At 34.4% G+C, this 115,343-nt stretch carries 114 protein-coding genes, 3 pseudogenes and 1 riboswitch (2 of these 118 running past the window's edge); of the genes and pseudogenes, 95 read left to right on the forward strand and 22 right to left on the reverse strand.

Going from position 1 to position 115,343, the window contains the following annotated elements; genetic code table 11:
- The 39 genes from QTL86_RS03445 to QTL86_RS03635 form a co-directional block, all read left to right on the forward strand.
- Positions 1-178: the final stretch of a hypothetical protein gene (locus QTL86_RS03445; protein WP_410496479.1), read on the forward strand. It extends 269 nt beyond the left edge of the window; only the last 178 of its 447 coding nucleotides appear in the window; the start codon falls outside the window, past its left edge; the stop codon is at positions 176-178.
- A 323-nt stretch (positions 179-501) separates the two neighbouring features.
- Complete coding sequence (locus tag QTL86_RS03450) at positions 502-1,074, forward strand: site-specific integrase (RefSeq protein WP_410496480.1); 573 nt, start codon at positions 502-504, stop codon at positions 1,072-1,074.
- A gap of 429 nt (positions 1,075-1,503) precedes the next feature.
- Positions 1,504-1,941 (forward strand): hypothetical protein, encoded by a 438-nt coding sequence (locus QTL86_RS03455; protein WP_410496481.1) that lies wholly within the window; start codon positions 1,504-1,506, stop codon positions 1,939-1,941.
- Between the two features lie 101 nt (positions 1,942-2,042).
- Positions 2,043-2,516, forward strand: coding sequence for a phage terminase small subunit P27 family (locus QTL86_RS03460; protein ID WP_410496482.1), 474 nt, complete (start codon positions 2,043-2,045; stop codon positions 2,514-2,516).
- Between the two features lie 9 nt (positions 2,517-2,525).
- The gene (locus QTL86_RS03465; RefSeq protein ID WP_410496483.1) at positions 2,526-4,274 is read left to right on the forward strand and encodes a terminase large subunit; all 1,749 of its coding nucleotides are present in this window, start codon (positions 2,526-2,528) and stop codon (positions 4,272-4,274) included.
- A 31-nt stretch (positions 4,275-4,305) separates the two neighbouring features.
- Complete coding sequence (locus QTL86_RS03470; protein ID WP_410496484.1) at positions 4,306-5,565, forward strand: phage portal protein; 1,260 nt, start codon at positions 4,306-4,308, stop codon at positions 5,563-5,565.
- A gap of 2 nt (positions 5,566-5,567) precedes the next feature.
- Positions 5,568-6,284: a head maturation protease, ClpP-related gene (locus QTL86_RS03475; protein WP_410496485.1), complete on the forward strand. Its 717-nt coding sequence runs from the start codon at positions 5,568-5,570 to the stop codon at positions 6,282-6,284.
- Positions 6,285-6,299: 15 nt separating this feature from the next.
- Positions 6,300-7,406: a phage major capsid protein gene (locus QTL86_RS03480; RefSeq protein WP_410496486.1), complete on the forward strand. Its 1,107-nt coding sequence runs from the start codon at positions 6,300-6,302 to the stop codon at positions 7,404-7,406.
- A gap of 63 nt (positions 7,407-7,469) precedes the next feature.
- Positions 7,470-7,772: a head-tail connector protein gene (locus QTL86_RS03485; RefSeq protein WP_410496487.1), complete on the forward strand. Its 303-nt coding sequence runs from the start codon at positions 7,470-7,472 to the stop codon at positions 7,770-7,772.
- A 1-nt stretch (position 7,773) separates the two neighbouring features.
- Complete coding sequence (locus QTL86_RS03490) at positions 7,774-8,097, forward strand: phage head closure protein (protein ID WP_410496488.1); 324 nt, start codon at positions 7,774-7,776, stop codon at positions 8,095-8,097.
- Positions 8,097-8,552, forward strand: a complete 456-nt coding sequence (locus QTL86_RS03495; RefSeq protein ID WP_410496489.1) for a hypothetical protein — start codon at positions 8,097-8,099, stop codon at positions 8,550-8,552. Before QTL86_RS03490 ends, QTL86_RS03495 begins: the two co-directional genes overlap by 1 nt.
- Positions 8,549-8,923, forward strand: a complete 375-nt coding sequence (locus QTL86_RS03500; protein WP_410496490.1) for a hypothetical protein — start codon at positions 8,549-8,551, stop codon at positions 8,921-8,923. Before QTL86_RS03495 ends, QTL86_RS03500 begins: the two co-directional genes overlap by 4 nt.
- A 15-nt stretch (positions 8,924-8,938) precedes the next feature.
- Positions 8,939-9,358, forward strand: a complete 420-nt coding sequence (locus QTL86_RS03505) for a phage tail tube protein (protein WP_410496491.1) — start codon at positions 8,939-8,941, stop codon at positions 9,356-9,358.
- A gap of 68 nt (positions 9,359-9,426) precedes the next feature.
- On the forward strand, positions 9,427-9,714 hold the full coding sequence (locus QTL86_RS03510) for a hypothetical protein (protein WP_410496492.1): 288 nt from the start codon (positions 9,427-9,429) through the stop codon (positions 9,712-9,714).
- Between the two features lie 65 nt (positions 9,715-9,779).
- Positions 9,780-10,055: a hypothetical protein gene (locus tag QTL86_RS03515; protein WP_410496493.1), complete on the forward strand. Its 276-nt coding sequence runs from the start codon at positions 9,780-9,782 to the stop codon at positions 10,053-10,055.
- Entirely contained in the window at positions 10,045-12,834 is a 2,790-nt protein-coding gene (locus QTL86_RS03520; RefSeq protein ID WP_410496494.1) for a hypothetical protein, read from the forward strand. Before QTL86_RS03515 ends, QTL86_RS03520 begins: the two co-directional genes overlap by 11 nt.
- A 13-nt stretch (positions 12,835-12,847) precedes the next feature.
- Entirely contained in the window at positions 12,848-13,003 is a 156-nt protein-coding gene (locus QTL86_RS03525) for a hypothetical protein (protein WP_410496495.1), read from the forward strand.
- Positions 12,979-13,323, forward strand: coding sequence for a DUF6711 family protein (locus tag QTL86_RS03530; RefSeq protein ID WP_410496496.1), 345 nt, complete (start codon positions 12,979-12,981; stop codon positions 13,321-13,323). Before QTL86_RS03525 ends, QTL86_RS03530 begins: the two co-directional genes overlap by 25 nt.
- Before the next feature lie 11 nt (positions 13,324-13,334).
- Positions 13,335-14,636, forward strand: a complete 1,302-nt coding sequence (locus QTL86_RS03535; protein ID WP_410496497.1) for a hypothetical protein — start codon at positions 13,335-13,337, stop codon at positions 14,634-14,636.
- Positions 14,623-15,675, forward strand: a complete 1,053-nt coding sequence (locus QTL86_RS03540; RefSeq protein WP_410496498.1) for a hypothetical protein — start codon at positions 14,623-14,625, stop codon at positions 15,673-15,675. The genes QTL86_RS03535 and QTL86_RS03540 overlap by 14 nt, the downstream gene beginning before the upstream one ends.
- Before the next feature lie 11 nt (positions 15,676-15,686).
- Complete coding sequence (locus QTL86_RS03545; protein ID WP_410496499.1) at positions 15,687-16,244, forward strand: hypothetical protein; 558 nt, start codon at positions 15,687-15,689, stop codon at positions 16,242-16,244.
- A 2-nt stretch (positions 16,245-16,246) separates the two neighbouring features.
- Entirely contained in the window at positions 16,247-16,555 is a 309-nt protein-coding gene (locus QTL86_RS03550; RefSeq protein WP_410496500.1) for a hypothetical protein, read from the forward strand.
- Between the two features lie 16 nt (positions 16,556-16,571).
- On the forward strand, positions 16,572-16,700 hold the full coding sequence (locus QTL86_RS03555) for a hypothetical protein (RefSeq protein WP_410496501.1): 129 nt from the start codon (positions 16,572-16,574) through the stop codon (positions 16,698-16,700).
- A 63-nt stretch (positions 16,701-16,763) separates the two neighbouring features.
- Complete coding sequence (locus tag QTL86_RS03560; RefSeq protein ID WP_410496502.1) at positions 16,764-17,054, forward strand: hypothetical protein; 291 nt, start codon at positions 16,764-16,766, stop codon at positions 17,052-17,054.
- An 11-nt stretch (positions 17,055-17,065) separates the two neighbouring features.
- Positions 17,066-17,341: a hypothetical protein gene (locus QTL86_RS03565; RefSeq protein ID WP_410496503.1), complete on the forward strand. Its 276-nt coding sequence runs from the start codon at positions 17,066-17,068 to the stop codon at positions 17,339-17,341.
- Positions 17,307-17,510 carry a hypothetical protein gene (locus QTL86_RS03570; protein WP_410496504.1) on the forward strand — a complete coding sequence of 68 codons (204 nt, stop codon included), beginning with the start codon at positions 17,307-17,309 and terminating at the stop codon, positions 17,508-17,510. Before QTL86_RS03565 ends, QTL86_RS03570 begins: the two co-directional genes overlap by 35 nt.
- A gap of 2 nt (positions 17,511-17,512) precedes the next feature.
- Entirely contained in the window at positions 17,513-18,211 is a 699-nt protein-coding gene (locus QTL86_RS03575; protein WP_410496505.1) for a lysozyme, read from the forward strand.
- Positions 18,212-18,452: 241 nt separating this feature from the next.
- On the forward strand, positions 18,453-19,403 hold the full coding sequence (locus QTL86_RS03580) for a hypothetical protein (RefSeq protein ID WP_410496506.1): 951 nt from the start codon (positions 18,453-18,455) through the stop codon (positions 19,401-19,403).
- 39 nt (positions 19,404-19,442) lie between these two features.
- On the forward strand, positions 19,443-20,003 hold the full coding sequence (locus QTL86_RS03585) for a hypothetical protein (protein WP_410496507.1): 561 nt from the start codon (positions 19,443-19,445) through the stop codon (positions 20,001-20,003).
- Between the two features lie 166 nt (positions 20,004-20,169).
- A complete protein-coding gene (locus tag QTL86_RS03590; RefSeq protein WP_410496508.1) occupies positions 20,170-20,826 on the forward strand; it encodes a hypothetical protein in 657 nt (218 codons plus the stop codon).
- A 161-nt stretch (positions 20,827-20,987) separates the two neighbouring features.
- The gene (locus tag QTL86_RS03595; protein ID WP_410496509.1) at positions 20,988-21,209 is read left to right on the forward strand and encodes a hypothetical protein; all 222 of its coding nucleotides are present in this window, start codon (positions 20,988-20,990) and stop codon (positions 21,207-21,209) included.
- 199 nt (positions 21,210-21,408) lie between these two features.
- Positions 21,409-22,017: a DUF5067 domain-containing protein gene (locus tag QTL86_RS03600; RefSeq protein ID WP_410496510.1), complete on the forward strand. Its 609-nt coding sequence runs from the start codon at positions 21,409-21,411 to the stop codon at positions 22,015-22,017.
- Between the two features lie 470 nt (positions 22,018-22,487).
- Positions 22,488-23,408 carry a DUF3592 domain-containing protein gene (locus QTL86_RS03605; RefSeq protein ID WP_410496511.1) on the forward strand — a complete coding sequence of 307 codons (921 nt, stop codon included), beginning with the start codon at positions 22,488-22,490 and terminating at the stop codon, positions 23,406-23,408.
- A gap of 566 nt (positions 23,409-23,974) precedes the next feature.
- A complete protein-coding gene (locus QTL86_RS03610) occupies positions 23,975-24,856 on the forward strand; it encodes a hypothetical protein (RefSeq protein ID WP_410496512.1) in 882 nt (293 codons plus the stop codon).
- A gap of 9 nt (positions 24,857-24,865) precedes the next feature.
- The gene (locus QTL86_RS03615; protein ID WP_410496513.1) at positions 24,866-25,174 is read left to right on the forward strand and encodes a hypothetical protein; all 309 of its coding nucleotides are present in this window, start codon (positions 24,866-24,868) and stop codon (positions 25,172-25,174) included.
- Positions 25,175-25,555: 381 nt separating this feature from the next.
- Complete coding sequence (locus QTL86_RS03620; protein WP_410496514.1) at positions 25,556-26,461, forward strand: reverse transcriptase family protein; 906 nt, start codon at positions 25,556-25,558, stop codon at positions 26,459-26,461.
- Between the two features lie 1,214 nt (positions 26,462-27,675).
- The gene (locus QTL86_RS03625) at positions 27,676-29,865 is read left to right on the forward strand and encodes a pectinesterase family protein (RefSeq protein WP_410496515.1); all 2,190 of its coding nucleotides are present in this window, start codon (positions 27,676-27,678) and stop codon (positions 29,863-29,865) included.
- A gap of 335 nt (positions 29,866-30,200) precedes the next feature.
- Entirely contained in the window at positions 30,201-30,374 is a 174-nt protein-coding gene (locus QTL86_RS03630) for a hypothetical protein (protein ID WP_410496516.1), read from the forward strand.
- 85 nt (positions 30,375-30,459) lie between these two features.
- Positions 30,460-31,104, forward strand: coding sequence for a hypothetical protein (locus QTL86_RS03635; RefSeq protein WP_410496517.1), 645 nt, complete (start codon positions 30,460-30,462; stop codon positions 31,102-31,104).
- A 393-nt stretch (positions 31,105-31,497) separates the two neighbouring features.
- Here the strand turns inward: QTL86_RS03635 and QTL86_RS03640 are convergent.
- A pseudogene (locus QTL86_RS03640) lies at positions 31,498-31,752 on the reverse strand (IS3 family transposase); the annotation flags it as partial.
- Positions 31,753-32,092: 340 nt separating this feature from the next.
- Between QTL86_RS03640 and QTL86_RS03645 the strand changes: the two are divergent.
- The 5 genes and pseudogenes from QTL86_RS03645 to QTL86_RS03665 form a co-directional block, all read left to right on the forward strand.
- Positions 32,093-32,584 (forward strand): pyridoxamine 5'-phosphate oxidase family protein, encoded by a 492-nt coding sequence (locus QTL86_RS03645; RefSeq protein ID WP_410496518.1) that lies wholly within the window; start codon positions 32,093-32,095, stop codon positions 32,582-32,584.
- 286 nt (positions 32,585-32,870) lie between these two features.
- Positions 32,871-33,416 (forward strand): GNAT family N-acetyltransferase, encoded by a 546-nt coding sequence (locus QTL86_RS03650; protein WP_013657787.1) that lies wholly within the window; start codon positions 32,871-32,873, stop codon positions 33,414-33,416.
- A 263-nt stretch (positions 33,417-33,679) separates the two neighbouring features.
- Positions 33,680-33,856 (forward strand): hypothetical protein, encoded by a 177-nt coding sequence (locus QTL86_RS03655; RefSeq protein ID WP_410496519.1) that lies wholly within the window; start codon positions 33,680-33,682, stop codon positions 33,854-33,856.
- 85 nt (positions 33,857-33,941) lie between these two features.
- Positions 33,942-34,502, forward strand: coding sequence for a GNAT family N-acetyltransferase (locus QTL86_RS03660; RefSeq protein WP_410496520.1), 561 nt, complete (start codon positions 33,942-33,944; stop codon positions 34,500-34,502).
- A pseudogene (locus QTL86_RS03665) lies at positions 34,503-34,620 on the forward strand (NAD(+)--rifampin ADP-ribosyltransferase); the annotation flags it as partial.
- 313 nt (positions 34,621-34,933) lie between these two features.
- Here the strand turns inward: QTL86_RS03665 and QTL86_RS03670 are convergent.
- The 3 genes from QTL86_RS03670 to QTL86_RS03680 are packed head-to-tail and all read right to left on the reverse strand — an operon-like array spanning position 34,934 to position 36,061.
- Entirely contained in the window at positions 34,934-35,542 is a 609-nt protein-coding gene (locus QTL86_RS03670; protein WP_410496521.1) for a manganese catalase family protein, read from the reverse strand.
- Between the two features lies 1 nt (position 35,543).
- Entirely contained in the window at positions 35,544-35,804 is a 261-nt protein-coding gene (locus tag QTL86_RS03675; protein ID WP_127067140.1) for a spore coat protein CotJB, read from the reverse strand.
- Positions 35,804-36,061, reverse strand: coding sequence for a spore coat associated protein CotJA (locus QTL86_RS03680; RefSeq protein ID WP_127067139.1), 258 nt, complete (start codon positions 36,059-36,061; stop codon positions 35,804-35,806). Before QTL86_RS03680 ends, QTL86_RS03675 begins: the two co-directional genes overlap by 1 nt.
- Positions 36,062-36,273: 212 nt before the next feature.
- Between QTL86_RS03680 and QTL86_RS03685 the strand changes: the two genes are divergently transcribed.
- Together QTL86_RS03685 and feoB are read left to right on the forward strand one after the other, a co-directional pair.
- Entirely contained in the window at positions 36,274-36,507 is a 234-nt protein-coding gene (locus QTL86_RS03685) for a ferrous iron transport protein A (protein ID WP_013657713.1), read from the forward strand.
- Between the two features lie 72 nt (positions 36,508-36,579).
- A complete protein-coding gene (feoB, locus tag QTL86_RS03690) occupies positions 36,580-38,685 on the forward strand; it encodes a ferrous iron transport protein B (protein ID WP_410496522.1) in 2,106 nt (701 codons plus the stop codon).
- 193 nt (positions 38,686-38,878) lie between these two features.
- On the opposite strand, the gene QTL86_RS03695 is transcribed toward feoB, so the two are convergent.
- Positions 38,879-39,037, reverse strand: a complete 159-nt coding sequence (locus QTL86_RS03695; RefSeq protein ID WP_410496523.1) for a hypothetical protein — start codon at positions 39,035-39,037, stop codon at positions 38,879-38,881.
- Positions 39,038-39,395: 358 nt separating this feature from the next.
- Between QTL86_RS03695 and QTL86_RS03700 the strand changes: the two genes are divergently transcribed.
- The 12 genes from QTL86_RS03700 to QTL86_RS03755 all read left to right on the forward strand — a co-directional run bounded on the left by QTL86_RS03700 (position 39,396) and on the right by QTL86_RS03755 (position 55,131).
- Positions 39,396-40,274, forward strand: coding sequence for an NAD(P)-dependent oxidoreductase (locus QTL86_RS03700; RefSeq protein WP_127067137.1), 879 nt, complete (start codon positions 39,396-39,398; stop codon positions 40,272-40,274).
- A 222-nt stretch (positions 40,275-40,496) separates the two neighbouring features.
- The gene (locus tag QTL86_RS03705; RefSeq protein ID WP_410496524.1) at positions 40,497-45,518 is read left to right on the forward strand and encodes a DUF6531 domain-containing protein; all 5,022 of its coding nucleotides are present in this window, start codon (positions 40,497-40,499) and stop codon (positions 45,516-45,518) included.
- Between the two features lie 52 nt (positions 45,519-45,570).
- Positions 45,571-46,056 (forward strand): DUF5104 domain-containing protein, encoded by a 486-nt coding sequence (locus QTL86_RS03710; protein ID WP_410496525.1) that lies wholly within the window; start codon positions 45,571-45,573, stop codon positions 46,054-46,056.
- A 162-nt stretch (positions 46,057-46,218) separates the two neighbouring features.
- Positions 46,219-46,334: riboswitch (FMN riboswitch) on the forward strand.
- 255 nt (positions 46,335-46,589) lie between these two features.
- Entirely contained in the window at positions 46,590-47,681 is a 1,092-nt protein-coding gene (gene ribD / locus QTL86_RS03715) for a bifunctional diaminohydroxyphosphoribosylaminopyrimidine deaminase/5-amino-6-(5-phosphoribosylamino)uracil reductase RibD (protein ID WP_410496526.1), read from the forward strand.
- A 9-nt stretch (positions 47,682-47,690) separates the two neighbouring features.
- Positions 47,691-48,341, forward strand: coding sequence for a riboflavin synthase (locus tag QTL86_RS03720; RefSeq protein ID WP_410496527.1), 651 nt, complete (start codon positions 47,691-47,693; stop codon positions 48,339-48,341).
- A gap of 18 nt (positions 48,342-48,359) precedes the next feature.
- The gene (locus QTL86_RS03725; RefSeq protein WP_410496528.1) at positions 48,360-49,556 is read left to right on the forward strand and encodes a bifunctional 3,4-dihydroxy-2-butanone-4-phosphate synthase/GTP cyclohydrolase II; all 1,197 of its coding nucleotides are present in this window, start codon (positions 48,360-48,362) and stop codon (positions 49,554-49,556) included.
- Between the two features lie 27 nt (positions 49,557-49,583).
- Positions 49,584-50,048: a 6,7-dimethyl-8-ribityllumazine synthase gene (gene ribE, locus QTL86_RS03730; protein ID WP_127067131.1), complete on the forward strand. Its 465-nt coding sequence runs from the start codon at positions 49,584-49,586 to the stop codon at positions 50,046-50,048.
- A 141-nt stretch (positions 50,049-50,189) separates the two neighbouring features.
- Positions 50,190-51,179, forward strand: coding sequence for a choloylglycine hydrolase (gene bsh, locus QTL86_RS03735; RefSeq protein ID WP_410496529.1), 990 nt, complete (start codon positions 50,190-50,192; stop codon positions 51,177-51,179).
- A 311-nt stretch (positions 51,180-51,490) separates the two neighbouring features.
- The gene (locus tag QTL86_RS03740; protein ID WP_410496530.1) at positions 51,491-52,282 is read left to right on the forward strand and encodes an EcsC family protein; all 792 of its coding nucleotides are present in this window, start codon (positions 51,491-51,493) and stop codon (positions 52,280-52,282) included.
- Between the two features lie 76 nt (positions 52,283-52,358).
- Positions 52,359-52,838 carry an isochorismatase family cysteine hydrolase gene (locus QTL86_RS03745; RefSeq protein ID WP_410496531.1) on the forward strand — a complete coding sequence of 160 codons (480 nt, stop codon included), beginning with the start codon at positions 52,359-52,361 and terminating at the stop codon, positions 52,836-52,838.
- A 19-nt stretch (positions 52,839-52,857) separates the two neighbouring features.
- A complete protein-coding gene (locus tag QTL86_RS03750; protein WP_410496532.1) occupies positions 52,858-54,093 on the forward strand; it encodes a hypothetical protein in 1,236 nt (411 codons plus the stop codon).
- Between the two features lie 192 nt (positions 54,094-54,285).
- Complete coding sequence (locus QTL86_RS03755; protein ID WP_410496533.1) at positions 54,286-55,131, forward strand: YitT family protein; 846 nt, start codon at positions 54,286-54,288, stop codon at positions 55,129-55,131.
- 63 nt (positions 55,132-55,194) lie between these two features.
- Here QTL86_RS03755 and QTL86_RS03760 read toward each other — a convergent pair whose 3' ends face one another.
- Entirely contained in the window at positions 55,195-57,348 is a 2,154-nt protein-coding gene (locus QTL86_RS03760) for a carbohydrate-binding domain-containing protein (protein WP_410496534.1), read from the reverse strand.
- A gap of 563 nt (positions 57,349-57,911) precedes the next feature.
- Between QTL86_RS03760 and QTL86_RS03765 the strand changes: the two genes are divergently transcribed.
- Positions 57,912-58,499 (forward strand): hypothetical protein, encoded by a 588-nt coding sequence (locus QTL86_RS03765; RefSeq protein WP_127067125.1) that lies wholly within the window; start codon positions 57,912-57,914, stop codon positions 58,497-58,499.
- Between the two features lie 78 nt (positions 58,500-58,577).
- Here the strand turns inward: QTL86_RS03765 and hcp are convergent, their stop codons facing one another.
- The 3 genes from hcp to QTL86_RS03780 form a co-directional block, all read right to left on the reverse strand.
- Positions 58,578-60,233 (reverse strand): hydroxylamine reductase, encoded by a 1,656-nt coding sequence (gene hcp / locus QTL86_RS03770; RefSeq protein WP_410496535.1) that lies wholly within the window; start codon positions 60,231-60,233, stop codon positions 58,578-58,580.
- A gap of 130 nt (positions 60,234-60,363) precedes the next feature.
- Entirely contained in the window at positions 60,364-61,431 is a 1,068-nt protein-coding gene (locus QTL86_RS03775) for an iron-containing alcohol dehydrogenase family protein (RefSeq protein ID WP_410496536.1), read from the reverse strand.
- Positions 61,428-62,087, reverse strand: coding sequence for an MtnX-like HAD-IB family phosphatase (locus tag QTL86_RS03780; RefSeq protein ID WP_410496537.1), 660 nt, complete (start codon positions 62,085-62,087; stop codon positions 61,428-61,430). The genes QTL86_RS03775 and QTL86_RS03780 overlap by 4 nt, the downstream gene beginning before the upstream one ends.
- Positions 62,088-62,358: 271 nt before the next feature.
- Between QTL86_RS03780 and mscL the strand changes: the two genes are divergently transcribed.
- The 16 genes and pseudogenes from mscL to QTL86_RS03860 all read left to right on the forward strand — a co-directional run bounded on the left by mscL (position 62,359) and on the right by QTL86_RS03860 (position 78,320).
- A complete protein-coding gene (gene mscL / locus QTL86_RS03785) occupies positions 62,359-62,784 on the forward strand; it encodes a large conductance mechanosensitive channel protein MscL (protein WP_410496538.1) in 426 nt (141 codons plus the stop codon).
- A 139-nt stretch (positions 62,785-62,923) separates the two neighbouring features.
- A complete protein-coding gene (locus QTL86_RS03790) occupies positions 62,924-63,853 on the forward strand; it encodes a DMT family transporter (protein WP_410496539.1) in 930 nt (309 codons plus the stop codon).
- 200 nt (positions 63,854-64,053) lie between these two features.
- Positions 64,054-67,722: a methionine synthase gene (gene metH, locus QTL86_RS03795; protein ID WP_410496540.1), complete on the forward strand. Its 3,669-nt coding sequence runs from the start codon at positions 64,054-64,056 to the stop codon at positions 67,720-67,722.
- A gap of 320 nt (positions 67,723-68,042) precedes the next feature.
- The gene (locus tag QTL86_RS03800) at positions 68,043-68,846 is read left to right on the forward strand and encodes a hypothetical protein (protein WP_127067118.1); all 804 of its coding nucleotides are present in this window, start codon (positions 68,043-68,045) and stop codon (positions 68,844-68,846) included.
- 12 nt (positions 68,847-68,858) lie between these two features.
- On the forward strand, positions 68,859-69,989 hold the full coding sequence (locus QTL86_RS03805; protein ID WP_410496541.1) for an ATP-binding protein: 1,131 nt from the start codon (positions 68,859-68,861) through the stop codon (positions 69,987-69,989).
- Positions 69,990-69,992: 3 nt separating this feature from the next.
- Positions 69,993-71,402 (forward strand): VWA-like domain-containing protein, encoded by a 1,410-nt coding sequence (locus QTL86_RS03810; RefSeq protein ID WP_410496542.1) that lies wholly within the window; start codon positions 69,993-69,995, stop codon positions 71,400-71,402.
- A 139-nt stretch (positions 71,403-71,541) separates the two neighbouring features.
- Positions 71,542-71,640: pseudogene (locus QTL86_RS03815) on the forward strand (VWA domain-containing protein); the annotation flags it as partial.
- A gap of 84 nt (positions 71,641-71,724) precedes the next feature.
- Positions 71,725-72,210 (forward strand): thiol peroxidase, encoded by a 486-nt coding sequence (gene tpx, locus QTL86_RS03820; protein WP_410496543.1) that lies wholly within the window; start codon positions 71,725-71,727, stop codon positions 72,208-72,210.
- Positions 72,211-72,375: 165 nt separating this feature from the next.
- Entirely contained in the window at positions 72,376-73,158 is a 783-nt protein-coding gene (locus QTL86_RS03825) for a GNAT family N-acetyltransferase (protein ID WP_410496544.1), read from the forward strand.
- A 112-nt stretch (positions 73,159-73,270) separates the two neighbouring features.
- The gene (queG, locus tag QTL86_RS03830) at positions 73,271-74,257 is read left to right on the forward strand and encodes a tRNA epoxyqueuosine(34) reductase QueG (RefSeq protein WP_410496545.1); all 987 of its coding nucleotides are present in this window, start codon (positions 73,271-73,273) and stop codon (positions 74,255-74,257) included.
- A 150-nt stretch (positions 74,258-74,407) separates the two neighbouring features.
- Positions 74,408-74,677, forward strand: a complete 270-nt coding sequence (locus QTL86_RS03835; RefSeq protein WP_410496546.1) for a hypothetical protein — start codon at positions 74,408-74,410, stop codon at positions 74,675-74,677.
- Between the two features lie 188 nt (positions 74,678-74,865).
- Positions 74,866-75,486 (forward strand): PH domain-containing protein, encoded by a 621-nt coding sequence (locus QTL86_RS03840; protein ID WP_013657685.1) that lies wholly within the window; start codon positions 74,866-74,868, stop codon positions 75,484-75,486.
- 160 nt (positions 75,487-75,646) lie between these two features.
- Positions 75,647-76,021, forward strand: coding sequence for a CidA/LrgA family protein (locus QTL86_RS03845; protein ID WP_013657684.1), 375 nt, complete (start codon positions 75,647-75,649; stop codon positions 76,019-76,021).
- A complete protein-coding gene (locus QTL86_RS03850) occupies positions 76,002-76,694 on the forward strand; it encodes an LrgB family protein (protein ID WP_410496547.1) in 693 nt (230 codons plus the stop codon). Before QTL86_RS03845 ends, QTL86_RS03850 begins: the two co-directional genes overlap by 20 nt.
- Before the next feature lie 17 nt (positions 76,695-76,711).
- Positions 76,712-77,401 carry a FadR/GntR family transcriptional regulator gene (locus QTL86_RS03855; protein WP_410496548.1) on the forward strand — a complete coding sequence of 230 codons (690 nt, stop codon included), beginning with the start codon at positions 76,712-76,714 and terminating at the stop codon, positions 77,399-77,401.
- A gap of 70 nt (positions 77,402-77,471) precedes the next feature.
- Positions 77,472-78,320, forward strand: a complete 849-nt coding sequence (locus QTL86_RS03860; protein WP_410496549.1) for a mechanosensitive ion channel family protein — start codon at positions 77,472-77,474, stop codon at positions 78,318-78,320.
- Positions 78,321-78,382: 62 nt separating this feature from the next.
- Here QTL86_RS03860 and QTL86_RS03865 read toward each other — a convergent pair whose 3' ends face one another.
- Positions 78,383-79,324: a LysR family transcriptional regulator gene (locus tag QTL86_RS03865; protein WP_410496550.1), complete on the reverse strand. Its 942-nt coding sequence runs from the start codon at positions 79,322-79,324 to the stop codon at positions 78,383-78,385.
- A 286-nt stretch (positions 79,325-79,610) separates the two neighbouring features.
- On the opposite strand from QTL86_RS03865, the gene QTL86_RS03870 reads away from it, so the two are divergent.
- From QTL86_RS03870 to QTL86_RS03885, 4 genes are all read left to right on the forward strand, one after another.
- On the forward strand, positions 79,611-80,801 hold the full coding sequence (locus QTL86_RS03870) for an iron-containing alcohol dehydrogenase (protein ID WP_410496551.1): 1,191 nt from the start codon (positions 79,611-79,613) through the stop codon (positions 80,799-80,801).
- Between the two features lie 178 nt (positions 80,802-80,979).
- Positions 80,980-81,192 carry a hypothetical protein gene (locus QTL86_RS03875; RefSeq protein WP_410496552.1) on the forward strand — a complete coding sequence of 71 codons (213 nt, stop codon included), beginning with the start codon at positions 80,980-80,982 and terminating at the stop codon, positions 81,190-81,192.
- A complete protein-coding gene (locus QTL86_RS03880; protein ID WP_410496553.1) occupies positions 81,186-83,051 on the forward strand; it encodes a methyl-accepting chemotaxis protein in 1,866 nt (621 codons plus the stop codon). The genes QTL86_RS03875 and QTL86_RS03880 overlap by 7 nt, the downstream gene beginning before the upstream one ends.
- A 120-nt stretch (positions 83,052-83,171) precedes the next feature.
- The gene (locus QTL86_RS03885; protein WP_410496554.1) at positions 83,172-84,056 is read left to right on the forward strand and encodes a LysR family transcriptional regulator; all 885 of its coding nucleotides are present in this window, start codon (positions 83,172-83,174) and stop codon (positions 84,054-84,056) included.
- Here the strand turns inward: QTL86_RS03885 and QTL86_RS03890 are convergent.
- Both QTL86_RS03890 and QTL86_RS03895 read right to left on the reverse strand, forming a co-directional pair.
- Positions 84,053-84,613 (reverse strand): chromate transporter, encoded by a 561-nt coding sequence (locus QTL86_RS03890; RefSeq protein ID WP_410496555.1) that lies wholly within the window; start codon positions 84,611-84,613, stop codon positions 84,053-84,055. The genes QTL86_RS03885 and QTL86_RS03890 overlap by 4 nt on opposite strands.
- Position 84,614: 1 nt before the next feature.
- Positions 84,615-85,208 carry a chromate transporter gene (locus tag QTL86_RS03895; RefSeq protein ID WP_127067102.1) on the reverse strand — a complete coding sequence of 198 codons (594 nt, stop codon included), beginning with the start codon at positions 85,206-85,208 and terminating at the stop codon, positions 84,615-84,617.
- A 267-nt stretch (positions 85,209-85,475) separates the two neighbouring features.
- Here QTL86_RS03895 and QTL86_RS03900 point away from each other — a divergent pair, with 267 nt between their 5' ends.
- Complete coding sequence (locus tag QTL86_RS03900; protein WP_410496556.1) at positions 85,476-86,555, forward strand: hypothetical protein; 1,080 nt, start codon at positions 85,476-85,478, stop codon at positions 86,553-86,555.
- Positions 86,556-86,675: 120 nt separating this feature from the next.
- Positions 86,676-87,701, forward strand: coding sequence for a stalk domain-containing protein (locus QTL86_RS03905; protein WP_410496557.1), 1,026 nt, complete (start codon positions 86,676-86,678; stop codon positions 87,699-87,701).
- Between the two features lie 117 nt (positions 87,702-87,818).
- Here QTL86_RS03905 and QTL86_RS03910 read toward each other — a convergent pair whose 3' ends face one another.
- Positions 87,819-88,337 (reverse strand): LiaI-LiaF-like domain-containing protein, encoded by a 519-nt coding sequence (locus tag QTL86_RS03910; protein ID WP_013657672.1) that lies wholly within the window; start codon positions 88,335-88,337, stop codon positions 87,819-87,821.
- A gap of 271 nt (positions 88,338-88,608) precedes the next feature.
- Here QTL86_RS03910 and QTL86_RS03915 point away from each other — a divergent pair, with 271 nt between their 5' ends.
- From QTL86_RS03915 to QTL86_RS03975, 13 genes are all read left to right on the forward strand, one after another.
- Complete coding sequence (locus tag QTL86_RS03915; RefSeq protein WP_410496558.1) at positions 88,609-90,939, forward strand: WD40/YVTN/BNR-like repeat-containing protein; 2,331 nt, start codon at positions 88,609-88,611, stop codon at positions 90,937-90,939.
- Positions 90,940-91,071: 132 nt separating this feature from the next.
- Positions 91,072-93,144, forward strand: coding sequence for a TIM-barrel domain-containing protein (locus tag QTL86_RS03920; RefSeq protein ID WP_410496559.1), 2,073 nt, complete (start codon positions 91,072-91,074; stop codon positions 93,142-93,144).
- A 263-nt stretch (positions 93,145-93,407) separates the two neighbouring features.
- Positions 93,408-94,427, forward strand: coding sequence for an AEC family transporter (locus tag QTL86_RS03925; protein ID WP_410496560.1), 1,020 nt, complete (start codon positions 93,408-93,410; stop codon positions 94,425-94,427).
- A 120-nt stretch (positions 94,428-94,547) separates the two neighbouring features.
- Positions 94,548-95,579 carry an ATP-grasp domain-containing protein gene (locus QTL86_RS03930; protein WP_410496562.1) on the forward strand — a complete coding sequence of 344 codons (1,032 nt, stop codon included), beginning with the start codon at positions 94,548-94,550 and terminating at the stop codon, positions 95,577-95,579.
- Between the two features lie 278 nt (positions 95,580-95,857).
- The gene (locus QTL86_RS03935; protein ID WP_410496563.1) at positions 95,858-96,958 is read left to right on the forward strand and encodes an FIST signal transduction protein; all 1,101 of its coding nucleotides are present in this window, start codon (positions 95,858-95,860) and stop codon (positions 96,956-96,958) included.
- A 12-nt stretch (positions 96,959-96,970) separates the two neighbouring features.
- Entirely contained in the window at positions 96,971-97,945 is a 975-nt protein-coding gene (locus QTL86_RS03940; RefSeq protein ID WP_127067094.1) for a methyl-accepting chemotaxis protein, read from the forward strand.
- A 368-nt stretch (positions 97,946-98,313) separates the two neighbouring features.
- Complete coding sequence (locus QTL86_RS03945) at positions 98,314-100,833, forward strand: ABC transporter permease (protein WP_127067093.1); 2,520 nt, start codon at positions 98,314-98,316, stop codon at positions 100,831-100,833.
- 109 nt (positions 100,834-100,942) lie between these two features.
- On the forward strand, positions 100,943-101,662 hold the full coding sequence (locus tag QTL86_RS03950) for an ABC transporter ATP-binding protein (protein ID WP_410496564.1): 720 nt from the start codon (positions 100,943-100,945) through the stop codon (positions 101,660-101,662).
- A complete protein-coding gene (locus QTL86_RS03955; RefSeq protein WP_410496565.1) occupies positions 101,646-102,806 on the forward strand; it encodes an HlyD family secretion protein in 1,161 nt (386 codons plus the stop codon). Before QTL86_RS03950 ends, QTL86_RS03955 begins: the two co-directional genes overlap by 17 nt.
- A gap of 273 nt (positions 102,807-103,079) precedes the next feature.
- Positions 103,080-103,826: an FAD-binding oxidoreductase gene (locus tag QTL86_RS03960; RefSeq protein ID WP_013657662.1), complete on the forward strand. Its 747-nt coding sequence runs from the start codon at positions 103,080-103,082 to the stop codon at positions 103,824-103,826.
- Between the two features lie 189 nt (positions 103,827-104,015).
- Positions 104,016-104,462 carry an Hsp20/alpha crystallin family protein gene (locus QTL86_RS03965; protein ID WP_410496566.1) on the forward strand — a complete coding sequence of 149 codons (447 nt, stop codon included), beginning with the start codon at positions 104,016-104,018 and terminating at the stop codon, positions 104,460-104,462.
- Positions 104,463-104,591: 129 nt separating this feature from the next.
- Positions 104,592-106,061 (forward strand): LexA family protein, encoded by a 1,470-nt coding sequence (locus QTL86_RS03970; RefSeq protein ID WP_410496567.1) that lies wholly within the window; start codon positions 104,592-104,594, stop codon positions 106,059-106,061.
- 55 nt (positions 106,062-106,116) lie between these two features.
- The gene (locus QTL86_RS03975; RefSeq protein ID WP_013657659.1) at positions 106,117-106,680 is read left to right on the forward strand and encodes a rhomboid family intramembrane serine protease; all 564 of its coding nucleotides are present in this window, start codon (positions 106,117-106,119) and stop codon (positions 106,678-106,680) included.
- Positions 106,681-106,753: 73 nt separating this feature from the next.
- Here the strand turns inward: QTL86_RS03975 and QTL86_RS03980 are convergent, their stop codons facing one another.
- The 9 genes from QTL86_RS03980 to QTL86_RS04020 all read right to left on the reverse strand — a co-directional run bounded on the left by QTL86_RS03980 (position 106,754) and on the right by QTL86_RS04020 (position 114,853).
- Positions 106,754-107,362 carry a TVP38/TMEM64 family protein gene (locus QTL86_RS03980; RefSeq protein ID WP_190283362.1) on the reverse strand — a complete coding sequence of 203 codons (609 nt, stop codon included), beginning with the start codon at positions 107,360-107,362 and terminating at the stop codon, positions 106,754-106,756.
- Between the two features lie 215 nt (positions 107,363-107,577).
- Complete coding sequence (locus tag QTL86_RS03985) at positions 107,578-108,609, reverse strand: PTS sugar transporter subunit IIC (RefSeq protein WP_013657657.1); 1,032 nt, start codon at positions 108,607-108,609, stop codon at positions 107,578-107,580.
- A 41-nt stretch (positions 108,610-108,650) separates the two neighbouring features.
- Entirely contained in the window at positions 108,651-109,538 is an 888-nt protein-coding gene (sdaAA, locus tag QTL86_RS03990) for an L-serine ammonia-lyase, iron-sulfur-dependent, subunit alpha (protein ID WP_013657656.1), read from the reverse strand.
- Positions 109,538-110,218 (reverse strand): L-serine ammonia-lyase, iron-sulfur-dependent subunit beta, encoded by a 681-nt coding sequence (sdaAB, locus tag QTL86_RS03995; RefSeq protein WP_127067085.1) that lies wholly within the window; start codon positions 110,216-110,218, stop codon positions 109,538-109,540. Before sdaAB ends, sdaAA begins: the two co-directional genes overlap by 1 nt.
- Before the next feature lie 445 nt (positions 110,219-110,663).
- Complete coding sequence (locus QTL86_RS04000) at positions 110,664-110,786, reverse strand: hypothetical protein (RefSeq protein WP_410496568.1); 123 nt, start codon at positions 110,784-110,786, stop codon at positions 110,664-110,666.
- A gap of 49 nt (positions 110,787-110,835) precedes the next feature.
- Complete coding sequence (gene hydF, locus QTL86_RS04005) at positions 110,836-112,026, reverse strand: [FeFe] hydrogenase H-cluster maturation GTPase HydF (RefSeq protein ID WP_410496569.1); 1,191 nt, start codon at positions 112,024-112,026, stop codon at positions 110,836-110,838.
- A 79-nt stretch (positions 112,027-112,105) separates the two neighbouring features.
- Positions 112,106-113,524, reverse strand: coding sequence for a [FeFe] hydrogenase H-cluster radical SAM maturase HydG (gene hydG, locus QTL86_RS04010; RefSeq protein WP_127067083.1), 1,419 nt, complete (start codon positions 113,522-113,524; stop codon positions 112,106-112,108).
- Between the two features lie 12 nt (positions 113,525-113,536).
- On the reverse strand, positions 113,537-114,580 hold the full coding sequence (hydE, locus tag QTL86_RS04015) for a [FeFe] hydrogenase H-cluster radical SAM maturase HydE (protein ID WP_410496570.1): 1,044 nt from the start codon (positions 114,578-114,580) through the stop codon (positions 113,537-113,539).
- Positions 114,581-114,583: 3 nt separating this feature from the next.
- Entirely contained in the window at positions 114,584-114,853 is a 270-nt protein-coding gene (locus QTL86_RS04020; protein ID WP_013657650.1) for a TM1266 family iron-only hydrogenase system putative regulator, read from the reverse strand.
- A gap of 404 nt (positions 114,854-115,257) precedes the next feature.
- Between QTL86_RS04020 and QTL86_RS04025 the strand changes: the two genes are divergently transcribed.
- On the forward strand, positions 115,258-115,343 hold the beginning of the coding sequence (locus QTL86_RS04025; protein WP_410496571.1) for a catalase. Its footprint extends 1,429 nt past the window's final position; 86 of the gene's 1,515 nt are visible here — the first part of the coding sequence; the start codon lies at positions 115,258-115,260; the stop codon falls past the right edge of the window.

Consider the following 115,343-nt stretch of genomic DNA (forward strand, 5'->3'; position numbering starts at 1 on the left):
CATGTCTATTCTAAGTGAGATAGAAGAAGAGATTATAAGCTTATACTATTTCAAGAAATCTAGCGTGTCATCAATCTCACACAAGATAGATAGAGATAATAGTCAGGTATACAGAAAAAAGAAATATGCAATTAGAAAAATGGCAGATATCATGAATGTTTCAAGGTTACAAAAGTAAATGCAACAAAAATGCATTAAAAATGCCACAAAAATGCATTGAAAATGCATTAAAAAAGCACTAGAAAATGCATTTTTATAAGAGTAGTATAGTATTATCAAAAGAAATGAAAAAGTAACGAAGCAGTATCAAAAGTAATTAAGCAGTAAATAAGTAAAAGCACAAACATTACAACCACTGTGTAAGTCATCTATTTAGGCTATCTAACTAATAACCTAAAGAAATCAAAAGTAATATTTCCTGAAGAGTAAAAAGGGCAATAGCTAGTGTGCAGCTATTGCTTTTTTTATTGTTTAAAAACAAATAGAAAGGTGGTGATATATTTGAATACTGTAGAACCAATAAGAGACTATGATCTAATACTAGATATGCAAGATTACTTACTTGAAAAAAAGAATAAGCGTGATTATGTTTTATTCATGTTTGGTATATATAGCGGACTTAGAATATCTGATATATTGCCACTCAAAGTAAGAGATGTAAGAAATGCAAAGTATCTATACATGAGAGAAATAAAAACAGGGAAAGAAAAAAGACTCCCTATCAATGATGAATTGCAGCAAATTATAAAAGAGTACATAGAAGATAAGAAAGACTATGAGTACTTATTTAAACGTGAAAAGTGCAAGAAGAATGAGCACATAACACGTCAAAGGGTTTGGCAAATACTCAATGATCTAGCAGATGCATTTGAGTATAAAGATAACATAGGATGCCATACATTAAGAAAGACATTTGGTTATTGGTTGTATCAAGACACCCAGGATGCAGTCTCTATAATGGACATACTTAATCATTCTGACATATCAGTAACGAAACGATATATAGGAGTTACACAGGATAGCAAAGATAAAATAATGAGAGGACTATCGTTTAGTAAGAAAAGAAAACGATAGTTATTTTTTATTAATTTACTGTTTCCTTTACTCAAATTGTCAAGGTAAAACATAAATAGTAAAAACATGAGTTTCTTCTATTAGAGCGAAAAATTGAAAAGATATTAGACAGACTTATTAGATATGTAAAAGTAAAGTAAAAGTTTGGGTATCCTAATACATTGATAGTCAATAGATACATAGCTTTTTAATACACGTAAAAAAGCATAAACAACTCTCAATATGTAAAATATTATTAAGAAAAGCTATGATAGTCAATGAATACAACACATATTAAGTTTTAAATGTATAACAGTAATACTAAACTTTCTGAAATATTTTTTAAATTGTGAGTTTGAAAAAATAAATATATAGTATGATAGTCAATGTTTACAGAGTTTAGTAAGAAAATAAAGATTATTAAACTCGCAAAAGAAAATAGGTGTATAAATGGGACTTAAAAAGCAATGTAGATGTGGAACAAAGATAGATATCAATGAGCAGTGCTGCAATAAGTGTGTAGACTTCTATGCAGAAAAGAGAAAAGAATCATATCGAATGTATGATGAAAAGAAAAGAGATAAGAAAGCACATGCGTTTTATTTATCTTCTGAATGGCAGACAGTAAGAGATGTGGTACTTAAAAGATATGCAGGTATAGACTTGTACATATACTACACAACAGGAGTGATTAAGAAAGCAAACACTGTACATCACATAATAGAAATCAATGAGGATAGCAATAGGAAGCTTGATGATAAGAACCTATTACCAGTAACCCAAAGGACACACGAGAAGATACATAGAATGTATCAAAACAATAAGATAGCTGTACAGGAGATGTTATTCTCATTTATTAGAAGATGGGAGGAAGAAATGCAAGGGTAGGGGGGTGTTATAAAGTTTTAGCCATTCACCTGGATACCTCGCATCCCTCTTTTTATTCAGAGAAATGCCAAATAAAAATATTTCTATATAGGGGGTGAAAAATGGGAAGGGCTAAAAAAAGCGTATTAGTATCAAAAGGAAAAACAGGTAAAAAAGATAAAGTCATTCGATTAGAGCAAGAAGAAAAATTAAAGATAGATAGAAATGGGCTAGAGGTCCCTAGATGGCTACAAGATGACTTAGTGGCCAACAATGAATTTGTAAGAGTAGTAAATGAAACCTCTAAAATAGACTTGCTAGACAATCTTGATTTATCGGTATTAGCTATATATGCAAAAGCTTATAGTAGTTACATTGATTTAACAGATATTATTGATAGAGAGGGATATACAGTAGAAACAGGTAAGTTTGGTGATTTGAAAATATCACCTTATGTTACAGCTCAAAGTAGGTATGCTGATCAGATATTTAAGTGTAGTACAAAATTAGGAATGTCAACTACAGATAGATTGAAATTAATTGTACCTGATAAGAAAGGTGATGAAATTAATAAGTATTTAAAATATGTTAAGTAGGTGATAAGCATGCCAAGGCGTAGAGATAGGGTTACTGAATACGCCAAGTTAGTCACTAGTGGCAAGATACAAGGTAAAGGTGAATCAGAACGCTTGGCGTGTCAAAGGCATTTAGATGATTTAAAGAACAGTAAGACAAAAGACTTCGAGTATAAGTTTGATGTTGAAGCAGCGGAAAGAGCCATAGATATAAACAATGAGCTTACCATAGGTGAAGGTGATGAAGTACAGAAATTAAAAACAAGAGGTTTCCAAGACTTCATAACAGGTTCATTACATGGATGGAAACAGAAACGTACTGGGTACGATAGATTTAGAGAAGCATATATTCAAGTAGCAAGACAAAATGGTAAATCATTCATAGCAGGTACAGAAGCAGTACAGCGTAGTGGGTTTAGCACATATAAAGAAGGTCGTATATTTTGTGCAGCAACTAAGCAGGACCAGGCAAATATTGTTTGGGATGAAGTAAGAAAATTCATTGAATCAGACCATGACTTAGAAGAGTTATATAAAATAACAAAATCTACACATACAATAACTAGTAAAACAACAGGAACAGTTATTAAGTCAATTGGTAGAGATACTAAGTCTATAGATGGTCTTAGGAGCATACTTGCCATACCAGATGAATTGCACGCTCACAAAGATAATCAGATGTATAAGTTATTGCTAGGTGGACAACGTAAGGTTAATAATGCACTAACTCTAGCAATTACTACAGCAGGATTTAATTTGAATAGTTTTTGTTATGAGCATTATCAATTTTGCAAGAAGGTGCTTAGAGGACTAGTACAAAAGGAATCATTATTCATTTTTATATGTGAAATGGATGATGATGATGATATTTGGGATTATAAAAATTGGGCTAAAGCTAACCCTTTACTAATGTTCAATGAAGATAATAGTATCAACATGGCAGAAGTAAAAAAGATGGCTGAAACAGCAATAGAAGCAAAAGAAAAAGGTGGGAAAGATTTAGTTGACTTTATGACTAAATGGCTTAATAAGTGGGTTACATATAAAGGTGGGGCACTTGTTGATGTAGCTAAATTGAAATTATGTGAGTCAGATTTAACACTTGAAGATATGAGAGGTAGAGAGTGTTATTTAGGAATTGACTTGTCAAGTGGTGGTGACTTAACAAGCATAGCATTAACATTTGATTTAGATGATGGTAATGTATTTATACATTCTCATTCATTTATGCCTGAGTTGAGACTTGAAGAACATGAGCAAACAGATGATGTACCATATAGGATGTGGGTAAAAGAAGGTTTATTAACACTCACAAGCGGAGCATTTGGAATTAAAACTGACTACAAATTTATAATTAGTTATCTAAAAGAAATAATTGATAAGTTTGATTTAAAAGTACTTGAATGTGGTTATGACAATCATAATGCAAGTGCTTTTTTAAGTGATTTAGATTTCTTAGGATGTGACCTAACAGAAATACAACAAAGTGCAAGAAGTCTAAGCGATACTACTATAGATTTTCAATTATCGATTAAAGCATTACAAGTGAAATACAACAGGCATAATGCCTTATTGGTATGGTCTCTTATCAATGCTACTACTACCAAGAATAGTTTTAATGAAATAAAGGTTGATAAACTAGAGCAAACACAGAGAATTGATCCAGTAGACGCTATTTTAGATGCATGGAAACTAAGATTTATGAATAAGGACACAAGTACATATGATGCTAATCAGTCTGCAGATGATTATATAAGCATGATAAGTAAAAGAAAATAGCGTATGTCAGAAATGAAATGAGGTGAAAAATATGAATATGTTGGACAAAATTGCTATGAATAGGCTTAAAAAGACTATTTATAAAAATCAATTAAGCACAACTACTGAAAGTAATACTATAAGTATTGATGATATTAACCAGTTATTTAGCCAGACGAGATATCATGGAGAAAACTTAAGCGAGGTAACTTATTTTACGTGTATTAAGATTTTAAGTGAAACAATGGGAAAGCTTAGTATTGAACTAAAGCAAGATACACCACATGGCACTATTAAAGTATCTGATCATGAAGTATATAGATTACTTAGTCAAAGGCCAAACCCATATATGTCACCGAGTACTTTTAAAAGCTTAGTAGAATTTAATCGTAATCACTATGGAAATGCATTTATTTGGGCAAGGTATAAGGGCGCACATATAGCAGATTTATGGGTGCTGGAAAATGATTGTGTAACTATATTAGTTGACAATGTTAATTTACTAGGTACAGAAAATAAATTATGTTATCAGTATATTAATCCTAAGAATGGCCAATCTTATATATTCAATCAAAAAGAGATTATACATCTTAAAAGTGGCACTTCTAAGAATGGACTACAAGGATTGAGTGTACAAGAAATACTTGCAACAACCATGCAAGGCAACAAGGCTAGCCAATCATTTTTAAATAATTTAAATGAAAAAGGCATGACAGCAAGGGCAACACTTGAATATACAGGTGACTTAGACAGAAATAAAAGAGCAGAACTCATAAAAACTATTGAAGAGTATGCACTAGGTCAAGAAAATGCAGGAAGAATAGTACCAATACCTTTAGGAATGAAGCTTACACCACTTGATATGAAACTTACAGATAGTCAATATTTTGAATTAAGAAAGTATAGTGCCTTACAGATAGCAGCAGCATTCGGTATCAAACCAAACCATTTAAACAATTATGAGAAGAGTAGTTACAGTAATAGCGAAAGTCAAAACTTAAGCTTTTACGTAGATACTCTTCTTTTTATTTTAAAACAATGGGAAGAAGAACTTGATTATAAATTGCTTACAGGAGATGAAAGAAATCAAGGCATGCATTTTAAGTTCAATGTAGCAAGCATTCTTAGAGGTGACTTAAAAACACAAGCAGAGTGCCTAAGTAAGTATGTTAACAATGGTATTTACACACCTAATGAAGCTAGAGATATGCTAGATTTTACAACACAAGAAGGTGGTGACGTATTAATGGTTAATGGGAATTACATTCCTATTACACAAGTAGGAAGTCAGTATCAGAAAGGGGGTGATTAAAGGTGAGTAAAGTTATTCAATTTAAAAACTATACAGAAACAAGCGTTGATATGTACATCAGCGGAGACATATCAGATGACAGTTGGAAAGGCTGGTCATGGGGTGAAGATATGGATGTTTACCCAAGTGACATTAAAACAATGCTAGATAATGCAAAAGGCAAGAATATTAATTTATATGTTAATAGCGGTGGTGGTCACATCAGTGCAGGTTTAGCAATCGCACATATGCTACAAAGGCATGATGGCACTGTGGTTGGTTATGTTGATGCAATGGCCTGTAGTATTGCAAGTGTTATTATGATGGCTTGTGATGAAATACATATGCCTAAAGATTCTTATTTGATGATACATAAGCCAAGCAGTTATTGCAGTGGTAATGCAGACGATATGCGTAAAACAGCAGATGGTCTTGATACATTACAAAGAGGAATAATGGCAGCATATGAAAGAAAATTGAAAGATGGTGTTGATATTGCAACAGTAGAAGCTTTAGTTAATGCTGAAACATGGCTTACAGCAGAAGAAGCTAGCAATTACTTTGACATTATTATTGATGATTCTATGAATGCAGTAGCATGCACAAGTGAGCTATTAGAAAAGTATATGAAAACTCCTAAAAATTTGTTCAAAAACAGTAAAAAAGATGAACAAATCTCAGATGAAAAAAGAATTAAACAATTAAAAAATAAAATTGACATTGCGCTAGCACTAGCGTAAAACAGGAGGATTAAAATGAAAAAATCAGTTGAAATGAAAAAAGAACTTGAAGCATTAAAAAATAGCATTAAGTCATTACAAGCAGAAAACAAAATTGAAGAAGCACATAATAAACTTGAAGAGTTAACAAGAATGAAGAATGCTATTGAGGTTCAAGAAGCGATTGAAGAAGAAGAAACAACTCAGTTTAATGGTGCTCCATTGAATAAACAATCTGACAAAGTAGATTTAACAGTTGTATTTAACAAGCTAGTATTAGGAAAACCACTTACAGAAGCAGAAAATGCATTAGCAAGTACAGGACAAATTGAAGCGTCAGGCGAACAAGGTGGATATTTAGTACCTGAGGAACAAAAAACACAGATTGTAGAGTTTATGAGACAACTTGTCTCTCTTAAACAATACTGTAATATCATTCCGGTTGGTACTTTAGCAGGTTCAATGCCATTAGAAGTAGAAGCAAGTGATCAACTTATAAACTTTGATGAACTATCAGAAATTGCTCAATCTGATGTAAGATTTGGACAAACAACTTGGAAATTGGCTGATTATGGTGATATTATTCCTATTTCTAATACACTTCTTGCCGATGAAAAAGCCAACTTAACAGGGTTTATAGGTAGAAGGTTTGCTAAAAAAGCTGTAAGAACTGAAAATACAAAGATTTTATCACTATTAGATGCTGCAACTGCTAAAGTAGGAGCAGACTATAAAGCAATTAATACTATTTTAAATAAAGAATTAGATCCAGCTATTTCTGCAACATCAATTATTATCACAAATCAAGATGGATTTGATTATCTTGATGGATTAACAGACACAAACAACAGACCACTTTTAACTACTTCACTCGCAGATGCTACTCAAAAAATGTACAAAGGTAGACCTATTGTAGTATTACCAAATAACCAATTAGCTTCAACAGGTGCAAATAAATACACTTTTATTATTGGTAATATTTCTGAGTTCATTGCATTTTTTGATCGTGGCGCATATGAAATGGCTGTATCCAAAGAAGCAGGGTTCACAAAAAATGCTACTTTAATGAGAGTAGTTGAAAGATTTGATGCTAAAGCAGTAGACACTAAAGCAGCTGTTAAGCTAACTATTACAGTTGCTTAATCGTTGTAAAAGCTATAGCAAATATATGGCAGAATGAGCCATTACGTGGAGGTGGTGGAGAGTATGTCCGCTATAGCGTTTATTTTAGAAAGTGGGTGTTGTATGGAATTAGATGAAGTTAAATCGTTTTTAAGAATTGATGATAGTACAGAAGATGAATTAATAACTGGTTTAATGTTAGCATCTGAAGAATACCTACTAGGTGCAGGCATTGAAAAAGATTATAAAAAAGAAATCTACAAGCTTACAGTAAAAATGCTTATATCCAATTGGTATGAAAACAGAAATATTACAGATAAAAAGTTACAAGAAGTACCTTATGGATTAAAGAACCTTATAATTCAACAACAATATAAGGGGGTGTAGCATGGATATAGGCAGATTAAACAAAAGAATAACCTTCCAGCAACTACTAGGTAAAGAAAAAGACAAATATGGAGAAATAATAGAAAATTGGGGAGATGTTATTACAGTTTGGGCAGAAATTAGCCCAATGTCTGGGCAACAATTCTTTGCAGCAAAGCAAATTAATAGCGAGATAACACATAACGTTTATATACGCTATAGAGAAGGTTTAAAACCTAATATGAGGGTTTTATTCAAAGGAAGAGTGTTTGAAATACTCTATATTATGAATATCAAAGAGGAAAATCGACTACTGCAAATTTATTGTAAGGAGTTGGTTAAGTAATGTTTGGTAGAAGAGAGTCTGTAGTAGGCTTAAATAAGCTTATGAAAGATATTGAAGGGCTTAGTCGTATGCCTCAAAGCCAAATTACTAAAGGGGCCAGACGAGGAGCAAATGTAATATTGAAAGAAGCTAGAGCAAAAGCACCTAAAGGGGCAACTAAGCAATTAAGCAAGGGGCTACGACTTAAAGCTGAGAAGTCAAGAAAAGGAAAGAAAGTATTTCAAATTACTTTCAAGGCAAATCCAGAGTTTGTAAAAATCACAAAAGATGGAACTCGCTATTTTTATCCAGCATCACAGGAGTATGGATTTAGAACTAGAAACGGTGGCAAGGTAGATGGTAAACACTTCTTATTAGGGGCTATGGCAAGTAAGAAAGATGCAGCAGCTAGAGTTATTGTAGATGAAATTGGTAAGGAGATTGAAAAAAGCTTAAGGGAGGGTAGTATAAGATGACATTTGAAGGATTATTAACTATCAAGCTTAAGGAAATAGCTGAACTTAATGACAATGTATATCCTTTATGTGTTCCTGAATCTGTACTAGCACCTTACATATGCTATACGCAATCTGGTGGAGAGCGCGATAAGGATTTACGAGGCTACAACGATTTTAGAGAAGCAGACTACGAGATTAATATATTAGCTTCTAAGTATAGTCAATTAAAGCCTTTAGAGGAATATGTGTTTAACACACTTAAGTCTCTAATTGGACAAGAGGCTAGTGAAAGAAAGATACAAGACATTAAGATTTATGATCCAAGTGAGCAATATGAAGAAGCTATAAAGCTACAAAGAGCAAATATAGAATTTACAGTTTTTTATTAAAGGGAGGAATTAGAAATGGCAAAAGTAAGATCAGTAGGTACTACTTTTAAGATGGGACCAACAACAGCTACGACAGCTATTGGAGGGTTAACTTCTATTGGTGGAATAGAGGTTAGTGCAGATACCGTAGACGTAACTGCTTTAGATAGCGAAGGTGGATATAGAGAGTTTCTAATGGGCTTTAAAGATGCAGGAGACGTTTCATTAGAAGGCTTTTTAGACGATGAAGATACTGGGCAAGCGGAAGCATACACAGCACTAGAGAGCGGAGATGTTCAGAAGTGCGAAATTAACTTCCCTAATGGTTCAAAATGGACATTTGATGGGATTGTAACAGGATTTTCTACAGGTGCAGATTTAGAAGATGCAGTAAGCTTTAGTGCTACTGTAAAAGTGAGTGGAAAACCAACATTTGCAATAACTAGTGGAGCTTAAGCTTAATTTAAACAGTATAGAAGGGGGCGAACAGCCCCTTTTATTTTTGAGAAAAATAGGAGGAATATATGTATACACCAGTTCAGATGGATAAAACACGTAACTTTAGATTTGGAATGAAAGCAGTATCTTTTATTGAGAAGAAGCTTGGAAAGCCTATTGCTAAAGTGGATTTTGAAAACATGACAATGGAAGAAACAGCAACAGTTATTTTGGCAGGTCTTATTCATGAAGACAATACATTAAACGAAGATAAAATCATGGACATTATAGATGAAAAAGGAAACTTAAAAGAAGTACTTGCAGCTATGGGTGAAGCAATGCAGCAACTAAGCGGTAAAAACTCAAAAAACTAGATAAAAGCACTGTAGATGAAGATGAAGAATTTTTTATCGAAAGTGCTTTGCAAGTATGGGGGCAAATGGGATTTGCAATAGGTGACTTTTGGGATACAACTCCTTATGAATTTAGCATTATTGCTGAAGGATATGCTGAAAGAAAGCAACAAGATTATGATTTAGCAATTACACAAGCATATTTAACGTCTAGATGGGTTTGGGCTAAAAAATTACCTGATTTGAAGAAATTAATTGGTAAAAAAGGGCCTAAAAAAGCTATGACAGACGATCAAATGATGAAAATGTGTATGGCATTAAACAAACTTTACAGAGGGGAGGTAAAAGAAAATGGCAACTAGAAACTTGCTAGTAAGAGCTGGATTTGATGCAAGTGGAATGAGTCGAGGTACTAGACAAGCTAATAATGCTTTAAGACAATTTGGGCAAAATGCGAACAGGTCTATGAGTGGCTTAAGTAACTCTATAGGAATAGCTTTTGCGGGTATAGGAAAGCTAATGGCTGGTGCATTTGCTATTGGTGCTATTGCAAACTTTGGAAAACAATGTGTAGAACTAGGTAGCAATCTAAGCGAAGTACAAAACGTCGTTGATGTAACATTTGGGGATATGGCAGAGGATATAAACCAATTTGCCAAAACTGCTATAACAAGCTTAGGCTTATCAGAAACAAGTGCTAAAAAGTACGCATCTACTATGGGAGCAATGCTAAAAAGTATGGGTTTATCTACTCCGAAAGCACTGGAAATGTCTAAGGCTATCACTTCATTATCCGCAGATATGGCTTCATTTTATAACTTAGATGCAGATGAAGCATTTGCTAAGATAAGAAGCGGTATTTCAGGTGAAACAGAGCCATTGAAACAGCTAGGTATTAATATGTCTGTAGCAAACATGCAAGCCTATGCAATGGCACAGGGCATATCTAAAGCATATAGCAAAATGACACAACAGGAACAAGCCTTATTAAGATATAACTATTTGCTTAGTGTAACAGCAGATGCACAAGGAGACTTTGCACGTACTAGCGATTCATGGGCTAACCAAACACGAATTTTAAGTGAGCAATTTAACGCACTTAAGGCAGAGATTGGACAAGGATTAATTGCAGTATTTACACCAGTAGTTAAAGCTTTAAATGTTTTAATCAACAAATTAAGAGTGGCAGCCGGCTACTTTAGAAGTTTTATGGAATTAGTATTCGGTAAGCAAAGTGCTAGTGGTGGTGCTGGCATGGCTAGTGTTACAGAGTCTACAGAATCTATTGCAGATAGTGCAAGTGGTGCAAGTGATGCAGTGGAAGGTGTAGGAGATGCAGCTAAAAGTGCTGGAAAGAAAGCCAAAGGTGCATTAGCAAGCTTTGATGAACTTAATCAATTAGCTAATGCAAGTGATAGTAGTGGTGGCAGTGGAAGTGGTATTGCTGGACTTGAAAATATGGGTGGATCAGTAGACGTTGATTTAGGAGAAACTGCAAAGGAAACTGATAAACTAAGTACTATGTTTGATGGTGTTGTCGCACAACTAAAAAAGATGAAAGGCTTGTTTGCTAAAGGCTTTAAAATTGGATTTGAGACAGCTAATTTAGATGGTTTTAACAAAGCAATAGAAAATATCAAAACTAGCTTTATGAATCTCTTCAGTGATGGAACTATAGTAAGTTCTTTTACTGGTATGTTGGACTCATTTGCACTTAATGCAGGTAAAGTTGTAGGTTCTTTTATAAGCATAGGTGTTACGATAGCTACTAATTTAATCGGTGGAGTAGCAACATATTTAAGTGAAAATACACAGTTCATAAAAGATAGGCTAGTAGGCATATTTGATGCTAAAGCAGATATATTCGCATTGTGGGGAGACTTCTCGGTTACATTTTCTGATATTTTTAGCGTGTTAGGTGGAGAAACCGGACAACAGATAACAGCTAATATCATAGGTGTATTTAGTAATGGCTTTTTAGGTGTATTAGAACTGGCAACGAAGCTAGGTAGAGACATTATGAAGTGTATTACTCAGCCTATTATAGACAATAAAGAATCACTCAAGCAAGCACTTGAAGGGACGTTAGAAGTAATATCTGTAGTTACTGGAACACTTAAAGACTTAATCACAGATACAATGCAAAAAGCAGTAGAGGTATATGACCAATATCTAGCGCCAGCATTTGAAAATATTGAAAGTGGCATAAGCCAAATTGTTAAAGCTGTGACTGATGCTTATAATACTTATATTCAACCAACATTGCTTGAAATGGCTAAATCGTGGGAGTCGTTTTACAATGACTCACTTAAACCAGTTGTAGACAAAGCATTAGAGGTATTTGGTAAGTTAGTAGAAGGTGTTTCAGAAATTTGGAACGAAACACTTGCACCTTTTGTAGCTTGGGCTATTGATGTTTTAACACCGTATCTAACTACAGCCTTTGAAAATATAAGCGAAGCTTTTAGAACAGCTGCTGATATTATGCTTGGTATAGTTTCAGGGTTACTAACTTCACTTGGTGGATTAATTGATTTCATAACAGGGGTTTTTACTGGAAATTGGTCAAAAGCATGGAGTGGTGTAAAGCAAATATTTAAAGGTATTATTGATACACTATATGCAGTTGCAATTGCACCTATAGGTAAAATATTAAGTTGGGTTACCAGTTCTTTTTGTCGCAGTTGGCAAACAGCTTGGGAAGGAGCAGGCAAGGTTTTTAAAACTGTATTTGATGGGCTTAAAAATGCTGCCAAGGTGCCTCTTAATTGGGTTATTGACATGATAAACAAGGTGTTACGTGGAATTAATGGTATGACATCTACAATAAATCAAATTCCCGGGGTAAATGTTGGGCAGATTAAAGAAATACCAAGGCTTGCTCGTGGTGGGGTTATAGATAATCCTACTATAGCTATGGTAGGTGAAGCAGGTAGAGAGGCGGTTGTTCCTCTAGAAAATAATACTGGATGGTCAAGAGAGGTTGGAGCTGTAATTGCAAATTCTTTAATTCCGTTTTTAGGTGCCACAAATGTAGGAAGTAGTGGGCAGTATGTAGGTCTTGAAATGGATGGTGTGCAGTTTGCTAGAACAGCAACACCCTACATAATCAAAGAAATGAAAAGATTGAATCTTATATAAAGGAGTGGTATAAGTGGACATAGCTAAAAGCGTTTATTGGGGTGTAGATTATGGAAAAGAATTAGTTGTACCTAAAAAAGAAGTTGTATCACTCCAAGATTTAATTATGGCAATAAATATACTTTTAGAAAAGGAGCGGTGCGAATGCTTAAGATTGGTGGAGTATTAATGCCTACTCCTTCTGAAATGACACCAAACATTTACGACTTAACGGAGGGTGACCGTGATAGCACTGGAACAATGCATATTGATTTAATAGCTACTAAATACAAGCTAGAATGTAAGTGGAATATACTAAATCAAGCAAACATGACTAAAATACTAAATGCTACTAAAAGTATTACATTTAACGTTTCATTTATTGATCCAGAGACAGGGGAAGAAAAAACAATGAATGTATATAAGGGAGATAGGAGCACTCCTATATTAAAAATAGTTAATGGTGAGAATATCTATAAAGACTTTAAAATCAATTTTATTGAATTGTAAGGAGGCTAGAAATGTTACCGTATGTAGGAGATTTCGCAACAGCAATTAAACAACAAGCTAGAAATATAAATGTAGTTATTGCTTATAAAAACAGTGATAGCTATATTTTTTTGCAGAAAGACAATATACAAAGCCTTACTTACAATGCAAAAGCAGACAAGGCACTTGGAGGAGTAGTTAAAAAGGTTTGTGATATAAAGGCTATGTATAACGAGTACACAACTAACCTAACTAAAGGAACACCTATAAATCTTTACTATAGGTGCGGTGAAGGTGGTGTATGCAAGAAGGCATTACTTTATATTAGCCAAGTTAAGGTTAACAAGATAAGCAAGATAATTATAATAGAGGCGAAAGATTATTTAAGTTATATAGAAGATATAGCAACACTTCCAATGATGAAGAATACTGACTTATTGACATATGAGAAAACGGTATTTGCTCAGTTAGGATATAGCTATACGATTGATTCTAGCGTGGTTAATCCTAAATTAACATTAGGATATCCAGTAAGCACTAAGTTACTAGATACTTTTGAGGAAATGGCAGAAGCTAATCAAGCTATTTTTGATTTTGGATTTAATACTACCTACCAATTAACTTTGCCATTTAATTTACCTTCCACTTTTAGCATGCCCATGATTGGTGACTATATTACTCCTTCTGATGGGTTTGAACTACACATTAAGAAGTTTGGATTTTCAAATCCAGTAGACACACTAGATGTTGATTCAGATTTAATTAACTTTGAGATAGATGACGATTCTAGTGATCAATATGAAGATGTAAAAGTAAGTTTATTTTTTCCTAGCTCTAGTGAACAAAAATCCTTAGGCAAAGTAACAGCAACCGTACCTGGTAGCGTTGTAGATTACAACATAGGTACTATCGACTTTGGGAATACAATGATGCCTCAAATATGTGTATTTGATGATATGGTGGATATTAGTGATTATACGATAGGTAGTGACAGTTTTAGCTTTAGTGTTAATAATAGCAGTGTACTTGCTAAGAATATAGAAGCGGAAATGTATGGACTAGATATAAGCACAGCAACTTTAAAAGATACTGACACAGACAGCAACATTAAGCAAGTATCTAACATGTACATACAAGGGGCAAGTGTTTATGATACAGAAATATTTAAACATCCTAACTGCACGCTTAAGACGTTTGGAAATCCTCTTTATGAAGTAGGAGACACTATTAGATGTGCACCTTATGATGTGCTTATATTAGAAGAAAACCTTGTATTTAGTGGGGGCTTGAAATGTACGCTTAAGGGGGTGGCCAAAGACAATGAAATTAATTGACAATGCTAGTGGTAATGTAAGTCAAGGCATCACCCTTGATAGTACAAATAAGGTTGATAGATACAAGCTAAGTTATAACTGTAGCAATATAGGTAGTGGTAAGAGTTTTATTAGAATCTATGCAACTGTTACAGAAGGATATAAAACTTACTTTATGCCAGTCCAATTTAATGGGAAAGTAGAGTTTGAACTAAGTATTGATACTGAAGCTACTTTCCTACAATTTGATGTTATAGGCGATGCTTCTATTACAGGAATTACCTTTGAAACTGTAGTTGATGCAACTTTAGAATATGTAAAAGAAAACTCTGGCTACTGGGACAGAATAAAGGAAATTACGAATAATACTGGCAAGGTTAGAAGCGATATGTTAGAGGGACTTATTAATTTAACAATTAATGCTTTTGCCAATGAGAGTGGAACAATCACTCAGAAAAATGGAATACTTACATTTTTAAATGGTACTACACCAGAAGACAGTACCGAGGCAGTTGAAATTACAGGAGGGGCTATTAGGGTTGCTGATAGTAAATTGCCCAATGGCGAGTGGAATTGGACTTCTGCAGTAAACGGAAGAGGTATCAATGCAGCTACAATTATTGCAGAAACATTTGCTGGGCTTAATATAACCTCAGTCAATATTGTATCTGGTACGATTACAGGTGGCACGATTAACGGTGTAACTATGAAAGGGTCTACTATCTATAGTGGAGACGTTGAGGGGGGGAATTACGTTGAAATCACATCATCTGGAGATATCAACGCTTATGCTAGAGGAGATGGAGAAACGACAGTAAGGAGAACATATAGCCTAATAAAACGTCTAGAGGGAAGATTGTACTTAGGCCACGATCTAAATGACACAAATGAGTACAGACTAGAGCTTAACAGCGGTGAAGGGGCAACTGTTATGAGTAAAAACTCTGATTTAGTATTAGCCAAGTTTACTGGGGCCTCTGTTAGACTAACAAATGGAATGGTTTATATAGATGGGAATGTAAATATTAATGGCAGTATCTATGCTGACAACTTAGCGTAAGGGGGTAAAAAATGGCTTATATAAAAAGAACATGGACAAATAGTCCAGATGAAGCAGTTACATATGAAGATTTTAATCGTATTGAGGAAGGAATAGAAAATCTAGATACTAATAAATTAGACTTAGAAAAAGTTGTGAATGAAAACACTGCATTAGTAGCAGATAAAAAAGCACTTAATGCAGCACAAGCAAATCCTAACGTAGAGGGAAGTTTAGCTAATAAAATCAATGATTTATTGACTAAAACACAAATTCCATTACCGTATAATTCCGGGTTTATAGATTATGCTACTAGTGCATTAGAGTCTTATGTAGTTAAAAACGGGCTTAATGAGTGCAAGTTAGTAATAAATGCAAAACCAAGCACAGGGCAATTTAGCGCAGGACAAACAGCTATAGCTACATTACCTAGTGGATATATTCCTTCTAAAGGTTATAGCGTAGGTGCTAGGAATAGTGCTATGACTGGGTGTAGCGTAGAGATATTGCCAAACGGGACTGTAAATGTATACACAGCCAGTGCCAGTGATTATGTGTTTGCTGTTATTCCATATGATTTGGAGGTGTAATAATGTTGTTTGGCATAGTTATAAATGAACAAGGATATAAAGTAGCTTTTGTTTGTGTAGATGAACGTGATAATATTCTGCATTATACTCTTAAAGAAAACGAACAGCTTATAAAAGATGATTGGCAGATTGCTAATGCAATGGGTAAGCCACATTGGACGGGAACAGAATGGGAGGATGAAGAACCACCAGAACAAATTGATATTTGTCCAAGCCACACGTTAGATGATTTAGTGGCAGATGCCAATGAAACTAGATCAAGGTTAGATACTGTAGAAAATGTAATATTAGATCTATTATTAAAGAACTAGGAAAGGGGGAATAAATATGTATCAATTTTTATTAAATATGTGGATTGTAGGAAAAATTGACGAAGCTTATCTTGATAAGATGGTAGAAAAAGGCTACATCACAGCAGAAGAAAAAGAATTAATTTTAGCAACACCACAAAAATAATCACATAAGGCATAGAGAAGCACCGTAATAGGTGTATTTTTTATGCCTTTTTAGGAGGATGCCATGAACGAAGATCAAGTAAAGGAATTAGCCGAAACTACAGCTAGAAGTAAAAGCAATACACATCGATTAGACAAGCTAGAAGAAAATACAAAGCTCATGCACGAAATGAATAGGAATATAGCAGTAATAGCAGAGCAGACAAAAGATACAAAAGAAGATGTTAAGAGCCTGAGAACAGACGTAGAAGAGATTAAGGCAAAGCCTAATAAGTTGGTCGACTCAGTTAAGCAAAATGCCATAGGGGTTATTGTGGGTGCTTTAGTTGGAGCCATATTAGCATTTGTCTTTTAGGAGGTACTAAGATGGGACTTAAATGGGTTAAGAAGCCTAAGAAGAAAATCGAATACAGTAAACGCATAGTGGCTATAGTGCTTAGTTTTTGCATTGTAGTCACTATTTTTAGTATGGCCCTTATGTGGGTTACTAAAGATACTAGTCCTCTTGCATACCTTATTCCAAGTGTATTTGCAGAGACAGGAATAGTTATAAGTTTTTATTTAGATAAGGCCAAGAAAGAGAATATTGCTAAGGGAGGGAAAAAGCATGAAAGTGAATTGGAAACAGAAGTTAACATCTAGGAAGTTTTGGGCAGCAGTAGTAGGGTTTGTTACTCCTATTCTAATTGTATTTAACGTGCCTAATTTAACTATAGAACAGGTCACAGCTATTATTACAAGCGGTGGTGCATTAATAGCCTACATTATAGGCGAAGGGCTTGTAGATGCGAACAGGGACAAGGGGGAATAGCCATGGCACGTAAGATATCACAAGTTGGAATAAATCTAATTAAGCAATTCGAGGGATGCCAATTAAAAGCATACAAATGTCCTGCAGAAGTATGGACTATTGGTATTGGCCACACAGGAACCGTAGATGGAAAACCAGTAGCAGCAGGAATGACTATAACTATGCAAAAAGCAGAACAGCTACTTGCCGACTCTCTAGAAAAAAGGTATGAGCCGGCTGTTAGAAAGCTAGGGGATCTAAATCAAAATCAATATGATGCACTAGTTTCATTTTGTTATAACTTAGGCCCCGGGATTTTTAAAGGAAGATTACTTACAGCAATTAAAGACAAAGATTGGTGCAATGTAGCTGATCAACTTCTATTGTATAATAAGGCTGCTGGTAAAGTATTAGCCGGACTTACTAGAAGAAGAGAAGCAGAAGCGAGGTTGTTTCTTAAACCAGTAGCAGTTCAAGAAGATGTAGAGCTTAAGAGAGCTGCACAGTTATTGTATAAGCGGAAAATCATATCTGTTCTTGGTGCATGGGAAAGCATAGATAATATGAAGCTAGAATACGTTCCAGGATTGCTTAAGAACATGGGGGGTATAGATAGGCTTGTAAAAGATAAGATAATCTCAGACAAGCTTTTATGGGAGTATAAGCAGTACAACGCTAGTCATGTACGAGCTTTAATTATAAAGTATAGTAAACTAGGGTAGGGCCAAAAACCTTACCCTTCTTTTTTTATGCCTAAAACGTAGATTTGTTTTACAAGTATAGGAAAGTAATTGCGGGTTTTGTTTACAATTCAAGAAAATAGATGGAAATATTCTGAAATAAATAGTAAAATAAAAAAGAACCTGTAAGATTGCCGTCTTATTAACAGGTTCTACGCTATAATATGTTCTCATGCCTCTATTATAGCACCAATAACAAAAAAAATATAGTGGAGGTTTGTATATGGCAAACGCAGTTAAAAGACAAGAAAAGACAGTATATTATTATGGAATAACTATTTCTAATTTAGTTGATAATAGTGATGTGACATCAGATATAAAAAGAATATTTACAGATATATTTACAACAAACTGTATAGGAGATGGAAACAGTTTAGCTTTATCAAGAGGAGAACAAAAGGTTACTATGGATATTATCATAAATAATGATAATTATCTATTTGCAAGAGTAGGAAAAGTTAAGTCAAATGCAGATATGCAAGTAAGGGATTTAACAACAGGAGAGAGAAAAGATGTGCTAACTGATGAAGAACTAGAAAAAATGGGGATAGAAATATGTACATACTTTTTATTAGATTATACGGTTGGAATAGTAGGTTTTATTTTAGGACAGTCAGCACCAGGAGTAAACAGTTTAGTTAATCTAGTAAATGAGTATAGCAATGCTTACAATATGACTATTACATCCATTATGTCAAATGATACTGTTAGTGCACTACTTAAACCTGGTTCTAAGATTAGCAAAATAAATTATAGTTTTCTTATTCCTGATCCGTCAGTATTAGCACAAGTTGGATTAAGCAGAGATGTAATAATGGAGATGGATGGAATTAGACAGAAGGAAGTATATTTAACAGTTAAGTGTGAAGAAAGAAGACCTCTATTTGAAGGACAGGAGAAAATAGGAAAAGTAATAGAAAAGCTAAAACATAGAAATCAAAATGTTAAGAAACTATCTGTGACAGGTAAAACAGCATCTTCTTCAAGTAAAAATTATACATTCGCAGAGGACTTATTAAGTTTTAAAATCTCGTTTCCTGTACAGCAAAATGATGATGGAATTATAACAAATTCTACACCAGAACAATTAGCAGGTGAAGTATTTGAAAAGATGGCATTATTATACCAAGAGCATAGAGAGAATCTTGTGTTATTAGCGAATAGAGATGAATAAACTATAGTGTTATAATAATTACAAGGAGGTGAGCATAAGATGAAGGATTATAGAAAAATAATAAAATGCATAATAATTACAACAATAATAATGCTTATATTTTATTTGACAGGTGCTATAAGTTTTGAAAATTTATCTGATCCAAAGAACTCGGATATTTGTTGGAACATTGTAACTATAAATTCTGTATTTGCTGGATTCATGTTTACTTCACTTAGTATGTTAATTAGCGTAATTACATCAGAAACAATAAAGAGGCTTGAAAAGGCCTATTTAATGGATGAGATTTATAAGAATATATTATGTGGAATATATTGCAGCTTAGCTTCAATAGCTTTTGCATTGATTACAATTTTTATTACTCCTAATATGATAGAATATACACAAATGATGAATGAGGGATATTTAAAACAAGTGGGTATAATTATTGAGAAACATATAATTCCATTTTTAATGGTTTATACAATGATTTTATCTATTCTATGCTTTTTAGGTAGTGTATTAGACGTGAGATTTATAATTAGGAATTTGCGTAATAAAATAAGTAAAGGTAATATACCAGAAGAAAGTAAAAGTAAGATATTAGAGAAGATTAAATAAAAGAATAGTTTGAGATAGGATCAGGTGAGAATATCTGGTCTTATTTTTTGTGTCGCACAAAACTACAAAATGTAACACGCATAAAGTAATATACTATATAAGTAGTTTAATAAATAAGAATAGGTATTCTATAGAATTATAAATTTGAATTTGGGGGAGAATCTGAATGGAGAAAACAAAAAAAGCAACGATGAAAATCGCTATTTGTTCATCTATTGCTGTAGCGTTTTTTACAATATTTTTTGTAGTGGCTTTAATTACAACATTTGATTTCGGAACATGGGAAGGAATTGAAAGTTATGCAAAGAAATTTCAACCGATAAATTTATTAACTGTTATTCCGTCCATTCTTTTAGCTGTTTCATTTTTGATTTTCAATGTGAGTGTCCATTATTTGGCGAGCGCTGATAAAAAAATATGGAGTCATTTGGCTATGAATTTTGGCTTAGTCTATAGTACAATATCTTTAGCCAATTATTTAATTCAATTAATCACAGTGATGCCTAGTATAATGAGTGGTTCTTTAAACGGATTAGAAAAAATGGTATCTGGCTATCCAAACTCTATATTTTATGCTTTAATGGGTTCTTACTTTTTTATGTGCATATCATTGTTTTTTGAAGGACTATTGTATAAAAAACAAATTCGAATATTTCTATTTTTGTCGAGTATAATTTGCGTACTGTCATTCATAATTGGTGCAATGTTATCCATATCGATTTTTATGATTTTAGGTGCTATATGTTGGATAACTGGAACTGTTGGTGGAATGTTAATGATTTCAATATTTTACATAAATGAATTAAAGCAAAACACCTTATAACTTCTTATTTATCGTAATAAATAGGAAGTTAAATTGATAATTAAAAAGATAGTTTTATATAGGGCTGAAATATAGCTAGTTATTATTATTTATATTTACAAAAAATTAAGTCTTTGGTATAATTCAATAAAACATATGTTCGATTAATGGAGGCGGTACTATTGGATATTAAGGAATTTATCAAAGAACGTAATGAGGCTTTCTTTTCACTCGATAAGGACAAGATAATAGCATATTGTAAAAAACATAATGCCGAAATACCAGAAGATGAGGTTGTGTTTTGGGCAGGTGTTCGTTATGCTATATTAGGAATTTCAAGTTCAACTAATGATCAAAGGGAGGAAGCTAGACATTGGTTGATTAGCAATGGTTTTAATCCATAAAAATATCGTTTGTTTAAAATGTAAATCATAAGGCTACACTCTAAAATAAAAAGGGTGTGGTCTTTTTATGCATAGTAATTTAAAGCAATGGCAGATAGATATATTGGTAAAGTATTACCTGATTAAGAAAAAGTTGATTAGTATAATCAAATAGTGTAGAATTATCTTAAAATTTACTCAATATTAGGGGGATATTTATATGAAAAAAGGGTTATTGTCAATTGTATTATCTGGAACTATATGCTTAGGAATAGGAGCTGCAACAGGTTCTAAAATCACAGCAACTTTAATGCAACAACCTATAGTGTCTAATGGGGTTACAAGCACAAAAGAAGTAATCAGCTACAAGAATTCAACATATGTACCTCTTAGAGAGTTTGCTAATATGACAGGAACAAGCGTAGACTATAAAAATGGTAAAATCTATGTAGGTGCTAACAACACAGTTGAAGCACCAGTACAGCAAAATAAAAAGAAGTTTACATTTACTATTAATTCTGTAACAACAGGTGTTAATTATGATGATAAACAAGTGGCCATAGTTAATATTAGCATGCTTAATAATAGTGGTGAATCTACTTCTCCTATGGGAAGCTTATATAGCATTACTGCATATCAAAATGGGGTTCAACTTGAAAAGAGTTTTGATAGTGATTTAAGCGAGCATGATGAGTATACAAATGTAATGAATGGATCAACTATAGAATTCTCTACTTTATTTGAGTTAAAAGGCATGTCTCCTATTACAGTAGAGATAACAGAATTTCTAGGTAATGATAAAGTAAGTAAAACATTTAATTTAAATTAATGCATACTTAATCCAAGAATATTTATAGCGTGCAACTTTAACATATGGGGTTGCACGCTACCTTTTAGGTGTGTCTATAAGAAATTGGTAGATTTATTGTGTCTACCGTAGTAATCGGTTCACCTCCATAAACTAAACCCTCGAACTTAGAGAAATCTAGGTTAGGGGGTTTTTGTGGTTTTATGTAAAATTATTAATCTGTGAGAGGTAAAGTACTATTGTTGCGATAAGGCAAATAAAGATATTTTATGGATTATCTTTATTTTGCAATAAAGAATATAAAATTATAGAAGTTATATTAGGATATAATCAAAGATTGACATGATAACGTAAAAAATATAGAATAATAAAAACAGAATATTAGAAAAATAAATTATTATGTGTAAAAATAATATTTTATCAAATCGTTTTTGTAAAGGGAGATAGGTAGTGTAGCAGGAGTAACGATTATATTTGGAGATGAGATACATATGAAAAAAGATAAACTGTCACCATTCTTTTTTGTTGGATTATGTTTATTGATATTAGGAAGTATTATCTTATATCAGCATCTTTCTTTTCTAGGTGATGCACAAAAGGTAACAGGCGTCATTAGTAATATGATTGGAGTTAGCGACTTCGATGAGAGTAGGACTGATGTCTATGTAACATACGAATATAAAGAGAAATTGTATAAAGATATTCTTTTAAATGAGTACCATGCTGGTATGAATAAGGGAAAAGAAATCACGCTATATTGTAATCCTGATCATCCAACAACTGTTTGTACAAAAAGTGGAGGTTACTTTTCATCAATCGCTCTTATGCTTGTTGGATGTCTCATGAGTGGTATACAGTTATGGCTATACTTAAAAAAACGAAGTAATCGATCGCAATATGCAATAATGGAAAAAGTTGAGTTGTCAGAAAGACATGAAGAAGAACTTAAAGATTTTAGAGTACCAATAGGATTAGGAATTTTCTTTATCATAGTCATTGGTATGATTAGGAAAAACGATACGATACTAGGTATTGGTGTTATATGTTTTATATTATTTCTTTTTTGGGCTATTATGTATCATACTATCAACTATAAAAGAATGCTTAAGCGAAGATGTACGGAACTAATTATGGCAGAATGTATAGAGATACAATGTGATAGGGACTCTGAGGGGGATACATATGCACCAGTTTACCAAATCCAATATAAGGGAGAAACTTTAACATTACCAAGTATGATTTATACGCAGCATTGTGATATTAAAGTAAATCAAACAAGAGCGATTAAAATTGATCCACAAAACCCACATCACTTTATTGAACTTAAACGAAATACGTTAAGTTTACCTGCCCAGGTGTTTGTAATTGCTTTTTTGATATTTTGGGTTTTAGTATGTCTGCTATGTATATGAGAATGATGGAAAAGTTATAAATAGGATGATAGAGACCACTCTATAGTTTTTTGGTTAGGCGTTCGATTCGCACTATGTAAGATTTGCACTAGAGAAAATTATAAATATAGCAAAAAGATTAAAAGAGTAGTGAGATTTAATAAATCATACTATGATAGAGAATGGATATATTATCTTAAAAGAGAGTAGCTATTTGTAGCAGAAAATGGTATAACACGAAATAACATATAGCTACTGGGGAATAAGTAGGTAGAAATTAAGTAGAAATATAAACTTAAACTAAAACTAAAAGAGATTCTATAATACAGGATAACATGTAAGATAAAATGAATCCTTAATTATCTAAGTGCGAGAGTATTGAATAACATGGAATAAACGGATAAGACATAGATTAAATTACAGATGACACTTGTTCGATTCTCCTCACCTCCATGAACTAAACCCTCGAACTTAGAGAAATCTAGGTTCGAGGGTTTTGGAGTTTTTACGGTAAATTACTTTAAATGGAAAACTAGAAATTAACTGTCTATACAATACTATATTTAATAACAAAAGGAGTATATTGGGTGAAAAAGCGTATAGGAGATGCTGCAAATAGATTTGTTAAACAGTATGGAGAGGATGAATACTATACAAAAGGCATACAAAGTAAATTAGAAAGCTGGATATATAATACGAATAAATTAGAGATTCAGGAAATATTTCTTTTACTTTTTGATAATTTTATGTATTTTAATAAGCAAGAAATAAAATCCAATATCCTTAATATGTGGAAACTAATGATAAATGAATTAAATCAAGATATAGATAACTTATGTATAGTTCCTATTGAGGCTACGGATAATAGTCATACTAGTTCAGATGAAATGATAGGTGTTATAAAGGAATTGTTTAGAAGTAGAGAAATTGATATGTATACAGATACCATTTTAACTTCAATAAATGTAATGCCTAAAGATATTAATCAAGTTGCATTATTTGATGATATATCAGGAACAGGAATGACTATAGATAAATTTATTCAACGTAATATTAGCAAGCTAGAAGGTTGTAATGTACATATAAATTTAATTGTAAGTACAGAAGAAGCAAAGAAAAAAATAGAAAGTATTGTAATACCTGCAGGGAAAGTATATGTTAGGTCAAGTATTATAGTAGGACCTGTTTTTAATGAGTTAGAAGTACTAGGTGAAGACTATAGAAATAAAATGTATAAATTCGAAGAAGGATTATGGGGAGAAAAAAGTAAAAATATTTTAGGTTATAATGAATTGTTGATAGGATTTTCACATAATACTCCTAATAATACAATTAGTAGCTTTTGGATAACAGAAGATATAATAAAGAATAAGTGTAGATGGAGTCCGTTATTTGATAGAATGACAAAAAATAGAAGACCCAAGACTTCAGAGGTTAATAGATTAATACAGAAGCAAAAGGAGGATTAGAAAAATTATATGGAATATAGACAGATTTTGATATTAAGCTATTTTCATAGTGTTGGAGGAGGTTATTCTTATAGAGAAATGAAAGATTTATTTGGAATATCGTATAAGCAGATGGATAAAATTATTGATACTTTTATTGAACAGAATTACTTGTGTTTAGAAAAATATTATAAAGTTACACCAAAAGGAATCAATCTTTTACAAGAGTACGGATTTCTTAATATTAATTTACTACAAATGATAGCAGAAGACGAGGTTTTTGGGAAACCTATGAGTATAGATACAGTCTATATACCAAAAAATTTTATGCAAAAATAAATATTTATTTTAAAGATGAATAATAGTATAATAAAAGGAGAGGCAACGATTTCTAGCAACTAGTAGCGAATCGCTACTATAACAAATGTTTCTTAACTGAAACAGTGCTAGCAAAGTACGCTAGCACTGTGCAGTGCTGCCGCACTTGCACTCTCTATTGAAAAGCACAATAGAGAGTATAAAAGAATAAATAACTGCCTTACAAACTTTATAAAAAGGCTTTTATAAAGTTTGTAAACCAGCTTAGTAGAAATTGTTGCCATCATTAAAATGGAGTATATTAAAGAGTTAGAAAAGGGATTAAAAGAGAAGGGATATGGCAAAACTTATATAAATAAGTGTGTGAGGTATTCTGAATCTCTATTAGAGAATAGTTTACCAGTGATTTTTGATAAACAGCACTTAGCAAAACTTTTAGGTATGAATATTAATACCTTAAGTTATTATTTATTAGTAGGAGATTCTTTTTATAAAATTATTCATATACCTAAAAAAAATGGTAATTACCGAAAAATTTCTATGCCTAGTTATAATTTGAAATATATTCAAAGATGGATATTAAATAATATACTTTATAATATACCTGTAAATGACCAATGTATGGGTTTTGTAAAAGGAAGGAGCATTTTGAATAATGCCCAACCCCATATAAATAAAGAATTAGTTATAAATTTAGATATAGAAAAATTCTTTGATACAATAAAGTTTGAGCAAATATTTAGAACTATATACCAGCAAGGGTATACTCGAGAAGTTAGTTTTATTTTAACAAAATTACTTACTCATAAGGGGTATTTACCTCAAGGAAGTCCTGCTAGTCCTTATATGGCAAATTTAGTAGCACAAGGTATAGATAGAAGATTTTATAAGTTATCAAATAAAATCGGGGCAACTTATACCAGATATGCAGATGATATTACTATTTCAGGAAATAGGAAGATATATGGATACATAAAGACGTATATAAAAATACTTAAACAAGAAGGTTTTAGAGTTAATAATGAAAAGTTAAAAATTCAATTTAAGAAATATCGACAAGAAGTTACAGGCCTAATTGTTAATAATGAGAGGGTAACTGTTAAAAAAGAGGTAAAAAGAGATTTAAGAAAACATATTTATTATTGTAGAAAGTTTGGTGTTTATAAACATTTACAAAATACAGGAAATGAATATAAAGCACACTTTAAAGAATATTTATATGGAAAGGCGAGATATATTTATATGATAGAGCCTGCAGAAGGAATAAATTTTTTTAAAGAATTAAGTGAAATAGACTGGGAAAGTTAATAATAAGGTATATTAAAAATACGAGGATAGCTGGTTAAAGCCAAAAGAGTTAAGAAAAGCTGTAACTAAAATAAAACTTTCTAGGATAATATTAATAAGTTTTGAATAGATTTCTTTAGCTATGAAGATAAGAATTACACAATTAGATATAATTATTAGATAATGCGGGAGGCGGATAAGCGGTGACTTATCTCTATTAACTAAACCCCCGAATTTAGAGTAATCTAAATTCGGGGGTTTAGGCATTTTATGAGAAATTACTGAAGAATTTAGTACCAAATGCAAATATCAAATTCTTGTGTAACAGAATGTATGTTGAATAAGGAATATATATTTAGAGAGTAATTAAGATATTTATTTTTTATGCTCATATAATTTTAAGAAGATATAGGAGAATAGTTTATAGTATAGTTAAAAGGGAAAATTCATATCAAGAATTAGAGATCAAGAGAGGCCGTTTTGCTAAGAAATTAGAACTTGGATTTTTTAGGGGTATAAAATATAATCACTATGGAGTAAAAATATTTTAGAAATTTTATTAGGGAGTAATCTTCCTCACGACATATATATAGGTGTAAGAGTAAATCAAACAACTTCCTATGGCAGAATTACCGCAGCATCAACATGACGCGCTGACTGGGCCTGGTAAGTCTCAATCTATTGTTATAGGTACCTCTGGTTCTAAGGAAAAGGTTCGCTTGTGTGCTGCAAGGGAGGCGTCGCTTATAAGTTGCCGAAAAAGCTTTTACACAAAAAATAAAGTTTTAAACCAGAGTCTTAAAGTCTTAGCTTCCTCATACATAAGGGTGCACCGGCTAAGACTTTTAGGAGCTCCTCACTCTTCGTTTAAACTTTTATAACTGGTGCTATGATCCTTAAAAGTGTATGCTCACTGAGGAGCTGTAGTCATGCCTTTTTTGGGAAAGAAGCATCAGTTATAAAAGTGAATAATGAAGTGCTGGAGCACAAAGATGGCCAAGTGAGTGATCGCTTGGCTATTTTTGTGCGTGCACCCAGCGCGGGTACAACCTAATGGATAGCAGTCACTGTTATGATAAACCTCCAATTTTTGAGGTTTACTATTTGCTAAATGATGAACAACTTTTAATTTTTCCTATTCCTTTGTTCGTATTGCCCCTATTTGTGCATTATGTTAATATATTTTCTACCGTGCAAATCATCAGCATGGTTAGATTTTATGATTGGAGAATATTATGAATAAAAGATTAAGACGTCATGTTCACCTTGCACTCGCAAGTCTTATTGCTATAAGTAGCGTTTCTGTAACTTTTGCCTCTGAATTCATTGTTAATGAATCTTTTGATAATATGACTTTAGGAGCTGCCCCAAGTGGTTATGAAGTTTCAGATAGCGTAGCTATTACGACAGTTGATTTAAATAATGATAGAAACTACTGTGTTTACCTCAATGATGGAGAAGGGCAGCTTAAAATGAACAAGCAATTTGCCGCTCAATCAGAGGTAGTGACACTATCTGTTGATTTTATGCAAAACAACCTAGGAAGCGGTACACATATTAATTTAACGGATGGTACAGGTTTACGTGCTGTTCGTCTTGAAACACGTGACAATGGTACTTCTCTTAACTATGTGATGAATGGCACTTATGTTAAAGTTGCTGACATTACGTCAGGCGAGTGGATGACTATTAAAATCGAAGCTAATATAAAAACTCAAACTTTTAATATCTATATTAATGACATTTTGAAAGGCAAAGATATTCCTTTCAAAAACACTGTCTCTGAAATCAGTTATTTCCAAACTCTTACGCCAGCAGATAAAGTAAGTGGACATTATATTGATAACCTGAGCATTTCTGCAAGTAAAGCACCTGTTACGATTCCAGAGGATGCTACTGAAATCAACTTTACAGTAGATGCTAATGGACAAGGTGACTTCAAAACAGTACAAGAAGCAATTGATGCTATTCCTTCGGCTACTACTCTTCCTGCAACCATCCATATTAAAGCTGGAACTTACAAGGAAGTCGTTACGATTCCTAAATCAGTTAAAAATCTTACCCTTATTGGAGAAGGCAGTGAGCAAACGATTTTAACTTATGATAATTATAATGCAAAACTTAAAGAGGATGGCACACCTTATGGTACAGGTGGCAGTGCAAGTACTTTTATTAAAGGCAGTAACATCAGTGTAGAAGAAATTACTTTTGAAAACAGTTTTCAGGAAACTGGGGCAAATGGTGAACAAGCTGTTGCACTTAGTGTTACTGGAAATAATGTTCAGTTTAGAAACTGCCGTTTCCTTGGTAATCAAGATACACTCCTTTTAGATGGTGGTACACAATACTTTACCGATTGTTACATTGAAGGCGATGTAGACTTTATCTTTGGGAGAAGCCAGGCTGTTTTTGAAGACAGTGAAATTCATTCCTTAAATCGAGGCAGTTCATCGAATAATGGTTATATTGTAGCCCCAAGAACAAGTATTGATGAAGCTTATGGATTTGCTTTTATGAATTGCAAACTCACCGCTGAAGAAGGAACAGCAAATAACTCTGTTTACTTAGGTCGTCCTTGGACACCAAGTGGTATGAGTGTAGATAAGCCAAGTGCTGCTTTCATTAATTGCGAAATGAGTGCTCATATTAAGACAGAACCTTGGACGAGTATGTCTGGTACACCAGCTTCTCATGGCCGTTTCTTTGAATACAACAGTAGCGGAGAGGGAGCTGTGATCAATGCCTCAAGACCTCAATTAACAGAAACAGAAGTAGCTAATTGGACCATTACCAATGTCCTTAAAGGATGGGAACCTTCTTTCTCTATTAAAGAAGAAGTGAAACCTGAGGAGCCAGAAGTAACTCCTCCAGTGATTGAAAAAATCTACTTTACTGATGTGACTTCTACTGATGCTTATTATGATGATATTATGTTCCTTGCCAATAATGGTTATGTAGAAGGGGTTGGAAATGGCCAGTTTGCGCCACTTATGGAAATGACACGTTCTCAATTTGCTACTATTTTAGGCCGTGTCCTTAACCTTACAACCTCTAGTACAACAAGTGCTTTTACTGATGTTAAACCAAATGCTTGGTACTTTAATGGAATTCAAGCTTGTTATGAAGCCGGTCTTATCAAAGGGGTAAGTGCCACATCCTTTGCACCAAATGATAAAATTAGTAAACAAGATATGATGCTCCTTCTTTCTAGAGCTATAACTTACCTTAATATACAACTAGATGAAATGCAAAGCGATATTCAGTTCATCGACCAAGCAAATATTTCAGCTTATGCCCTTGATGGCATTAAAATCTGTATTCAGGCAGGTATCTTAAAAAATGAAGGTTACTTCATTCCGAAAAATGTAGTCACAAGAGCTGATATGGCAACTATGTTCGCTAAACTCATCCGTTTAGCCAATTAATATTGGTGATTAAATCAGTTCAGACATAGGCTAAATTAGTAAAAATATGTTATTATCACAAGTAGGATATTAAACTTAAAAGTGTAGAGTGACTGAGCATTTGTTATTAAAAGTGAATAATGAAGTGCTGGAGCACAAAAGTGGAGAATGTCGCAAAACTATGAATTAGTTTCGCGGCATTCTTTTATGTGCGCCAAGCACATTGCCAAGAGCAAGGATGTCCATCGTGAGGTGGAATCTGAAAGAAGTCGAAGTCCTTAATTTCCTTATGGTGTGGGAATGCTCATACCTTAATCATAGAATGAGTCATGGTTGCTTCGATACATATAACGTACATGGATACAATTGTTTATTCTATTAAAGAATGTTCAGAGCGTTATGGTTTGGCATATTCAACAATAGGTAATGAATGTAGGAGATTAATACGAGTTGATATGGAGGAATTTGCTAGTTGGACTATGAAGTTTTATCTTGAGAGAGATATAGAAACATTACATGATCTTATTTGACTATATATTAAAAAAAGTATAATGTTTATTTAGAATTATATTTATTTATATATCAGAAATATAAATTGGAAGATAGAGGTGCCTTATGAAAAAAAGAATTGTTGCGGTAGTAATATCTATAGTACTGGCATTGGGGGTGTCTGGTTGTGGAGGAGGAAACAGTTCCAATAAAACATTGTATGAGCAGGGACTTGAGGTGATTTCCTTAATGGAGGAAATGGCAAGCAGTGATACATACTTGAAAATATATTCTGTGAGTAGCGAAATACAGGATATAATGAGAACTGCAGGAGAAGGAGATTTTTCTGAGCCAAAAGCTATTTACAGGGTTGCAACTTCAGAAGAAACTCTTTTAGGATTGGCGGAGATAGCAGGTAGTGAAGCACCAGAGGGTTTGTCTGATACATTGAAAGACTATGTGCAATCGAGAATGAATGGCGCAATTATTAACCAGATCAATGCGATGGGAGGAGCAACGACGCTGGCAGCTGCAAACATTTGTACGGGTGGAAAAACTTTTGTAAGTGATGAATTGACCGAAGATGTAATTTATCTTTACACATATGAAAGTGCTGTGCCAGTAGCAATTTCGTTTGCTGTAGGAGAAGATGGGGCAGTTTCAGCGACCGGTAATTTTATTTTGTATGAAGGTTTTAATGTGGATACAGAACAGGACATAAAAGATTTTTTTGAAGAATTTTCGGTTAAGGTTGAAGCTATAGCAAAGTAACAAATTTCAGTTTATCAAATTTAATAGATGATTTAGGAAATAAAGAAATTAGAGTTTGAAGTTTTTAGACATTATACATTTTACTGGTATAAAGTATGCTGATAAGAAGAGATGAAATTGAGTAAGTAAGAAGCTCACTTCATTCTAATTTATATTTCTATAAAATAGTTATTTATTTGGTGGAGATTCTTACTTATAAGAAGGGTCGGTATTAGATATGTTAATAACAAAGAGACCCTGGTATTTATGGGCAATATCAATTTTTTTGATATTTATGTACAGTATGGGGATATATGATTTTTTTTATGATACTTTCACACAATAGTATTTACTATGCTTCAAAGGGATTTGTAGAAGCAGTTATAAGTTATTTTACAAATTACCCATTTTATATTATGATTTTTTGGATTGCAAATTTAACTGATTATTAAACCAGTTAACGTAGTCAGCTAACTCGTATTGTAATTCCTCTAGAGATTCAAAACGTTGATTTCTCACAAAATCTGTTTTAATCACCTTAAAAGTAGCCTCTGCAACAGCATTGTCATAAGGGCATCCTTTCATACTTAATGATCGCTCAATGTCAAATGTGTGTAATACGTTGTCTATCGACTGATTTTTAAATTCATTACCTCTATCAGTATGAAAATATTAATTTTAGAGAGATTAATATTCACCTGTATAAGTACGACGTGGTTTCTTTTGGTTTTTGGGTGGTCATGATGATCTCCTCCGATAGTATATAGTCTTTATTCTACATGACCTTAAGAAAACTGTCCAATTAAGTGTAACCTATCCATTTTGTTATTTTTGATTCCAAAAGAATAGTTTTAGATAAGATCAGGTATAAATACTTAATCATTATTTTAATGGCACAAAACTACAAAATGTAACAAGTGTAAAGTGATATACTACTATAAGTAGCTTAGCTATAAGAATAGATATTTGTTTAGTGGAGATTATTTATATAATTAAGAGGAGACTAAAAATGAATAAGTATGAAGAAGGATTACAGCTAATTGAAGAGACGTTTGGAAATGGCAAAGACAATAATATTTCTCTTGCAACTGTGGCACGAGAGTTAGGAACCGACGAAAATCCTATACCAGTTGTTCGTATTGTGGATGCGTATTACGAAAATTGTACTTTTTATGTTGTTACATATGCAAAATCAAACAAAATGCTGCAAATCGAACAAAACCCTCAAGTATCAATTGCCAGTTGCTTAGAAATGTTTACTGCTACTGGAGTAGCTAAAAACCTTGGTTGGGTGCTTGACCCAAAAAATGCTGAGATTAGAAGCAAACTTCGTACAGCTTTCGCTGCATGGTATGATATGGCAAACAATGAGGATGATGAAAATTGTTGTATTTTAGCAATCCGTCTAGCAAAGGGAACATTAAACGTAAACCATTGGGAAAAATTATATCATATGGATTTTGTTAACAAGGTAGATATGGAGAGTGGAGGAATTTTTTAAGCCATTATATCACTTTAAATGTCATTTTAAAGTTTACAACTTTTATAGCATCGTACCTAATGAACAAAACACCAAGTTAGTAGTGAAGTACCTACTCGATAAAATAGTTATTTAGAGTAATAAGTAGAAGAACAGTTTTAGCAGGACCAGGTGCAATCTTGGTTCTGTTTTTGTATAATAGAGAAAATATATATTTTATAGAATTATAAAATTGAATTTGCGAGGTGAAGAGATATAGCTTCAAACAAAGAATGAAAAACTGGAATTTTTAAGGAGGTGTTTTATTATGAAATATAATAAAACAATAATATTAAAGAACGGCAAGGAATGCTGTTTGAGAAATGGAATTGAAAGTGATGGACAGGCTGTATTCGAGAATTTTAATTTGACGCATATGCAAACCGATTATTTGCTTTCATATCCAGATGAAAATAGTTTTGATGTGACACAGGAAAGCCGATTTTTGAAAGAAAAATCTGAGAGTGAAAATGAGATTGAGATAATTGCCATGGTTGACAATGTAGTTGTCGGGACTGCTGGAATTGAAGCGGTAGGCACTAAATATAAGGTGCGACATCGTGCTGAATTTGGTATTAGTGTTGCCAAAGAGTTTTGGGGAATCGGGATTGGACGAGCGTTAATGGATGCATGTATTGAATGTGCAAGGGATGCTGGATATATGCAACTTGAGCTTAATGTAGTTACTGAAAATGTAAGAGCCATATCAATGTATGAAAGAGCAGGATTTACTGAATATGGCAGAAATCCTAGGGGCTTTAATTCTCGTAAGACAGGATTTCAGGAAGTTATTTATATGAGATTAGAATTGTAATGAAAATATATTGAACAGACAAATCCCAGTTTATAGTAATAAATAGCTATTAAACTACCAATTAAAAAGATAGTTCGTTTAAAAGTTAGATTATAGAGCTACACTCTAGCATAAGGAGTGTGGTTTTTAATGCGTAGAGGTAGTAATAATTTAAAGCAGTAGCGGATAAATTTTTTAGTAAAATGGTGTTTAGTTAAAAGTGGTTGAAAATATTATAAATATAATATAAAATTAATAAAAATGTTGCATATACGGGAAATAATATGAATTGTCCGAGATATAAAAGTGAAGATTTAACTGTAATTAATGAGGTACACTCTAAAGGAGCTAAGTTTTGGAAATTATGCTTATGTGGATTTCTAGGACTTTGTGGTACGGGTAAAACGACTAATGAGCAGTACTGGGTATGCAAGAATTGTGGCAACAAATTTAAGGTATAAAAATGAGCAAAGGGGACAAAGTTTTGATGATATAAATAGAAAGTTGATTAGTGGATAATCTTGAATTTGTGGAGGAGAAATGGAAATGAAAGATGTTTATGAAGTATGCCCTCAATTTGAAAATGAACGCTTTTTATTGCGATTCCTTTCAGCAAATGATGCGCAGGATTTATTAAAGGTATATTCAGATAAAAAAGCAGTTCCCTTATTTAATTGCGATGGTTGTTTCGGTGATTTTTACTTTACGTCCTTGGAAACAATGCAAAACGTTATTGCAGCCTGGCAAGTGGAATATCAAAAAAAAGGCTTTGTACGTTGGTCGATTATAGACAAATGCAAAGCAGAAGTGATTGGGACAATTGAATTATTTCATAGAAACGCTGAGGATTATTTTACTGAATGTGGTTTGTTGCGTCTCGATCTTAGAAGTGATTATGAGACTGCAAGTGAAATAGAGCGTATCTTATCACTCATTGTTCCACCAGCATTTGAAATGTTCACATGTGACAAAGTAGCAACAAAAGTGATACCAGAAGCAGGCGAGAGGAAAAAGGCATTGCTAAAAATGAATTTTGTTTTATCAAGCGAGCAATTAGTAGGGCATGATGGTACAAAATACAATGATTACTTTGTACTATGTAAATAGGAGGATGATCCCAATTTAACAGATAAGAAGTTTCCAGGAAATCCTACTAGGTCCTATCGTACGAGAGAGCCACTGCGAGTAATTGGAGAAGTTTTGAATTGGGAAGGCCATTCTGAAGCGTTACTTCAAAATATGCGTGAGAATCTTAGGAAAATAGAAAAGCTTGGTATAGAAGCAATCAATGATTGAGGTACATATAATGCTATTTATTAATTATCTCTTTAAACCTAAAAAGAGATAAGAACACAATCTGATCAAGAACAAAAAGAAAGGCATCAAGTAGCTTAGGGGCTCTGCTTGATGCCTTTTAATCATGGTCTTCTAAAACCTAGTAGCTACTCACTGCCAAAGATAAGCTCATGAAAGGACTAAGCTATGTTCAAAACCAAAGAAAAAGGTAAGACAATCGAGTTCAATACATATCAAACAGATTATTTACAAGGCTTTTTATCAAATTCAGGATTAAAAGCATAAAAGTTTTTGCTGTCTAATTCTTCTTGCATAAGTCTTAGCGCTTCGCCAAAACGTTGATAGTGGGTGATTTCTCTAGAACGTAAAAATCTAAGTGGGTCACAGATTTCTGGATCTTTGATTAAACGAAGTAAGTTATCATAAGTTGTTCTTGCTTTTTGTTCTGCTGCTAAATCTTCATGTAAATCCGTAATGGCATCGCCTTTGGATTGAAAAGTCATAACGCTATAAGGCGTACCAGATGCAGCTACAGGATAGACACCTGTTGTATGATCGATATAATAAGGTGCAAAACCAGATGCTTGCACTTCTTCAGGTGTTAAATCTTTGGTGAGTTGATAAACCATAGCGCTAATCATTTCCATATGAGCTAGTTCTTCTGTACCAATGTCAGTTAACAGTCCAGCAATTTTGCGACTAGGCATAGTATAACGTTGGGATAAATAACGTAAAGAGGCACCAAGTTCTCCATCAGGACCACCATATTGTGAGATGATGAGCTGAGCTATTTTAGGGTTTGTTGTTGTAATCTTAACAGGGTATTGTAATCTTTTTTCATAATGCCACATATTAATTTGCCTCTCTTTCCCATGGCCATGGTGTTTCGCCCCAAGTCCATCCGTTAGTTACATTTACATCATCTGATGTTAAAGGTCCAAAGTAAGTTGTATATTCTTTTGTTGCTTGATTCATAAGTTGTTGATATTGTTTATAATGCTCTAATGCCTGTTGATTGCGAGGATGTGTGTCTAAAAAAAGGACAGCATCGAACATATTAAATCCTAGGATTCTGATTAAATCTAATAATTCGTTAGCGTTATTGTTTGTCATTATTTACACTCCTTTGCACAATTAAATGGAAGATCTAGTTCTTTAAAAATAGTGCCTCTTTGGAAGGCTTCGGCAGGTTCATATAAATTTCTCCATTGTTGAAAAGGGACATAGGCCATAGCAATAGGCATATTGTCTATACACTCGGTATAAGCTTTTTCTATATCTAAATGATTACCATAACTCATTTGAGGAATCATATTTTGCATATTTCTTGAATTCATAGGACTTCTAGAATAATTTCTATTGTTGAGCATCTAAAATTACCTCCTAAACGACTAATTGACACCTAAATATTCTAAAAATTTACTTGGTTCTTTCATAGTATATTAATAGGGACTTAAAAAGTTTCAATTATTTTAAAAAAATGTAAAAAATAAATTTTATGTAAGAAAATAGTAACATTATAACGGAAAATCATTATTATAGGAATAAGAAAGATTTTTATGTAATTCAAGGAGAGAGAAATATGAACGTATTATTATCGCTTACACAATTAAAAGAAGGGCAGACTGGAAAAGTAAAAACATTATATACAACAGGTAGTATGAGGCGCCGTCTGCAAGATTTAGGCATTGTAGAAGGAACGACTATAGAGTGTCTTCAAAAGAGTCCAAGTGGGGATCCTGTTGCTTATAAAATAAGGGGTACTATTATTGCATTAAGATCAGAAGATGCGAATAAGATTATAATAACGCATTAATAAAGTAACTGTGTCTTGTAAAGAGCGCTATTAATAAAAGGCTTTTAGTAAGGCATAAGTAAAGGAGGCAAGATGACACATTGTCCTATACAGGAAATAGAACCTAATGCGTATAGAGTGGCATTAGCAGGTAACCCTAACGTAGGTAAAAGTACAGTATTTAATGGCTTAACAGGCCTAAAGCAACATACGGGAAATTGGCCAGGTAAAACGGTTACTTATGCGGAAGGGCAGTATAGTTACTTGGGTAAAGTTTATAACTTAATAGATCTGCCAGGGACTTATTCCCTTATGGCACACTCTAAAGAGGAAGAAGTGGCAAGAGATTTTCTTTGTTTAAAAGAGCCAGATGCGATTATTGTGGTGTGTGATGCCACCTATTTAGAAAGAAATCTTAATCTTACTTTGCAAATCTTAGAAATTTCAAGTAAGGTTGTTATTTGTGTTAATTTATTAGATGAGGCAGAGAAAAAGAACATCCAAGTAGACCTTGATAAGCTCTCTAAAATTTTAGGAGTACCTGTAGTAGGTACAACTGCTAGGAGCATGAAAGGACTTGAAAGACTTATACAGGAGGTAAGTATTCAAATAAGTAAAAAAGAAGAATCCCTGCCTATTAAGGTCAACTATATACCAAGTATAGAAAGAGCCATTGCTTGTATTCAGCCTTTGATAGCACTAGGTGATACCTTACCAGCACCAGCTAGATGGTTTGCTATTAGACTACTAGAGGATTCAGAGACCTTTTTACCACTGATTGCACCTTATTTAAAAGAAGAGTATTGTCAGATCCCACAACTTGAAGCAAAGCTGGAAGAAGCTAAAAGTCTTTTATGTGAGGAGCAGATTTCAACGCAGGAGCTCAAGGATCAGATTGTTATTTCACTGATAGCTACAGCAGAAGCCATTGCACATCAAGTGGTAAAATATCATTTAAAGGCGCGCTATAAAGATGATAGAAAAATTGACAAGATTTTAACCAGTAAATATACCGGCATTCCTATTATGCTCCTTTTATTAGGCATTATCTTTTGGATTACTTTATTTGGAGCCAATTACGTTTCAGATATATTATTTGGTTTTTTTTATAGGTTAGAAGTTCACCTTTTAAATGTTCTTCAGATATGTGGAAGCCCTATGTGGCTGGAGGAAGTGCTGATTAACGGGATATATCGCGTACTGACCTGGGTTATTTCGGTTATGTTGCCACCTATGGCCATCTTCTTTCCTCTATTTACATATCTGGAAGACTTGGGTTATTTACCAAGAGTGGCATTTAACTTAGATAAACCCTTTAAAAAGTGTTGTGCTTGTGGCAAGCAAGCCCTTACCATGTGTATGGGATTTGGTTGTAATGCAGTTGGTGTTGAAGGTTGCCGTATTATTGACTCACCAAGGGAACGCCTGATAGCAATTTTGACCAATAGTTTTGTACCCTGTAATGGGCGGTTTCCGACACTTATTATTATCATTAGCATGTTTTTTGTAGGTTCAGGGGTGTCACCCTTTACTTCACTGCTGTCTACCATACTACTGATGGCGATTATTATATTAGGAATCCTGTTAACTTTTGCAACCTCCTGGGTACTTTCCAAAACCATACTGAAGGGGATTCCCTCTGCCTTCACCTTAGAACTCCCACCCTATAGAAAACCACAAATAGGTAAGATTCTTATTCGTTCCTTTCTTGATCGTACCTTGTTTGTTTTAAAAAGGGCAGTGCTAGTAGCAGCACCAGCGGGACTTGTGATATGGATCCTAGCTAATGTTACTATTGGGGATACAACACTGATTACTTACTTTGCAGATTTTCTAAATCCCTTTGCAGAAGCTATAGGCCTAGATGGCATTATACTTATGGCATTTATTTTAGGGTTACCAGCTAATGAGATTGTACTCCCTATTATGATTATGGCATATATGTCCACAGGGCATATTGTAACCCTACATGAAACTGCTGAAATTAAGGCACTACTTATTAGTAATGGTTGGACACCTATTAAGGCCCTATGTACCCTACTGTTTTTCCTGATGCACTGGCCTTGTTCAACTACACTTTTGACTATAAAAAAAGAAACGCAAAGTTTAAAATGGGCAGCAATCGGCTTTTTATTACCCACAGCAATGGGCATGTTGCTTTGCTTTTTAATTGCCAATATGAGTAGAGTTTTCTTTTGAAGTTTGCAAAACCCTTGAACATAGAAAAATCTAGGTTTGGGGGTTTTGGAGTTTATAGAGAAATTTACTATATCCATCAATATAATTTCTTTCATAAGGAGTTTAATATGAAGTATAGGTTGTTAAAAGTGAATAATGAAATGCTGGAGACACAAAAAGCCAAGTGAGTTATCACTTGGCTTTTTGTGTTAATTTATAAAGATTCATTTACAATAATTTCTTTGTTTTTAACTTGCTGGTATACTTTATTAACGATTTCAATTGTTTTTTCGCTTAAGTTAGGATTATCTGCTGGAAGTCCTACACCATCATTGGCGATAGTAAAGATTACTTTAACACCACGATCATACATTTGTGCAGCAATTTGTTGACCAGCAGCCTTATCATCAAATGTCCCTTGTTAAACCACGTTTACTTCATCTAAAGTAATCTGTGTACCTAATTGCGTATTGGCATATTCTACAGATATTAATAATATGGCAGAATCACTATAACATTAACTAATAATAGGGATTATAACTTGAATTTAGGTAATACGCCTTTTGAATCATGTGGTATAATGTAGCTATAAAATGATGATGCTTGGACCTGAATAAATAGTACTTTCAAAGAGAAGGTTGTTAAGTATGAACTATTTGGTAATGTAATATGAGATTTTGCGTGTGTTTTTAGATATAAATAGATACAAGTAAGAAGGAGAGAAGTAACTAATGAAACAAATAGCATTTATTGGTGTAGGTGTAATGGGTAAATCTATGGTCAGAAATTTAATGAAAAGCGGTTATGAGGTGTCTATTTTTACACGTACTAAAGAAAAGGTATTAGATGTGATTAAGGAGGGAGCACAGTGGTGTGAGGATATTAAGACTTGCGTAACAGGTAAGGATGTTGTGATTACCATAGTTGGGTATCCTAAAGATGTTGAAGAAGTTTATTTCGGAGAAAACGGTATTTTAGAAAACAGTCAGCCAGGGACCTATGTGATTGATATGACCACTACTAGCCCACAGCTTTCTATGAAGATTTATGAAGCAGCTAGGAAAAAACAGATGAGTGCATTGGATGCGCCAGTATCAGGTGGCGATATTGGTGCTCAAAATGGGACACTTTCTATTATGGTAGGTGGAGATCGTGAGGCCTTTGAGGTGTGTCAGCCTATTTTTGAATGTTTAGGAACTAATATTATTTATGAAGGGCAAGCAGGAAGTGGTCAGCATACAAAGATGGCGAATCAAATAGCTTTAGCAGGAATCATCGCAGGGGTGTGTGAGGCAATGACATATGCCAAGCAGGTTGGCTTAGATGTACAAACTATGTTAGATAGTATTAGTAAGGGTGCAGCAGGAAGTTGGCAAATGACTAATATGGCACCACGTATTTTAAAGGGTGATTTAAATCCAGGATTTTTCATTAAGCATTATATTAAAGATATGGAGATAGCTACAGAAGAAGCGGATAAAGTGGCACTTCATTTACAAGTATTAAATGAAGTGCTAAAAATGTATAGAGCATTAGATGAGAAGGAACTAGGTGATTTAGGAACGCAGGCACTTATTAAATATTATGATAATGAAACAGTTAAAGCATAAAGGGTCCCTATCTGGCAAAGCGTCAGATAGGGATATTTTAATGTGAAAAGCAGAAGATGAATTTTAATACGCCTATAAAGTTGCTATTCAGACATCTAAAAGTGCATTTAGTCTCGAAAATGAAAAAGAAAGGAAAAATATATTATACTAGATAAAAATACTGAGTTGGATACCGTGTTTAAAGAAATTTTATATTAATATAAATGATATGGAGGGTCTGAGTTGAAGACGAAATTTGATGTGAATCTACCCAATCTAAGAGAATCAGTAACGCAGTATACAGATCTAGCAAAGACTTTAGCTGACTATGTAACACGTCTTGAAACGGTAAGAAAAAATTTATCCAATCAATCGTATAGTGACATAAGAAGTGCATTAGTTGCCTTGGAAGAAGATAGCAAGGGGAGCCTTGAGAATTTAAAGGGGATGGGCAGTGCATTAAGTAATATCATACAACTCTATGAAAGTACGGAAAAAATACTACTTAATGCGGTTGCAGATAGTGGCAAGAAGAAAGAGCCGAAAGAGGTCCTTAAGATGTTAGATAAGCTTTTGGAAAGTTTAATAAAAATGCTTAAGGGGCTAGGCAACGAATGTTGTAAGTACGGCGGAGATCCTATTAATTTTGCAACAGGTAACTTTATTTATCACAGAGAGTATTTGAGATTAAAGGGATTATACCCAGTAGAATTTAAGATGTTTTATAACTCTATGGAAAAGCAAGAAGGAGCCTTAGGTAAAGGCTGGGTACATAATTACGAAATATATATTACCAAAGAAGACCAAAGGGCCATGTTACATTGGTCTGACGGTAAGGAAGAAACCTTTGTTAAGATGGAAGATGGCACCTATCTTCATTTTATTGGCAAAGCTGATAGGTTAAGTGAAATAGAAGAAGGCATGCTTTATGAGACAACACTTGGCGCCAAGTACTATTTTGATAAAGAAGGAAGAAATACTAGGGTAGAAGACGGCAATGGCAGATATCTGGAACTTATATATGATGGGGCTGGAAGGTTAGAAATAGTAAAAAGTATGTCTGGGGAAGCCTTATCTTATAAATATAATGAGGAAAATTTATTAATAGATGTATCAGATAGTGAAGGGCGGGCGGTAAGCCTAAGCTATGAAAAGGGGTATTTATCTCAGGTAAAAGATGAAGAAAATCACACCTTTCAGTACCGTTATGATACAGATGGTAACCTAGAGGTAATTACAAATGGAAGAGCTATTGATTCTATTAGAAATGAATATGATGACAAAGGACGTGTAACGAAGCAAAGCTATCCAGATGGGGGAGAGATGCTACTAGAATATGATGATGCAGCAAAGACTATTCATGTCACTGAGCAAAATGGTAATCAAATCGCCTACATCCATGATGACAATATGCGTAGTGTAGAGACTGTGTTTGCTGATGGCAAGATTCAATATGCCTACAATGAGCAGAATCAACAAACAGAGGTAACTGATAAAAAGGGTAATAAGACCAAATACGTCTATGACGTAGCAGGCAATTTAGCAGAAATAGAAAATCCATTAGGTGAGAAAGTAGAGATGGCATATAATGCCATGAAGCTCGTTGAAAAGATTAAAATAGGCGGCGAAGACTTTCAGTTGAATGAATACGATGACAAAGGTAATCTTACCCTAAGGAAAGATGGGCTTGAAAGGGCTATTGCACTAACCTACAATGAATATGGTAGGCCCATAGAAGTCAAACAACCTGATGGCAGTATCATAAGTCTAACTTATGATGCACATGGTAATGTTCATTCTATCAAGGAGCCTATGGGTGGAGAAACACACTATGAATATAATGGGTTTGGTCAAGTCTCAGCCACGATTGATGGGAATGGTAATCGGACGGAATACACCTATAATCTCAAAGGAAACATCACTCGGGTAAAAAATGCAGAAGGCAATGTAAGACATTTTTACTACAATGAAAGCGGCAAGGTCGTATGCATTAAGGAATTTGATGGTAGTGAGATTAAGAGAGAATATAATGCGATCAATAAACCAATGAAACTCATTGATCAAGAGGGCAATGTCACTATGCTTGAGTATGACAGTATGTTTAATGTCACACGGAGAATAGATGCAAATGGTGGTGAAACAAAGTTTATATATGACAAGCTCAACCGCTTAGCGTGCATCATCAATCCAAAAGGTGCTAAGGTATGTTATGAATATGATGCAAATGGTAATCGTACCAAGATTATAGACGCAGATGGCGGTGCGGTGAAGCTAAACTATGATGCCCTCAACAGGTTAATAGAGGTAGAAGATGCAGACGGATCAGTGAGCCGTATGGCATATAATCAATTTGGCCAACGAACTAAAATGATAGATGCTATGGGCAATACACGAAAGATTATCTATGACAAAGCAGGACAGAAGATAAGTTCTATAGATCCTAAGGGAAATGAGACAAGATACAGTTATAATCCTCTTGGCAAGGTAAGTGAAGTAATAGATGCAGCAGGGCGTAAGACCAAATATGATTATTTATCTGGTGGGATGTTAGCAAAAATTACTTATGCAGATGGCACTTATGTAAGCTATACCTATGATCAGAATCGGAATGTAAAGAGTAAGCAAAATCAAGAGGGCTTTACCTTATTTTATTCTTATGATTCAATGAACCGCATAGAAAAGATTGAAAGCAGTGAAGGACAAACAAAATGCTACAGTTATGATGCCATGGGAAATGTAAAATCTGTAATAGATACGAATGGCAATACGACATGGTACAGCTATACACCATCAGGTCGTCTATTAGCCATAACAGATACAATGGGTAATCGTACCGAATACAGTTATGATGAAATGGGAAGTTTAACGGAAGTTTGCCAGTGGGGCAAGCAAGAAGAGCTAGCAGAAGCTTTAATGTTGAATAAAGATAACCAAAATGCACATTTTGTACAATATGAACGTGATGTACTTGGTAATGTCACAATGATAAGAGATGCTTTAGGCAAGGAGGAAAACTATACTTATGACGCTAGAGGGCGTATGATAGAAAAGATAGATCAAGAAGGCCTATCTACCCAATACGACTATACATCAGGTGGCCAGCTCGCTCAAATTCAGTACGAAGATGGCAATGCTGTTAAGTTTTCATATAATGCACTCAAACAGCTGACTCAGATTAAAGACTGGTTGGGCGTAACAACCATTGAAGTGGATGCGCTAGGAAGGCCCACAAAGATTACAGATCATGCAGGTAGAGAAACGGTCTATACAAGAGGGATTATGGGACAACGCCTCAGTATGCAATATCCAGGAGGCAAAGAAGTAGAGTATGGATATGATGAGTTATTAAGACTTACCTCGCTTCGGGATGAAAATGGTGTATTTCAATACCAATATGATAATAGTGGTAAGTTAATGAGTAAGTTATTACCTAATGGGGTAAAAGCAGACTATACTTATTATTTATCAGGGACCCTTGCAAGTTTATGCTACTGGGATGAAGAAGGAATGATTGATGGCTATGAGTATCAATATGATGCGGCACAAAACAAAACAAGGATTACACAAACAAGACGTAACTTACCAGAAGAAAGTGGTACATATGATTATAGATATGATGCCTTAAACCGTTTAGTAGCTGTAGTAAAAGATGGCGTTTCTCTTAGAAACTATGGTTATGATGCATTTGGCAATCGTACCTTTTTAGAAAGTGAAGGAAGCCGAACAGAATACAACTATAATGCAGCTAATCAGCTCATTCGCACCATAGCAGCAGAAGGTATGACAGATTATGCTTATGATGCAAGAGGCAATCTGACTCAGATTATAGAGAATGGCACATTAAAGCAAGCTTATGAGTATAATAGCATGAATCGTATGGTGCGAGCTATGAATGGGGACCAAATGACGTCTGTCTATGAATACAATGGCCTGGGACAAAGAGTGAGTCAGCAGATTTTTGAAGCGGATTATTCATCTGTAAAATCTATAGAATACGTCCTTGACCAGACAAAGCGTTATAACAATATACTTTTGATGCTAGAAGGAGACAATACTCGTGAATTGATGTGGGATGGTAGCGTAGCAGCAGAAAAAAGCAAAGAGGGCGTTCATTATTATCTTCCAGATGAGATGGGAAGCCCACTACGTTATATGGATGCAGGTGGGAAAATTACGGAAAGCTATAGCTTTGATGAATTTGGTAATGATACTCTTGCAAAACCAGAAGAAGGGCAACCTTTTGGATATTCGGGCTACTATAAAGATAATGTGTCAGGCACTTACTTTTCTCAAGCACGTGAATATGACGCTAAAAATGGTCGCTTTAGAGCAAAAGATAGGATAAGGGGAATTCAAGCAGCACCCTATACATTAAATGAATATAGTTACTGCTGGAATCGTCCCCTTAATTTTGTAGACCGTGACGGCGCTTTTCCTAGTTGGTCAGATGTACAAGATTGGGTAAGTGATAGTGCAGATGCCGTTGGGGCTTGGGTTGGTGATACAGTCAATTCAGCAGGAGAAGTCCTAAGTGATGCAACAACTACTTTCTTTAATGGTGCAGACTATATCATGGACAATTATGTCCCTCCAGTAGTTAAAGATGCCATGAGCGATGCGGGCAATTTGATCATCGGAGCAGGCCGAGACCTAATAGAAGTTGAGGTTTTTGGCTATTCCATAAGTGATGCAATGGCAGATATGTCGCAGTCTTGGTTAGGAGAGGCATTCTTAGATGCAGTTAACTTTGAGAGAACTTCTGATGGAGTATATCACACCAATCCCAATTGCTGGCAAGCACCGTTTGGTTATAATGATTTCTATGATTATATCTTTAATGCGGCTACATCTATGGATAAGTATAAGTCCCTACCATTTACAACAGAAGACGGGACAACATATACGCTCTGGATGTGGAAGGGGGATTATTTGAATCTAGGTGCTGGGTGTGAAACAGGAATTTATTATGGAGATGGTTATCACTTAAATAGTGCAACAGATACAAATTTACATATGACGCTGAGTCTTTATGATAAGAATACAGGAGAAAAGATATTTGAGTATAATCCAGATGATCCACAGTGGTGGATTTCAGGCTTTAATCCGAAGTATCAAGATAGGAATAAAAATGAGTTAGAAGTAAGGGGGAGTATAGATTTTTCAGATAATCCTAAAATGTGGAAGGCATTTTATACTGGAAGGATGAAAGGACAAGAAGGGTGGTGTTTTGATGAAGAAAATAAAGTGGCATATTATAAGTGGTAAAAATATAATTAGAAATGTAAAGCTAATAATATTAGGGACAGGAGTTTGCGTAATGGTTGGGAGTATAATGGGGTGCAATTTTAGATCTAGATTAGATTATTTAGCAGAATCTAACCGAACTGATGATGAACAATCAGAGGCAACAAGACAATCTATAATAGATGCCATAGAGGCACAAGATGCACAAGGCCTAAAAGCATTATTTTCAAAATATGCGTTAGAAAATGCAGAAGATCTAGATGAGAAGATAGAAGAGTTGATGGATTTCTATCCAGGATGTAACGGAGGATTTGATGGGGGATGTAGTACACTAGAAGGTACGGATTATGGAGTAAGAACAAAGGTGTTAAATGGAACATATACAGTAACAAATGATAATCAAGAATATTACTTGATTTTTACTATACAAATACGTAATGATGAGGAACCGGAGAAAGTAGGTTTGCATCTGATAGAGGTTGTGACTGAAGAAACAATGCCAGAAGGATTTAAATTTAAAAATCAAAAGGATACCCCAGGCATTTATGTACTAGAGTAAGTGTATTCATATAAAAGTAATTACTGAGAGGTTAAGGTTGCATAAGAAAATGAGTCTATTTCCAATTAGTAATTGAGATGAAAATAGAACCAAATACAAATGTTCCATAAAATGAATTGACAATAAAGTTAATTTTAAATATTATATATAATGAAAAACTTAATAAATCTTCAGGGCAGGGTGTGATTCCCTACCGGCGGTAAAGCCCGCGAGCCTAAATGGTATGATTCGGTGAGATTCCGAAGCCGACAGTATAGTCTGGATGAAAGAAGATAAATACAAGGTATAGTGATTAAATATAATCTATATTTTATATTGAGCTCTGAAATAGTAATCTATTTCAGAGCTTTTTTAGATTGATTAATCAGCATAGTGTTTATGTCGGGAAGTCTAGAGAGGTTTGCCCATTTATTATGACATAAGCAGTATGAATACTTATAGAAAAGGCCCTGAGTACATGTGACTCAGGGCCTTTTTTGTAGATTAACTCTAAGATTGTTAAGTTTATCTATAAAAGAAAGTGAGGTGATAGAATGCATGAGAACTATATGAGGTATGCATTAAATCTAGCCAAACAAGGAAGAGGAAAAGTAAGTCCGAATCCTTTAGTGGGGGCAGTCTTAGTAAAGGAGGGAAGGATAATAGGTGAGGGCTATCATGAAGTTTATGGCGCTAACCATGCAGAAGTTAATGCTATAAAGAGTGCTTCACAAAAGAGTGAAGGGGCTACCTTGTATGTTACCTTAGAACCTTGTAATCATTATGGAAAAACACCACCTTGTACAGAAACCATCATTCAAAACAAAATAATGCGGGTAGTTGTTGGGATGAGAGATCCGAATCCCTTAGTGGCAGGTAGTGGTATTAAGAGGCTTGAGGACGCTGGCATTGAAGTGATAGTAGGCATTCTAGAGGAAGAATGTCGCAAGCTTAATGAAATATTCATCAAGTATATTACTAAACAACAACCATTTGTTTTATTAAAGGCTGCAATGACGTTAGATGGAAAAATTGCCACAGTAGCAGGCCAGTCAAAGTGGATTACTGGTGAAGCGTCAAGAGAAATGGTTCATCAACTAAGAAATGCTTATTCAGGTATTCTGGTGGGGATAGGAACGGTTATTAAAGATGATCCCCTGCTCACTTGTCGGCTTATAAGCGGAAGAAACCCTATCATTATTGTAGTAGACAGCACACTAAGAATACCTATGAGCTCTAAAATAATAGGTGGCACCAGTAAGGTAATAATTGCAGCAGTCAAAGAAATAGAAGAAATGGCAGTGGATAAAGTAAAAAAGTTAGAAGAACTTGGCGTAAAGGTATTATTTGTAGAAGCTTATAAACATCGAGTCAATCTAAAGGAATTGATGATTCAGTTGGGAAAATTGGGGATAGACAGCATTTTAATCGAAGGTGGAGCGGAAGTAAACGCAAGTGCATTAGAAGCTGGCATAGTAGACAAGGTGCAGTTTTACATTGCTCCCCAAATAGTAGGTGGGCAAGCTAAGACGCCTGTGGCAGGTAGGGGAATTGCCAATCTGGAAGAATCTATAAAGGTCGAAAATTTGCAAATGCAGCGGATTGGAGAAGACATCTTATTAGAGGGGTATATTATACAGAAGTAGGTGATTAAAATGTTTACAGGTATTGTAGAAGAAATCGGGCATGTGGAACATATTCAAAACGGAGAGAAATTTTCAAGAATCAAAATTAATGCTGTAAAAGTATTAGAACAAAGCCAAATAGGGGACAGTATTGCTACTAATGGTGTATGCCTAACCATTACCAATATGACTTCAGGCAGTTTTGAAGCAGATATTATGGCAGAAACTTTAAGGAAAAGTAACCTAGGAAGTCTGAGAATAGGAGCAGCTGTAAATTTAGAAAGAGCAATGCTTTTAAGTAGCAGGTTGGGAGGGCATCTGGTAAGTGGTCATATTGATGGTATCGGTGAAATGATGAGTATTACTAAAGAAGCAGCAGCAACCTGGATTACTATTAAAGCACCAACTGAAATACTAAGATATGTGGTTCTTAAGGGAAGTATTGCTATTGATGGTATTAGTTTAACTGTAGCCGATGTAACTAAAGAATATTTCAAAGTATCTGTTATACCTCATACAAAAAATAAAACTACTTTGTTAATGAAGGGGGTAACAGACAAGGTTAATCTAGAAGTAGATATCATTGGGAAATATGTTGAAAGATTACTAGGATTAACGCATGAGGTTCATAAAGAAAATAAGATTGATGAAGATTTTTTAAAAAACCATGGCTTTATGTAAAGGATAGGAGAGATGTAGATGTTTTGTAAAATTGAAGAAGCAATTAAAGCGATTCGAGAAGGAGAAATCATCATTGTCATAGATGATGAAGGAAGGGAAAACGAGGGAGACTTATTAATGGCTGCCCAAAAGGTAACAGGTGAAGCTATTAATTTCATGGCTAAATATGGCAGAGGTCTGATTTGTATGCCTATAGAAGAAGCATATGCTAGTGCCTTACAGCTTTCACCTATGGTCAATAGGAATACAGACCATTATGGGACGGCTTTTACTGTTTCTATAGATTATAGTGCAACAGCAACAGGCATTTCAGCCTTTGAAAGAGCTTTAACGATTCAAAAGGTTTTAGAAGAAAGTCCAGCAGAAGATTTTAAAAGACCAGGGCATGTTTTTCCCCTTATAGCCAAAAAAGGGGGAGTACTTAAGCGAGCTGGACATACTGAAGCAGCAGTTGACCTAGCCAGATTGGCAGGACTAAAACCCGCAGGTGTTATCTGTGAAATTATGAAAGAAGATGGAACCATGGCAAGAACATCTGATCTTATAGAGTTTGCTAAAGAACATGAGCTAAAAATCATAACAATAGCAGATCTTATTACATATAGGCAGCAAAGGGAAGCTTATGTTGAGTTAGTAGCTCAGGCTAAGATGCCTACCAGGTATGGTGATTTTACCATGTATGGTTTTGTTAACATATTAAATGGGGAGCATCATGTCGCATTAGTTAAAGGAGAAATAAATGAATCTACGCCTATACTGACACGCATTCATTCAGAATGCTTAACAGGAGATGCACTAGGCTCTAAGAGATGCGACTGTGGTGAGCAGTATGATGCAGCGATGAAAAAAATTGCTGAGGCAGGTAGTGGTATCTTAGTCTATATGAGACAGGAAGGAAGAGGAATTGGTCTTATTAATAAGATAAAAGCTTATGCCTTACAGGATCAAGGTTATGATACAGTGGAGGCAAATATGATGCTTGGCTTCTTAGAAGATATGAGAAATTATTATGAGAGTGTACAAATACTTAAGCTATTAGGTGCAAGAAAGATTAAGTTAATGACCAATAATCCAAGAAAAATACGAGGCTTAGAAGAAGGTGGGATAGAAGTTACTGAAAGAGTACCTATCCAAATGAATCATAATGAAAAGAATGCCTTTTATTTAAAAACGAAACAAGAAAAACTAGGACATTTATTAAATGAATCTCGTTAAAAGAAATTTAAATCGGAGGAAACCAAAATGAAAGTAATCGAAGGAAATTTAGTGGCACAAGAATTAAGAATGGGGATTGTAGCAGGGAGATTTAATGAATTTATTGTTTCAAGGCTAGTAGGCGGAGCAATAGATGCGCTAAAAAGACATGGCGTAGCATCTGAAAAAATAGAAGTTGCTTATGTGCCAGGTGCTTTTGAAATACCGCTAGTGGCGAAGAAAATGGCACAAAGTGAAAAATATGATGCAGTCATTTGCCTAGGAGCGGTCATAAAAGGTTCTACACCACATTTTGATTATGTTTGTGCAGAAGCCTCAAAAGGAATTGCAAGTGTTGCTATGCAGACAGAAAAACCGGTTATTTTTGGTATTCTAACAACTGATACCATTGAGCAAGCTATTGAAAGAGCGGGAACAAAAGTAGGTAATAAAGGGTATGACGCAGCGGTAACAGCTATTGAAATGGTAAATTTATTAAAGCAGTTTGAGTGAGGTAAGCCTAAAATAAATTGTATCATACTACTTTTTACAAAATCTTATATAGAAGAAATGGCGTAAAAGATAGAGGGTGAATCTACTCATATTAACACTTCTTTTGGAGATAATAAAGCTAAAAAGAAGTGAGGTTGCAGTATGTGTACAGCATTAACACTGAAGAGTAAAGATGGTTTTCATTTTTTTGGTCGTAATATGGATTTGGAATATAGTTTTAATCAATCTGTGATTTTAGTGCCTAGAAAATATCAATGGGAGAATGTGATTAGCAAGAAGATATTGCCTATAAAGTATGCCATATTAGGAATGGGCGTTATAATAAATAATCACCCGCTTTTAGCAGATGGGTTAAATGAAAAAGGACTTGCTTGTGCTGGGCTTAACTTTCCTAATTACTGCTATCATAGTCCTGAGTCATACCCTGATAAGATCAATATAGGACCCTATGATTTGATTCTTTGGATCTTAAGTAACTTTGAGACAGTAGAAGAAGTCAAAGCAGCTGTTTCACAGGTGAATCTGGTTAATATACCATTTGCTCTAGATATAGCACTTCCAACACTTCATTGGATTGTATATGATAAGCAAGATCGGTGCATTGTTATTGAACAGACAAAAGAAAAATTCTGTATTTTTGAAAATAAAATAGGGGTGCTCACTAATCCACCCACTTTTGATTGGCATATTGATAATTTAAAACAATATATTCATCTTTCTTCCAGGTGGGTAGAGGGAACAACATGGTATAAACAAGAATTGAATCCGGATTCCTGCGGACTTGGTTTAGTGGGTATACCTGGTGATTTCTATCCGCCTGCTAGATTTGTAAGAGTAGCCTATCTAAAAAGTCATGCGACGCATCTAGATAATGAGATGACAACCCTAGCTGAGTTTTATCATATTCTTAATAATGTGGCTATGCCAGGTGGAGCGGTGATTAAGCCAAAGAGTAAAGAGGAATTTACACTTTATACCTCCTGCATGGCTCTAGAAAAGGGAGTTTATTATTATTCTACCTATAACAATCTTCAACTTAATGCCATAGCATTTGAGAAAGAAGATTTAGATCAAGAACAATTAAAAAGCTTTGAGTATCTTGATACTTTATCTATCAATAACCAAAACTAGCATGCATATGTATGGTTTTCAGATAGATAAGTAGCATAAAGAGATGCAAAATTCATGAACAATGGTAGATGCTACAAAAACAATTTACCTCCATAGGCTAGTCCCTCGTAATTAGAAATAATCAAGTTGAGGGGGACTTGGAGGTTTGTTAAAATGAATCATACACTGACTTATTAGATGATGAAATAATAGCATCAAGATAGGTATTCCATTAAAAGAATATATTTTTTACACAAAATTCAGGTAATATAAAATATAAGATGTTAACAATAGTTTGATAGATACAAGAAAAAGAAATAGAGGGGCTGCTTATGGAATTGTTTCAGAAAAAATCAGCATTAGAACGGGAATGGCAAAAAGCATTAAAGCAAGAGAAAAAGTTTCTGGAAAAAAGGTTTGAGAAAAAAGAATCTCTATTAAATCAAAAGTTAGAAGCAAAAGTACCAAAGAAAGTAGAGGAAACGCTTAATGCTGCTTTTAATAAAGCATTTGCTTTAGTTTTTGAGAAGGGTACAGGGATAATTGAAAAAACATATAGAAAAGAGACTATTGAGCAGAACCATAAGATTCAGCAGTATGCTGTCCAAGTGAGTCAAAGTAGAAAATCTATTCGTGTAATAGAGAAAAATGCAGGGCGATCTGGCATAAAGAATTTAGCAGTATCGGGTGTGATGGGCATTGGAATGGGAGTAATGGGAATCGGTCTTCCAGACATTCCCGTTTTTACAGGAATGATTTTAAAAAGTATTTATGAAATAGCATTACGTTATGGCTATCCCTATGATGCTATAGAAGAACAATTTTATATCTTGCTTTTGATCCAAGGAGCCGTTTCCCATGGCACATCAATACAAGCAATTAATAATAGAATTAATGACTATACAAAAACAGAAAAGTTAATGGAATCAGAGTCTGTAAAAAGTGAAATGAAAGTAACAGCAGATTTACTTTCAAAAGAATTATTATATATAAAGTTTCTACAAGGGGTCCCAGTTGTAGGGGCAATAGGGGGAGCATATGATATGGTTTATATGAAATATATTACAGAATATGCAGAACTAAAATATAGGCAACGCTATTTATATAATCAGAAAAAATCATAATCCGTTTTTATATTCCATACATAGCAAGTAAAAATAGAATGAATTTCTAATATAGAGCTGACAAGGGGAAGAGATTATGGAAAATAAAAAAGCATTAATTGTCGTAGATATGCAGGAAGACTATATTGGACAAAACAGTAGATATCATTATTATCCTAACTGCCTTGTTGATAAAGTAAATAAAAGAATTGTAAGTGCAGATAAAGATGGCATATTAGTGATTTATGTAAAAAACAAAAGTAAGCGAAATAAGGAAATATATGTATCGGATTTTGCTAAAGAGTTAGTTATTGTATCAAACTATTGGATAGAAAAGGATAGAGCGAGCGTATTTGCCGATGATACTTTAATAGAGTTATTAAAAAACAAGGGAATAACTAAAATAGAGCTAATAGGCATTGATGGAAACTGCTGTGTTGCTTCATCTGCATTAGAGGCAAGTAAACTAGGCTTTTTAGTTGTTTGCCCTTTGGAGTACATAGGAATAAAAGACAGAAGTAGATTTCTAAGAACAAAGGAAAAGTTACTTAGTTGCAACATAGAAGTAGTTGAATGATGAGAGGAAGAGATAAATCATGAGGCATTTTATACTATTATTAGGGATAGTGCTGCTATTGCTGGCTGGGTGTAGCCCTCAAACAGATACAGTAGATTCTGAAGAGCAAATACAAGAGCTATCTAGTTCTAATAATCAAATACTAGAGGAATCCACCAAGGGTAGTGATAGAGTAGAGAATAAAAGGGAAGAGATGATTATTGAAAAAGCTGAGACTCAGGAGGAAAATCAAACAGTATTTATAGGTGCAGGAAAGATAGGGGATTATCCCATTCATGGTACTTTTGATTTAGAGAAAAAGCTAGGGACATATTCTTATGACAAATATAATATACCTATTGAGCTAAGAGGAAGTTCTGAAATGGTGTATGCAAAAAATGTAATAGGAAATAGACTTTATACTTATTATGAAGATGACAAGGGTGAAACAAGCCTCACCATTCTCCAAAGAGATGAAGACTACTTGCAAGGTGTTTGGTGCCAAGGTGATGTAGAGTATCCTTTTTATTTAATTAGAGAGGGAAGTAATAGAATAGGGCCAGTAACTACAGAGAAAATACAGGGACTACAAGGGACTTGGACAGGAGAAGAAAAGAGTTATTTTGCCGGTACAAGTGCAGAGATTAAAGTGCTATTCGACGATCTTATTTGGTTTAGCTTAGAGGCATACAATGGCACAGCCAGTGGTAGTATGGGTGGATTTGCTATTAAAGATGAAAAAACAAACGAAATCATTTTTGAGTGTATATATGATGAGCCAGATACAGAAGTGATATTTAAGTTGATTTTTAAAGACGGAAAGTTACAACTTGAGTCCAATGATTACGGCTATGGTTGTGGAGCAGGGGTGTTCTTTGAGACGAACTATATAAAGGGCACAATAAAAAGCCCATTGCCAAGTGCATTAGACGTGGGGATCGTATTAACGAAGGAGCAAGAAGAACTATTTAAAGCAATAGTTGGGGAAAAATATGAGGATTTTATAAGTTTAACACAGCACGTCATGTATGAAGAAATATCGTTTGAGGACACAATAGCCTTAGGTGGGCAATCCTATTTGAGGGGAGCTTCGGGTTATTGCTATTATCTAGTAGTAGATCAATACATATATGCAGCACTGGAAGAAGATAAATTACAATATTATACAAATGATAGTAGATATAAAGATTGCTTGCCAGCACCTATGGAAGAATGGGCAACAGGATATGGGAGTGAAAATAATATAAGCTATCATTTTATTGAAACACAAGAGTAGTTCTAACTCAAAGAGGAGATCGGAATATCTATTAGGCTAAATATAAGTTATAAATTGGAAGCCAAGAGTTTTCACGGTGGAGCAGGGTATGAGAGATTTATTTACAGGAACTATTAATGAAAATAGAGAAGGTTTAGTGTATAATGATAAAGCTAACAGGAAGACACCAATGGAGAGAGGAGACAAAAAGGAATGAATATAAAGAAGATACCAATTATTTTGCTAGGAAATACACTTTATGCCTTAGCAGTAGCATTATTTATCTTACCTAATAAGCTTATAACAGGGGGAACAACAGGGCTTGCTCTAGTTTTTCAGCATCAGCTAGGGATACCTGTTTCTATTTTTGTAGGGGTATTTAATATAGTCATGTTTGTTTTAGGGGGAATCGTACTAGGAAAGTCCTTTGCTTTAACGACTATTATAAGTACTTTCTACTATCCTTTTATATTAAGTATTTTTGAAAAGCTGTTTGGTGGCAGCAGAATGACTAATGATACAATGCTAGCCACAATATTTGCTGGTTTACTGATTGGAGCAGGTATTGGAATGGTTATTCGTGCAGGAGCTTCAACAGGGGGGATGGATATTCCTCCATTAATTTTAAATAAGAAATTAAAGTTATCAGTTTCTGTGACTATGTCTATATTTGATTGTTTTATCTTACTAACACAGATGCTTTTTTCAAGCAAGGAAATGATCTTGTATGGGATACTCTTAGTATTACTTTATACAATGATACTAGATAAGGTACTAATGATTGGGAAAAATCAAATGCAGATTAAAATTATTAGTGAAAGAAGTGAAGCAATAAGTGAGATGATTCGTACAAGGCTAGATAGAGGCACAACTTTGCTATATAGTGAAGGTGGCCATACAAGGAAAAAATCTTATGCGGTACTAACTATAGTATCTAATAGAGAGTTATCTAAGATTAATGATTTGACTATGGAGATAGATCCGAAGGCTTTTATGATTATTAATAAGGTCAATGAAGTTCGTGGTCGTGGATTCACCTTACATAAAGAATATGTATGATCTATTTTAGTTACAAAGACCATGTTGAAACAGGCTTCAGCATGGTCTTTTGTTGATGCTTATTTAGTTGTTGCAATACTGCATTAATAGTGCCGCAATTTGTGCACGAGTTGCTGGTGATGTACTAGTAGAGGAAACATTTTCTACTTGAGTGAGGTCACCACCTTTTCCATAACGCTCTAACATAACGACAGCATCTTGAACAGTAATAGATTGGCCTACGCCAAATGCATTTGAGCTAATGCCTTTGGTAATACCTGATTGATTAGCCCATGAAACAGCCTTGTAATAGTAAGCGGATTCATTTTTAACATCAGTAAATGAAGTAGAAGTAGTAACGTTAGGTGAACCTGCTAAGCGGTAAAGAATAGTAGCAAACATTTCACGTGTAACCGGAGCAGAAGGTGAGAAGGTAGTTGATGAAGTGCCGCCCATTAAGCCTTTATTTTTGCAGAAAGTAACTGCTTGGGCATACCAACTGTCACCTTTTACATCTGAAAAGCTAGTGGTGCCAACTGTATTTGTGGTAGTGCCACTTGGCGTTGTACTAGCTGTGTTACCTGTAGCTGTTGTACTTGAAACATTAGTGAAGCCTTTGTTAGATGCACTTAGTACAAAATCATAGTTTTCTGTCTCGCTGGAACTTTGCATACCTTGTGGGCCTCCAAAGCCTCCGCCATTTGCCATACCCTCAGGAGGTGTAGGAGGTTCACCATTTGTCATACCTTCAGGAGGTGTAGGACGCTCACCATTTCCTATACCTTCAGGAGGTGTTGGTTGTGACTGGCCTTGATTAGGCATTTGAGTATTGTCTGGTATTTCAGGAGGAGTTCCATCTGTGGAGAAGCTTGGTCCATTGCCATCTTGTGGAGGTGTCATCATACCCATATTTTGGTTTGTAGAAGTTCCACCATGATGAAGTTTGGTGCCTTCAAGGTAAGAAGTAATGGTGCTGTAGAAGCCATCTGTTTCAGTTCCCTTGATGGTGCCACCTTTATAAACATGATAAGTTCCTTCTGTTAATGTAGGGGTACTAAATGAAATGTATGTATAGTCATTTGGAAAATCATAAGCAAAAACAGGATTATCTTTTTCATCAGTGACAACAAGTAATTGATCTGTTTTTTCAGCTAATTGAAGGAACATGAAAAGCTGCTTGGAATCATCCTCTAAAGGATCATACATATTACCAGCGCCAATGACTGTTCCACCATTGATTGTTGAACCCATATCTGAGTCAATACCACCATCCATGCTTTTTGGATTAGCTAAAGAAATAACAGTTCCACCGTTAATGACATTCCAACCATTAGAATCAATACCGTCTCCTTCCGAACCATTACCTGCGTAAATATTTAAGTAACCATCGTTCATTGTAAAGACGCTAATACCATCTTCATTGACGTTGATTCCATCATCAGAAGATTGAATATTAATTTTTCCACCGTTAATAGTTAGGTGAAGTTCAGTATCTAAACCTTCATTATCAGAAGTAATGTTAAGAACACCATTTCCTTTGGTCTCACCATCAATTTCCATACTCATGCGAGAGTAGAAAGCGCCATCATACTTATGAAGTTTCTTTTGTTCTGTGGTATCTTTATAAATACGTGCAACATATGAGCCTGTCACATGATTCACAGAATCATCAGCAATAATAACACGTGCACCAGCATTTGAAGTATCTACTTGATTCGTTGCAGTTTCGACAGTGGCATCAGCATCACATTCATATACTTGATAGAAGAAGACCGCAGGTGCAACGCTGCAGTTGATATCTACATTATCAAGAATGAGTGTAACTTTGTCGGCCTCGTCTTTTCCTACATTTACAAAAATCTGTCCGTAAGAAAGTTGACCTGAAATACGGTATGTACCTGGCTTGGTGATATTAACAACAGTATGCTTAAGGGCTTCTTCGCTGCTATGTTTATCCTCTACAGTACCTTCACCATAAGCATTACCACTATCGTAAGTATCTTTATCTTCATAATAAATAATATCGTGGCTTGTATAAACAGCATCGTTGTTATCAGTTGAAGCTGACTCACCATTGACTAAAATTGAAGTGTCAGATAAAGAAATGGTTACTTCCTCAGATGAAATTTGTGTTTGAGAAGAGGTAGTAGTAACTGTTTCTGCTGCGAAAACAGGTGTAACAGATGATACTACTAAAGTGGCAGATAATAGACCATATAAAAACTTTTTCAAATTCATTGTTAAACCCCCCATTTATGTAGTTAAATTGAATAAGATCGACCGCATGTGTTTAGAGGCGCACATGAGGTATTGATATCATTAAGTATAGATGTTAAATTTGATGAAATCTTGATAATAATTTGATGAAAGTGTGAAAAAATCCTTCTTCTTAATTGTAAAACTAAAACAAATGATGTGTATTTAATAAAATATATAAAAAAATGAATACAACAAAGTCATCACTAACGAGAAAATAGCAGAAATAAGTAGGCTACTTATTAGATAAATAATTTAAAATGATGGAGAAAATTAAACTTAGGACAGCATATCATATGAACATTACTCAGATGATTTAAGCCGAATTATAGAAGCTTTTAAGATAGCAAATTAGTCTTGTTATAGTAGAGGGTTTATTAGAGAACATTGAAATGAATTCCTACATTAATATGAGGTGTTCATTAAGTAGATTGAAACTACGGCAGAATAGTAGGTATGAGGAAGTGACAGATATACAATAAACATATCAATAAAATAATCTATATGATATAATAATTATTATTATATATCGAAAGGAGATTGATATGAGTAGTAAAGTAGCTTTAGTTTATGATAATGGAGAATATAATGTAGTTGTTAACGAAACAGTTATTTATACAGATAAGAAAATAGAGGATGCTTATAAGGAGTTCGAAAAAATAGTTAAAAACAACAGAAGTATGCAGGATACAAGCTGGGAGAGTATAAGCAGCTATGTAAAATCTTTGCAGCTAGATGGATTAGAGATAGAAGAAGTATATAAAAATATTAGCTTTAGAAATCTGAAGTACTTTCATAACACAGGAAAACTATTTTATACAGGAAGAGGAGAAATGTTTCCTTTGAATGGAGGTTATCGTTTATTAAGTTTTATACTTAAGTTAGTAGCTGATAAAAAATTAGAAGATAGTGAAGCTTTGCTTGAAATTTGTAAGGAAGCAATGAAAAATGCAATGACTTATAGAGTCACAGAATTTAGTTTTATTTTAACAAGTCCGATCTTTAACTATGGAAATGTAGAATACAATTTTTATACAAAGTCAATGCATAAAGGCACTTCTTGCGATCCTGCAAGTTTTGAGACATTTAAAAATTATGTATTAGAAATCATTAAAGGACAAATATGTGAGTAAGTAGTGATGCTAGCCATAAACGCCTGAGTCTCTGAACATTTAATCAGAAACTCAGGCGTTTAATAAGTTAAGAAAAAGTTATAAGCATTGCTTTAAACAAGTTTTTAAATCATCATCAGGAGTACTAATAGGTGTTAAATTAAATGTATCTACAAGATATTGTAAGACCTTAGGACTGATAAAAGCAGGAAGGCTTGGTCCTAAGTAGATATTTTTAACACCTAATGAAAGAAGAGCTAGTAGGTCAGCAACAGCCTTTTGTTCATACCAAGATAAAATGACAGAAAGAGGTAAGCCATTGACATCTGTTTCAAAAGCATCGGCTAAGCCAGTAGCGATAGCAACAGCAGAATAAACATCATTACATTGACCGACGTCTAACAACCTTGGAAGACCTGCTACTGTTCCAAAATCCAATTTATTAAAGCGATATTTACCACAAGCTAAGGTTAAGATAATACAATCCTCTGGTACAATTTTAGCGAAATCAGTATAGTAGTTTCTTCCAGGTCTAGCACCATCACAGCCACCTATCACAAAGAAGTGCCTAATCTGACCAGACTTAACGGCGTTAACGATAGTTTCTGCATGGGAGAGGGTAGCATGGTGACCAAAGCCTACTAAAATTTCATGTGGTTCTTGATCTTCTTTGAAACCACCAAGTTCAAGGGCTTTTTCAATAATAAGAGTAAAGTCCTTTGTACCATCGGGAAGTTTAGGAATAAATGTCACACCATCCCAGCCCACTGTATTAGTCGTAAAAATTCTATCCTTATAAGTTTCACGAGGTCGCATCAAACAGTTAGTGGTCATGAGAATGCAGCCAGGAATACCATCAAATTGGGGTTGTTGATCCTGCCAAGCACCACCATAGTTACCTACTAGATGTTTAAATTTCTTAAGTTCGGGATAACCATGTGCAGGAAGCATTTCACCATGTGTATAAATGTTAATGCCTGTCCCTTCAGTTTGTTCAAGTAGCATATAAAGATCCTTTAGGTCATGGCCTGAAACAATAATAAAGGGTCCTTTTTGGATATGCACATTTACCTTATGAGGAGAGGGGTTTTTGAAAGATCGAGTGTTAGCATCATCAAGGGTTTTCATGACTTCAATGCTCATCTCTCCTGTGCGCATGACCCATCTAATCATTTCGTCTACAGAAATATCATCTTTTGTAGCTATTTCTAAAGCCCTCAAGTAGAAATGGTCTACTTGATCACTCCAATAATTGAGAAAACGTGCTTGATGGCCATAGGCACTGATTCCTTTAAGGCCATAGATAATGGTTTGTCTTAAAGAACGAATGTCTTCATGTAAATCCTTATCAAACATAATCCCTGCACGTTTTGCATCTTCAAGCATTTGTTCTCTAGTTTGGCTTAAGTTATAAGTAGCAAATTCAGGATAACTGATATTAGCAGGTGCCTTTTGTCTAAGACGTTCTTTAATTTCTTGAGATTTTTTTAAAAGTTCTACATGAACATCTGCATCGAAGTTAACATTAGTTAATGTTGTAAAAAGAGAGTTCTCTACAAACTTAATAATATCTTTATCAATCATTTCTCCTTTTTCAATAAGTGGAACAGCATAACAACTAATACCTTTTAATTGATAGATAAGTAAATCTTGCAGATTAGCTACTTCAGGGGTCTTACCACAAACACCTATTTTAGTACAACCTTTGCCACCAACAGTTTGTTCACATTGATAGCAAAACATTGGATAGTCCATTACGCTAGCCTCCTTAGACGATTTCATTTTAGTGTCAACACTATATTACCCTTAATAAAAACTTATTATTCAGATAGAATTCATCGTAAGGAGGCATTTGTAATACGTTTGGCTAGATATGAGTAGAGGGTTATTCACTAAAAATTTGCTTAAAGATAGGGTCATTTAAGAGAAGCATCTTAGCTTGATTTCTATATTTTTCTTCATGAATGAAAGTGTGGCGGTTAGGTTTGATAGTAGGCGCTAGGTCTATAGCTTTTTCAAAGTCTTCTCGTTTAAGCTGTAAGGTTTTAGTGTAAGACCAAAAGCCTGTATCTGTCAGTACCGTATTGACTCGTTGCCACCTATGGTTCTGAACTTTGCTCATGAGATAAGTGGCAATACCTACCTGGATGCCATGGAGCAAAGGAACATCCATAAGCTTATCAAGAGCATGAGAGATTAGGTGTTCACTACCACTAGAGGGCGCACTATTGCCTGCCATCTCATTGGCAATGCCGCTCATGGCAAGAGAATCTACTAATTCTTTTAAAAATAAATCATCTTTGATACTTGTAAAAGGGGTACGTACAAAGCTATTAACCGCTTTTTTAGCAATCATATAAGCAAAGTCATCTAAGGTGCTATAGCCTTGTTGATGCTCGTAGAGCCAGTCGTATAAAGCTGTGATTTTAGAAATGAGGTCGCCAATACCTGAATAAATGAAGGGGTCCGGAGCACTTTTGATAACATTTGTATCAATGATAATACCATAGGCTAGCCTAGCAGGGACAGAAGTTCTTTTCCCATTGACTAGAAGAGAAGCACTAGAGCTTGAGAAACCATCACTAGAAGCAGAGGTAGGCACACTAATAAAAGGAATTTTTCTAAGAAAGGCGGCATATTTGGCGACGTCTATGACTTTTCCACCGCCTATGCCAATAATGGCATCTGTTTTACTACTGATGCTAAAAGCAATCTTTACAATAGCATCTATGTCAGTGGTGTCAAGTTCTTCAGAGTGAAGAAGTGTAATAGCATTTTGGTGAAGAGAATCAAAAACTGTATCACCAAATAAACGGATCAGTCCATTGCCGAAATAAATAACAACTTGGTCAAAATGGTTCTCCTTTAAAAATACGCCTATTTCATTAAGCGTTCCTTTACCTACTTTAAGTAAGGAGGGAATGGAGATACGATGAGCTTGTGGCTGATTCACTTTAACACCCCCTTTCCTATAAGAGTAGTGGCTACATCTTTAAAGCTTTTTATAGGTACAAAGTTAACACTTTCTGATTGTAGCATTTCTTGAAGACCACCCTTAGCAAAAGCTAGATCAGCTAACTTACAGGGCAAAATATCAGGAGCACTATCACCGGCATAGTAAACATGCGTATACTGTTTTTTTAAATCCAGAACCACTTTAGCTTTATCAATACCATATCTTTCGGAGTAGTAGAGACTGCTTTCATCTATTTGCAGATGGATGCCCTTATCTTTATAAATACCTGGGTTGGAGTAGACTTTTACATCTGATAAGCCTTTTTCCTTAAGGAGCAGGTTAATGTAATAGCTAGTACCAGCACTTAAAATAATAAACTCCCCTCCATTTTCACGTACCCTGCGAATAAATTCATTAGCTGATTCATCCCATTCGATGCGAAGAATATCCTCAAGAATCTCAGTTTCTTCACGATTGATAGCTCTATAGATTTGACCTAAGAAATCTTTATCTAGATGAAGGCCTTGGCGCCACTCCTTATAAAGTTTTTGGCCCGCTTCACCTAAATAATCATCAATGATCATTTGATAAAAATCTTTTTCTGTCAGTGTACCGTCAAAATCCGAAATAAAAACAAATTTACCATGAGACATCATGTTTACCTCCTTATTATAGAAATGAAGTATATAGAGTCATTTTTCATATAAATATCTGGTTTTATACCTGGGTAAAATGCACAAAAGAATAAAGATTTAGTGTTAGCTTATGATTTAACTATTATATCATGAAAGGAACTTAATGAAGTAAGATTAAAGCAGCCACACATATATTTTTTGTTTTGTGAATTGTTGCTTGTAAAAAAACCAAATGTGGCGATATAATAGATGAAGAACATTTTTCAAGAGATAAAGGAGAAGTTCAAAGATGAAAAAATTTCTTAATGAGTTTAGAACATTTGCTCTTAGAGGGAATGTATTAGATTTAGCAGTAGGTGTTATTATTGGAGGTGCTTTTCAAGGAATCGTTAAATCTTTAGTTGATGATGTGATTTCACCTATCATAGGATTATTTGCCAAAAAAGATTTTAGTGCTTTAGTCATAACAATTGCAGATGTAAACATCCGCTATGGGGCTTTTATAACAGCCATCATTAATTTTGTTATTATGGCATTTTTAATTTTCCTATTAGTGAAAGGAATGAACAAATTAAGTACTATTGGGACTAGAAAAGCAGAAGAGCCAGCAAAAGAAGCAACAACAAAAGAATGCCCATTTTGCTATAGCCAAATATCTATTAAAGCAACACGCTGTTCACACTGTACATCTATTTTAGAAGAAGAACAAGCTTAATAAATGACCCCTTCAATTTCTGATAGTTTTATTAGAATTTAAGGGGTTATTTTGATAAGTATTATTTGAAGTAGCTTAAAACATATGAGAAGTGAGTCGTTTATAAGTACATAAAGGATAACTAGAAAGAGTGGGGAAGATGAAGAAAAATAAAGAACAGTTGATGCAAAAGACGATAGTCGTTTGGCTAGGAGCACTTTTATGCTGCGCCTTATGGGGAAGCGCTTTTCCATGCGTTAAAATAGGGTATCAATTATTTCAAATTGAATCAGAGCAAACAGCCACCCAAATTCTTTTTGCAGGCTGCCGTTTTGCACTAGCAGGCATTTTAGCACTTGTTATTGGAAGTTTAGTAAAAGGTAAAATCCTAGTGCCTAAGAAGCAGTCTTATGGAAAAATAGTGACGCTTTGTATGTTTCAAACTGTGGCACAGTATGTTTTTTTCTATATTGGACTTGCTAATACAAGTGGTGTGAAGGCTTCTATAATCGAAGCCGTTAATGTATTTGTAGCTATTTTTATAGCAAGCCTTTGCTTTCATCAAGAGAAGCTTACTACTAGAAAAGTAATGGGAAGTATCATTGGCTTTTTAGGGGTTATATTGGTTAACCTAACAGGAAGTGAAATAAATACCCATTTTTCATTTGTTGGTGAAGGGTTTATCTTTTTATCAACAGTAGCTTATGCTTTTTCTTCAGTTCTTATGAAAAGCTATTCTACAGAAGAAGATCCTGTTTGTTTAAGCGGTTATCAGTTTTTAGTAGGTGGCTTATTAATGATTTTATTTGGAGTAGCTATGGGAGGACGTATGACAGTTATGACAGCAGGAGGAGCAGCAATGCTTATCTATTTAGCATTAGTTTCAGCTATCGCTTATTCTGTATGGGGTATCCTTCTCAAGTATAATCCTATTTCTAAAGTAGCTGTATTTGGCTTTATGAATCCGGTATTTGGCGTATTATTATCGGCTATGCTTTTAAAGGAATACCAAATGATAGGATTAATGAGTATCATTTCATTAATTTTAGTTTGCTTAGGTATTTATATTGTTAATAAGGAAAAGAGCTAATTTTATGAAGAGAACCCTTGAGTTATCAAATGAAGTAACTCTGGGTTCTTTTTGGTAGTTAGTGAGGATAAAAAAGTCTTGTTGGATAATATAATTATTTAATAATAATAATTGTTAAATGTGTCTTAAAGAGCTATAATAAGATTTAACAAACAAAGTGTTATCGGAATAGAGGATATTGATTGTATGGGAGATATAAGATGGATAAAAATGAACTCATTTCTATATTAAAACAACGTATTTTAGTCCTTGATGGTGCTATGGGGACAAGCATTCAAGGCTATCAATTAACAGAAGAAGATTATCGCAGCGAACGCTTTAAAACGTTTCATCGTGATCAAAAGGGAAATAATGATTTATTATCATTAACAAAGCCGGAAGTAATTAAAAAGATTCACAGGAGCTTCTTAAAAGCAGGGGCCGATATGATTGAAACCAATACGTTTAATGCAACGGTTATTTCTCAGGCAGATTATGACTTAGGAGAGCTAGTATATGAATTAAACTATGAGTCAGCTCGCATAGCCAGAGAGGTTGCGGATGAGGTGACTAAAGAAGAGCCTCATAAGCCTAGATTTGTAGCAGGTGCTATTGGGCCTACTAATAAAACAGCTTCTTTATCACCAGATGTAGAAAATCCAGGTTTTAGAAATATTAGCTTTGATGAATTGGTATCAGCTTACAGTGAGCAAATCGCTGGTTTAATAGCAGGAGGTGTAGATTGTCTTTTAATTGAAACCATATTTGACACGTTGAATGCTAGAGCTGCAATTGTAGCAGCACAAGAGGTTTATGAAGCTCAAAATATAACTTTACCCATTATGATTTCAGGTACTTTAACGGACAAGTCAGGAAGAACACTTTCCGGACAAAAACTAGAGGCCTTCGCTCAGTCAGTTAGAAATGAGCATGTTATTTCTATCGGGTTAAACTGCTCCTTTGGTGGTGCTGATTTAATGCCATTTATTAAAGAACTGTCAAAAACTCAAAATTTATATGTATCGGTTTATCCTAATGCAGGGTTACCTAATGTTCTAGGGGCATATGATGAAGCACCCTATATGACTGCTCAGTATATTGAAGCATTAGCCAAGGGACAATATGTCAACATAGTAGGGGGCTGCTGTGGTACCACACCAGAGCATATTGCAGCCATTGCAAAATGTGTGGAAGGTGTAAAACCAAGAACCATACCTACTTTACCTAAAGAAAGTATCTACTGTGGATTAGAGACAGTAAAAAGTCATAAAGCTAATAACTTTATTAACATTGGTGAAAGAACAAATGTAGCAGGTTCAGCCAAGTTTGCCAGGTTGATTCGCGAAAAGAACTATGAGGAAGCTTTATTAATTGCCAAAGAGCAAGTGGAAAATGGAGCTCAAATTATAGATGTTAATTTTGATGATGGTCTTTTAAATAGTGAAGAAGAAATGGCTTATTTTTTAAAGCTGATTGCATCAGAACCAGATATTGCATCAAGACCTATCATGATAGATTCTTCAAAATGGTCGGTCATTGAAGCAGGACTTAAAAGTATTCAGGGTAAGCCCATTGTCAATTCCATTTCCTTAAAAAACGGAGAAGAGGAATTCTTAGAGCATGCTAAGGTAGTGAAAGCTTTTGGCGCAGCTGTGGTGGTGATGGCCTTTGATGAAAGAGGGCAGGCGGACACTTTTGAAAGAAAAATAGAAATTTGTGAAAGAGCCTATCGCGTGCTAGTAGACACGCTTCATTTTCCACCTGAAGATATTATTTTTGATCCTAATATCTTAGCCATTGCTACAGGAATGGAAGAACATAATCATTATGCTGCTTACTATATTGAAGCAACGAGGTGGATTAAAGAGCACTTACCTTATGCTAAGGTTTCAGGTGGGGTTTCTAATTTGTCTTTTTCTTTTAGAGGAAATAATGTCATCAGAGAAGCCATGCATTCTGTCTTTTTATATCATGCTATTGAAGCGGGTATGGATATGGGAATTGTTAATCCTGGCATGATTCAGATTTATGATGATATTCCGAAGGCGCTGCTAGAACTTGTAGAAGATGTGATTTTTAATAAACGAGAAGATGCAGCAGAAAGACTATTAGAACAAGCAGAAAACTATAAACAAGACAAAGATAAGGTAACTATCCAACAAAATGAGTGGAGACAGTGGCAATTAGATGATAGATTAAGCTATGCTTTGGTTAAAGGAACGACGGAGTTTATAGAAGACGATTTAGCAGAGGCCGTTACAGTTTATCCTAAAGCACTACACATTATAGAAGGACCTTTGATGGCTGGGATGACCAAGGTTGGGGATTTATTTGGAGAAGGTAAAATGTTTCTTCCTCAAGTGGTTAAATCAGCAAGGGTGATGAAAAAAGCAGTAGGTTTTTTACTACCCTACATCGAAAATGATAAAGAAGAAGGGGCATCTCATAAAGCAGGAAAAATTTTAATAGCAACAGTCAAGGGAGATGTTCACGATATTGGTAAAAATATTGTAGGTGTTGTCTTAGCATGTAACAACTTTGAGATTATAGACTTAGGTGTTATGACACCTTGTGAAACCATTTTAGATACAGCTATTAAAGAAAAGGTAGATATCATTGGCTTAAGTGGTCTGATTACGCCTTCTTTAGATGAAATGGCCCATGTAGCAGAAGAGATGGAAAGAAGAGGAATGACTATACCACTGATTATAGGAGGAGCAACGACTTCTAAGCTCCATACAGCTTTAAAAATCGCTCCACACTATAGCGGCCCTACTGTTTATGGATATGATGCTTCTAAAACCGTAGAAATCTGCAAAAAACTTTTAGGAAAAGAAAAGGAAGCATTTGTTGCTGAAGTTAAGAAGGAATATGAAGAAAAGAGACAAAGCTATGAAAGTGTGCCTAAGAAATTAGTAAGTTTAGAGGAAGCTAGAAGTAAAAAACTGAAAATAGATTGGGAACATAGAGCTATTTCTGAGCCGACCTTTAAAGGAATCAAGACCATAGATCATTATACAATTAGAGATCTAAGGCCTTATATTGATTGGACCTTCTTCTTTATTGGATGGGAAATGAAAAAATTGTATCCGGCTATCTTAGAAGATGAGGTATATGGCGAAGCAGCATGTCAGCTTTTTGAAGATGCCAATAAAATGTTAGATGTATTAGCATCTGAGAAAATAATAGACCTTAGAGGCGTATTAGGCCTATTTAAAGCTAACTCAATTGAAGATGATATCGAACTTTATCATCAAGATGGCACTCTAGCGGCTACCTTTAATTGCATCAGACAGCAAAAGCTGCAAAATCAAGATCAATATCTTTGTTTATCAGATTTTATCAGCCCTAAAGCACTAGGCAAAGAAGATTATATAGGCGGTTTTATTGTAACAGCTGGATTAGGTGCAGAAGCTTATGCAAATGAACTTAAAGCAAAGGGAGATGAGTATGGCGCAATCATGGTTAAACTACTTTGCGACCGTTTAGCAGAAGCCTTTGCTGAAAAACTTCATCAAGATGTACGTCAAAATGATTGGGGCTATGCAAAAGATGAACAGCTAGGGATAAACGATTTATTAAAGGGAAAATATAGAGGCATTAGACCGGCCTTTGGATATCCTTCATTGATAGATCAAAGTCAGATGCAAAAACTCTTTGATTTATTAGAGGGAGAGAAGATAACGGGAGTAAGCCTAACAGAAAGCTTTATGATGAATCCAGTTGCTTCTGTATGTGGCTTATATTTTGCATCAGAAGATGCTAAATACTTTGATGCTATGTTATTAGATAGAGACCAAGTAGAAAACTACGCTACTAGGTGTCAATTAAGCACGGCAGTGATTGAAAAAAGGTTAGCACGTTATTTAGCATATGGTCTAGAGATTTAAGAGGATGAATCTTAAATTGAAGCAAAGCTTTTGATAATGGCTATAAAGGTTTCGTTCATTAAGAGCGAGAGTATCATATAATGAATCATAAAAACAACGAGATTGAATAAGACAATCTAGAACACTGTATAGAAGTACAGTATGCTAGCAATAAAAGTAATTTGAGTAAAAATGTAAATGGTTCCTAATAAAAGTAGAACCAATGTCATAGATAAACCTACGAATTTCTGGTAAGCTAGTTAGAATTCGTAGGTTATTTTCATGAGACAGAAAACATTCATTTTCTTATTTGCGGCAAGGAATAGAAAGAAGGGAATGTTATGGAAGAAGCAAAATATATGCAGGCAATAGAAGCTAATCCTTCTATTATTAAAATGATTCCTCATCCTACAGAAGAGATGAAGTTATTTGCACTTAAAAAAGAGGGGTTAGTACTAGAATATATAGACAGTCCAACAAAAGAAATGGAAGAGTTAGCTATAGATAGTAATCCAAGAGCTATTAAATTTGTAAGTGACCCAACAGAAGAAATGATGATAAAGGCCGTTAACAAAGGCTGGAATACCTTAGAATATATTAAAAATCCAACAGAAAAGGTCTTAGAATTGGCCGTTAATCAAGCTGGATGGGCGATTCAATATGCTAAAAATCCAAGTATAGAGATGCAATTGTTAGCAGTTAGGAAAAATTATGATGCTATCAAATATATCAAAGAACCAGATGAAAGGGTACAAGAAGCAGCAGTAAAAATAAGTTATGATGCACTTAGGTATATCCATTCACCTAGTCCGCAAGTAGAGATGATGGCTATTAAGGAAAATGAAGCAGCTATTAGCTTTATCACTTCATTAGATAAACAGAAAATGCTAGCGTTTTTAAAAGTTAATATTTTGGTGGTTAAGTACATTATCAACCAAATAACCAAAGAAGAACTAGAGGGCGTATTAAAAGAAGTATTATCAAATGAAGAAGTTGAAGAAAAATATGTAAGAGACTTTTTAAATTGTAGTACCATAGATAAATATTGCAGTAGACAACATATGGATAAGATGCTACTCATTTACCAATATGGCAGCAAAACAGCGAAAAAAATAGCAGTAGATGAAAAGCTAAAGAGACGATAGAGGAGGGACAAAATGAATTTTGTAGAAACGCTAAAAAGTGTAGAATTAGTACTAGCTACAAGGGAAGTGCCTTTGGTAGTTGGTGAAAGTGGTATAGGAAAAACAGCTTTAGCCAAGGCGCTTGCTAAAGAAAAAGAGTGGAGTTTAATCGTTATTGATGGTAACCTCCTTAAAGAAGGTGAGATAGGTGGTCTTCCAACGATAGAATCTTATAGCAGTATGGATGTTAATGGCAATCAGGTAGAGAAGAAAATGACTGTCTATGCTGTTCATAATAAGTTAAGAGAAATTGATAAAGAAATAGCTGAGGGTAAGACAGTTCTTTTATTTATAGATGAAATTAATCGCTGTGAGCATACAGTGCAACAAGAACTTATGAATTTAATACTAAATAGAGAAATCAATGGCTACCAGCTACATGATGAGGTTAAAATTTTAGCAGCCATGAATCCATCTAGCAAATATGGATCGGATTTTGATTATCAAGTGGTTGACATGGACCCAGCCCAAGAAAATAGATTTGTATGGTTAAACATGGAAAGTGATTATATCCAGTGGTTAAAATGGGCAATAGATACAGGCATTGAGCAAAAGGTAATAGGGTTTATCTCAACCTTTCCAGAGTACTTGAATAAAAATAATGAGGATGATATTAGAGCAACACCTAGAAGCTATGAAAGAATCTCTAAAAGCTATCAGATTTATAAAGCGCAAAAAGAAATCATTCCTAGATCAGTGTTTTTAAACGTCATTAAAGGAAACGTTGGGAAGGTAATAGCAGAAGAATTTCTTAGTTTTGTTGAAGCCGATTATAGCCCACTCATAGGGTATGAAGATGTGTTTTTAGGAGAAGCCCTTAGTGAAGCTTTAATAGAGAGAGTTAAAAATGAAAGTCATACAAGACTTTACTTATCAGCAATCAACATTTTAAAGCAGTTAGAGTCATATATGAAAGCTCATGAAGATGAGTCAAAGGATAAGATGAATAGATTAATGGATTTTTTAAAAGCTTATCCTGTAGACTTAATGGTAGGCATTATGAAGGATATGAAGGAAAGTTATGCCGAAGTATACAAAAATGCTTTAGACAATGAAGCTTTTGTAGAGGCCTATTTTTCAGCATATAGCTTAATAAGGGGATAGCTTATGGAAAGTCATTTTGATAATCAGGTAAAACAGCTTTATGAAAAATCCAAGGAAATTGTTAATACAACAGATATGTTAAAGTCAAACCGTGCTGGTGAGAAGTGGGAGCCAGCTTGGCCTCAGGACTTTAAACGTGACTTCTTTAACCTAGTAGATCAAGTAAGTTTAAGTTTAATGCAGGAAAATGATGATTTTTATGGCTATTTCTTGATACAAATGGCAAGAGAAATAAGAGTAGACATGAGTAGCCCAACTGGGGTGAATTTTAAAGGGGCTAGGTATGTGATTTATTTTAATCCCATTATTTTCTTAACCCTCACTCTTAAACAAATGGAAAGCGCCATTAAGCATGAAATTTTTCATATCATTTCCATGCATTTAACGAGAACAAAAGCATTAAAAGGCAGATATAGTACACTAGCCATTAATATGGCGATGGATGTAGTTGTTAACCAATTTTTAGAGTATCTGCCACCTTATGCTACAACATTAGAGTCGGTGAATTTACATTACAATTTAAAACTGAAACCCTATGAAACCTTTGAATATTATGTAGAGAAACTTCAAACTGAATTTGATTTGCAAGAGGAAGATGAGGAGGGAGAAGAAAACGACGCTAATGAAAGTGAAGATTTAAAAACGGCATATAATCCTGAGAAAACACATGATATGTGGGGAGAGTCTGATGAGATAGAGGAGCAAACCATTAAAGAATTTACAGAGAAGTTTATAAATAATGCTCTTAAAGGAAAAATACCAGCTTACTTAGAGGATATGATTACCGCTCTTAAACATAGTAAAGAAGAATTACCTTGGAATTTATATTTAAATAGATTAATGGGAACTGTCGAAAGCAATAAGAAAAAGGTCATCACAAGGCGAAGTAGAAGACAGCCCGAAAGACTAGATTTAAGAGGAAACCTGAGAAGTCATAAAGCAGAAATAGCAGTTGCGATTGATATTAGTGGTAGTATAAGTGATGAAGAATTCAAGCAGGCTATTAAGGAAGTACTTCATATCGTTAAGAATTATAATCACGAAATCACGATCATTGAATGTGATAATCAGGTCAGACGTGCATATAAAGTCAGATCCATTAAGGATATACAAGATAGAATAGCTGTAGGTGGAGGAACTCAATTCACCCCTGTTTTTGAATATGCCAATAAGAAAAAGATTAATTTACTGATCTATTTTACTGATGGCAAAGGTGAAGACAAACTAAAGGTTCTCCCTAGAGGATATAAGGTGTTATGGGTGATCTCAGGAAGAGGCGACGAACTCTCATTAAAGGAGCCTTATGGCATAGTAAAAAAATTAAAGAAGATGAACAAAAAAGATATTGAAATTGAGATGAGTGATGTGAGAAGTGATGGATATTCTATGAATAATCAAGCACCTACTATTTAGTAGTATACAAGACTACTTTAGAAGTATATAATAAGATTAATATAAGACTAATCCTTGAGGCAGATTAATAAATAGCTCAAGGATTTTTTGTTTTTAGGAAGGTAGAGTCTTATGTTAGGGTAATTATTTTTTTCTATTAGACAACATTAATCAATTATCAGATGAGGCTCTTTATAATAAACTTCTTAATGAGTTTCCTGTGTGGATAAAAGTAGCTAGACAAAAACATATGATATAAGCAGTATAATGAATGTATATTTCACTATCTTAGGCAAAAACTAAGCTATGTGTGTTATAGAATATTAATAAAGGAGGAAGTAAAATGAATGTTAAATTTCAAGGAAAGCCAATAACTTTGGAAGGGCACCATATAGAGGTGGGTGAACCAGCACCAGGGTTTAATGTAGTTGATGGGCAGTTGCAAACCATTTCTTCAAGTGAATTAAAAGGAAAAAGAGTTTATGTAAGCGTGCCTTCTCTTGATACAGGCGTATGTGATAGAGAAGTAAGACGCTTTAATGAGGAAGCAACTAAATTAAATGATGTAAAGGTGTATACGATTTCTATGGATTTACCTTTTGCACAAGCAAGATGGTGTGGAGCAGCAGGTATAGAGAATGTAGTCACTTTATCTGATTATAAAGATAGAAGTTTTGGTCAAAACTCTGGTACTTATATTAAAGAACTTGGTTTATTGACAAGAGCGGTATTTGTAATTGATGAAAATGACAAAGTCATTTATGTAGAGTATTGTGAAGAGGTAACAGAAGAACCTCAGTATGAAGAGATACTCAAGGTGTTATCTTAATAGAAAAACTAAAAATCCTTGTGCAATAGATAAAATTTCTAGAGCACAAGGATTTTTGATTATGAATAAAAATTTGAGTGTTTAGATTTAATGAAAGGTATAGTAGATTAGGGTATAATAATAATTGACTCACAGTGTTGAGTTACATATGAGGGGGGAATAGAAATGGCTGTATATTCAATAAAAGGAGAGCAACTAAGAAAAGTAGCACATTTTTTTGATGGATGGGAGGATACTTTGATTTGGTCAGCACTTCAAGAATGTATGGGAAGTGTTTTTGCAGATAGTATAGAACATCCTACAGCTGCGCAAGTTGTTATTGCAGACTTTTGCTTTTTGGCCGGACAGCCTCAATTAGAGTTAGTACTTCATAATCCTAACAAGTTAAAATCACAGTTTATTATTATGGTGCCAGAAAATGAAGCATGGGCCAAACTTATTGAAGAATCCTACGGGAGTCACGCCAAGAAAATCATAAGATATGCTATTAAAAAAGAACCAAATGTATTTGACCCATTAAGGCTTAAAGCGGCTATAGAAAGTATAGGTCCAGATTATGAAATTAAATTAATAGATGAAGCCATTTATCAGCAGGCAATGGCCAGTGAGTGGTCAAGGGATTTGTGCTCACAGTTTGAAAATGATGAGGCGTATAAAGAAAAGGGATTAGGGGTAGCCGTTCTTTACAAAGGAGAATTAGTATCAGGGGCTTCTTCTTATACAAGATATAATGAAGGGATAGAAATAGAGATTGATACCAAAACAGAGTTTAGAAGAAAGGGTTTAGCTTATGCCGCTGCGGCAAAACTGATTTTAGAGTGTATCGATAGAAATCTATATCCAAGCTGGGATGCGCAAAATAAATGGTCAGTGGCTCTTGCGGAAAAACTAGGTTACCATTTTGATAAAGAATATACGGCTTATGAAATAAGCTTGTTTGGTTTATAAAGTGTTATATGGGCTTGATTTTAGTAGAGTCAGCGCGTATATTAAAAATACATTTATGTACAAGAATTATTTTAAAGGATAAGACAAGTGAGGAGTCTTACGGTGAACAACGATGTTAAAAAAGAAAATAGAAGACTTTTGTAAGTCTATAGGATTAGATACAATAGGTTTCATTCCTTGTAGACGCTTTGATGAACTAGAGGTGTTTTATAGGGAAAGACAAAAGCTTGGTTTGCAAAATGAATTTGAAGAGCAAAATATTGAAAAACGTCTTAATCCCAATCTTTATATGGAAGAGGGAAAAACAATTATTTCTATAGCCTTTCCTTATTATCATAGGGAGATAAAAGATGAGGTGGCTAATGGTTTTTCCATTTATACAAAAAGGCTAGATTATCATAGGGTTGTTAAAAAGTATTTGAATGAAATAAGTGAGTACATCGAGACCTTAGGTGGTAAGGCACTAGGGTTTGTAGATAGTAATGCTTTGCCTGAAAGATACATTGCTTACTTAGCGGGACTTGGATTTATTGGAAGAAATAACATGTTGATTACAAAAAAATATGGTTCCTATGTCTTTTTAGGTGAACTTATGACAGATTTAAAGATTGAATGTGAAGATCAGAGAAGCCAGGATGAACTAATAAAATATGCAGAGTGTGGAGCGTGCAAGGCTTGCTTAAAGGAATGTCCCACAAAGTCTATTAATATGTCAAGGAGTAATCCTAATATTTGTTTATCTTATATCACTCAAAAGAAGGAGCTTAGTGATCAAGAGATAAAGCTATTAAAAGGAAATATTTTTGGCTGTGACTTCTGTCAATTAAAATGTCCTTATAATGAAGAAGTGGCAACTAATGTTTTAGAAGAATTTCAAACACTCGTCCATATGAATGAGCCTGCTAATGTTTATGCAGGGATGGATAATTCCTATTTTAAGGAAAAGATGAGTCCGACTTCTTGCGGCTGGCGAGGAAAAAATGTGATAAGAAGAAATGCTATCATTCATATGGATCATGCTGGTTTGACTATTGAACAATATAAAGGTGATTCCCCTTATATTAATAGCTATATTGAGAGACTCACTCAAAATAAGTAGTTACTACTCAAGAAATCTCTTGAGAATTTTAGAAATGTCCTCATCTGTAGAACCCTGATAACGTAAATCATTTTGGACATTGATTCAAAGAAATGATTATAATAAGATAAAATAAAAGGGTGTTAAATAGAATAAAAAAGGGGAAGTCATATGTTCAATCTATTGAAGAGAAAGGTAAATAAAAAAGCACAAAAGCAAATTGAAACACAAATAAATGACCTTCAGCTTTACTTAGAAAATAATTATAAGGACTTAGCTATTGAGGCAAGGCAAGAAGCTATTATTCTGATTGAAGGTTGCTATGAGCGTGGGGAACTTGACAACAAAAGTTATACCAAATATAAGAGCATTTTATGTGAATATAGTAAGAAAATGGAGAACTACAATCATCAACAATTTTATAATTCTTCGTCTCACTAGCTTAAGCCAATAATGAGATTATAAGTTTCAGCAAAGATGGGATCTAGAGAGATTATTATATTCAATTGATCTAAACAGGCAGAAGTATTTATTGAGGTAATGAATTGAAATAAAGAAAAAATGAAATAATGCATATAGATATGCTATAATAAAAATATAAATGAATTTTTATAAGGGGGTAGCCAAAAATGGCAGGTGGTTTTTTAGGAAGAGTAGCAGCAGATACTTTAGGACTATCAGATATTGGTAAGATTATCTCACCTCAAGACTTTGATAAGGTAGATGGAGATGACTTTATTTTACAAGAGGATGGAGAAAAAATCTTCTTTGTTATTAAATCTAAAACAGATGAGTATGTGTTTACTAATTATGGACTTATTCATGTAGATGGGAAGTCAGCTATAGAGAAAAAAAGACTTGTTAAACGTTATGACTTTAAATATTATAAGGTATCTCAGGTGACTTTAGAAACAGCAGGGACTATTGACTTAGATATTGAAATTAAATTCTTTATCAATGAGCAAGGCTTTAGTATTGATGTGGATAAAAATCAAATGGAGTTACTTAAAAAATTATATAAATCGCTTATTGAAGTGAGTTATATTCAAAAACATAATGAAGCTCTGTTTGGAGATGGTGTCAATGGCCTCAAAATGGCCAATGAAGATTTATCTAGAAACGTTATTCAAGGGGATATCGTCGATATTACAGAAAGATTAACGAATTTTAACTTAGATTGGATGGAAGCTTTAAGAAAAGAATACCATAAGCGCGACTTCTGTGAAGCTTATGAGAAATATTTAGGATAGAAAAGAGCCTTAAATTTAGCTTTAGCTAAGTTTAAGGCTCTTTTCTATTGTATTTAGCTTTACTATGCCTTTCTTTTATGTATTCATATAGTGTTGAAAAAATTAGAAATAAAGTATATAATGCTGAATTGGTAAGACCAATCAGAAAAGAGGGGACAGTATGAAATATGTTAGGCAGTTTGGCATTATTTTAGGAATCACTTTTATTGGAGAAATACTAAATAGCATAGTACCCTTACCAATACCAGCTAGTATATATGGTTTAGTGTTGATGCTTATTTTACTAGTGACAGGTGTGATTCGTTTAGAACAGATAAAAGAGACTGGCGTATTCTTAATAGAAATTATGCCAATGATGTTTATTCCAGCAGCGGTAGGATTAATGGTATCTTGGCAGAGTCTTGAGTCCATCTTATTACAGGTAATTGTGATTACCCTAATCTCTACAGTTCTAGTCATGGTAGTAGCAGGTAAAATAACACAATGGATAGTATATAGGAAGGAAGGTCATCAGGATGAAAGAGATGTTATATAATTCTACTTTTTTAGGAGTGCTCATAAGTCTAGCGGGATATGAGCTAGGTATGGTGCTTAAGAAGAAATTTAAAAAGACAATCTTTAATCCATTGTTGATTTCAATCATAGTAGTGGTTGCTTTTTTATTAATCTGTGACATTGACTATGATACCTATAATCAAGGAGCAAAATATATCAGTTATCTTCTTACACCAGCAACCGTATGTTTGGCTATTCCGCTTTATGAAGAATTAGAATTATTAAAGAAAAATGTGGCAGCTATTTTAATTGGGATTTTTTCAGGAGCTTTAACGAGTTTGACTTGTATCTTAGTAATGGCCTTTGTGTTTCATTTTAGCCACGAACAGTATGTGACTTTACTTCCTAAATCCATTACAACGGCTATTGGTATGGGTGTATCAGAAGAGCTAGGAGGAATGGTCACCATAACAGTAGCGGTCATTATTATTACAGGTATTCTAGGAAATATGATAGCAGAGACGATTTGTAAAGTTTTTAGAATTAACCATCCGGTGGCAAAGGGAATTGCTATAGGGACCTCGGCACATGCTATTGGAACAGCAAAGGCCATAGAAATGGGAAGAATAGAAGGGGCTATGAGTAGCTTATCTATAGCTATTTCTGGTCTTTTAACAGTAATAGGAGCTTCGATTTTTGCTACGTTTATATGAGATATGGTGATACATAAATGAGCACATCAGCACAAGGAGATTGTATGGAAAATAAAGAATACATTAAGGTCATTGAGTATATAAAAGAGCAAATGAAAAATGGGACAATTCAGATAGGAGGTAAGTTAGAAACAGAAAGAAAGCTTTCTGAAAAACTAGGTATTTCACGTCCTTCCATTAGAGAAGCTTTAAGAAGTATGGAGAATATCGGACTTATTGAAAGTAAACAGGGCTCAGGTAACTATTTATTAGGAGATTTTTCGAAAAACTTAACAGAATCTTTTAGTTTAATGCTTTTGATGAAACAAGTAGACTATGTGGATATTACTGAAGTAAGGAGAGCTATAGAACTAGAAGCTTATAAGATAGCTATGAGAAGTATATCTACTCAGCAATTAAAAGACATAAAAAGTTGTTTAGTGAATCCCTTAAATGAAAGATTTGAGAATGAGATTTTATTTGATAGAAACTTTCACTTTGCTATTGTTAAAGCAACAGGCAATGGATTTATGATGAATATTGTGGAGCCATTAGCTAGTGTTTGTGAAGAATTAATAGAGAAAACCCTTAAAAAAGCAACCATAGATGAGCGAGAACAGTTAGCCCAGTTTCACATGCAAATCTACTTAGGCCTAGAAGAAAAAAATTTAGAAAAAGGATTATCAGCTATTAATGCGCATTATGATCTTATCAATCAATTGCAGTAGAGAAAGTGAGAAAAGTATTATATACTAGGGGAAAGTGTCTATTAACATAGAAAGAGGGGGAGCGATTCGCATGTGGTTATGGATTCAAGAGCAGATTATTCATTCTAATACAATGATAAATAAAATAGTTTATAGTATTATCTCATTAATCATCATCCTTATCTTAAAACAATATACACAAAAGTTAATCAAAACAATAGGGGAAGGACAAGAAAGGAAATATAAACATAGAAAAGTATTAAGTGGCATTTATGCTGTTTTGTATTTATTATGTTTGCTTATCATATGGCAGAAATCCTCAACATCTATCTTAACTTTGTTAGGCTTTTTATCAGCTGGGTTTACTATTGCCATTCGAGATGTTTTTGTGAATCTGATAGGAGGTCTTTATATTCTATTTGCGAAACCTTTTAAAGTAGGTGAACGTATAGAAGTTGCAGGGCAAATAGGAGATGTGATCGATGTAAATCTTCTTCACTTCACCATGCTAGAGGTAGGTAATCGTATTATGCAGGAACAAAGTACAGGACGTATTTTACATATGCCCAATATGCTTGTTTTTTCAGGTCCTTTAGCTAACTATGAAACAGGATTTAAGTATATTTGGAATGAAATGACGGTTAAATTAGATTTAACAAGTGATTTGGAGCAAGCGAAAGCTCTTTTTTATGAGATTATAGAGAAGTATAGTAGTGATTACATCGAAGAAGCTAAGAAGCAAATAGAGACTGCGAGTAAACAGTACTTAATTTGTTATAATAATCTTACACCTATTATTTATACGGAAATAAAAGATGGGGCTATATGGCTTAGCTTACGTTACCTTTGTGAACCAAGAAAAGTAAGAGTAACAGAGAACCTGATATGGGAAGAAATTTTAAAGTGTATCCAAGACAAGGATAATATTAAACTTTTATAAGGAATAAAAAGTATGGATAAACGTAATCCCCAAGATTTTAGTTAAGGTCTTGGGGATTACGTTTATTTTGGATTTAAGTTATTTAAAGTAGAGCGTAAAACACTAATAAGAGCTAATTCATGAGATTTAAGCATATCCTTATGTGGGTAAATCATCATATCCGTAGTAGGAGAAGCAAGGCTACACTTTCTAGTGACTAAGTTATGCTTTTTCAGGGTTTCTTCAGGCATAGGGCTAACCCATAAATAAGTTCCTTTAACTTGTTCAAGCAAATCAAATTGGCTACTACGGTCATAAATATAAATCCGTTTTTGAGCCGTATCCATATCAGCACCTTTTCTAATATGACTAAAAGTCAAATTAGGTTCTTGAAAGTCACCATGTAAAATTTCTATGTATTGGCCTAAGGCATGAAAAGGAATATCTTGATAATTTGCCAATGGATGATTTTTATGTAGCATAATACACATGGTAAATTCTCCGATACACTCATACTGTAGACCTTGTTCTTTAATAAGTGCTAAAAAGTAACTTTCATGGAGCTTTTGATATCGTACAATACCTAAGTCACTTTCGCCGGTAGCAACATCTTGGATAGTAGTATGGGCATTCGTTTCTTTATAGTGAATATTTAATGGCAAAGATTCTACATTTTCTTCTTTTAAAGAAGTATTTAAGAACCTTGAGAAAGCAGTAGAAATATAAGTAGCCCTAGGAACAGAAACAGCTAATTTAAAGGTTTCTTTATGATGCGTTTTATAAAGGCTTTCTAACTCATCCATTTGTGAAAGAATAGTTCTGGCATACTGAAGAAATTGTTTGCCGTCGCGGGTAGGCTCTACACCTTTAGGTGTACGCTTAAAAATAGTAATGCCAATTTCAAGCTCTAGCTCTTTAATGGCCTTACTTAAATTAGGCTGTCCCATAAAAAGATTTTTAGCTGCTCGGGTAATGGAACTAGATTTCTCAACTTCAAGCACATAACGTAGTTGTTGCAAATTCATAATATCCCTCTCATTTCCTTTACGATTCTAGTAGCTGGTTATTGTAGTAAGACTGAACAGTTACATCATTTTATAGTTCTATAGTAACACAAAAAATCTGTAAATAAAAATTTGTAGACTATTAAATAAAGAAATAATGAAAAATGGCTATAAATATAAAAATGAGTAATGTTTTTTATATATTAGGGGTATTCTGATTTAATATTACCGATTTAAAAATGAGTGTGTTATAATATTAACAAAGAAAGAAAAACATTACACAACAAAGATTATAGGGGGAATTAACATGGCACGCTTTACATTACCAAGAGATTTATATCATGGAAAAGGTTCAATTAATGAATTAAAAAATTTAACAGGTAAAAAAGCAATTGTAGTAGTTGGTGGCGGTTCTATGAAACGCTTTGGATTCTTAGATCAAGTTGTAGACAATTTAAAAGAAGCAGGTATGGAAGTAAAATTATTCGAAAATGTTGAGCCAGACCCATCTGTAGAAACCGTTATGAAAGGTGCAGAGGTGATGCGCAAATTTGAGCCAGATTGGATTGTAGCTATAGGTGGTGGTTCGCCTATTGATGCGGCAAAAGCAATGTGGGTTTTCTATGAATATCCAGAAACTACTTTTGAAGCTATTATTCAGCCTTTCTCATTCCCAACACTTAGACAAAAAGCTAAATTCTGTGCTATTCCTTCTACCTCAGGAACTGCTACTGAAGTAACAGCTTTCTCTGTTATTACAGATTATGCAAAAGGTATTAAATATCCCTTAGCAGATTTTAATATTACGCCTGACATTGCTATTGTAGATCCTAATCTTGCAGAAACAATGCCAGCTCAATTAACAGCACATACAGGTATGGATGCTTTAACTCATGCGATTGAAGCTTATGTTTCTACTTGCAATTCTTGCTTTACAGATCCACTTGCTTTAAAAGCAATTGAGATGATTTTTGATGACTTACAAGCTTCTTATGAGGGGGATATGGAAGCTCGTGAGCAAATGCACTATGCACAATGCCTTGCAGGTATGGCGTTCTCTAATGCACTTTTAGGAATCGTTCACTCTATGGCACATAAAACAGGTGCAGCTTATAAAAATGGCCATATTGTTCATGGCTGTGCTAATGCGATGTATTTACCACAAGTGATTAGATTCAATGCCAAAGACGAAGTGGCAGCAAAACGTTATGCAGATATTGCCAAGTTTATTGGCTTAGAAAGCGATACGACCGAAGGCTTAGTTAAAGCGCTTTGTGATAAAATTGAAGCCTATAATGTAGCGCTCAATATTCCAAAATGCATTAAAGACTATGAAAATGGTATGGTACCAGAAGATGAATTCTTAGAAAAACTTCCAGAAGTAGCAGCTCTTGCTATTAGTGATGCTTGTACAGGATCAAATCCAAGAATTCCAGATCAAAAACAAATGGAAGAACTCTTAAAATGCTGCTACTATGGCACAGAGGTTAACTTCTAGAAAACATAATACTTACTTACAAAATAAAGCAAAAAAGCTGCTAGTATATGATAGCAGCTTTTTTAATGTGCAAAATGTATTTTTTTGTCTAAAGTTTTAAAATATTGTTATACAAAATAGATAAATCATGGTACAATAAAAGAGATTAACATAAGGCGAAAAAAGAGGGAGATTGTATATGCGAAAAAAAGGTAGAACTCAATTAGCACAGAAAAAAAAGTTAACCAATAAGCCACTTAAGCAGAAAGAAAAATTAAAAGTAAAAAGTGCTACTAAAAAAGATAAATTTGTTTCTATAAAGTCAAGCATTATATCCATGTGTATATGTTTTGCTATTATTCCCTTATTAATTGTTAATATTTTTCAGCAAAGGTTTCTAAAGATGTGGTAAGAGATACGACCCAACAATTATCTGAAGAAATCATTAAACAAGTTTCTGAGAATATAACGGTATTTAATGCACAAGTTGAACAGAAAATAACAGATTTTGTAGTGTCTAATACTATTCCTACAAATAATTTTGAAAAGTATAATTCTGATGATATGTTTGATAAACTAACAGGTAGTAGAAATATATCTTCTCAGATCAATGCTGTTTTCTCATTAAATAGTGCCGTAACTAATATATGGGTCGTACCTACCAATGGCGAGATTATAGCAGGGGGAGAATCTAATAAGTATAAGATAGAGTCTATAGAACGTATAAGAGATTATGACATAGATATGACACCTACCTGGATTGCTGGAATAGGTGATTTATCAGATAGTATCTTTATTGCTAGAAAAGTAAATAATAAAAAGACCTCAAAAGATATTATTGTTATGGAAGTTAATTTAAGTAAAATGGTATCTGCCATTGATCAGGTTAATTTGTTAAGTGATTCTTCTATTGTCATTGTAGATAATAATAAAAAGAACATTTATAGTAAACCAGCAGAGCAAGCTCAAATAAGTGATAAAGTTTGGACAACTATTGAAAATGGTGAAGAAAATGGCTCTACAATAGTGGACAAACAATTAGTTACTTATCATACCATGAGCAATGGTTGGAAGATGATTGTACAGATACCAGAACGTTCACTTACAGAACGTATACAGATGGCAAGTTTATTCACTTGGATTTTAGTACTTGTAGTAGCTGCTTTAGCTATAGTAGTAGGTACAAGAATTGCTAAGAAATTTTCAAATCCTATCATTGAACTGATGAAGCTTATGAAGAAAGCAGAAGAAGGGGATTTAACTATTGAGGCTTCAAATAAAGGACATAATGAAGTAGCTTTGTTATGTAAGAGTTTTAATCATATGATGTTTAATATACATAAGCTTTTAGAAGAAACCAAAGAAGTAGTAGCAAGTACTTTAAAAAATAGTCAAATTCTTTCTGAATCAACGAATGAAACGGTAGAAGGATTCACACAATTAACTACTTCAGTAGGTGAAATAGCTGAAGGTGCAAATCATCAAGCTTCTGATACTCAAGAAGGGGTTGTGGCAATGGCTAACCTTGGAGACAGTATACAAATGGTTAGCGAGAAAACACAAAATATCTATAAGAACACACAGGGTGCTAAAGAAATGCTTCATGAAGCATCTGATACAATGACTTTATTAAATACAACAATGGCCTCATCAATAAGTATTACTAAGGAAATGAACGCTAGTGTTGGAGAATTAAATGAGCTTAATAAAGGCATTGAAAAAATGATGAAATTTTTAGATAGTATTAGTGAGCAAACCAATCTTTTGGCCCTTAATGCAAGTATTGAAGCAGCACGTGCAGGAGAAGTCGGAAAAGGCTTTGCAGTAGTTGCTGAAGAGGTGAGAAAGTTAGCAGAGCAATCTAAATCTTCTACTGTAACCATAGGAAAGACATTGCAAGAGATAGAAAATAAAACACTGAATACGACTGAACTTGTGGGAAAAGCAAATGAAATCTTTAATAAGCAAAATCAAGCAGTGGATAAGACTGCTGTTATATTTAAAGATATGATTTCCATTTTACAACACATGGATGAAGAGCTAAGCCATATTAATAATCAAGTTGATGACATGAATAAACTTCGTAGTGAAACAAGTAGCAAGATTTCTAATATTGCAGCTGTTATAGAAGAATCTACAGCTGCCACTGAAGAAGTGAGTGCGTTTAGTGAGGAACAAAAAGGAGTGATTCAAAATCTATCTGTATTATCTCAAAATTTAGTTGAATCCATGAAGCGCTTAGAAAGTTCAATAGAAAATTTCAAACTATAAGCCCAGAAACACTAGATGAAGTGGTTAAAAGCCAATAATCATCTAGTGTTTTTTGATACTATTTATATAAGGAATAGATGGGTTATAATAGAAGTAACTAGGTAATAAAGGAGATCAGGTATGACAATTAGGCATTTAAGGATTTTTGTAGCAGTAGTCAAGGAGGGGAAGATGGGGATTGCAGCCAAATCACTTTTTATTTCTCAGCCTTCAGTGAGTCAGGCTATTAAAGAAATAGAAGATTATTATGGCATTAAACTTTTTGAAAGGCTTTCTAAAAAACTCTACATTACAGAAAATGGTCAGTTACTATTTCAATATGCGCAGCATATCCTTCAATCCTTTGATGAAATGGAAGTGAACTTAAATCATTTGGGAGAGAAAGTGAACTTACGTATAGGTGCTACCATTACAGCAGGGACTTATATGCTTGAACCGATGATTACTACTTTTGAAGAGCAAAACCCACAAGTTAAGATTAAAGTGACTGTTAATAATACCTATATACTACAAGAAATGCTTTTAAATAGCCAATTGGATGTAGGCATTATTGAAGGAGAAGTTAACGCATCGGATTTAGTAAAGCAATCCGTATGTCAAGACCCCCTCGTAGTAGCAGTTGGGAAAAAGCATCCTTTATATGGTCAAAAGTCACTACCTATTACTGCGCTACAAGGACATCACTTGATTTGCAGAGAAGAAGGGAGTGGTATAAGAAGCTTATTTCGTAGGCATCTTGAGGAACATCAGGTAATGATGGAAGTTAAATGGGAGTGTACAAATACCGAGGCTATTAAAGCAGCGGCTATTGCAGGACAAGGCATTGCAGTGTTTTCAGCACGTACAATTGAGCAAGAAGTAAAAAAAGAGATACTACACATCATTGAACTAGAAGGCATAAGCTTATCTAGACAAATCTGCGTTGTATCTCATAAGGATAAGTTTTTATCTAAGCAGTTAATGAGTTTTTTAGACTGTTTACGAGCAAATGGTTTGAAAGCTTAAAAGATACTATAAACTAAAGTACCAATAATACCGGAACCGAAAATGACCATAATCGGGTTGAGCTTAAATTTTCTTAAGGCTACTAAACCACCTATAAATAAACAAAATTCAATAGGTCTAAAGTTGGCTAAAACAATTTCAGACTTATCAGCATTAAATAGTGCAAGAGATAAGATAGCAAGTCCTGCAGAACTAATAAGTGCTACAACAGCAGGTCTAAGACTTGCTAAAATGGTTTGAACCCCAGATAAGTTACGATATTTATAATAAAAATGAGCTAGTATAAGACAAAGTATAAATGCAGGTAAAATGCAACCTAAAGTACAAATAAGCGCGCCAGGTAGTCCTGCTAATTGTGTTCCTACGAAGGTGGCCGAATTAATAGAAATAGGACCTGGTGTCATTTCTGCTATAGTTATTAAATCTGTAAATTCAGCCATAGTCATAAGACCATGTACATTAACAATTTGATTTTGTATAAGAGGAATAGCCGCATAACCACCGCCTACACTAAATAGGCCTACTTTTAGAAAGCTTAAAAATAATTGAAGTAACATATTAGCAGTCTCCTTGTTGTTTATTGCGTTTCATTTCTAGTAAAAGTGTGATGAGTCCAATGGCAATACAAAGTAAAATAATGGTCATGGCGCTAATACCCATAAAGTAGGTCATGACAAAGGTAATGACCATAAGCACCATGTAAAAACGATTTCCTGTACGGATAATATTTTTAGCTAGATTAATGACAACATCACATATTACAGCTGCTACACCAGCACGCATGACTAAAAGGGCAGTAGCAATAACGGCATTATGACGAAAAGCATCATAAAATACAGCAATAATAGAAATAATCACAAGCGGTGGGATGGAAGTCCCTAGTACTGCTACAATTGAGCCTATTATACCCCTCATACGATAACCTAAAATAACAGAAGCATTAATAGGAATAGGACCTGGTGAAGATTGAGCAATAGCTGTAATATCCAGCATTTCACTTTCTTCAATCCAACCTAATTCTTCAACAAATTTTTTTTTCATCAGCGAAACAATAACAAAACCACCACCAAAAGTACAAGCACTTAGCATAAAGGTGGAGATGAAAAGTTGCCATAACAAATGTCCATGTTGAGTTGCTTTTTTATGTGACATGGTGTTCACTCTCCTTATGTGTTTGAGTAAGTTTTAACTTAATTATAGAAATAGTGTAAAGGGAAAATGATTATTTGTAAAATAAATAGTTGTTATGAAAGACATAGGTAAATACCTATAATAGCTTTCTGCATAGACAGTCATTAAATCTCATATTAAGATAAAAGGGAGATAACTCTTCAGCCGCATAAAATAGTGTATATTAGCGGCTGAGTAGCTACAAGAAGAAAATGAAAGTGATATCAATAAGTAAGACGAGGAAATAATATGATAGATAATGAATCTAAATGGTACTATACCATTACTTGGTATACCCAAGGAAATAAGCCTAGCTTCGAAGAAGAAATACAAGAAATGGCTCAAGAGCATATAGCTCATTTATGTGAAGAACAAAATCTTTTATTAAAGCAAATAGAGATGCGGTCTAATAGTCTTAAGATAAAGATTAATAGCAGTATACAGTTAAATATAAATAAGCTAGTTAAACATTTGCAAAAAAAATTACCAGCTATTACAGATTTAGTAGATGAGGAAAAAACTTTAATAACGACTACAAGTGGTGACTTAAGTGAAAAAGATAGACGTCTAGAAAAATTATTAAATAGTGTTATAGATGCGGAATATTACGACATGGAGGATAGTTTTACAAGTCAGTTAGAAGATTTAAAAAGCTATCTATTGACACAAAAACTTAGTGTAATTGAAAAGGAGGAACAGATATTTTTAGTTGATGAAGAAGCATTAAAACATGAAATTAACTTAAATTGTTTTGCTTGTACGAAGTTATATAAATATGGCTGTTGTTGTGGAAGTCCTTGTAATTTAGGACCTCGTAATAAAAAGGTCTTTGATAAGCATCTTTTAAATATTGAAGAAGAAGTAAAAGCCTATGATGAAGCAACCTATAAGAAAGTTCTAGCTAAGGGCGGTCTTATTGCTTCTGATGGCTCTATTAATGAATGTGATGGCCATTGTGCATTACTAGTGGAAGAAGGGGGAATATATAAATGTATAGCCCACAGTTATGCATTAAAGAGAGACATTCCTATTTATGAACTATGTCCACTATCCTGTTTAATGTATCCATTAGAGATTATTGAACTCATTACAAATAAGCAAAGAAAACTTCTACTTTTAACTTCTGTAGTAAGTGAAGACTTTGCACATCGTTTTGGACGTTGGGGAAGTTATAATACACTTGAAGTAGAACTACGTTGTATTAATAAAAAAGCTCACAATGATGTTTTTAAAGAAGAAGATTATAGACCAGTTTATAAGGTTAATAAGGCTCTTTTATGCCATGAATTTGGTAGCACCTTTTATGAGAGTCTAGAAGAAGTATTGTAAAATGTATCAAATACACTTAAGTAGGACAAAAAACCGACTTAAGTGTATTTTTTGCTTGCAAAAAAGAGAGAGAGGCGTATATTAATAGGTAAGAAGCAAAGATTTAAAGGACGTGATAGGATGAAAAAAAGAGGCTTAGCATTAGCAATAAGTATTATGTTGTTCGGTCAAACTATTTATGCTAATACTGACATGCAACAAGTAGCACTTAAAAGTGGTACAGAAAAAGCACAAGTGCTTCAAGAGAGTGGTAACCAAATTCTTTTAAATGGTCAGCTTTTAGAGATACCAGGTGGAGTTTTAGAAATAAAAGGACATCAGCTTTATCCTCTTAGATGGTTAGTGATGCAAATGGGAATAGCAGTGAGCTGGGATCAAAAAACACGAACTGTAACTATAGAAAATCCTACTTATCAAGAAGCACATCTTTATTTATCATACTTAAATGGCTTAACCAGTGAAAATCAAGACACTACTTATAAGTTGCCAGATCGAGTTAAAACTTTAGAAATACCTTCGTATCCATTAAAAAATAATGATACTTTCATGTTGCATCAAAAACCTATTGGTATCACCATTGATGATGATGGCTTTAACATATCTTTTGCAGCGTATGATTATGCTTTTAAAAACAACCGGCTTTATGTAACACCAGAATGGTTTAATACTATTTTTTTAGCAGAACTTACTAAGATTTCAGAAGGCCTTGAAATAGTTTATCCTACACCAGAGCAAATTGAAAAAGAGTTAGAAAGCATGCAAAAGGTGCTGGCACCTCTTACACCAGAAGAAACTTTAGCTTTATGGATTAGAGGTCAACAAGTAAGAAGTGGTGCATTGCAGTATAGTAGTCTTTCACCAGAACTAAAACAACAGGTATTAGCAAGTAAACGAGGTTGGGTAACAGGTGGTTCTAGTCCTTCAGCAGGCAAGGTAACGATTTTAGATAAGAAGCAGCAAGCAGAAGATACTTTAGTTTATACTTTAGCAGTAGAAGAGATGCTTCAAGGACAGGTGTTTGAAACAGTAAAAGAACAAATTACGATTAAGAAATATACATTAGAAGGCAACAACTATTGGCTTATTAGCGAAGCAAGAGGCGATTTAAGCTATTTGAGTTTATTACCAGATGCCGATTTAAAGTAAACAGTAAAAAAGAGGTAGCCACGAAATAACTTTCTAATACAAGACTTAACCAACAATTAGTTTGGGCTGGACTATATCTTGTATTTGATAGACGTTTTGTGACAGCCTCTTTTTATTTTACATATGCTTAGTCGAATCACTTTTACCCAATAAGATAAATAAACCTATAAGTACTAAAGCAACTGGCCAAACGATAGAACCATTAATAAAGAAGAAGAAATGGCCAAGAACAGTAGAAGAAAAGCAAGTAACTGCAACAGTTGTTAAAATACCGACAGGGATTAATAAGCCCTTGCAACGTCCACCATATAAGTAAAGTTGAAAGAGACCAATAGCAGGGGCTAAAATATAAACTGGCCAAGTGTAAGCTGAGAAAAACCAATGGGTACTAGTTTCAAATAAAAAGAGTAGACCGAGTGTTGTTAAAATACCACCAGGTACTAAGACCCCCGGAGCACGTCTTGTAGAAAAATAGCTATATTCGAAAGCTAAACCAGGAATTAGTACAAATAGTGGCCATAAATGGCTCATACTAAAAAAATTAAAGTCAAAAAAGTTATTTAAAATACCATAAATACCTAAGGCTAGTAAAATAAGTCCCCAAAATTTCTTTGATTGTAATGATGTGCGATCCATATTTAATCCTCCGTTATCTTTAATATAAATTTAGTATAAGGTGTACCTCTTAGAAAAGTGTGAGAGAAAAATTAAAATTTGATGATAAATAATAGAGAGTTGGTTTATTTTGATTTGTTAAAATGTTATAAATAAAATATGATTCCAATAGATATAACGGTAAAAATGCTTAACATTTTAGGGTATCTTAAAGAAGAAGGATTAGCTATAATACCGTTAAAGCAAGAAGTATGTAAAACAAAAGGAAAATCGAATACAAGGGGGAAGTGTTGTGACAATTAAAAAGCAAATACCATATCACTATGAGCATGCACCCATACCAGGAGGGGGCTATGTAACAGGCTTTGTATTTCATCCGCAAAAGCCAGATGTACTTTATGCCAGAACAGACATAGGTGGCGTTTACCGTTATGATTATGAAATGAACAAGTGGAAAAGTTTAATAGATCATGTAACACAAACAGATTTAAGTGAAAGTTATCCTATAGCCATTGGTTTAAACACGAATCAACCAGAATGTTTATTAATCGCTTGTGGTGTTAATAAAGAAAATAAAGGTGTTTTAGCTATTTCTCAGGATGGTGGGAAAAGCTTTACTTATGAAAATATTCCTACTTTAGTACATGGTAATTTGAATGGTAGAGGGACAGGTCTGAGACTGATTGTAGATGCTAAGGAAGATCAGACTATTTATTTTGCCAGTCAGCAAGGTGGCCTTTTGAGAAGTAAAGATTTAGGAAAGTCATGGGAGAGTTTAGAAGTACAGGCTGAGAAGTACATGACTTTTGTATGGCAGTCAAAGGATGCCAAAACATTAGTGGTAGGTACTGCAGGTGTGACAACAAAGCAAAGTGATAAGGAAAGAGGTCATAGCTTGTATGTATCTTATGATGGAGGCAGCCATTTTGAAAAGCTATGGCAACCTGAAAAATCTCATGTGGTAGGTTCTAGAATGTCAGGTTATGTGGCACAACGTTATGGTGATGATGGTAACTATTTATATATTACCTTTTCAGAAACAGGTAGGCGGTCTTATGTGAAAGAGAATGGCTATAGCTGCGATTCAGGAGATGCTTTAGCCGGTAGAATTATTCGTTATGAAAGAGATACCAAGGGTAAGATCATCTCTTATAGGGAAATAACGCCTTATAGGGAGAGTGAAACGAATGAAGATTTAGAATACGGTTTTAGTGGAATAAGTGCTTGTAAAACGCAGCCAGGATTATTAGTGGCTACAACCTTGTGTAAAGATGATGGAGATTGTATTTATCGCTCTTTTGATTATGGTGAACATTGGGAAACTGTACTAGATGATTTGAAGTTAGGTAATTTAAGCTTTGTTACTTCTTATATGAAGCCAGAATACAATGGTGGTCATTCCATTTTGCATTGGCTAAGTGATATTAAAATTAATCCTTTTAATGGGAATGAAGTATGGTTTAATTCAGGAACAGGAATCTTTGGTTCTAAAGATTTGATGAGTACTTTACCTCATTTTCAAGATTATACAACAGGAATCGAAGAAACAGTACATCTTAATGTATACAGTCCTCCAGCAGGAAAGGTAAAGCTCATCGATATATTAGGAGATCTAGGTGGATTTGCTTTTGAAGACCTTAAGGTGGCTTGTGACAATTCCTTTGCAGATACCGAGGGGAATCGTTATATTACTTGTATTAATGCAGACTATTCTGATCTAAATCCGGAGGTACTAGTGGTGACAGCCAGAGGTAATTGGACAGGTAAAACAAAAGGTGGTCTTATTTTATCCAAAGACCAAGGAAAAACTTTTGAAAGACTAAAGATGCCATATGGTTTGTCTAAGGAAATAGATGAAAAGCTAAGGTATATTGAACAACCTAATGTAAATGCTGGGTGGGTAGCTTTATCACCTGATTGTGACCATTTGGTATGGAGTATTGCTGACAATATAGAACTACCTATGCGTACCATGATTCACAGTGAAGATGGAGGAAAAAGTTTTAAATGCTGTGAGATTTATAACTTAGAGAATAAGCGCATTAATCATAGAGGTATGAAAGTGTTTGCGGATCGCATGAATAGCCGGCTTATGTATGGCTTTGATAGTGAAGGGAGCATTTATATAAGTAAAGATAGTGGAGCTTCTTTTAAAGAGTATCCAGTAAATCAGCAGATTAAAGGAGTGAACTTTGCTTTGATTGACTGCGCTAATCTGACTGAAATTAGAGGAGAAAGTGGAAAAGAAGGTATTTTTTATATGGCTCTAAGAGAAAAAGGCCTATGGAAGATGCAGTATGATGCGCGTGAAGATCAGCTCTCCTTAAAGAAGCTTAGTGATGAAGACGAAATCATTTATCGTATTGGGCTAGGAGTTATAAGACCTAATGGTGATTATTTTAAAGAGGATAAAGCCTTATATATTTGTGGGGATTTAAAAGGTGGTTATGGTTTTTATCGTTCTTTAGATGAGGGAAAAACATGGGTAAAATTAAATACTGAGCATCAGATGTTTGGTGACATTAACAGTATAGAGGGAGATAGTCGTACTTTTGGGAGATTCTTTATTGCAACAGGTTCAAGGGGCGTTTTATATGGAGAGCCTATTAGTGAAGAAGGTTAAAGTAATACTTTAACTATTTGAAAATAAAATGAGCACTTTAGAATATGGAATAAATTTACATATTGAATTAAATACAATTAGTTAAAAAGATTGAAGCAAATAAAAAAGGAATTAATAAGGAGGAAGGGTAGCATGAGATTACAACAAGAGAATAATAAACTCATTATAGCAGAAGGGTTAGTTGAGGTATGGATTGAACCTTGGGGAATGAATGGTCTTAGGGTAAGAATGACCAAAGAAGCAGTTATGGATACTAAGGACTGGGCTTTAACCGAAAAGGTAGAAGACTGTAAGGCAACCATTGTGTTTAATGAAATAGATGTCACAGACCCATGGTACAAAGAAGAAGCTTATAAGGCGTATCATATGAAAGCCACAGAAGCAAGTATCACTAATGGCAAGATTACAGCTAAAGTTTCTCATGAAGGTTGGATTAGCTATTACAATCAAAAAGGAGAGTTATTAACAGCTGAATACTGGCGTAATCGTAATCGTTTAAATCGGTATTGTGTGCCACTACGTATAGATGCAAGGGAATTAAAACCTATAGCAGGAAGCAGCGATTATACCTTAATGGCACGTTTTGAAGCTTTTGATGACGAAAAAATATTTGGAATGGGTCAGTATCAAGATCGTCAGCTGAATAAAAAGGGGGCTTTATTAGAACTTGCTCATCGTAATAGTCAAGCTAGTGTTCCTTTTATGATTTCTAGTCGTGGTTATGGCTTTTTATGGAATAATCCAGCTATAGGAACAGCTCATTTTGGTACTAATAAGACGGAGTGGTGTGCACAGCGAACCAAGAAGTTAGATTATTATATTACAGCAGGGGATACACCGAGTGAAATAGAAGAGCAATATAGCGCTGTAACAGGTAGAACACCAATGATGCCAGAGTTTGGTTTAGGGTATTGGCAATGTAAATTACGTTATCGTAATCAAGAGGAGCTTCTAAGTGTAGCGAGGGAACATAAAAGAAGAGGACTTCCTATGGATGCTATTGTCGTTGACTTTTTCCACTGGACCAGACAAGGGGATTTTAAATTTGAGCCACGCGATTGGCCAGATCCAGAAGCTATGGTGAAGGAACTCAAAGAGATGGGTATTGAAACTGTAGTTTCTGTATGGCCTACCATAGATGAAAAAAGTGAGAATTTCGGAGAAATGGCTGATAGAGGTTACCTAGTACATGCAGACCGTGGTAATGAAAATCATATGACTTGGATGGGAAATACGATTTTTTATGATGCTACTCATCCAGGTGCACAGCAATTTGTATGGGAACGTTGCAAAGAGCATTATTATAATAAAGGCATTCGCTGTTTTTGGTTAGATGAAGCTGAACCTGAGTATGGACCTTACGATTTTGACAATTACCGTTATTATGAAGGACCAGCTTTAATGTGTACTAATATTTACCCAGCAATGTATGCTAAAGGCTTTTATGATGGTTTAAAAGCTGAGGGAGAAACAGAGATTTTAAGTTTGGTTAGATGTGCTTGGGCAGGTAGCCAAAAATATGGCGTACTGACTTGGTCAGGAGATATTTACTCTTCCTTTAGGGCAATGAGGGAGCAGCTTCAAGCAGGACTGAATATGGGGATTGCAGGCATTCCTTGGTGGACTTCTGATATTGGTGGTTTCTTAGGTGGAGATATTAAAGATAAAGCTTTTCAAGAATTATTAGTGCGCTGGTTTGCTTGGGGCGCTTTTTGTCCAGTTTTTCGTATGCATGGAGAACGTTCACCATGGTATGAAAGAGAAGAAGAATTTATTAATGGTGTGCGTCAATTAACCTCAGGACAAGACAATGAAGTGTGGAGTTTTGGAGAAGATAACTATGAGATTTTAAAACAATTCCTCTTTATTCGTGAACGTTTACGTCCTTACATAAGAGCATGTATGAAAACAGCTAGTGATAAGGGTGAGCCCGTTATGCGTCCTATGTTCTTCGATTTTCCACAAGATGCAAAATGTTGGGAGGTAGAAGACCAATATATGTTCGGCCCTGATTTATTAGTAGCGCCTGTCATGGAAGCAGGTATGAAGGAAAGGCAGGTCTATTTACCAGAAGGCACTAAGTGGGTGGATGCTTATACAAAACAAACCTACGAAGGGGGTCAAGTAATCACAACACCTACACCATTAGAAGTCATCCCTGTTATGATGAGAGAAGGAAAAAACTATTCTATTTATGAAGTATAAAGAGAAAAATATGTTTAAAACTGTGGGGCTGTCGCATTAAGCATTTCAGCTTATATTTATACAATCATCAAGGCAATTAAATTTGTTTTAGCCTAATAAACTGTATATTTATAAGGTATATGCTTTTAGCGCGACAACCCCCTTATTATTTTGCCCGTTTTATTCTTAAAAGAAAAGTCGTTTTTTTTATAACATTCAGTTATAATGAGGGGGTAGAAAAGACGTATTAAAAGACAAAAAGAGTACATAAGGAGAAACAAATAATGGATACCTTTATATTTTCAGCCAATGCTATTTTACCACTTATCCTGCTTATTGCATTAGGATATGGTTTAAAGCAAATTGAATTTTTTGATGAAGCATTTTTAAAAAAAGCTAATGCCTTTGTGTTTAACGTAGCATTGCCTGGGTTACTTTTTTATAATGTTTATTCTATAGATAATTTAAGCGAGTTAAACTGGAGTGTTATCACATTTGTTGTGTTAGCTATTTTAATTTTATTCGTATTAGGAATGTTAACAGTCAAGCTATGTACATCAGATCCACGCAAAAAAGGAGTTATCTTACAATGTATTTTTAGATCTAATTTTGCAATTATAGGCATTCCCTTATCCGAAGCATTAGGAGGTTCTAAGGCAGTTGCTATTGCTGCTGTTATCTCAGCTTTTAGCATCCCTCTTTATAATATTTTAGCTGTTGTTGCGTTATCTATTTATGTAGAGGATCCAAAAGGAAATAAGATTGGGCCCAAACAGATTTTAATTAGCATCTGTAAAAATCCGCTTATTATTGGCGTGGCATTAGGCATGATGTGTTTAGTCATACGTGGGTTTATACCTTATGATGAGGCAACTAGGAGTTATGCTTTTACATTAAAAACCCATTTACCATTTTTACATACTGCTATTAAAAATATTAGCAGTATTGCATCGCCTTTGGCACTTATTGTTTTAGGAGGGCAGTTTAGATTTTCAGCTGTTAAAGCGTTGGCTAAGGATATTATGATTGGAACGGTATGGCGTTTAATCGTGGCGCCACTGCTTGCTTTAAGTGGAGCACTGCTTTTATCTCAGCATACACAGTTTATCCATTTTACGACAACAGAATATCCAGCACTTATTACTTTGTTTGGGACACCTGTAGCAGTTTCAAGTGCAATTATGGCAGGGGCTATGGGCTCAGATGAAGAATTGGCAGGGCAACTTGTGGTGTGGACCAGCCTTTTATCTATGCCTAGTTTGTTTATAATCATTATGTTATTTAGAAGTATGCAGCTTTTATAAGGGAAATGCATAAGTAGCCTGGCGCACTTTTGGGTTAATATGAGCAAGCAAAAGTAAATATTTTTAGAAATATCAAGAAGTGATATACTATTATTAATAAATAATGAAAGTAGGTAATTTATGAGGTGTAGAATTTGGGTCAATCAGTGGTTTAGTACAATGTATCAAATTATTAAGCAGCTAAGAGAAGGGGCTGAAGCTGATGGTTTAAACTTACATATTATTGGAACAAGCACCAATCAAAAGGTTGTTTATCAAAAGGTTTGTGATGAATTTTGGGAAGAACCTAAGAAGGGAATAAGCCCAGAAGACTACGTAGAGTGGTGTTTAACTTTTTGTAGGGAGCATCAAGTAGACGTATTTATACCAAAACGTCATATGATAGCTATTGCTAAAAGGAAGGAAGCCTTTACGGAGTTAGGTATTAAAGTATTAGTTGAAGATGATATAGAACTATTAGAAAACTTTAATAATAAAGTTAAGACAGCTGAGCTTTTTAGGTCTTTGCCAGAAATTTGTAACGTACCACCTTTTGAGGTAGTAACAAATGTGGAAGCCTTTAAACTCAGCTATGAAAAATTAAAGCAACAGTTAGGGAAGAGTGCTGTTTTATGTGTTAAATATGCAGTGGGAGAAGGCGCTAGTAGTTTTAATATCATAGAGGATGGCCCAGTATCGATTAAACAACTGGAGATGAGTGAAAAGCATATAGGCTATGAAGCAATCGTAAAGATTTTAAGTTCAATAGAATCGTTTAAGCCACTCATCATCATGCCTTATTTAAAAGGAACGGAAATCAGTATTGATGCACTAAAAACACAACATGGAGTAATAGCAGTACCAAGACGAAAAGGTCCTGGGAGATTACAAGAAATTTGTTGTAGCCAAGAGCTTATAAATAAAGCAGCTGTTTTAGCAGAGCGATTTGGATTTAATCAGCCCTTTAATTTACAGTTACGTTACCATGAAGATACCCTCTATTTGTTAGAAGTAAATACCCGTATGTCAGGCGGTATTCATTATAGCTATTATGCAGGCATAAACTTACCCTACCTTGCGCTTAAGAAGCTATTAGGACAAGTAGTAGAAGTTCCTGTGTATCCTCCAGATGTTGTAGAACTAGTTTATGTAGAACAGCCTGTCATCCTTTAAAGGATTAAATTCTTGGACTATTAATGAAAAAGATGACGTGGATTTTTAATAAATAAATTAAAAGTCAAAATAGACACTAAAAGCTATAAAACAAGAAGTAGTTTTGTAGCTTTTAGTGTCTATTTTAATAAAAATATAAGTAACTATTAGCAAAAAGTATAATAATATACAGGAATATTAATAGTACCTCGTAAATGTTGAATAAATTCTAAAAATATGATACAATTACACAAAATAATTACATATTTAGAATAATTAGCAGAGTAAGGAGGATATCTATGAAATATAAAATTGGAAAAAGTACTCAAAAAGATGCAAAACAAGCTATTGAGGAAGCAGCTGGTGGTTTAAAGGAACCTAAGCTGATCCTGTTTTATTCAGGTGTTGAGCAGTTTGAAGCATACACTATTGAAATGAAGAAGATGTTTCCTGATAGTATAATAATGGGTTCTACTACCTACGTTAGTCTTTGTAAGGAAGGCGCTTATAAAGATACATTGATGGTATTAGGTATTGAAGAAGGTATTGAGTGTTTTGGTGATGTTTTAGAAGAAGTAGATAAATATCCTTTAAAATATGTAAGACGAGTAGAAAATTGTGTAAAGCAGCTAGCTAACCCTAGAAACACCATATGTTTAGAATTTTCAACAGCGCTTATTAGCAGTGAAGAACTCATTTTATCCACTTTAAATAGTGTGCTCGATGAAAAGAAAATTCCTTTAATTGGCGGTTCTGCAGGAGACCATGGCGTAGCTGAAAAAACAATGGTTTCATTGAATGGAATAGTTTATGATAAGGCCTGTGTTTTTGTACTTATTAGAAATCTTAAAGGAGCTATTAAGCTTTATAAAGAAAATATTTATGAGCCCACAGAGCATCATTTTATTGCAACGAAAGTGGATGTAAGAAAACGTATTGTTCACGAGCTGAATCATGAGCCAGCAGCTAAAGCTATGGCAAAAGCACTCAATACAAGGGTTGACCAACTAGGTCCATATCTTGATAATCGTCCTTTAGGAAGAATCATAGGAAATGATATGTATATTACAGCTAATCAAATGGTACTACCAGATAATAGTATTGCTTATCATGCAAGGGTATATAGCAACTCACAAGTAGTTTTGTTGCAGCCAGCTTCTTACAAAGAGGTGATTGAAAAGACCATAGAGAAGATTAGGAGAGATATTCCACATCCTAGTTTAGCAATCATGATACACTGTTTAGCTAGATCTATCTTATTTGAACAAGATGGCTATATTAATGCATATGCTAGAAAAATGGGAGAAGCTGTAGGTGATTATGTGGCTTTTTCAGGATATGGAGAGCAGCTTAATGAGCAGCATTTTAATCAGACAATGGCTATTGCAGTATTTGAATAGGGGGGCTGAAGGATGAAGTGGTTAGGTTCTAGAAAAAGAGAAGAGAAATCAAGGGAAGAAGAATACCTAGCAGAAGTACCAGAAAGTGAAAGTTATGACGAGTACATTAACTATGGTATTTTACATATTGAGAAAAAAGTAGATGCCTTTATGAATGAAGAAATAGACGTTTCTCAGTGTTTACTAGATGTTCAAAAGGAATTTGCTTCAGCTTACGAACAGGTGGGTACGATTAATGAGATGATTGAACAAGTGAATAGTCACTTTAAGCAATTTGAGGTATTTGTAGGGCAGATTGATCATAGAATGGAAAAATCTGATGTAGCCATTCAAAAAGCAGATACACAAATGGATGAATTAACGCATCAAATAGAAGGAACTTGTTCTGCACTAGATGGTATGACTACAACCTTTCAAATGCTAGAAAAGGATTTCTCACATATTCAAGAGATGTCAAAGAGCATAACAGGTATTGCAGGGAGTACTAATCTATTAGCTTTAAATGCTTCTATTGAAGCAAGTAGAGCAGGAGAAGCAGGAAAAGGCTTTTCAGTAGTTGCTACACATATTAGAGAATTATCTGCTTCTACTAAAGAGTTAGCAAGCGGTATTGATAAAAGCATTAAAACGCTTTATGGTAGTCTAGATGCTTTAAAGAAAGAAATAATAAATTCTAAAGGTGCTATTGCAGGTAATTTACAACATGCAGAAAATGTGCAGCAACAGTTTAAAGAAGTATCTGCTTGCTCTCTAGAAGTAAAGGAAGTAAGTAAGCAAATTGTAAGTGAAATAGAAAGAGCCAATGTAGAGATTAACCATGCAACAGAAGGGGTAAGTGTTATAACAGGAACGATTAATGAATTTGGGGACAAGCTAGATATTTTAAATACTAAAATGAGTAAAAAAGCTATTATTATTTGTGGTATCATTGATTTCTTGCAGCAGTTAGAAAATATGTTAAAAGAATCTTTAAAGAAGGATGCTTAGTTATAAGGGGATATTTTATTTATAAGAGACTATTACTGATAAAGTAAATGGTCTCTTTTTTATTTGATAAATACTAAAAAAAAGTAAGAGGCAGGTTGAATAATAAAATAAAATGTCTGAAATGTTATGAGAAAAGAAAACTCTAGTAAGACAATTTTTGGGTTGTAATCTGAGAAAAGTTAGAAAGAAAGATTAAAGAAGGATTAGAGAAGGGTTAAAAAATATGAATTTTCAGTATTTTAATTGACAGCACTTATTTTTACGATTAGTATAAACGTGAAATAAGGGTACTATTACAGGCGAGGTATCTATTTATAAAAAATAATATGAAGTGGAGCAAAAAGGCAGATTAAAGGAGGAAGTAAAAGATGCCTATTATTATCAAATACATTATGAAGTCTATGAGTGAAAAGAAACTAAGAACGTTTCTTATTTTACTAGCAGTCATGTTATCGGGAGCTTTATGTCTTACCTCTCTCTCCATTACCGATTCTTTATTAGCTATTTATGTGGAGCAGATGAAAACAAGCACTGGAACGGCGGAGGTCTGTATTAGACCAGGAGAAAACTCACCAAGTCAAGTAATCAGCTTAACACCAGGAAAAGCACTTGAGCAGCAGGTAGAATACATGATTCCAGTATTAAGTAGCAGTGGTACTTATGATAGTGGAAAAAAGGTTGTAGATGAAGTCAGTATTATGGGGGTAGCGCTTGAAGATTACTTGCAAATGAATAAGTTACAGCTCATTAGTAAACGTAGCAATGCAGACTTTACCAATAATCAAATCATCATAAGTGATCAAACTGCGAAGAAGTATCAATTAGAAATAGGTGATGCTTTAGAGATACGTATAAACAACATCAAAAGGAAGTTGATGATTTATGGTATTACCAGTAAGGTAGGAATCTTTAGTAGTGAGGGAAATAGGTCTCAAATTTTAATGCCCTATACCACTTTATCTAAGTATTTAGGAACACATCAAAAGCCAAGTAGCATTTACATTAAAGGAAAAGAAGGGGTAGAGGTTTCACAGCTCTTAAAAGATTTTAAAGCAGCTTATCCTAAATACGAAGTAGCAGAACCTATTCCTATTGAAGACATAAGAACCATGCTTGGTATGTTTTCTACCTTATTTATGATGATGACTTTAATTGTAACAGTGATGAGTGTTTTTATCGTTTATACTTCATTCAAGGTCATTATGCTAGAGAAAATGCCGATTATTGGGACTTTTAGAAGCGTAGGTGCTAGTCAAAAGATGATGAAACGAGTACTCATTTTAGAAAGCAGTTTTTATGGTGTATTAGGGGGGATTGCTTCATGGGGACTAGGCATTATTATTTTAAAAGTACTTCTTAGTGTCGTAGCTGCTTCAGAAGGTATAGGTGGAAAGATAGATTTAGTCATTACGCCAGGTTATCTATTAGGTTCTTTTTTACTTTGTATTATTATTTGTTTAGCTAGTAGTATTTTACCTATATTAAAGGTAGCTAAGGTACCTGTTAAGGAAATTGTATTAGGTGGGAGTAATCACTCAGTAAAGCGTAAAAGAAGTAAAGAAATAAGAAGTATCATTTTAGTAGTATTTAGTATTGTAGCGATTAAAATTCTACCTGAGAGCTATCGGATTACAGCAGCTAGCATCTGTGTATTTTTAGCTTTAATTGGCATAATAGGGATTCTACCTACTATTATTAAACTTTCTTCTAGCTTAACTGAGAAACTGTTTGCAACCTTATTTGGTAATGTAGGGGTACTAGCAGTGAAAAATATTAAAGGAAATAAAAGTATACTTAATAGTATGTCACTGATTACTCTTGGGGTCGGTATTTTGCTTATGGTCAATAACATCGGTGAAAATCTAGCAGTAGAAGTGGTAAATGCCTACGAGAAGAACTTTGCGTATGATGTACAACTATCCCTAGATGATATGGATACAAATACAGTACGTTCCTTGCTATATGAGGAGGGGGTAACAGATGCTTATGGCTGTTATGTCAGTGGTTATTACTATGGTAAGAATATAGAGTTAGTAGATTACAATAATGTAAAGCTTGCCTCCATTGAAGGTGTTTCAGGGAAGGTTCATGCTGATTACCTGACTTATGGGTATGAGAATGAAGAAGAAAAGGATCGTATCCTAGAACAACTCGGGGAGGGACGTAATATTGCGTTTTCAAATGTACTAAAGAAACGTTATAGCTTAGTAGAAGGGCAAAAGATACAGCTTAAAATGCCAGAGGGATTACGGACTTATGAAATTATTGGCTTTTATGATACCTTAATGAACAATGGAGATTTAGTTCAGATTGGTGAGGCTTATTTTAAACAAGATATAGGGGTTCACAATTACACTACAATTTACTTAAAAACGTCTAAAGAACCTACAGAAGTATTAGAAGCACTAAAGATAAAATATAAGGATCGTCATCTATCAGGAGCCACTATGAGGCAGCAACTCCAAAATAATAAGGAAGGTAATGCTCAGATTATGAGTATTTTGTCTGGGTTTTCTGTTTTGGCAGCCATTATAGGCGTAATTGGTATTATTAATAATTTATTTATTAGCTTTATTGAACGAAAAAGAAGCATCGCAGTATTACGTTCAGTGGGCATGAACAAAAAGCAAGTCATTCAAATGATTTTTTTAGAAGCTTTATACACAGGGCTATTAGGGGCAATAGCAGGTATAGGAGCCGGTTGGATTATTATGAACAATATGCCTTATGTTATAGAAGGTATGCAGCTACCACCAATTGTTTACTTTGTAGCTAATGGCCTATGGGTTTATATTGGAGTAGCAACTTTAGTGACTATCGTAGCTTCTATTTCTCCAGCTTTTAAAACCTCTAAATTGAACATTATAGAAGCAATCAAATTTGAATAGTTGGATAGAGTGCAAGGATTTTCGAATGATAAGAAGGGTGATGGGATAGGGCTTGTTAGCGTGATAGAAATAAAACCGGTATTAGTAAAAAATATGAGGAGGAGTAGAAATGTCCTATGTAATAGAAACCAATCATTTATGCAAAAGCTATGATTTAGGGAGTGAAAAAGTAGAGATTTTAAAAGATATCAACTTAACAGTTGAAAAGGGAAGCTTTTATTCAATTATGGGGCCTTCTGGTTCAGGGAAAAGCACCTTGCTTTATTTAATAGGAGGGCTAGATAAGCCAACTACTGGAACTATTAAGATTAATGGCAAAGAATTATCTACAATGAAGGATCAAGCAGAAAGTGAAATGCGTAGACGTGATATAGGGTTTGTATTTCAGTTTTACAATTTGATTCCCAACTTAAATGTAGAAGAAAATATTATGTTACTGATTTTATTAGATGGCAAGAAAATGAAGGATTATAGAGAGGATTTAGAAGAAATCCTGAGAATTGTAGGATTGACAGAGCGTAGAAGGCATACACCAAGAGAGCTTTCAGGTGGTCAGCAACAAAGAGTGGCCATTGCAAGAGCACTTATTAATAAACCAGATATTATTTTTGCAGATGAGCCTATTGGAAATTTAGATAGTAAAACAGGAAAAGAGATTATGGAACTTTTACAAGTGATTAATCAAACACAAGGGAAAACCATTGTTCAAGTTACCCATTCAAGGGAAGCGGCAGATTATGGAACGCATTTAATTATGGTGAAAGACGGTTGTATTTGTGAAGAACAGTCTACAAAGATAAGGGGAGAAGGATATGAAAAAGCAATTTAGTTTATTTTTATTAAGCACAGGAATTATCTTAGGAAGTGTTTCAATGACTGGTTGCAACTCACAAGAAGTGAATGCACAGGAATTAGCAAAAGAAGTAGAAGTTAATCAGGAAGTGAATCAATTAGATGTATTTGGAAAAGTAGAAGCTGCAACTATTAGAGAATTAGCAGTAGATTTTCCAGCTACTATTGAAACCATTGATTTAAAAGCGGGGGATCTTGTCGAAAAAGGTACTCAGCTTATGACGCTAGATTATGAAAGCTATAAAAATGAAATAATCAAAAAAGAACAAGAAATTCAGCTTTTAAAAGTAGAAAGAGAAGCTGCCTATAATAGTTTAGATCCACAAAGTGTTACTATTAATCAAAAAAATAGTGAGTTAAAGACAAAACAAAATCAGTTATCAAATGGTACAGATCCTGAACTTATAAAGATTGAAGAACAAATTAAAATATTAGACCAGCAGATTAGTATAGCAGAAAAAGATTATGAGGTGAGTAAGAGTTTAATAGAAGTAGGAGGGATATCAGATAAAGAACTAAAAGATAAAGAAATGAGTTTAGCAGAACTTAAAAATAATAAGTATCAAGCGGAAAATGCATTAAAACAGCTGACAACAAGTAAGCAATTAGAGGTAGATAGTCTTAAGGGATCAATAGATAGCTTGCAGTTAACAGTAAGTAATACAAGTACAGAAAAAGCAAGCAAAGTAGAGACCTTAGATATTAAGATACAAACAGCAGAAACTGAGCTGAAAGAAATGAAAGCTAAACTCACTAAAGCTTATTTAAAAGATAAAGCTATTGTTTTGGATCAGAAAGAAGGAGTTGTTTATGAAATACTAGTAACTGAAGGAACGCGGCTAAAAGGTGGAGAACCTATCATGCGTCTTATTGACCCTAGTAAGTTAACCGCTCTAGTGGATGTACCAGAAGCCTTTATCAATAAAATTAAAGTAGGAGAAAAAGCTGATCTATACTTAGCAGCGAGCCCAGATGATGCAATCAGCGCTAAGGTATCACGTATTGCCCAAGCAGCTAAAGTTGTTAACGGAGAAAATATGATTAGTGTAGAATTAGAGGTAACAGAAAATCAAGCAGTTTTAAAACAAGGTTATGAAGTAAATGCTATTATTTATTATTAAATAGGGCTTCACTAACAAATCAAGTTGTTGTAGAAGAAATAGTTACGCCTTCTTAAAAGGACGTAATTAAGAAAATGATAAGAGGCTGTCTGGAAATAATACTTTAATACACGATATGGTGTATTTGAGATAAGTTTCACAGGTAGCCTTTTTATTTATGAAAAAAGAGTATAAATCATATAAGATAATGAAAAATATAATATAAATAGGCTTGGATTAATTTATGCCATATTATATAATAATTATTATTAACAAAGAAAAAGGAGGAAAATGATGAAACAAGATGGCAAATGGAGCGGTTTTAGGAAACTTGTTTTGGTTGATCGAATTAAAGAGTGTGAGGATATTACTTCTTTTTACTTTAAAGCAGAAGATGGTGGCAAACTTGTCAAACATGAAGCAGGGCAATATCTTCCTTTTAAAATAGTAACAGAGGAAGCAGCTTATAAAGATGTGCTAAGAACCTATAGTTTATCCATCATTCCTAATGACGAGCTTTATCGTATCAGTGTTAAAAAAATACCAGGGGGGTTAATAAGTACTTATCTTCATGAAAGATTACAGATAGGAGATTGTATTGAAGCCATGATTCCTATGGGGTTATTTACTTTAAAAGAAGAGAGCGCAGAAGCACCTATTACCCTCATATCAGGTGGGATAGGCATCACTCCACTATTATCCATGCTTTATCAAGCAGCTGATACTAGAAAATCAGTTCATTTTATTCAAGCCGTGCAAAACTCAAAGCTTCATCCATTTAAAACAGATATTCACATGATTGCAGAACTAAAGGGCTTCAGAAATACGGTTTTTTATTCTAATCCTCTAGCAGAAGATGAAAAAGGAAGGGACTATGATGAAATAGGCTTTGTTACTAAAGAATGGTTAAGTACAGAAGCCAATTTAGAAAGTACTTTTTATCTTTGTGGGCCACCAGTATTTATGAAAGCTTTAGAGGAAAGTTTACTTGGGTTAGGCGTAAGTAAAGATCGCATTTATTATGAATTATTTAGCCAGTAAAAAGGAGCCATGTACGGCTCTTTTTTTGATGAAGGTTTAAAGCATATTTCGTAAATACAAAATTTTTATAAAAAATAAAAAAATACTTGACAATAACATTTAAGAAGCCTATATTATAAGTGTAATTAGCACTCAACCAATGAGAGTGCTAACAAAATTATAAAAAGGTTTCTTAAAGGAGGAGTTTATATGTTTGGATTAACACCATTCAATCGTCAAGCAGTTCAAAGGAGCAACAACGGATTTGTAGACTTTTATCATGTAATGGATGACTTTTTTAACAATGATCTTCTCAGCTTCAGGGATTTTAAGTATGACACCTTTAAGGTAGATATTAAAGAAGATGCTAATGGCTATGCTATTGAAGCAGAGATGCCAGGCGTTAAAAAAGAAGACATTGCCATCGACTATCAGAACGATCAACTGATTATAGCCGTACAACGAAAAGAAGAAATGAATGATGAAAAAGATCAATATATCCATCGAGAACGTCGCATGGCTTCTATGCAGCGTGCAATTAGCTTAAAAGATGTTAAAGTAGACGGCATTACAGCTAAATTAGAAGAGGGTATATTAAAGATAAATATTCCAAAAGAAGAAGTACCAAAAGCAAAACGATTAATTGAAATCCAATAAAAGTTAAGACCTAGAGGACTACCGCACCAAGTTGCAGTAGTCTTTTTTTGTTTACTTTCTTGCTTGATTAAGATGACATAAATTCGTATAATAAAAAGTAATCAGTAAAACATAAGAAGGAGGGCGGACATGCAAAAATTAACTTATTCACAAAAGAAAATAGCACACTATCCTATTACAGGACAAAGCATCATTAAAGGGGAAGAACAAGCAGGAAAAACGACTATTGGGATTGCACGTATGCTCTACCTATTAGAAAATACAGGGAAAAAACTCCTTTTTGTTGCAGTTAAAAGTGAAGCTTATGAAGTCGCTAAGCAACAATTAGCTACTGTTAAAAGTATGGAAAATATGAGTTTATTTGAAAGTGATAGCCATTTAAATCAAGGGACAATCTATAGATTAGAAGACTTGTTAGCCCAATTAGCTCAGGAATGTTTTAAAGAAAAGCCATATATTTATATAGAAGAAATACCAGAAATGTTATTGGAAGAAGCCATTCATCAGGTGAAAAAAGAATATCCACGTGTAAAATGCTTAAAAGAAAAGCGTCTCTTAAAAGAAGAAATGAAATGGATGGATGTTAAAGGTTACACTTCATTAGAGGGCTATTTAGATGCAGATCGCGTTGGTTGTGAAATGAAATGGCCTAAAAAAGGAAAAACCAGACAAGCGTTATGGGCACTGAAAACATATATAGAGGTTGAATTAGAAGAACAAGGTAAAATGACGACTAGTCAAAGAGATTTAAGGCTTTTAATAGCACTTAAAGAGGGCAGACTGAAAGGACAGTATGTACATTTGATTGTAGATGATGCCCATTTATTAACGGAGGTACAGTTAGAACTCCTTGGTTTATTAAGAAAAGAGCAAAAAGGAGAGGTTCTTTTCTTGGTAGCTACTAAGCCTGAGTTTTCTAGAATGTTGGGGCTTATGAGAGGAACTAGTTACAAAAAGTTAGGCTATGATATGACCGGAAGAGTAAGGCGCTTAAAAGGAGTGAGACAAAAAGGAAAAGTAAAGGCTAAGAAACAGATTTCTTTAGAACCTACGCCATTAGAAATCTTTATGAGCAATCAGTTAAATAGCCTTCAAGAATCTCATTTACCATGGTATGTGGAAACTTATAAATATATTAATAAATTAACAGGCCTTGAAACCATCTTTAAGCAAGACACAAGTGCAGGAGAGACTTATATTGATGAAGTGAGGCAAGAAGATGTACAAAGCCTACCGATTTATTCTGATATTGCAGCTGGTATGCCTATTGAAGTAGTAGATGATACATGTGGCAGCTTTGAAATACCAGGAGAATTAACAGGACATAAAAAGAATACTTATATGCTGCATGTACAAGGAGATAGTATGATTGGGGCAGGTATTGATGATGGTGACTATGTAGTCATCCAAGCAGGTAGTGTGAGTGACCATGAGATTGCTGCAATTTACTATAATGGAGCCATCACACTCAAGCGAATTGTTCAGGAAGAAGAGCATATTTTATTAGTAAGTGAAAATCCTAAATATCGACCGATTGTGATTGAAGATGGTGAATTTAGAGCTATGGGTAAGCTAATCGGAGTATTAAAAAATTTGTAAGATGACGCTATTATTTTCCTGTGCTATACTAATAAAAAAGTAATAGGAGGAAATGATGAATTACTTAAAAAAGATTAAATATAATTCCCCCGTCATCTTAAGTTTTACGCTTCTTTCTCTTTTTGCAGTTATATTAGGTTACTTAACAGCAGGTCTATCTACACAACTTTTATTTTGTGTTTATAAGAGTTCACCTCTAAATCCACTTTCTTACATTCGTTTATTTACACATATTTTAGGACATGCTGATTGGCAGCATTTTTTAAATAACTTTATGCTCATTCTTTTGGTAGGTCCTATGCTAGAAGAAAAGTATGGGAGTAAAAAACTATTAGGGATGATTGTTTTTACGGCTTTTATAACGGGTTTAATCAATATTATTTTTTTTGATACCGCCTTGTTAGGGGCAAGTGGTATTGCTTTTATGTTGATTCTTTTAAGTTCCTTTGCTAATATTAAGCAAGGTGGCATTCCTTTAACACTTATTTTAGTAGCTGCAGCTTATATAGGAAATGAAATCATTAATGGCCTTATCAGTCAAGATAATATTTCACAACTGACTCATATCATAGGAGGTATTTGTGGTTGTGGCTTAGGTTTTGTAATGAATAAAAAGTAAGAAAACACCATCCTCTAGCATTATTGAAGTGCTAGAGAATGGTGTTTTCTTACTTTTTTACTTTTATTACACCCTATAAGTATCTTGTAACATAGCGTGTTACAAACTGAAGTACAGCCGTTAAGCTAAAGCTATAAGCCATTAAGGCTGCTGGTTTACCCAATAGAATAATGGTAGTAAACTTCTTATAAGTCATTTTAGTAAGGCCTGCTAGCATACATAAAAAGTCATCTGGTGCTACTGGAAAGAAGATGGCTAGGGCGAAAAGCTTGTCAAAGCGTTCTCTTTCACTGAGCCAACCAATGTATTTTTCGTAGAGCTTTTCTGAGACCATACTGCGGATGAAGGTTTGACCATAAGAGCGGGCTAAGGCAAAGTTAATAATGGAACCAATAACAATACCTATGTAGTTATAGAGGAAACCTTCTAAAGGTCCAAAAATCACAACACCTGCCACGCAAGTAATACCTCCAGGAATAATAGGTACAACTACTTGTACGATTTGAATTCCTATAAATAAAAGAGGTCCCCAAATACCTGCTTCTTTAACAGCTGCTTGAAGTCTATCAGTAGAAGTAAAGATGCCTTTTTGATAGCCATAAATAATAGCTAGAATAGTAGCAACGATGCCTAGAACGGATATAAGCCGAAGCACTTTTTTAGATATAATTTTTTCATTCATACGATAACTCTCTCTATTTTTTCTTTTTTTATTATTATAAATATATTATAACCAAAAAATATTAAATTGAATATCATGAAAGTATTAAGATTTGTTAAGAAATGGTACATAAAAAGCTATAGCTTTTCTAAGAAATCAGTTACTTAAACGAGATGACTTAGAAAAAGCTATAGCTTTTAATTGGTAATAGGAGATGATGTGAATATCAATTATTTTTATAAAATAGTTGCCTCAGTTCCCCTGATTTCAGCAGCTGTTTTAATTTTATGGTTCTTAAAGATAAAGTAGCCGATGTAACCACTAAGTACACTTACAGCAATACATCCAGCAGCAGCAATTAAAACTTGCATTGGAGGATTATAAGCGAACATAACGGCAAAACCAGCAATAGGTGTTGCTGTGCCTGGTGTCATATTAGTAAGTCCCATAAGCGCTACGATAATACCACTCATTGCCCCACCAATGAAATTAGTTGCATAAACTGGAATAGGGTTAGCACTGATAAGATCGGCCTGAGTAAGCGGCTCAATAGCTACAGCAATCGTATCTTTCTTTGTTCCAAATTTCATTTTTTTGAAGAAGATAAAGTTCATGAAAGAAGAACCGAATACGGCTAACGCACCGATGGCCATTGGAATACCTGTAAGACCAAGCATTGCTGTAAGGGCCATAGAGCTAAGTGGTGCAGTAGCAACAACTGTTAAGATACCCCCTAAGATAATACCCATGATGATTGGGCTAGCATTTGCTGATGAAAGGAGGACATCACCAATTTTTAATAAAGTACTATCCACAATAGGTGTCATGCCTGTAGCAATTAAACGTGAAAGAGGTGCTGCAATCACAATAATTACAATAAGGTCTAAACCTGCTGGTACTTTTTTCTCAAGGAATTTAACCACATAAGAAATAAGGTAACCTGCCACGAAGCCTGGTAAAATACCAAAGCCTGAGCAAGCAAGTCCAGTAAGAACAGCGTAAACAGGTGATACACCTAAAGCAAGTGGTACTAAAATACCAGCTGCAACACCACCAAGACTACCATTAGCAGCCCCTACGCCTTGTAAAAATTCTATATTTAATACACCACCGAAGAATGCATCATGGAAAGCTTCGACTAAGAAGCTTGCACAAGCTGCATTTGCAAGAGCACCCATAGCTTTCATACCATTTGGCGCCTTATAGCTAAATAAAGTAAAGAGTCCTAATACTGCGAGTAATAGAGCTGTTCCGATTAAGATATCCATTAATTATGCCTCCGCTTAGTTGTCAGTTTTTATCAGTTATTTTAGTTATCGGTTTTTCCAAATACTTTTTCTTTAAGGGCCTTACCTGTTGGTGTAATAGCTACACCACCTAGAGCGGTTTCCCTTAATTCTTCAGGAAGTCCAAGACCTACCTTATACATTGCTGATAGCGCATCATCAAAAGGAATTTTTGAATTAACACCAGCCATGACCATGTCTGCAGTTGAAAGGGCATTGATGGCACCTGATACATTTCTTTTAGCACATGGAATTTCCACTAGGCCAGCAACTGGATCACAAACAAGACCGAGTACATTTTTAAAAATGATGGCAGCTGCATCTAAGCTCATTTCAGGTGTGCCACCCATCATTTCTACAACTGCGCCTGCAGCCATAGCAGCAGCAGAACCACATTCAGCTTGACAACCGCCTTCAGCACCAGCGAAAGTTGCATTCATACCGATAATCATACCAATGGCAGAAGCGGCAAATAAACCTTGAATCATTTCTTCATCACTTTGTCCAAGCTGCTCGCCAGCAGTTAAAATAACAGCGGGAAGAATGCCACATGAACCAGCAGTAGGACAAGCTACAATCTTACCCATAGAACCATTCACTTCTGAAGAAGAAATAGCCATAGCCATGGCTTTAATAATGCCATTACCCATCAAAGATTTCCCTGAGTTAAGGTATTGTTGTAAGCGATAAGCATCACCACCAATAAGACCACTTAAAGAATACACTTCTTTTTCACGACCTAGTGTAGCACCTTCTCTCATAACAGCTAAAGTAGCACCCATTTGAGTCATTAAAGTTTCTCTAGAGACTTCTTTGCTTTCCATTTCTGTACGAATCGCATATTCGCTTAAAGTGATTTGTTCTTCTTTACAGATTTCGATAAGTTCTTTTCCTGATTTAGCAATTCTCATTATGAAACACCTCCTAGCTGATTAATGACAATAACGCGGTTAATACCATCTACATTTTTAATTTCAGAAATAATATCTTCCGGAATGCTATGATCTACTTCGAAAGTCATAGTAGCTCCTTTACCTTTTTGACTTCTCACTAGTTTCATAAAAGCAATATTAATTTGTTTCTCATAAAACAAGCCAGAGATTTTAGCAACTGTACCAGGAATATCATTGTGACAAGTGATAACTGTTGGGTATTCCCCTGTGATTTGAACTTTATTACCATTGATTTCGTGGATTTCTACAAGCCCACCACCAATAGATGAACCAAGAACTTCCCAGTGAATGCCTTCCCCATCTGTTATAAGGAATTTAACTGTATTCGGGTGAACTTGTCCTAAATCCGTTGGTGTAAAAGTAATTTTAATGCCTGCTTCCTTTGCTAGAGTGAGTGAATCTCTAAGGCGAGCATCATCAGGATTCATGCCTAAGATTCCTGCAACAAGTGCACGGTCTGTACCGTGTCCTTTATAAGTTTGGCTAAAAGAGCCGTGAAGTAAAAAGTTGACCTCTTTAATAGGTTTATTAACGATAGTTCTAGCGATTTTTCCAAGTCTAGCTGCTCCTGCTGTATGCGATGAGGAGGGACCAATCATAATAGGGCCTAAGACGTCAAATACTCCAATGTTTGCCATGTACAACATCCCTTCTGTGTGGTGATTTTTTTAGACTAAAATACTTGAGATAGTTAATAGATAGAATAAGAAATGATAAAAAAATAACGAAGTTATTATTCGAAATATTAATTACTCAAGTATGTCATAAATTGTAATTAGTTGTAACTATTTACAATAAAATTATAAAACATAACATACAGTTTGTATAGTTTTTCAAGTACATTCCAATAATTACCAGGTATATATGAAAGGTAAATGAATAAAATAAAAAGTTACATATAGAAAATTGGCGAAACAGAAAAAGGATATAAAAAGAGTTGTTATTTTTTTAGCAATTCATAGACATTGAGAAATCCATTCTATTGTTTCAAATAAAAAAGCAAAAGCATGGTCTTTATCAAGAAGAGATGCTTTTGCTTATTAGGAAAAAGTTAATAAAAATAAGTGATGGAATATCAAATGATTATTTTGATTCCCAGGCAATCAAGGCATAAGTTTTGCCAGTTTTTTGTTTGAAAAGTGCTTCTGCCTCTTTAACGGCTATAAGTTCTTCTTCAGATAAATTAGCAATAGAATAGTTAGTCATTATGATACCTCCTTTATTTCTAGTATTACTATTTCCTAGATTAATAAAGTTATGCATCAATATGTTCTAAAATCCCTGATAAGTAAGCAATGACAACACCATAGTTAGAAATAGGAATATTTAGGGCTTTGGCCTGGGCTACGCGTGAGAGCACATATTTTCTGTTAAACATACAGCCGCCGCAGTGAATGATGAGGTCGTAGCCTTCAAGTTTAGAAGGAAAATGAGGACCGCTAGTAATATCAATAGTAAGGCTAGAGCCTATTTTCTGCCTTAGTAAGCGAGGAAGCTTTTCCCTGCCAATGTCTTCACTTAAAGGCGCGTGTGTACAAGCTTCAGCTATAAGTACTTTAGAGTTTTCTGTTAAAGTATCGATGGCATAGGCACCTTTTTTGAAAGCTTGTAAGTCGCCTTTATAACCAGCGAATAAAACAGAAAAAGAAGTTAATTTACTGCTACTTGGTTTTTGATCGTAAACGGTTTTAAAGACCTGAGAGTCTGTAATAATTAAATCAGGTGCTTTAGCTAATACCTTTAAAGTAGCAGCTAGTTGGTCGGTGGTACAGCTCATGACTAAACACTTTTTATCTAGTAGATCACGAAGCGTTTGTACTTGAGGAAGAATGAGTCTGCCTTTAGGGGCTTGAATATCTTGTGGCATTACAAGTAAAACTAAATCACCAGGAGCGGCTAGAGGTCCTGTAATACTTTTAACTTCATAGTCTTCTGGTAAGAGACGAATAATAGCTTCCTTAATAGCATCGATGCCTTCTTTATTTTTAGCACTGACTAAAATGGGTGAGATGCCACAAGTAGCTTCTATCTGAGCAGCGAGGCTATCCCTATTTTCTAACGTATCTACTTTATTAATAATAGGGATAAAAGGCGTATCTTGCGCTTTAAAGTGCTGAAGCCATTTTAGTTCTTCTGCTAAATCAGAATCGGTAAAAACAATAAGGGCAATATCTGTCTTTTGTGTAGCTTCTTTAGTCTTTTCAACACGCAATTTGCCCAAGGAACCAATATCATCAAAGCCAGCCGTATCAATAAATACACAAGGGCCTATACCATAAATTTCCATAGATTTATAAACAGGGTCAGTGGTAGTACCTGCTTCTTCAGAAACTAAAGCAATTTCTTGACCAGTTAAAGCATTAATAAGAGAAGACTTACCACTATTTCTTTTACCATATAAGCCAATGTGAAGACGATTAGCTCTCGGAGTATCCATCAAACTCATATCTACACTTCCTTTCTTGAAATAGGTGATTTATTATAGCTACTCAAGTTTAAAATGAAAACTATTTCAAAATGCATGATTAAAATCTAAAATCCCTAGCTCCACCTTGAATAGCTTTTAATTGACTAACTGCTTTTTCTAGAACTTTTGGATTGGTAATGGTTTTAAGTTCTCTTTCAACGATAGAGGTTGCAGCTGCCTTAGTTGTAGGAGAAGCATAATCTTCTAGATATTCTTGCAATGTCATAAGAGCATTAGGTCCGCAGCAGTTAGCAATTTGCCCAGATTTAACAAGACTCATAAAACGATCTCCTGTACGGCCTTCTCTGTAGCAAGCTGTGCAAAAGCTTGGAATATAGCCAAGCTCTAAGAGCCAACCTACAATTTCATCCAATGTGCGAGTATCACTTAATTCAAATTGAGCAGAGTTTTCTTCTTCCTTTTCAGGAGTGACATAGCCACCTACACTGGTGCTAGAACCACCACTAATTTGAGAAATTCCTAATTCTAATACACGCTTTCTAGTTTTAGGAGATTCTCTAGTAGAAATAATCATGCCTGTATAAGGCACAGCAATACGAATAACTGCCACAATTTTAGCAAAGATGTCATCAGAAATAGCATTGGTGAATTCATCAGGGTTAATATCATCTGCAGGACAAATACGAGGAACACTAATGGTATGTGGACCTACACCATGCACTGCTTCTAAATGTTCCGCATGCATAAGTAGGCCTACAAAATCATAACGATACTTATTAAGACCAAATAAAACACCAAGTCCTACATCATCAATGCCGCCAGCCATAGCTCTGTCCATGGCTTCTGTATGATAAGCATAGTCGTGCTTAGGACCAGTAGGATGAAGTGCTTCATAATTCTTTTTGTGATAAGTTTCTTGAAAAAGAATATAAGTACCAATACCTGCTTCTTTTAATTTATGGTAGTTTTCTATGGTGGTGGCAGCAATATTGACATTGACACGTCTAATAGCACCATTTTTATGCTTAATGCTATAAATGGTTTTGATGCTTTCTAAGATGTAATCTAGTGGATTGTTGGCAGGGTCTTCACCTGCTTCTAGTGCAAGACGTTTATGTCCCATGTCCTGAAGGGCAATGACTTCAGCTCTGATTTCTTCTTGTGTCAATTTTTTTCTAGTAATATGTTTGTTTTTATGATGATAAGGACAGTAGGTGCAGCCGTTGACACAGTAATTAGATAGGTAAAGTGGGGCAAACATAACAATACGATTACCATAAAAACGTTGTTTAATTTGTTTAGCTAAAGCTTCAATTTCTTTGTTTTCCTCTTCTAACTCACAAGCTAAAAGGAGTGCGGCTTCACGGTGATTTAAGCCTTTACAGTCTTTAGCTTTTTCAATGATGCTACTAATAAGGATTTTATTAGTTTTGTTAGCATCTGCATAAGCTAAGGTTTCTAGAATTTCTTCATCATTAATGAATTCAGTTGCAGTCATAGATTTGGGATTATACATATTAACGCTCCTTTATAAAGGAGAGAAGTCACCACGATTAACAGCTAGGCTATAGCCGATTTGTTTTAAACGATTATTAAGACAAGCCCAACACTCAGCAGCTTCTTCCCCTGTACATATTTTATTATTATACAAACTATATTTCTTACGAACGCCAACCGGAGAAAGGTTAGGCATGACAACATTAGCGCCGGCTAAAATGCCTTTTTCACGGCCTTGAGGATCAATGGTGCCCAGGGCTGTAGTAGCTGGGATTAATCCATTGGGTAGGATGAGTCTAAGAAGGCCAATTAAAAATAAAGTAAGTGACAGGGTGCCTGCAGAGTGGTCTTTAAAGGGGGTAGCTTGATGTGGAATAAAAGGGCCAATGCCTACCATATGGGGTTTAAAGTCTTGGATGAAAAGTAAGTCTTCACATAGCGTATCAAAGGTTTGATAAGGTGAACCTACCATAAATCCGGTACCCACTTGGTAACCAATAGCTTTCAGGTCATAAAGACATTGTTTCCTTTGCTCTAGACTTTGAGAAGCAGGGTGAAGTTGGCTATAATGAGCAAGATTAGCTGTTTCATGACGAAGTAGGTAACGATCAGCACCAGCTTTGAAAAAGCGTTCATAGCTTAAGCGGCTTTTCTCACCAATAGAAAGCGTAATGGCGCAGTTAGGATGTTGACTTTTGATAGCTGTTAAAATATCACAAATGGTATCATCTTGAAAGTGACCATCTTCACCACCTTGTAAAACAAAGGTACGAAAGCCTAAGTGATAACCTATTTCAGTGCAAGATAAAATGTCTTCTAAAGTAAGCCTATAGCGCTCAGCCTCAGTATTACTCCGTCGAATGCCACAATAGTAACAATCTTGCTTGCAGTAGTTAGTAAATTCAATAAGGCCTCGGGTATAAATCTGATGGCCAAAAAGATGAGTAGCGGTTTGCCTTGCTTTTTCAAAGAGATAAGAAGAAAGGTCTTCATCTTGGTGGTGTGAAAGTAAGAGAAGGTAGTCTGCTTTACTTAAACGATGCTCTTTGGCAAGGATATCAATAAGGGCCTTCATGACTTAATCCTGCATTTCTAGAGGTTCATTTATTTTTGAATACACGGTCTTCACGTTGACATGAGGAATCATCCCCAATTTACCTGACAAAGCACTAATCACGCTATTAGGAGCATCTATAATGACACTAATCACAGAAACGTTTTTAGGTTTATAGGGCACACCCATTCGGCCTACAATATGTTCACCATACTCATGTAAAATGCCATTGATTTTTTCTACGGAATCTTTATTTTCTACTATGATTCCAATTAAAGCAATTCTTGTTTCCATTTCTCATATCCTTTCCTTATTAAAATGAAATAAAAAAATTGAAAAGATGTGGATTGAACCTCTCAGCAAAATACAAAATAGAGGTTATAAAAGCGAAAAATCCCTAGGCCAAGAGGCCTAGGGATAGCAAAAGAAGAAGTAGTACCTAAAAAGGCCTTGCTCCTATAAAGTCTCCATATGCTCCGCCTTACCACTTGGGACGAACCCTTGTGCAATCAGTACGATAATTAAAATAAGAGGTTCGATACCAGAACAAATCTTAGTAACTCACCTGTATTTATTTTAACATAATAGAAAATAATATTAAATATGTTTTGAAAATTTTAATGATTACTTCATCATATTATACTACTTCAGCTTCATAAACTAATAAGAGGGCTATTTATAAAAATGGAGGAGGCAGTATGGAAGAAAATAAATTAACAACGAGTGTATCCATACCAGTTACAAGTGATCAAGCAGCTATAAGTACGGGAAAAAAAGTAGGCTT

Origin of the sequence: Cellulosilyticum sp. ST5, from assembly GCF_046529625.1 — a bacterium.
Lineage (GTDB): Bacteria > Bacillota > Clostridia > Lachnospirales > Cellulosilyticaceae > Cellulosilyticum > Cellulosilyticum lentocellum.

Coding starts and splice junctions, on each gene's coding strand:
- QTL86_RS03455 (WP_410496481.1), top strand. CDS start 1,504: ATGGGACTTAAAAAGCAATGTAGATGTGGAACAAAGATAGATATCAAT.
- QTL86_RS03460 (WP_410496482.1), top strand. CDS start 2,043: ATGGGAAGGGCTAAAAAAAGCGTATTAGTATCAAAAGGAAAAACAGGT.
- QTL86_RS03465 (WP_410496483.1), top strand. CDS start 2,526: ATGCCAAGGCGTAGAGATAGGGTTACTGAATACGCCAAGTTAGTCACT.
- QTL86_RS03470 (WP_410496484.1), top strand. CDS start 4,306: ATGAATATGTTGGACAAAATTGCTATGAATAGGCTTAAAAAGACTATT.
- QTL86_RS03480 (WP_410496486.1), top strand. CDS start 6,300: ATGAAAAAATCAGTTGAAATGAAAAAAGAACTTGAAGCATTAAAAAAT.
- QTL86_RS03485 (WP_410496487.1), top strand. CDS start 7,470: ATGTCCGCTATAGCGTTTATTTTAGAAAGTGGGTGTTGTATGGAATTA.
- QTL86_RS03490 (WP_410496488.1), top strand. CDS start 7,774: ATGGATATAGGCAGATTAAACAAAAGAATAACCTTCCAGCAACTACTA.
- QTL86_RS03495 (WP_410496489.1), top strand. CDS start 8,097: ATGTTTGGTAGAAGAGAGTCTGTAGTAGGCTTAAATAAGCTTATGAAA.
- QTL86_RS03500 (WP_410496490.1), top strand. CDS start 8,549: ATGACATTTGAAGGATTATTAACTATCAAGCTTAAGGAAATAGCTGAA.
- QTL86_RS03505 (WP_410496491.1), top strand. CDS start 8,939: ATGGCAAAAGTAAGATCAGTAGGTACTACTTTTAAGATGGGACCAACA.
- QTL86_RS03510 (WP_410496492.1), top strand. CDS start 9,427: ATGTATACACCAGTTCAGATGGATAAAACACGTAACTTTAGATTTGGA.
- QTL86_RS03515 (WP_410496493.1), top strand. CDS start 9,780: ATGGGATTTGCAATAGGTGACTTTTGGGATACAACTCCTTATGAATTT.
- QTL86_RS03520 (WP_410496494.1), top strand. CDS start 10,045: ATGGCAACTAGAAACTTGCTAGTAAGAGCTGGATTTGATGCAAGTGGA.
- QTL86_RS03530 (WP_410496496.1), top strand. CDS start 12,979: ATGCTTAAGATTGGTGGAGTATTAATGCCTACTCCTTCTGAAATGACA.
- QTL86_RS03535 (WP_410496497.1), top strand. CDS start 13,335: ATGTTACCGTATGTAGGAGATTTCGCAACAGCAATTAAACAACAAGCT.
- QTL86_RS03540 (WP_410496498.1), top strand. CDS start 14,623: ATGAAATTAATTGACAATGCTAGTGGTAATGTAAGTCAAGGCATCACC.
- QTL86_RS03545 (WP_410496499.1), top strand. CDS start 15,687: ATGGCTTATATAAAAAGAACATGGACAAATAGTCCAGATGAAGCAGTT.
- QTL86_RS03550 (WP_410496500.1), top strand. CDS start 16,247: ATGTTGTTTGGCATAGTTATAAATGAACAAGGATATAAAGTAGCTTTT.
- QTL86_RS03555 (WP_410496501.1), top strand. CDS start 16,572: ATGTATCAATTTTTATTAAATATGTGGATTGTAGGAAAAATTGACGAA.
- QTL86_RS03560 (WP_410496502.1), top strand. CDS start 16,764: ATGAACGAAGATCAAGTAAAGGAATTAGCCGAAACTACAGCTAGAAGT.
- QTL86_RS03565 (WP_410496503.1), top strand. CDS start 17,066: ATGGGACTTAAATGGGTTAAGAAGCCTAAGAAGAAAATCGAATACAGT.
- QTL86_RS03570 (WP_410496504.1), top strand. CDS start 17,307: ATGAAAGTGAATTGGAAACAGAAGTTAACATCTAGGAAGTTTTGGGCA.
- QTL86_RS03575 (WP_410496505.1), top strand. CDS start 17,513: ATGGCACGTAAGATATCACAAGTTGGAATAAATCTAATTAAGCAATTC.
- QTL86_RS03580 (WP_410496506.1), top strand. CDS start 18,453: ATGGCAAACGCAGTTAAAAGACAAGAAAAGACAGTATATTATTATGGA.
- QTL86_RS03585 (WP_410496507.1), top strand. CDS start 19,443: ATGAAGGATTATAGAAAAATAATAAAATGCATAATAATTACAACAATA.
- QTL86_RS03590 (WP_410496508.1), top strand. CDS start 20,170: ATGGAGAAAACAAAAAAAGCAACGATGAAAATCGCTATTTGTTCATCT.
- QTL86_RS03600 (WP_410496510.1), top strand. CDS start 21,409: ATGAAAAAAGGGTTATTGTCAATTGTATTATCTGGAACTATATGCTTA.
- QTL86_RS03605 (WP_410496511.1), top strand. CDS start 22,488: ATGAAAAAAGATAAACTGTCACCATTCTTTTTTGTTGGATTATGTTTA.
- QTL86_RS03615 (WP_410496513.1), top strand. CDS start 24,866: ATGGAATATAGACAGATTTTGATATTAAGCTATTTTCATAGTGTTGGA.
- QTL86_RS03625 (WP_410496515.1), top strand. CDS start 27,676: ATGAATAAAAGATTAAGACGTCATGTTCACCTTGCACTCGCAAGTCTT.
- QTL86_RS03630 (WP_410496516.1), top strand. CDS start 30,201: ATGGATACAATTGTTTATTCTATTAAAGAATGTTCAGAGCGTTATGGT.
- QTL86_RS03635 (WP_410496517.1), top strand. CDS start 30,460: ATGAAAAAAAGAATTGTTGCGGTAGTAATATCTATAGTACTGGCATTG.
- QTL86_RS03645 (WP_410496518.1), top strand. CDS start 32,093: ATGAATAAGTATGAAGAAGGATTACAGCTAATTGAAGAGACGTTTGGA.
- QTL86_RS03650 (WP_013657787.1), top strand. CDS start 32,871: ATGAAATATAATAAAACAATAATATTAAAGAACGGCAAGGAATGCTGT.
- QTL86_RS03655 (WP_410496519.1), top strand. CDS start 33,680: ATGAATTGTCCGAGATATAAAAGTGAAGATTTAACTGTAATTAATGAG.
- QTL86_RS03660 (WP_410496520.1), top strand. CDS start 33,942: ATGAAAGATGTTTATGAAGTATGCCCTCAATTTGAAAATGAACGCTTT.
- QTL86_RS03670 (WP_410496521.1), bottom strand. CDS start 35,542: ATGTGGCATTATGAAAAAAGATTACAATACCCTGTTAAGATTACAACA.
- QTL86_RS03675 (WP_127067140.1), bottom strand. CDS start 35,804: ATGACAAACAATAACGCTAACGAATTATTAGATTTAATCAGAATCCTA.
- QTL86_RS03680 (WP_127067139.1), bottom strand. CDS start 36,061: ATGCTCAACAATAGAAATTATTCTAGAAGTCCTATGAATTCAAGAAAT.
- QTL86_RS03685 (WP_013657713.1), top strand. CDS start 36,274: ATGAACGTATTATTATCGCTTACACAATTAAAAGAAGGGCAGACTGGA.
- feoB (WP_410496522.1), top strand. CDS start 36,580: ATGACACATTGTCCTATACAGGAAATAGAACCTAATGCGTATAGAGTG.
- QTL86_RS03695 (WP_410496523.1), bottom strand. CDS start 39,037: ATGTATGATCGTGGTGTTAAAGTAATCTTTACTATCGCCAATGATGGT.
- QTL86_RS03700 (WP_127067137.1), top strand. CDS start 39,396: ATGAAACAAATAGCATTTATTGGTGTAGGTGTAATGGGTAAATCTATG.
- QTL86_RS03710 (WP_410496525.1), top strand. CDS start 45,571: ATGGTTGGGAGTATAATGGGGTGCAATTTTAGATCTAGATTAGATTAT.
- ribD (WP_410496526.1), top strand. CDS start 46,590: ATGCATGAGAACTATATGAGGTATGCATTAAATCTAGCCAAACAAGGA.
- QTL86_RS03720 (WP_410496527.1), top strand. CDS start 47,691: ATGTTTACAGGTATTGTAGAAGAAATCGGGCATGTGGAACATATTCAA.
- QTL86_RS03725 (WP_410496528.1), top strand. CDS start 48,360: ATGTTTTGTAAAATTGAAGAAGCAATTAAAGCGATTCGAGAAGGAGAA.
- ribE (WP_127067131.1), top strand. CDS start 49,584: ATGAAAGTAATCGAAGGAAATTTAGTGGCACAAGAATTAAGAATGGGG.
- bsh (WP_410496529.1), top strand. CDS start 50,190: ATGTGTACAGCATTAACACTGAAGAGTAAAGATGGTTTTCATTTTTTT.
- QTL86_RS03740 (WP_410496530.1), top strand. CDS start 51,491: ATGGAATTGTTTCAGAAAAAATCAGCATTAGAACGGGAATGGCAAAAA.
- QTL86_RS03745 (WP_410496531.1), top strand. CDS start 52,359: ATGGAAAATAAAAAAGCATTAATTGTCGTAGATATGCAGGAAGACTAT.
- QTL86_RS03750 (WP_410496532.1), top strand. CDS start 52,858: ATGAGGCATTTTATACTATTATTAGGGATAGTGCTGCTATTGCTGGCT.
- QTL86_RS03755 (WP_410496533.1), top strand. CDS start 54,286: ATGAATATAAAGAAGATACCAATTATTTTGCTAGGAAATACACTTTAT.
- QTL86_RS03760 (WP_410496534.1), bottom strand. CDS start 57,348: ATGAATTTGAAAAAGTTTTTATATGGTCTATTATCTGCCACTTTAGTA.
- QTL86_RS03765 (WP_127067125.1), top strand. CDS start 57,912: ATGAGTAGTAAAGTAGCTTTAGTTTATGATAATGGAGAATATAATGTA.
- hcp (WP_410496535.1), bottom strand. CDS start 60,233: ATGGACTATCCAATGTTTTGCTATCAATGTGAACAAACTGTTGGTGGC.
- QTL86_RS03780 (WP_410496537.1), bottom strand. CDS start 62,087: ATGTCTCATGGTAAATTTGTTTTTATTTCGGATTTTGACGGTACACTG.
- mscL (WP_410496538.1), top strand. CDS start 62,359: ATGAAAAAATTTCTTAATGAGTTTAGAACATTTGCTCTTAGAGGGAAT.
- QTL86_RS03790 (WP_410496539.1), top strand. CDS start 62,924: ATGAAGAAAAATAAAGAACAGTTGATGCAAAAGACGATAGTCGTTTGG.
- metH (WP_410496540.1), top strand. CDS start 64,054: ATGGATAAAAATGAACTCATTTCTATATTAAAACAACGTATTTTAGTC.
- QTL86_RS03800 (WP_127067118.1), top strand. CDS start 68,043: ATGGAAGAAGCAAAATATATGCAGGCAATAGAAGCTAATCCTTCTATT.
- QTL86_RS03805 (WP_410496541.1), top strand. CDS start 68,859: ATGAATTTTGTAGAAACGCTAAAAAGTGTAGAATTAGTACTAGCTACA.
- QTL86_RS03810 (WP_410496542.1), top strand. CDS start 69,993: ATGGAAAGTCATTTTGATAATCAGGTAAAACAGCTTTATGAAAAATCC.
- tpx (WP_410496543.1), top strand. CDS start 71,725: ATGAATGTTAAATTTCAAGGAAAGCCAATAACTTTGGAAGGGCACCAT.
- QTL86_RS03825 (WP_410496544.1), top strand. CDS start 72,376: ATGGCTGTATATTCAATAAAAGGAGAGCAACTAAGAAAAGTAGCACAT.
- queG (WP_410496545.1), top strand. CDS start 73,271: ATGTTAAAAAAGAAAATAGAAGACTTTTGTAAGTCTATAGGATTAGAT.
- QTL86_RS03835 (WP_410496546.1), top strand. CDS start 74,408: ATGTTCAATCTATTGAAGAGAAAGGTAAATAAAAAAGCACAAAAGCAA.
- QTL86_RS03840 (WP_013657685.1), top strand. CDS start 74,866: ATGGCAGGTGGTTTTTTAGGAAGAGTAGCAGCAGATACTTTAGGACTA.
- QTL86_RS03845 (WP_013657684.1), top strand. CDS start 75,647: ATGAAATATGTTAGGCAGTTTGGCATTATTTTAGGAATCACTTTTATT.
- QTL86_RS03850 (WP_410496547.1), top strand. CDS start 76,002: ATGAAAGAGATGTTATATAATTCTACTTTTTTAGGAGTGCTCATAAGT.
- QTL86_RS03855 (WP_410496548.1), top strand. CDS start 76,712: ATGAGCACATCAGCACAAGGAGATTGTATGGAAAATAAAGAATACATT.
- QTL86_RS03860 (WP_410496549.1), top strand. CDS start 77,472: ATGTGGTTATGGATTCAAGAGCAGATTATTCATTCTAATACAATGATA.
- QTL86_RS03865 (WP_410496550.1), bottom strand. CDS start 79,324: ATGAATTTGCAACAACTACGTTATGTGCTTGAAGTTGAGAAATCTAGT.
- QTL86_RS03870 (WP_410496551.1), top strand. CDS start 79,611: ATGGCACGCTTTACATTACCAAGAGATTTATATCATGGAAAAGGTTCA.
- QTL86_RS03875 (WP_410496552.1), top strand. CDS start 80,980: ATGCGAAAAAAAGGTAGAACTCAATTAGCACAGAAAAAAAAGTTAACC.
- QTL86_RS03885 (WP_410496554.1), top strand. CDS start 83,172: ATGACAATTAGGCATTTAAGGATTTTTGTAGCAGTAGTCAAGGAGGGG.
- QTL86_RS03890 (WP_410496555.1), bottom strand. CDS start 84,613: ATGTTACTTCAATTATTTTTAAGCTTTCTAAAAGTAGGCCTATTTAGT.
- QTL86_RS03895 (WP_127067102.1), bottom strand. CDS start 85,208: ATGTCACATAAAAAAGCAACTCAACATGGACATTTGTTATGGCAACTT.
- QTL86_RS03900 (WP_410496556.1), top strand. CDS start 85,476: ATGATAGATAATGAATCTAAATGGTACTATACCATTACTTGGTATACC.
- QTL86_RS03905 (WP_410496557.1), top strand. CDS start 86,676: ATGAAAAAAAGAGGCTTAGCATTAGCAATAAGTATTATGTTGTTCGGT.
- QTL86_RS03910 (WP_013657672.1), bottom strand. CDS start 88,337: ATGGATCGCACATCATTACAATCAAAGAAATTTTGGGGACTTATTTTA.
- QTL86_RS03920 (WP_410496559.1), top strand. CDS start 91,072: ATGAGATTACAACAAGAGAATAATAAACTCATTATAGCAGAAGGGTTA.
- QTL86_RS03925 (WP_410496560.1), top strand. CDS start 93,408: ATGGATACCTTTATATTTTCAGCCAATGCTATTTTACCACTTATCCTG.
- QTL86_RS03930 (WP_410496562.1), top strand. CDS start 94,548: ATGAGGTGTAGAATTTGGGTCAATCAGTGGTTTAGTACAATGTATCAA.
- QTL86_RS03935 (WP_410496563.1), top strand. CDS start 95,858: ATGAAATATAAAATTGGAAAAAGTACTCAAAAAGATGCAAAACAAGCT.
- QTL86_RS03940 (WP_127067094.1), top strand. CDS start 96,971: ATGAAGTGGTTAGGTTCTAGAAAAAGAGAAGAGAAATCAAGGGAAGAA.
- QTL86_RS03945 (WP_127067093.1), top strand. CDS start 98,314: ATGCCTATTATTATCAAATACATTATGAAGTCTATGAGTGAAAAGAAA.
- QTL86_RS03950 (WP_410496564.1), top strand. CDS start 100,943: ATGTCCTATGTAATAGAAACCAATCATTTATGCAAAAGCTATGATTTA.
- QTL86_RS03955 (WP_410496565.1), top strand. CDS start 101,646: ATGAAAAAGCAATTTAGTTTATTTTTATTAAGCACAGGAATTATCTTA.
- QTL86_RS03960 (WP_013657662.1), top strand. CDS start 103,080: ATGAAACAAGATGGCAAATGGAGCGGTTTTAGGAAACTTGTTTTGGTT.
- QTL86_RS03965 (WP_410496566.1), top strand. CDS start 104,016: ATGTTTGGATTAACACCATTCAATCGTCAAGCAGTTCAAAGGAGCAAC.
- QTL86_RS03970 (WP_410496567.1), top strand. CDS start 104,592: ATGCAAAAATTAACTTATTCACAAAAGAAAATAGCACACTATCCTATT.
- QTL86_RS03975 (WP_013657659.1), top strand. CDS start 106,117: ATGAATTACTTAAAAAAGATTAAATATAATTCCCCCGTCATCTTAAGT.
- QTL86_RS03980 (WP_190283362.1), bottom strand. CDS start 107,362: ATGAATGAAAAAATTATATCTAAAAAAGTGCTTCGGCTTATATCCGTT.
- QTL86_RS03985 (WP_013657657.1), bottom strand. CDS start 108,609: ATGGATATCTTAATCGGAACAGCTCTATTACTCGCAGTATTAGGACTC.
- sdaAA (WP_013657656.1), bottom strand. CDS start 109,538: ATGAGAATTGCTAAATCAGGAAAAGAACTTATCGAAATCTGTAAAGAA.
- sdaAB (WP_127067085.1), bottom strand. CDS start 110,218: ATGGCAAACATTGGAGTATTTGACGTCTTAGGCCCTATTATGATTGGT.
- QTL86_RS04000 (WP_410496568.1), bottom strand. CDS start 110,786: ATGACTAACTATTCTATTGCTAATTTATCTGAAGAAGAACTTATAGCC.
- hydF (WP_410496569.1), bottom strand. CDS start 112,026: ATGAGTTTGATGGATACTCCGAGAGCTAATCGTCTTCACATTGGCTTA.
- hydG (WP_127067083.1), bottom strand. CDS start 113,524: ATGTATAATCCCAAATCTATGACTGCAACTGAATTCATTAATGATGAA.
- hydE (WP_410496570.1), bottom strand. CDS start 114,580: ATGAAGGCCCTTATTGATATCCTTGCCAAAGAGCATCGTTTAAGTAAA.
- QTL86_RS04020 (WP_013657650.1), bottom strand. CDS start 114,853: ATGGAAACAAGAATTGCTTTAATTGGAATCATAGTAGAAAATAAAGAT.